We start from the raw sequence: 115343 nt of genomic DNA, 5'->3' as shown, positions 1-115343 counted from the left end.
GAAACCCTCGAGGCGCTCGCACGCAAACTCGAAGACGTCGACGGTCCAGGATTTCTCGCCGAGGTCGGAGCCTATAATTCCGCGGTGCGCACGGAGGTTCCGTTCAATCCGAACATCAAGGACGGACGCTGCACGCGCGGCCTCACGCTCGAAAAAAGCAACTGGGCGAATACGCTCGACACGCCGCCTTTCGAGGCTTACGCCGTCACCTGCGGCATCACCTTCACCTTCGGCGGCCTGCGGATTGATGAAGACGGCGCGGTGATCAATACCGACGGCGTCCCGATTCGCGGGCTGTACGCCGCGGGCGAACTCGTCGGCGGCCTCTTCTACTTTAACTATCCAGGCGGGACCGGATTGATGTCCGGCTCCGTATTCGGCCGGCTCGCCGGAACCGCGGCTGGCCGCGCCGCGCTACGCTGATCAAGAATTTTGACGCAGCTCCGGGGGGCGGCGGAGTCTGCGACGCGCGGCCAAGATAAAGACTCGCCTGATCGGACGCTATCTGAACGCACCTCGCGCACTCGTTTGCTCGTTTCGCTTCGCTTCCCTAGGGGCCGGCAACCGCGCTCCGCTGATCAAGAATTTTGACGCAGCTCGCAGACTCGCCTGCTCGCTCCGCTCGGCAACCGCGCTCCGCTAGTGTTTAGCTCATCACTTCGCGGGCGGCGAAAGCCTCCGCGATACCGCGCTCTTCGGGCGCGAAGTCGAGCTTGTCCATCCCCAGGTACTTGTTGCTCTTGTTGCGCGCGAGTTCTTCTGGCGTAGCGTCGCGATAAACTTCGAGCTGGTTGCCGTCGGGATCGCGGAAATAGATGCTTCGCGTGATCCCGTGGTCAACCGTGAAGTTGATCGTCGCGTCATTCGCCTTGAGTTCCTTGTAGGCGGCCTGCAGATGAGCTTCGTCGCGCAGCCGAAAGGCGATATGCACCAGGCCGATCTGATTGGGCTGATTGCCCATGGCGTCCGCCCCGACTTCAACGCAGGCAATCTCATGATGGTCGCGGCCGTTGCTGGCGAAAAACGCCATCTTGAGCTGCGGCAGCTCCATCATCTGCTGTAGGCCCAGGACCTCGGTGTAGAACTTCTTCGACCGCTCGATGTCGCGAACTTTGATCACGACGTGGCCGATTCGATCAGGTTTGATCATTGGATTACCTCCCGCAGAGGTGCATCACTGCGTTGTGGATTCTTACTCCCACGACGGGATTTTGTCGATACTAATCAGTACAGCCGGGGGCCGACGAAAACTCCGTCGATGGCATGCTTGGTGCGGTAGACGGCCTTCTCCGGCAGCGCCAACAGCCGCTCGGCGAGACGGCGGGTCGCGTTCATCAACTCCGCCGCCGGCGTGACTTCGTTGACCAGACCCATCGTCAACAGTTCGGACGCCGTGTAGCGGCGACAGAGAATCATCGCCTCCTTGGCGCGCCACGGTCCCAGTCGTTTCGCCAATACTTCTGCGGGGCCGCCCCTGAAGGGCACGCCAAGTTCCACTTCGGGCACCCAGAATTGCGCGCCTTCCGCCGCGATCAGGAAATCCAGCCCCGCCGCTAACGCCCATCCCCCGCCGACTGCATAGCCGTTGACCGCGCCGATCGTCATGCAGTCGAGCCGCAGGATGGTGTCGAAAATACGCCCGATCACTCGCGGCGCTTGTCCGCTGCGCGAGGCGAACTGGCGCACACGCTCGGCCGGGTCAGTAATCCCTTTGAAGCTCGACATATCGGCGCCGGCCGAAAAAGCTGCGCCCGTGCCGGTGACGATCATCACCCGAGTCTCACGATTCGCGCGCACGCGAAAAATCAAATCCTCCAACTCGCCCAGCACTTCGAGATTCAGGCAGTTGCGCCGCTCGGGACGATTGAAGGTGATGACCGTGACCGGCCCGTCCTGTTCGAAGCGAAAATTATCCGGCATCGCGATTACCTCGACCAGAGTTACTCCAGGAAGAATCCATTGATCTGCGCCTTCGCCTGCACAATCGCCGCGTGGTTTTTCGCCGCCAGACTGCGCGCCAGCTCAAGCGCGACCGGCATCAGCTCTTCGCGCTTGACCACGCGATTCAACAGTCCCCATTGATAAAGCTCGTCAGCCTTGAAGTGACGGCAGGTAAAGGTGATCTCCTTGGCGCGCGCGGCGCCGACGTGAGCCGCCATCCATTGCTCGGGTCCGCGCGGTCCGGGCGCGCCCAGATCGACCTCCGGCAGCCAGAATTCGGCACCCTCGACGGCGATCCGCAGATCGCACGCGAGCGCGAGAAACCATCCGCCGCCGACCGCGAATCCGTTGACCGCCGAGACCGTCGGCAGCTCGATATCCTTCAGCATCGCCAAGGTGCGGCGCAAAACCTGCCGCGCCCGCGGCGAGGCTGTGCTGAACAGCCGATGGCGCTCCGCCGGATCACTGACGCCCTTGAGCCGCGAGATGTCCGCGCCGGCGCAAAAGGCGCGCCCCGTGCCGGTAATCAACAGTGCGCGCACGTCGGCATCGCTGCGCACCGCGATAAGGTTAGCTTCGAGCTCTGCAATACTGTGCTCATTCAGCGGGTTGCGCTTCTCGTCGCGATCAAAAGTCAGGGTCGCGACACCGTCCTGCTTTTCCAGCTTGAAATACTCGTTCATCTTGGGCCTCCCGAATCCGCCTTGCGCCGCGCCGGCGCAGCGTTTCAAATCACGCCGTCCCGCCGCAGTTCGAGGATCTCCACCCGCGCCACTCCCAGCTCCGTCAGAATGTCGTCGGTATCTTCGCCGAGCGCCGGCACTCTCAGTTTGTCGCTTGCCCCGGCCTCACCCGACAGCTTGATCGCCGACCCGAGCACATTGACTTCGCCGTGACCGGCAAACTCGCCGATGCGCAAAAGACCGCGCAACTTGAGTTCTTCATCGGTCGCGACCTCGGTGATCGTCCGGACCGGCGCGCACGGGATACCGTGCTCGATCAGAAGATCGACCAGCTCGTCACGTTTGCGCGGCGCCACCCAGGCGCCGACGAGCTCATCGACTTCGTCGATAATCTGGTAGCGCCCCTGGTGGTCACAGTAGCGCGGTTCATCGAGCAGATCCGCGCGGTCCATCAGGCGGGCAAAGCGCCGCCAATGATCTTCGGTCAGGCAGTAGATCAGGATTTCGCCGTCCGCGGCCGCGTAGGTATTCGACGGGCACGCGCTCGGATGCCGATTCGCCAGGCGCGGCAGCGGATTCCCATCGAGCGCGCTGGCGATCATGCCGTTGACCGCCGGTACGCAGACATCGAGCATCGCGACTTCGACCTTGCGGCCGCGGCTGCTGCGTCCGCGCTCAATCAGCGCGGCCATGATGCCGGCCACCAGATGCATCCCCGCGCTGGTATCGATCAGCGCCGCCGTCGCGCGGACGCCCGGCCGATCGGCGTATCCGGTCATATCGATGATCCCCGACGCTGCCTGCACGGTGAAGTCCATCGCACCAAGGTTCGCCCAGCGGCTGTCGGCGCCGTAGCCCTTGCACGACGCATAGATCAGCCGCGGAAACCGCGCCGCCAGATCGTCGTAGCTGAAGCCCAGCCGCTCAAGGACGCCTGCCGCGTAGTTCTCGACGAGCACATCCGCGCCGGCGAGCAGACGGAGCAGCAGTTCGCGTCCGCGCGGCGCTTTGAGATTCAGCGTCACCGACTTCTTACCCGGGTTGAGCATCAGGAAACCCGCGTTGGCGCCGTGCGCATTCGGCGGACGCATCCGCAGAAATTCGCCCTCGCCCGGCGGCTCGATCTTGATCACCTCGGCGCCGAAATGCGCAAGCTGGAGGCCGCAGTAGGGCCCCGCGTAAATCTGCGCAACCTCGATAACCCGCAGTCCTTCGAGCGGCCTGCTCACGCGCGGTACTTGGCGATCACTTCGCGGCTGAAATCCTCGATCATCTCGCGTCCGAAGGGCGGCACCACCTGGATCGCGATCTGCTTGACGCCCGCCGCTTCGAGCGCCTTGACCCTCGCCCGCAGCTCCTCGCCGCGTCCCGTCAGCGTCATCGTCCCGAGCAAATCCGCATTGGCGAATTTTTCCTCGCCGGGCCGCATATAGATGAGATGGCCCTCGTGCATTTCGAGGTAGCGCTTGGACGCCGGCGTCTTCATCGTCGGAATATGCTCATCGCGATAGCGCTCCCAGAGCTTGAGCAGCGGCCCCTGCAGGCCGCTCGCGACCGCCGACGCCTCCCACAGCGCATGCAGAAAGACCATCGCGAACGGCCCCATCCGCTCCACCACGCGCGGCGAATCGGCCTTTTCCCCGTCGCGCAGCACGCAGCCCGAAGTCAAAATCGCGTTTGGCAGATGATCGAATGAACGGCCCGCGCGCTGCGCTCCGCGCTTGACTGACTCATATTTTTGTTTGAAGCGCTCCGCATCCGACAGCACGGTCAACCAGCCGTCTGCGATCTCACCGGTCAACTCGAGCGCCTTCGGCCCGTCCGCAGCGAGATGAATCGGAATCGGATCCTTCAGATTGATATAGCCGTGGTCCTGATGGAGGAACCGAATCGGCTGCTCGCGCTTGCCCTCGTGATAGATCACCTCTTCGCCGCGCAGCAGCTTGCGCACCATCGCGACGTACTCGCGAATCCGTTCGAGCCGCACCGGCGGCAACCCCATCGTATTGCGCCCGGTGAAGCCGCTGCCGATCCCGAGCACCGTGCGGCCCGGCGCCAGCAGATTGATGGTCGCGATCGAATGCGCTGTCACCGGCTCGATCCGGTTCGACGGAATCGCCACGCCGGTCGCGAGTTTGATCCGTTTCGTGCGCTCGGCCGCCAGCGCCATGCAGACGTACACGTCGCTGTAGATCATCTGCGAATCGTAGAACCAGCATTGCGTGAAGCCGTGATCCTCGGCGACTACGAGGTCCTTCCAGGCGTCCGGGCGAGCCGGATAAGAAAGCGCAAATTCCATCGGGATACTCCATGCTGCTTGCGCAGTGATGGACCTTCATTCCGCGTCGCGACGCCGATGTCAAGCGGCGCTATGTCAGGTGCACAAAAAACCGCCGGGCGAACTGCGAAGTCCGCCCCGCGTGGAGCATCTCTTATTTTAGCCGCGCCTCAGTGGGTGGCCGAATCCGCGAGGCGCGGCCAAGATAAGGACCCCGGATCCCAAGCTCTCTCGAAGCAAAAACGGGCAGCCCTCGTGAGACTGTCCGCCTGATGCGCCATTCCCTGCGGTCAGTGCAAGTTGTAGTAGCGCTTCGCGCCGCCACCCAGCACGTTCGCGAGCGTCTCGGGCTTGAGCCCCATCCGCTTGATCATGTTGGGCGCGTCGGGGAAGCCGTCGGCGTGCGGATAGTCCGTCGCCCACAAGATATTGTCCGAACCGATGTACTCGGCCAGATGCTTGAGAGAGCCTTCGACCGGCTCGAATGAGATGAAGCACTGCCGGCGGAACAGTTCGCTGGGCCGCATCGATAGTCCGGTGTCGTTCATCCCGATATCGTCGAAATGGCGGTCCATGCGATCGAGCCATCCGGCGATCCAACCGCCGCCCGATTCGAGAAACGCGATCCTCAGCCCAGGGAAACGATCGCAGACGCCGCACATGATCAGGCTCGCGGCTGCCGCCATCATCTCCATCGTATGCGCAACCAGGTGGCGCACGGCGAAGCCGCGCGTGAACCGATCGAACCCGATGGTCGGCTGGCCGCTCTCCGAGCCGCTGTGGATGCCGATCGAGAAATCGGCCTCCTGCGCCGCCTGCCACAACGGATCATAATCACGATCGTGCAGGGTGCGGCCATTGTAGGGATTCGGCCGGATAAAGCCCGCGCGAAAGTTCAGCTCTTTGACCGCGAATTGCAGCTCCTGCACCGCGTGCTCGATCGATTGCATCGGAATCATCGCCGCGCCGAACAACCGCTCCGGATAGGCCTTGCAGTAGTCCGCGAGCCAGCGGTTGTAGGCGCGGCAGACCGCCGCGGAAAACTCCGGCTCCTGGGTCGCGCCCATGAACAGCCCGAGGCTCGGGTAGAGAAACGCCGCGTCGATCCCCTCGGCGTCCATGTCCGGAATCCGCGCGTGCGGATCGAAACCGCCGCGCTTGCCCTCAAGATAAGGCATCAGCTTCGAGTTCATCGTGCCGCCGGCGCGCGCGCCGAAGTTACCCAGCGCGCCGAGCTTGACCGTGCGCTTCCCGCGCCCGAGGTCGATCGCGCGATCGCCTTCGATCCGCAGCAGCTCACCGCCGTCGTCGCTCATCAGCACTTTGGGGCAGACGTCGCGGAACTTGGGCTCGATATACTGTTCCCACAAATCCGGCGGCTCCAGGATGTGGCCGTCGGCGTCGATAACTTTGTAATCCATTCTGCTTCCTCGCCTCTGTCTACATTATGTAGGACGCCAGCTACTGCAGGTTATAGTACCGCTTGGCCCCGACCGCGAGGACGTTATGCAAGGTCGCCGGCGCCAGCCCCATCCGCTTGATCATCCCGGGCGCATCGGTGAAGCCGTCAAGATGCGGATAATCGGTCGCCCACAGGATATTCTCCGAGCCGATATACTCGGCCAGATGCTTGAGCGAGCCCTCGACTGGCTCGAACGAGATAAAGCATTGGCGGCGGAACAATTCACTCGGCCGCATCGAGAGATGCGTGTCGTTCATGCCGACGTCGTCGTAGTGCCGGTCCATCCGATCGAGCCATCCCGCCATCCAGCCGCCGCCCGATTCCAGGAAAGCGAACTTCACTTTAGGAAACCGATCGCAGACGCCGCACATGATCAGGCTGGTCGCCGCCGCAATCATCTCGAAGGTGTGCGCGACGACGTGGCGCACGGCCCCGCCGCGCGTGAAACGATCCATCGCGAGCGTCGGTTGGCCGCTCTCAGAGCCGCCGTGGATACCAATCGAGAAACCCAGCTCTTGCGCCTCGTTCCATAGCGGATCGTATTCGGGGTCGTGCAGCACACGGCCGTTGTAAGGATTCGGGCGGATGAAGCCGGCGCGGAACCCCAGTTCCTTTGCGGCGAAACGCATCTCCTGGACGGCGCCCTCGACCGATTGCATCGGCAACATCGCCGCACCGAACAGCCGCTCCGGATAGGGTTTGCAGTAGTCCGCGAGCCAGCGATTGTAGGCGCGGCAGACCGCCGCCGAGAATTCCGGATCTTTCGTCGCGCCCATGAACAGCCCGAGGCTCGGGTAGAGAAACGCCGCATCGATCCCCTCCGCGTCCATGTCGGGGATGCGCGCGTGCGGATCGAAGCCGCCCTTGCGCCCTTCGATGTACGGGATTCGCGGGTTGACCTTGCCCTCGCGCGCACCGATGGCGCCGGTCGCGCCGAAGCTTACCTTCTGCTTGCCGCGGCTCAGCGAGATCGCGTAATCGCCTTCAATCCGCAGGATCTCCTCGCCGTCCGCCAGCGTGATCAGCTTAGGGCAGCCTTCGCGATACTTGGGTTCGATATAGCGCTCCCACAAATCGGGGGGTTCGCAGATATGGCCGTCGGCGTCGATGACGTTATAGTCCAAGACGTTCACCTCGCATCCTGTGCGTTGAATTCTCGCCTGATCTAACCACAGTGGCGCTTATCCGTACAGCTTGCGCGGTCAGGGCGCTCGGCGGAAATGATCTGCGATCACTTCGGCGACGCAACAGGTCAGCTTGCGGGCATAGGGCACGTGCAGAAATTCGTTGGGACCGTGCGCGTTCGAGTGCGGCCCGAGCACGCCGCTGATCAGGAATTGCGCTTCGGGAAATTTTTCGCCCAACATGCTCATGAATGGGATCGTTCCACCGAGTCCCATGTAGGCCGCCGGCCGGCCGAACCAGCGCTGTGAACCCGCCTCGAGCGACTTCTCCAGCCACGGCGCGAGCGCCGGCGCATTCCATCCGCTGGCGCCCCAGTTACTGCTGAAACTCACCTTCGCGCCGTAAGGCGGATCCTTTTCGAGGGTCTCTTTCATACTGCGGTTCGCCTGCTTGGGGTCGCATCCGGGCGGAATCCGCAGCGATAGCTGAAGCGTCGTCGACGGCCGCAAAACATTGCCCGCGTTGCCGATCTGCGGAATCCCGTCGGCGCCGATAATCGACAGCGCCGGCCGCCAGTCGCGATTCAGGATTAACTCCGCGATGTCCTCCGACGCCGGCCGCGCCCCGTCGACGAACGGAAACTCCGCGCGGATCGAGTCCTTGAGAATCACCGCCGCCGTCTCCGCTTCCTTGATCCGCGCCGGCGGAATCGCGACGTGATATTCCTCAACCAGTATGCGGCCGGTCTTTTCATCCTCGATTCGGTTGAGCAACTGGCGCGCGATGCGGAAGCTGTCGGGCACGATCCCGCTCGCCCCTGAGTGAATCCCTTCGGTCAGCACTTCGACCTTGAGCGTCCCGCCAGCCAGCCCGCGCAGCGACGTCGTGCTCCAGAGCTGATCGTAATTCCCGCAGCCCGAATCGAGCCCGACGACCAAACTCGGCCGGCCGATCCGCTCGCCAAGCTCCCCGATATAATGCGGCAGGTCGAAGCTCCCACTCTCCTCGCAGGCTTCGATAATCACCACGCAACGCGCATGAGGCATCGCCGCGGCCTGCAGCGCGCCGATCGCGCCCAGGCAGGCGAACATCGCGTAGCCGTCATCCGCTGCGCCGCGTCCGTAGAGCCGATCGCCTTCGAGCGCCGGCTGCCACGGCCCCAGGCCGTCGCGCCACCCGGTCATCTCCGGCTGCTTGTCCAGATGGCCATACAGCAGCACGCTGTCGCCCGGGTCCGCCGCCGCGTCCCCCGCAATATCGATCAGAATCAGCGGCGTGCGCTTCTCGGTCCGCACGATCTCGAACTTCATCTGCCGGATCGGCTGCGCGCGCGCCCACGCCTCAAAGCGCGCAACCACCTGATCCATGTAGCCGTGCTCGCGCCACTCCTTGTCGAAGGCCGGCGACTTGTTCGGAATCCGGACGTACTCGATGAGTTCCGGCACGATCGATTCGCGCCACAGCCGATCAACGTAGTCGCCGATTACGCTCGCGTTCATGTCGGAAATCTACAGCGCTGGGCCCGCCGAGCAAAGCAGGTCGAGGTGCACCACAACCGACCCGACTGCGACGGCAAGATCAACCCGGCAGCGGGCAGACTCCTCCCCGTTCCAGTCCGAGCGCGCGGATCAGGCGCCCATACCCAACGAACGCGGTGATGCGAAATCCCAGGTCGATAATCTCGGTCTCCGTGAAATGTCGGCGCAATTCATCAAATAACGCTTCGGATGCCTGTGTGTGATCGCCAGCGAGCACTTCCGCGTACCAGACCGCGGCCTTCTCCGGCGCGGTCAGAATCTTGCTCTCGCGAAAATTACGCAACTCCGCGATTTGTTCTTCGGTCAGCCCTTGTCGCCTTGCCAAGGCGACACGCCCGTTCATTCAAAGCGCGCAGTCGTTCTTCTCCGCCACCTTGAGCCGCACCATCTCGGTCAACCGCATATCGAGACTACCGCGGGTCTCGAAGATGAGCGGAAAGTAGTAGCTTGCGAAGGACTTGAAGACCTCTGGGGCATGCGCGAATGCACGGACAAATTCCGAACCCGCATATTCCTTGTCGTAAGTCCTCATGATCTCCTGAAGTTCGGGAGCAACCTGCGGAAACGGGATCAGACTGACTTGGGCCATCTTCCTTTCCTCCCCTCGGATGCTGTGATTCGTGACCAACTGCTTGTCAAAGACCAACGTCCGATGACCGCCGCTCAGCGATTGCGATGATCGCGTTCCAGGTTCGGCTCTTTCGGATGGGGATACGGATGGGGCGTCGGCACAATCGTATGCGTCGCGACCGCCGCGGCTTGCCGCCCGGCTTCGCGCAGGATCGCGATGATCTTGTCTTCCGCAGCGTAATCGAATGGATCCTGCAGCCGCTGCTCGATCTCGCCGCCGCGCTCCGGCCGATTGGCGACGTACCATTGCGAGGTCTTCGCAATCGCCTGCACCGCCGGAATCAGATCGCGATAGCCGAGTTGCGTCTTGATCTTGAACAGATCCATCACCCGATGGTTCACGCTGCCCCCGATCGAAATCGAACGCGCCGACGTCCCGAACGAATCCGGAATACTGACCACCTCGAGCTCGCGCCCCAGCTCGCGTGCGATCACCTCGACCACCTGCCGCAACGAGAGCTGCTGTTCGTCGCCGCAATTATAGATCTGCCCAGCCGCCACTTTCGGCTGATCGACCGCCAGCAGCACCGCGTGCGCCAGATTTTCCGCGTAGCCGTGCGTCATCAGCGAGAGCCCGCCGTCCGGAATCAGAATCTCGCGCCGCCCGTCGAGAATCCGCCGGATGATGCACCATTCGCGCGGGATCAGTTGATACGGCCCATACACATACGGGTAGCGATAGACCACGCCGTTCGGATGAACCTTCAGCACCGCATCCTCGGTGCTTTTGATCAGCCACGAAAAACGATGCTCCTGCTCGCTCGCGACCAGCGGCGCGTCTTCCGGCATGCCGACCAGCAAGCCGGAGGGGAAATTCGCCGACGGCTCGAAATAGCCGCGATAGCTCGGCACCCCTCCGATCGCGATAAAGCAGGCGGTCTTGCCTGCCAAAGCCTCCGCCACGAAACGAATCCGCCCGTACGTCGCAATCACCACGTCGTAGGTGCGATTTCCTACCACGCTCTCAATCGTCTCGCGAAAATGCGGATCGCCGTGCAGATGATTAACCTCCGGCGGAATCTCCGGAATCTCGTGCGTGCCGCGATGGAAAATCGTGACCTTGTAGCCCCGCTGGATCAGTCCGTGCGCCAGAAATGGACCGGTCGGTCCGGTGCCGCCTACGATCAATGCTTTCATCAGTTTTCCAATGCTTTCCTGAGTATTACGCCAGATAAAAACGCGTGCCGCAGATAGTCACCTGATCGTCCGCGGTGCGATATCCGCGGCGCTCTGCCGCCGCGATCACGTGCTTGCGATCGCTTGTCACAATATCGATCCCGCTGAGCCCTTCGCCCCGGCCATCGCGCGCCTCGACAAAACGCACGCTAGCGTTATCGAATGGGAGCTCGAAGCGGCCGCGAGCGTCCTCGTGCAAAGGCGTCTCGACGATACTGCTCCAGCGCTCGGCCAGTCCGCGCGGGTCGGCCGACTGTAACTCAACCGCGGTATAGTGGCTGACCAAAGGTTTGTTTCGCGACGCGCTCCAGCCGTCGCCGCCTGCGGGCTCCCAGTGCCCCTCGGGCTGGTTGCGCTTATCCCAATCGATCTCGAAGAATGCTCCGCCGGTGTCCGCCGGATGGAGTTGCATGGCGTGGAAGCTCGACGACTCATGCTCCCAGGCGACGCGAATATTCATCGCCGCGGCGCGGGCTTTCCGCGCGGCCTGAGTTTCATGCGAGTCGCATTGGCAGATAACCATGTAGCCGCCATCGCCGTTACGCCGCTTGAGGTAGCGGCCGGCGGCGGTGTTTTCCTTGATCGGCGCCACTACTTCGATGAAGTTGCTGCCGACCGCCATCAGCGAATTCTCGAGGTCGAACGCCGCGACCGCCGGATCAACAAAACAAACCTCAAGACCGAAGATTTCCTTGAAGTCGGTGAGCGTTGGCGCAAGCTGCGCTGCAACCAAACAGATTTGCCGAAGTCGGATTGCCATAAATCCCTCCACACCGCACTCGTCCGCGCAGCCCGATACTTTTACATCAAGCGCGGAATGTGAACCCCTGGAATATTCCCGATCAGCCCGAATAATTGCAGCAGCCATATCAAGACGACCAGGAAAACCACCAGGTTGAGCAGCGTCTTGATGCCGCCCGCCATCGGCACGTACGTATTGATCAGCCAGAGCAAAACGCCAATCACAAGCAGCACGACTACGATATTAATCAGCGTCACTGTCCGATCTCCTAGACGATAGCGTGATACGCCACCAGTACGATGATCGCGCCGATCACTGAGACGAACATACTGTATAGATTTACGCCCGAGACGCCGGCTGCGCCCAAATGGGTGAACAGAAAGCCGCCCACCAGCGCGCCCACCACGCCTAACAATATATCGCGCACCAACCCTTCGCCGCTCTTGTTCACGATTTTACTCGCGATAAAGCCCGAGATGAGTCCAAGAATTATCCAACCAATGATCGACATGCACTCCTCCTCTTCGCCAGGCGTCCGGTTTTAATCCGGAAACCGCCGGCCACGTCGAGCATAAGCGCATACGCGCGCCCAACGCTAGCGGAGCGCGGCAGCAGCGCAAAGCGCGCACGGGGGGCGGAGTCTGCGACGCGCGGCCTACGTCAGGAGTCCGCGAGCTGCGTCAAGATTCTTCGTTAGCTCGCGCCGCGATCTCGCCGACGCTGAGGCCCTTGTACGTTACGCATGGGTTGCGCGATTATTCTCCTCGTTGCCGGCTGCACCCTTGCAAATCCGATCAATATATCGGTACGCGGAGAAGACGAGCGGGTTAACACTCAACATCAGGAGAGAAACCGAAAATGGAAATAGGTTTTTTGGCGGCGATGACGGCGCGGGGCGGCGATATCGCGGAGATCGCGCGCGCAACCGAGGCCGCCGGTTTTGATTCGCTCTGGATTCCCGAGCATCCGGTAATTCCCGCCGCGATGAAAACAATCTTCCCCTTCACCGACAACGGCAAGCTGCCGGAACACTATGGCCGCTGGGCCGACCCCTTTGTCGGCCTCGCTGCCGCCGCGGCAGTCACTAAAAAGATCAAGCTCGGCACAGGCATCTGCTTGATTCCCGAGCGCGAGACTCTGATCACCGCGAAAACCGTCGCCAGCCTCGACCTCCTTTCCGGCGGCCGTTTCCTCTTTGGGATCGGCGCCGGCTGGTTGCGCGAAGAAACCGAAGCGATGGGCGCGAAGTTCGGCACACGCTGGAAGCGCACGCGCGAGGGTATCGAAGCGATGCGCGCGCTCTGGAGCCAGGGCACTGCCTCTTATGCCGGAGAGTTGGTGCGCTTTGAGAACCTGCGCTGCGAGCCGCGGCCCGTGCAGCAGCCCGGCCCGCCGGTAATTCTCGGCGCGCACGGCCCCAAGGCGCTTGAACGCGTCGCCCGCAGCTACGACGGCTGGATGCCGCTCATCCAGGACCCGGCCGAGCTCAAGCGCGACGTCGCCACGCTGCGCAAGCTCCTCAGGGAGCAAGGCCGCGACGAAAACGCGGTCCACATCTCGCCGCTGGTCGATCCGCAGGAGCACGGCCCCTCCACCGAAGACCTCAAGTGGTGGCGCGACGCCGGCTGCGAACGCATCGTCCTGCTCTCGCAGCAAACCGTCGCCGCCACCGCCGACGGCCATGCGCTCGATCTGATCAAGCGCTTCACTCCGGTGGTCGAACGCAATCGTGCGCTACGCTAGCAGAGACACCAGGTTAGCGAAGCGGAACACAACCAAGAGAGAGGCTACCACTGCGTTCTGTCCAAACGACTTAGTGGCCTGTAACAGCGAATCAAAAGTAGGGATGATTCTGTGTGAGAAGTCGCGGTTGAACGAAGTGTAGCGCAGGCGAGTCCGCGAGCTGCGTCGGGGGAGACGAGTCCGCGAGCTGCATCGCGGGAAACGAGTCCGCGACGCGCGCGGCCGAGGTTAGCGGTCCGCGAGCTGCGTCAACCTTCCAGTTGAAGTTTTTTTTCAACCGCCTGCTAAGAGGCGGCTGCTGCGCCGTTGGCGTGTCTGCTGCCAATAGACGGCACTTTGCTGTTGACCGAGGCTTTGCCGCCGCGCGCCTTGCGCTCGCGAGGCGTCTGCCCATTCTCGATCAGATCGTGCACGATACGCAGCGTGTCGAGATTGTAGGGCAGGCCGCAATGGGTTGCGTTCACTTCGAAGGCCTCAACGTTCGGACCCGATTCCAGGCAACTGCTCCAGTCCACCACGCCGTCGGCTTTCGAGAAGATGATCGCTTCGGGGACGTTCGGCGGCGGCGTCGGCGAATGTACGCCGCACACATCGCGTAGATCACCCGAACATCCGCGCATAAATTCCTGCGACTTCATCGTGAAGGTCGCGAGCATGTGGACGAACGGGTTCGTCCGCTCCCCGACCTTGCCGACCGGCGACGCGAGCAGGATCGTCTGTTCGACTTGATCGGGCGCCCGCCGCGCCAATTCCCGCGCGTAGACCCCGCCGAGGCTGTGGCCAATCACCACTAATTTCTCATCGTGACGGTCATACAATCCCTGCAGAATGCGTCCGAGCCGATCCATGGCCCGACGCGGACAATCGATATTTGCCAGAATGCCCGAGAAGAAGACTCGATGGCCCTGCGAGCGCAGCCAGTTGGCGAAAGGATAGAGCGTCGCGTCACCCGCCAGGAAGCCGGGGATTAGTAGAATGACGCGGGGATGCTTGCTGCGGCGGCCAAGTGGCCAAGTCCAGGCATTGCCTGCGAATTTCGCGAATTCGCCAAAGACTTTCAGTTCCTGAATGAGGTTGAGGAAATTGAGGTTTGAAGCGCTGCTCATGCCTATTATCCCTTTCAGTCAGGCCGCCATTTCGGTGAGTTAGCCCTGTAACATCATTGTAACATTTCCGCCTACGATCGCACCAGATTTTCCGTGAATATAACCTAGCGTAGGTAAATACAAGCCAGAGCATAGGATAAGGCGGGAGGTTATCCACAACAACCGTTTTAGTCACCCGACCTCACTAATGGTCGCCGATCTGGCCTAGAAGCGTCGGTAAAACAAGGTTGGTCGTCAGCTACCATCCTATGATGCTAAAGCATAGAATGTGCCAATGCTAACCAGCCAAGCACTCCGGGGTCAAGGCTCGGGCGAGGTGAAATTAAAGGTTACCTGCGGGACTGAAGAGCGCCGAACTTCGCTTCCACTTCGTCTTCCAGCGGGAAGCGCCCAGTATCGGCCTTGGAGAAGATCTTCTTACCGTCGGTAATAACGTCAAACTGTCCGGTCTTGCCGGGCCGGATTTGAACGTCTTCGCCGAATTGCGATTTGAGCGACGCGGCCAGACTGGCCGCCCGAGCTTCGTAGCCTCACGGTACGCAGTAGAGGATTTCGGTGGCCATATTCTTAAGAGTAATACGGCCCGCATCACGACTCAAATAGCCGTCGCACCGAACTTATGTCAACGCAGTACTTCGCAGCTTTCGTTGCGCCCGTCCGGCATCCTATTTCCCGTTGGGCAGATCGACGAAAACCGCGGCGGCGACTACGGAGGTCCACAGCCCGTCGCGATCGCCAATCGCGGATTGCGTGACGTTACGGGTCTTGACGATCTTGTCGGACACCCGCCAGACATCCTTGCGCTCGTCGTAGCTTGAATTGGGATCGAAATCGACGCCGAGGATCGTTGCGAGCATCATCGCGGCCAAATCTTCCGCGTAGTCGCCTGCCTTCTGCTCGGGCTCACCGTAACTGTGATGCTCGGAGAGGTAGCCGTAATGGGCCGGATTCGCTGGGATAGCGACCCCGACCGAGGCGGCGATCAGGCGATGCGGCTCGTCGATCGCATTGTCGCTCATCACGGCGAAAACGATCTGCCCTGGGGTCAGGTAACGCCGGCCTTCTTCGGGCGCAATCAGCTTGCAGTTGGGCGGGAAGATCGATTTGACGCGGACCAGGTTGTACTCGGCGATACCCGCCGAGCGCAGCGACAGCTCGAACGCCGTGAGCTTTTCGCGATGCCGTCCGACGCCCTTGGTGAGAAAAACCCCTTTTGGTAGTGGCCCCATCGATTCGCTGTACCCCGCCCTTCACCGAATGTTGCATCAATAGTTTCAGACCAACGGCTCGGAATAAAGCGTCATCCGGAGCACCACGGCAAATTTCACCTAGACTTCACTGGACGGACGATATTCGCCGAAGACGACGCGCATCGCATCCGCGATCTCGCCGAGCGTTGCCCAACTGCGCACGGCTTCGATAATCGGCGCCATCAGATTGCCGTCACCACGCGCAGTCTCTTCGACGCGCGCCAGCGCGACGCGCACTGCAACTTGATCGCGCTCCGCGCGAATCCGCGCGAGCCGCGCGCATTGCTTCTCCTCGGTCGCCGGGTTGACCTTGAGGATATCGGCGGGCGGCTCGACGCCGGTCTTGAAATCGTTGACGCCGACGATGATCCGTTGCTTGAGTTCGATCTCGCGCTGATAGATGAAGGCGGCGTTGTGGATTTCGCGCTGCGGATAGCCGCGCTCGATCGCGGCCACGGCGCCGCCGAGATCGTCGATCTTGCCGAGGTATTCAAGGGTTTTGCGTTCCAGCTCCGACGTTAACGTCTCGACGTAGTACGACCCGCCCAGCGGATCGACGGTGTCCGCGACGTCCGACTCATGTGCGATCACCTGCTGCGTGCGCAAGGCCAGCAGCGCGGAGTTTTCACTCGGCAGCGCCAGCGCCTCGTCGCGCGAGTTCGTGTGCAGCGATTGTGCGCCGCCGAGCACCGCGGCCAGCGCCTGCAGGGTCACGCGCACGACGTTGTTATCAAGCTGCTGTGCGGTCAGCGTCGAGCCCGCGGTCTGGGCGTGAAATCGCATCATCATCGAGCGTTCGTCGCGCGCGCCGAAGCGTTCTTTCATGATTCGCGCCCACAGGCGGCGGGCGACGCGAAATTTCGCGATCTCCTCGAAAAAATTGTTGTGCACATTGAAGAAAAATGAGAGCCGGCTGGCGAAATCGTCAACCTTCAACCCGGCCTTGATCGCCGCCTCGACGTAGGCGATCCCATCGGCGATCGTGAAGGCCAGTTCCTGCGCCGCGGTCGAGCCCGCTTCGCGGATGTGATAGCCGGAGATCGAGATCGTATTCCAGTTCGAAACCTCGCGGCTGGCGAAGGCGAAGATATCCGTGATGATGCGCATCGATCCGCGCGGTGGATAAATGTAAGTGCCGCGCGCGATATATTCCTTCAGGATGTCGTTCTGGATCGTGCCGTTGAGCTTGTCCCAACCGACCCCCCGGCGCTCCGCCGCGACCAGGTACAGCGCGAGCAGTATCGATGCAGTCGCGTTGATCGTCATCGAGGTTGAGATCTTGTCGAGCGGCAATTCCGCTAGCAGCGTCTCCATATCCTCAAGCGAGCCGATCGCGACGCCGACGCGGCCAACCTCGCCGCGGGCGAGTGGATGGTCCGCATCGCGTCCCATCTGGGTCGGCAGGTCGAAGGCGACGGAAAGGCCGGTCTGCCCGTTGGCGAACAGATAGCGATAACGGCGATTCGATTCTTCCGCGTCGCCGAAACCCGCATACTGGCGCATCGTCCAGAGCCGCCCGCGATACATCGTCGGCTGCACGCCGCGCGTGAAGGGAAACTCGCCGGGAAAACCGAGCTCATTGAGGAAATCGAAGCCGTTCAGATCCTCGGGATCGTATTCGCGTTTAACCTCGATCCCGGAGCTGGTCGCGAAGCGTTCGCGCCGTTCGGCGCCGCGCTTGAGCGCCGGCGCGACGCGCTTATCCGCCCACTCTTTGCGCGCCTGCGCGATCGTTTTGTCGTTGTCGGCCATGATGATCGCCTATTCGATGATCAAAAGTAACTCGCCCTTTTCGACGGTCTGGCCGGCCGCGACTTTAATCTCCGTCACTTTGCCGGCCTTGGGCGACTTGAGTTCATTTTCCATCTTCATCGCTTCGACCACTACCACGCCCTGCTGAGCGACGACGTCGTCGCCGACCTTGACCAACAGATTGACGACTCGGCCGGGCATCATAGCCTTGAGTTCCACGCGGCCGCCGGCGTGCTCGCGCGTGGAGGCGCGCCGTGCGCGCCGCGCGGTGTCCTGCAGCGTGACTCGCGTCGCGATCCCGCGCGCACCGACCACCAGTTCGTCGGCCTGGCGCGACACCTCGAGGTCGAAGGCGCGATCGCCGACGATGATCGAAAAAGCGGAATGGCCGGCGCGGCGCACGTCGGCCTCGAACTGACTATCGCCCAAGGTGATCCTGAGCGAATGCCCGGTCACCTCTTCGATCTCGAGCTCGTGCTCAGCGCCATCGATGGTAGCAACGTACCGCATCAGGGATTCTTCACTTTTCACCGCCCGCGTGGAGTTAGCGCCCGAGATTGCGGCTACGCCGGCTGGCTCTCGACAATCGACAACGCGCCCGAGGTTGGAATCACGCGTGTAAGCGAAAAGCCCGCCTGAGCAAGGAGTCGTGCGAACTCGGCTTCCGTTCGCTCTCTGCCGCCTGGGGCCATCGCTAGCATAATCAGGTCCATTACCTTACCCGGGTCGGGTTCGTTGGAGGGTTTCAAGACCGAGTCAACTATCAGGAGCTTCCCATCAGGTCGAATCGCGCGCCGACAGTTTTTGAGGATCTTCGAAGCGTCGTCATCGTTCCAGTCGTGAAGAATCCACTTCATTATGTAGGCGTCCGCTCCCGCTGGAACTGAGGTGAAGAAATCCGTGTCTACGATCTGACATCTAGTCGCGAGCGGTCCGCTTCTTAACGCCGACGCGTCAGCGATCACCGCCGACTGGTCGGCGAGTATGCCGCTTAGGTTGGGGTTTGCGACCAGGATTGCATGGAGCAGGGCGCCACGACCGCCGCCAATGTCCACGATTTGTTCGAAGCGCGAAAAGTCATAGGCTGCAACCACCGCAGGCGCGTCAATCGCCGAGCCTGAAGTCATCCCAGCATGCGCGATGGCGGCGATCTCGGGGTGCGCGCCGAAGTACTCGAACAGAGTTGTTCCGAAGAGACGTTCGAAGCCGGAACGTCCGCTCAGGACCGCCGCTTCAAGCTCCCCGGTCGATCCCCGGAAGAATGGAGATCCTGCCAACAAGGCGAGCGCACGAATCGTGTTTGGGTGATCGCTGCGCAAGAGTTCGCTCAGTCGAGTCTGATGGAAGCGCCCACTGGCGTCTTCGGAGAAGACGCCGACGCTGGTGAGCATCCTAAGCACGCGCAGTAGCGACGGCGCGTGAGCCTTGGTCGCGCCGGCCAACTCGTCAGCCGTCTTGGGCGCACCCGCGACGAGGTCAGCGATCGCCAGTTTTGACGCGACGTAGATCGCCTGGGTAGTCACCAGGCCATAGACCAACTGAGTCATGCCGCTCAACTCGGCGGGAGCTGCCACCTCGGATGACGTCTCGCTCATCTTTTTCTCCCGCCTGTCCGGTAGGGCAACTTCCTTAACCGCCCTAGTCGACGGGCTCGCGGATCAGCACCGGTATCTGTCGGGAAGTGTGCCATCTTGCCTCCATCGGTTTTAGTTTAATCAAAGCAACGTGTTTTCTGAGTCGTTCTGTACTTCTCCACGTTTTATTTCTGCGCGCGCATCCACTGGGCGACGCGCTCGCCGATCATTATGCAAGTGAGATTAGTGTTGGCGCGGACGATGTTCGGCATCACGGAAGCATCGACCACGCGCAGACCCTCGACACCATGCACGCGGCAATACTGATCGACCACCGCCATCCGATCGCTCTCGGGTCCCATCCTCGCAGTCGCGACCGGATGAAAGTTGGTGGTGCAGTTGTCGCGGATGAAATCCGCCAGCGCGGAATCAGAATCGACGATTTCCTGCGTAAGCCCCAAGATCTCCTTGATATACGGACTCAGATGAGGCCCGTGCATCACGCGCCAAGCGATACGAACGCCCTCCAGCATCCTGCGGACGTCCTCTGAATCGTTCACAAAATTAATATGGATCTCAGGCGGTACGTCCGGGTCAGCGGTGGTCAAGCGAAGGTGGCCGCGCGAGCGCGGACGCTGCAGCCCCGGCGTGAAAAGTACAATTGGCGGCGGGGTTAGCCACGAGAATCCAGGAATTAGCGCTTCGTCGAAGAAAATGTACGCGCCTAACTGCATGTCATTGAATTCGCGAGAGGATCCGGCGGTATAGCGCACGATGACCGGTGTTGTAACGTCCACATCGTGCGCTACGCCCGGAACGGGTTTGGCGGCAATAAAAAGCATCGGATGATCGATCAGGTTTTTGCCAACACCCGCAAGGTTCAGAAGGCAGTTGATCCCTAGTTCTTCAAGCTCATTGTGAGGCCCGATACCGGACCGCATAAGCATAGCGGGCGAGTTGATCGCGCCAGCCGAAATCGTGACGCGAAGCCCATGGACACGCTGGATAACCCCACCGCATTCAAGCTCGACGCCGATGGCCCGCCCGTTTTCGACAAGAACGCGGTGGACGTTGACTGCGGAACGGATGGTTAGGTTAAGGCGATTGCGTGCGGGAGCAAGATAGCCAATCGCGGTTGAGATGCGTACTTGGTTGTGACGGTTACGCGGGGTCGGACCGACGCCGGTCGAAGCGGGATCGTTGTGGTCTGTTACCTCGGCAAAGCCGGTCGCACGGCAGGCCTCGAAAAAAGCACTGCCGATCGGCTGCCAGGTCTGTTTGGGCAAACGCTCGATCAGGATTGGACCACTGGTGCCGTGAAAGTCACCGGAGTAGTCGCGGTCGTTTTCCAGCTTCCGATAGAATGGCAGAACCTTCGCGAAACTCCACTCGTCGTTGCCCCATTCGACCCATTCGTCGAAATCCTGTGGCGTGCCGCGCAACGCCATAGTCGCGTTGACAGCCGAGGATCCACCCGTAACCATACCTCTCGGATAGGGGATTTCGCGACCGGGAGTCGCTTGCGCGGCTAATCCCCAATCATGGGCCGCCATCGAAGCAAAGGAGTGCAGGAGATCATCCGGTGTCTGACCGATTGTTGGATAATCGGGTCCGGCTTCAAGCAGCAGGACCGTACGAACCGGATCCTCACTGAGACGCGCAGCCAAGACTGCACCAGAGGAACCGGCACCAACGATTATGTCGTCATATTGCATCCGCCGCGACTCACTGAACCCTATTAACAGTCGAGCGCACTCCTGCTCGAAGTTGATTTAATTCGCTCGAGCCGTCTTGTTGGTATCAAATTATTCGTGGGGTTGCGATGTACCGCATCAGAAGTGTTTCACTGCTCGCGCCAAGGCTATCGCCCCAGGATGCGGCTGCGGCCGACCATCTTCCACGGTGAGAAGGTATCAGTCGCGGGCGCGGCCAGCGGCGCGCCCCCGGCGGTGTGATTGCCGGCGCGCTGCGCGGCAAAGGCCGCGGCGATTATCGCGCTGACGCGCACCGGATCGTCAGTCTTGGCATCCGTTTGCGGGCGGTACTCCTGCGCGATGAAGTTGGTGTCGAAATCGCCGGCGATGAAGCGCGGATGAGCGGTGATCCACTGATGGAAATCGAGGTTGGTCGAAAGCTCGCCGGCAATCCTGAATTCGCCAAGCGCCCGCCGCATCCGCGCGAGCGCCTCGGCACGGTCACGGCCCCAGGTCGCGAGCTTCGCGATCATCGGATCGTAAAAGACCGAAACCTCCGCACCCGCATAGACGCCGGCGTCAACGCGCACGCCGGGGCCGTCGGGAAAAGTCATCGAGTCGATTCGTCCGGGCGCGGGAACAAAGCCCGCGGCGGAGTCCTCGGCGTAAATCCGGCATTCGAGCGCCCAACCGTGCTGGCGCAAATCGCTTTGGCTGAAGGGTAGGGGCAAGCCTGCCGCGACTTCGATTTGCGTCTTGACGAGATCGATTCCCGTCACCATCTCGGTGACCGGATGCTCGACCTGGATGCGCGTGTTCATCTCGAGGAAGTAGAAATTGCGCTCAGCGTCGGCGAGAAACTCGATCGTGCCGGCGCCGACATAGTTCACGGCGCGCGCCGCCTTGACCGCGACTTCGCCCATCGCCGAGCGCATCGCCGGCGTGATGAACGGCGACGGCGATTCCTCGACTACCTTTTGATGCCGGCGCTGAATCGAACATTCGCGCTCGAACAGATGGACGGTGTTGCCGGCCTTATCGGCGAAGACCTGGATCTCGATATGGCGCGGGCGGTTGACGAACTTCTCGACATAGAAGCGGCCGTCGCCGAATGACGATTTAGCCTCGCTGGCGACCGTCCGCACGGCCGCTGCTAAATCCTTGTCCTGCTCCACCAGCCGCATGCCCTTGCCGCCGCCGCCGGCCGCGGCTTTGAGCATGATCGGAAGGCCGATCTTTTTCGCGACCGCGCGCACCTGCTCTTCGGTCTCGAGTGTGCCGGGCGAGCCGGGCACAACCGGCACGCCCGCCGCGGCCATCAGCTTACGCGCCTCGACCTTGTCGCCCATCTTTTCGATCGCGCTCGGCGGCGGGCCGATAAAGACGATGCCGGCGGCTTCGACGGCGCGGGCAAAGCCGGCGTTTTCCGAAAAAAAGCCATAACCCGGATGAATCGCTTCGGCGCCGGTCCGTTTGGCGGCGTCGAGGATGCGATCCGTGTTGAGGTAACTCTGCGCGGCCGGAGCGGGTCCGACTGCCACGGCGTAGTCGGCTTCGCGCACATGGAGCGCCGCGCGATCGGCTTCGGAAAAAACCGCGACCGCCTCGATCCCGAGGTCACGGCAGGCGCGAATCACGCGCACCGCGATCTCGCCGCGATTTGCTATCAGAATTCGCTTGAACATTACTTCTTGGCGGCTTTCGCTACAGAGGGATATTGCCGTGCTTGCGCGGCGGATTCGAGTCGTGCTTGTTGGCCAGCGCCTTGAGCGAGGCGATCAAACGGGGTCGCGTGTCGCGCGGCATCAAGACCTCGTCAATGTATCCCAGCTCGGCGGCTTTGAACGGATTGGCGAAGGTCTGGCGATATTCGTCCACCAGCCGGGTCTTTTCCGCCACCGCGTCTGTCGCATTCTGGATCTCGTTGCGAAAGATGATATTGACGGCGCCGTCGGGACCCATCACCGCGATCTCGGCGGTGGGCCAGGCGAAGTTGAAGTCGCCGCGGATATGCTTCGAGGACATCACGACGTAGGCGCCGCCATAGGACTTCCGCGTGATGATCGTGATTTTCGGCACGGTGGCTTCGCAAAAGGCATAGAGCAGCTTCGCGCCATGGCGGATAATCCCGCCGAACTCCTGTGTGGTGCCAGGCAGAAAACCGGGGACATCGACTAAAGTGATAATCGGAATGTTGAAGCAATCGCAGAAGCGCACGAAGCGCGCGCCCTTCACCGAGGCGTCGATATCGAGGCATCCGGCGAGATAGGCGGGCTGGTTCGCGACGATACCCACCGACGCGCCGCCCAGCCGCGCGAAGCCGATCAGCATGTTCTGCGCCCAGTCCTTCTGAATCTCGAGCCAGTGCCCGTCATCGACGATCCGGGTAATGATCTCGCGCATGTCATAGGGCTTGTTGGCGTTCTCGGGCACGAGCGTGTCCAAGGCTTCGTCGCGCCGGTTGGGGTCATCGGATGAAGCCCGGAACGGGGGATCCTCGGCATTGTTCGCGGGCATGTAGGAGAGCAGCTCGCGGATCGCGAGCAGCGCGCCGGCATCGTCGGCTTCTTCGAGATGGCAAACGCCGGACTTCGTCGAGTGGGTGTCCGCGCCGCCCAATTCCTGCATCGTGACTTCCTCGTGCGTCGTCGCCTTAATCACGTCCGGGCCGGTGATAAACATGTAGGAGGTGTCGCGCACCATCACGACGAAATCAGTCATCGAGGGCGAATAGACCGCGCCGCCGGCGCAGGGTCCCATGATCGCTGAGATTTGCGGGACAACGCCCGACGACAGCACGTTGCGCAAGAAAATGTCGGCGTAGCCAGCCAGCGACATCACCCCTTCCTGGATGCGCGCGCCGCCGGAATCGTTCAAGCCGATCACCGGACAGCCGACCTTCGCCGCCAGGTCCATCACCTTGCAGACTTTTTCCGCGAAAGCGCCCGAGAGACTCCCGCCCAGCACCGTGAAGTCCTGCGAGAAAACGCAGACCTGGCGCCTGTCGATCGTGCCGTAACCTGTGACCACACCGTCGCCCGGCACTTTACGCTCACCCATCCCGAAATCGGTCGTGCGATGAGTTTTGAATTTGTCGAGTTCGACAAAGGAATCGCGATCGAGCAAAAAGAGCACGCGCTCGCGCGCGGTCATGCGACCGCCTTCGCGCTGGCGCTTGAGGCGCTCCTCCCCGCCGCCGAGTTCGGCCTGGCGCGTCAGATGCTGGATGCGCTCGACGTTTTCCTTCAAACCCATCGCTTAAACCCGGATACCCGCAAAGTGAAATGCCGCGTCAGGATACGACGCAGGCGCGGACTATATCAATTGGCTGCCAGCGCGGGGAAGTCTCATCGTCCGTGGCGAACAAACGGGGAATTATTCGGCGGCTTTCGGCACGAAACTCATAAATTTGAGCCGGTCGCCGACGCGCAGGTGATAGCGTTTCGCGAAGCCGCCGTTAACTTCGAGCACGTAGAGCGAGTCGCCCTCGACGCTGCGCGAATTCTCAGTGTAGGGCGTTGCGTTCTCCACGACGCCGAGGATTTTGCCGTCACCGTCGGCGAAGATCATGTCGAGCGGAATTTCCGTGTTTTTCATCCAGAAAGTCAGGTGGTCGACGGCGGGAAAAACGAAGAGCAAGCCGGCATCGGCGTCGAGATGCTGGCGGTACATCAGGCCGAGCTCGCGCTCTGAAGGTGTATTCGCGATCTCGACGTTCACGACCGTGCGTATCGCGCCGTCGGAGGAGACGATCGCAACGCGCGGCGAGTCTGCGCAGGCCGCGATCGTCGCGCACACTACAACACCGAAAAAAGCTGCGCCGAGCAGCTTTAGTCGAAGCCAGTTCATCGAAACAAGCTCAACGGCTTCATGTTCGATCAGGTTACCGTTGCGTCCCCGGCCTCCGGCGCGGTCGCTTCGAGTTCGCGGCCGGCGGTCTCCGGAAAGAGGATTAGCATAAGGATGGCCGCGGCGAACCAAAAACCCAGCAACCAGCGGATCGCCCGCCAATGGCTGCCTGCCGCACTATAGAAGATCGTCTCGAGCATCAGGCCGATCGCGCCGCCGCCCGACTTCGCCACCATCAGCGCACTGCCCGCAGCGGCGCGCTGCGAGGTCGGGAAGAGCTCCGTGCCGTAGGCGTTAAGGATGGTCATCGTGGCCTGTTCGCAGAACAGCCAGGCAATCCAGTAGGCGCTCACCCAACGGCCGCCGACCGAATAGATCATCAGTTGCAGGGCAGGTCCGCCGAGCATGAAGGCCACGCCCATCGTCCGCCGCCCGAAGCGATCGCTGGCGCGGCCCGCGACGATGCTGCCGAGAATCCCGATCGCGCCGCCGAAAACATAGAGCGAAGAGACATTCGCCGGCGACCAATGCAGCACTTCCTGCAAATACTTGGGGATAAAGACGTTCGCGGGTGATGCGCCCAGCGTATAGAGAAACCAGACGCCCCCGATGGACGCCAAGCGGCCCGGGTAGGCTCTGCCGAGCGCGACAATCGGCGCGAAGACGCTGGGCGGGCGGCGGCCGGCTGCGACTTCCGCATCAAAGCGCCGGCTCTCGGGCAGCGCCCGCCGAAGCGGGATCAACAGGAAAAGTGGAATCAGCGCCAAGGTGTACAATCCACGCCAGCCGAAGGGCATAACCGTGATAAATGCGAAGACGATCGCGGCGAGGCCGTAGCCACAGATCGCGAGCGCCTCCCACAGTCCAATCGCCCAGCCGCGCACGGCGGCGTCCATCTCCTCGGCAAGAAGCACCAGCGAGATAGTCACCTCGCTGCCGGAAAAAATCCGCGCGAGCACCTGCGCGGCGATGAAGCTGCGCGCGCCGGGCGCAAAGGCGCTCAAGCCGGTAAAGATGGTGTAGCCCGCAATCGTATAGAGCAGTAGCCGGCGGCGGCCATAGACGTCGGCGAGCGGCGCGATCAGCATCGCGCCCAGATTGCCCAGGCGCACCGCAGAGAACATCGCGCCCAGGCTCGCCTCGGCGATCCCGAGGCCTTGCTGAATCTGCTTCAGCGCGAGGCTCAGCAGCGCGCTGTCGTAGTTGTCGAAATATCCGGCGGTGGTGGAAATCCAGAAAACCCGCCACTGGCGCGGCGTGAAAGGCGGGAGGCGCCGCGCGATGAAAGGGAAGCGCGTGCGAGGGGCTGCGCGGGCCGCCTCTGCGGCCGTCTCGAGGCTGGTAATCGGATCCATCCGGGGGTGGGCTTTCAGGCGATCGCGACGCGCAAGTCGGCGAGTCCGCGCAGAAAATATGAGCCCTTGTATTTCGGCTCGAGGGCGGCATCGAGCGGGCTTAAGTGCGGGAAGCGCGCGAGCATCGCGGTAAATGCGATCGTGCCCTCCAATCGCGCCAGCGCTGCGCCCAGGCAGAAATGAATGCCGTCGCCGAACGCCAGATGGTCATTCGGATGCCGCGTAATGTCGAACGTCTCTGGATTGGCGAAGTGCGCCGGATCGCGATTCGCCGCGGCCACCACGACAAAGACTGCGGAGTCCGCCTTGATCTCGACGCCGTTGATCACGACGTCCTCTTTCGTGATGCGCACTACGGACTGCGCCGGCGGATCGTAACGCAACATCTCCTCGATCGCGCGCGGCGTCAGGCTCGGATCGACGCGCAAGCGCTCAATTTGTTCGGGATGGCGCATCAGGGCGAGCATGCCGTTGCCGATCAGGTTGGTCGTGGTTTCATTGCCCGCCAGCAACAGCAGAATCACGAAGGCGATCAGTTCCTCTTCGCTCAGCGCGTCACTCTCGTCGCGCGCCGCCACCAGCGCACTGACCAGATCGGGACCCGGACGCTGGCGTCGCTTGGCGATCTCGCCGATGAAAAAATGTCGCAGTGCGGCAAACGCCTCGGCCACGACGGGCGGCAGCGGCGTCCCGGGCAGAGTATTATCAGAATCGATGATCGCGTCAGACCAGGTCTTGAACTTTTCATAGTCGGCCGGCGGTACGCCGAGCATCTCCGCGATCACCATCACGGGCAGCGGCACCGCGAGGTCCGCCATCAGTTCGAATTCACCCTTGGCCGCGGCGTGCTCGAGCAGGTGGGCGGTAAATTCGCGAATCTTGGGCTCGAGGTCGCTGATCCGCCGCGGCGTGAAGGCGCGACTGACCAGCTTGCGCAGTCGCGTATGGGTCGGCGGATCGGCGAAGAGCAGCCGCGGCGCGTCACCGAAGACCTCGACGCGATCTAGCGGACGCACGTCGCTCGAAAAGCGTGCGGGATCGTGCAGGATCGCGACGGCATCGGCATAGCTGCCGATCAGCGCGATCGGAAAGAACATGTTCAAGAGCTGCGGCGGCCGTCCGATGAAGGCCTGGTAGTGCGGATAGGGATTGGCGCGGAAGCCCTCGTCCCACGGATTGAAGTAAATCTGTTCGCTCATTTTCCTCGACCGGCGTTGCCGCAATTCACTAATTAAGAATCTTGACGCAGGTCCAGGGGGCGGGCGAGTCCGCGAGCCGCGGCCTCGATCAAAACTCGCCTGCGCGCTCCGCGCGGCAATCGACCTTTACGCGCGTCGCAGACTCCGCCGCCCCCCGGCTCCACTAGCGTCCGCAAAAGCGTGGCGGTCGCTTCTCGAGGAATGCGCGGACGCCTTCCTTATAGTCCTCGCTGTCGAAGCATCGCGCGACCATCGCGGCGATCTTCTGCTGGTCCTGATCAATGGCGTCCTTCAACCCTTCGCGAATCGTCGCCTTCGCCGCGGCCATGGTGAGCGGGGCGTTGGCGGCCATGCGCGTTGCGTAATCGCGGACGTTCGCTTCGAGCTCTTCCGGCTCGACCAGCCGATTGAGCAGCCCCATCTGGAGCGCCTCTTCGGCGCCGAAGGTCCGCGCCGACATGAGGATATCGCGGGCGTTCGCGGGACCCGCGATTTGCGACAGCGTGCGCACGCCGTCGAGCGGATAGGCGAGCCCCAGCCGCGCCGCCGGAATCCCGAAGCGCGTCCCCCGCGCCGCGATGCGAATATCGCAGGAGAGCGCGACTTGTAGTCCGCCGCCCATGCAGATGCCCGCGATCATCGCGACCACCGGCTTCGCGCTGTGGCTCAAAGCGTCGGTGGCGTTGCCCGGCGCCGAACGATAGCTGCGCGCCTGCTCGGCGTTTGCCCGATGACTCGGGAACTCGGAGATGTCCGCGCCCGAGATAAAGGCCTCGCGCGACACGCCGCGCATGATGATCACGCGCACGGCCGGATCGGCGTTGAGTTCTTCCGTCGCCGCGACGATGCCGCGCCAGGCCGCGAAGTTCAGCGCGTTGCGCTTCTCCGGACGGTTGATAACGATCCAGCCGAGGGGCGCCTCGTGCTCGACCAATACCGGGTTTTCGCTCTTCGCGTTGCTCATCGTCAAAGCCTCATAGCGCTGCGCGCGCCTCGTTGAATCGCGTTCTAATCTTTGAGCACATTTGCGAACTGCTCGAAAGCCGAGCAGCCTGCGAGCCGCAAACGAACCGCGCACTGCTTGAGCGGCTCCCAAGCTGAATATACCTTCCTTGCCCATGTCGAGATCAAAAAAGAGCCTGCGTTCGCGAATCACCCTACTCGTAACCGCCGTCGCCGCCGTGAGCGCAACCACGCTGCTTTTTGTCGTTTCGGCCGGGGCCGCCGATCAGGTCGCGTCGATCAGCGCCGGCGACACGGCCTGGGTGCTGACCTCTTCGGCCTTCGTCCTGATGATGACAGCGCCGGGACTGGCGCTGTTTTATGCCGGCATGGTGCGGCGCAAGAACGTCCTCGCCACACTCATGCAAAGCTTTTTTCTGGTCGCCTTGATCTCGGTGCAGTGGGCGCTGTTCGGCTACAGCCTGGCCTTCTCGCCCTGGCACGGGCTTATCGGCGGCCTGCAGTGGGCGAGTCTGGCGAACGTCAGCGCAACCCAAGCTTATCCTTGGTATGCGCCAACGATTCCACATCAGGCCTACATGGTGTTTCAGTGCATGTTCGCTGTAATTACGCCGGCGCTGATCACCGGGGCCTTCGCCGAGCGGATTTCTTTCAAAGGGTTTGTGGTTTTCAGCATGCTCTGGACCACTCTGATATATGACCCGCTCGCGCATTGGGTGTGGGCGGTTGACGGCTGGCTGCATCAACTCGGCGCGCTCGATTTTGCGGGTGGCACCGTCGTCCACATCTCGTCCGGCGTTTCCGCGCTCGCCGCGGTTCTGATGATCGGACGCCGCCGCGGCTATCCGCATGAGCCGGTCCACCCAAACAATTTGACGATGACCTTAACCGGGGCCGGGCTGCTTTGGGTCGGATGGTTCGGCTTCAATGCCGGCAGTGCGCTTGCCGCCAACGGTCTGGCGGTTTCCGCCTTTGTCGCAACCAACCTTGGGGCAGCGGCGGCGACGCTATCATGGATCTGCGTGGAATGGTGGCTTTCCGGCAAGCCGACTGTGTTGGGAGCCGCGAGCGGGGCCGTAGCTGGTTTGGTCGCAATTACGCCCGGCTCCGGCTTTGTTGGGCCGATGTCCGCGATCGTTATCGGCCTGATAGCCGGAGCGCTCTGCTATGGCGCTGTGAGGATAAAGTCGTGGTTTTTCTACGACGACGCGCTGGACGTTGTCGGAGTGCATGGAGTAGGCGGGATTTGGGGTGCGCTGGCAACGGGGCTCTTCGCCAACGTCGCGGTCAATTCTGCGGGCGCCAACGGGCTCTTTTATGGTAATCCGCACCAATTCCTGATTCAGGTTGTGGCGGTCGCCGCGAGCGTCTTGTTTGCCTTTGGCGGTAGCCTGATCCTGCTCAAGATCACCGACGCCTTGGTCGGTTTGCGCGTGGACGCCGAAGCCGAGCAACTTGGCCTCGACCTCAGCGAACACGAAGAGAATGCGTATGCCCTGGAAGCGTGATGATGGGCGCGGTGCCGAGACTCTCTGACCTCGCGCTGCTCAGAGCCCGATCAGGTTCGCCTTGTCGATTACGTTGCGGATGATCCGCACTGAGGCGGCGTCGATCATCACGCCGTCGAAGGTGACCGCGCCGAGGCCCTCGGCTTCGGCCTTGGCGTAAGCGGCTTCGAGCTGGCGCGCGCGATCGATCTCTTCTTGCGATGGCGAGAACATCTCGTTGGCTAATTCAATCTGGCTCGGATGGATCGCCCACTTGCCCGCAAAACCCATCGTCGCCGAGCGGATCGCCTCCTCGCGATAGCCCGCCGGGTTCTTGAAGTCCGCATAGGGGCCGTCGATCGCTTCGATGCCGGCGGCGCGCGCCGCGACGACGATCTTGCTGCGCGCGTAGTGCCAGATGTCGCCCGGGTAGGTCGTGATCGAGCCGCCGATAGTCTTTCCCATCCGCACGCCCTGCGAAGCACTGAAATCGCCCGGCCCGAAGATAATCGCCTCCAGCCGTCGCGACGATTTCGCGATCTCCTCGACGTTGATTAGCGCCTCGACCTCCTCGATCAGGCATTCGAGCGCGATCTTGTGCTTGCGCTTGAGCCGCGTCTCGATCTGCGTCAGCAGGGTATCGACCCAGAAGATGTCGCGCGCCGCCTTGACCTTCGGAATGATGATCACGTCGAGCTGCTCGCCCGCATTCTCGGCGACTTCGATCACGTCCTGGTAGGCGTACTCGGTCTCGATATTGTTCATGCGGACGGCGCGAGTTTTTCTGCCCCAGTCGAGGGTCTTGAGCGCTTTGATCACTTTGCCGCGCGCCTCAACCTTCTGGTTGGGCGCGACCGCGTCTTCGAGATCGAGAAAAACCACGTCGGCGTTCGAGCCGAGTGCCTTTTCGATCATCTTTTCATTACTGCCCGGGGTCGACAGCTCGCATCGGCGTAAGCGCATCGCAGGTTCTCCGTGGGGAAAGTCAGCGTGGAAGTTAGCGGCGTTTTTTCGGCCGGTTCTTTGGCCTGAATTTGACGCCTTTCAACGAGCGCGGCGCCTTGATCGCCGCGGGCAGCGCGCGCTTGACCGCACGCCGCTGCGCTTTCGCCGCCGGACGCCGCCGTGTGACCGGCGCTGCAATCGCCACCTCGTCGTGGAGGGCGAGTCCGTCGGTCGTGAACGAGCGTTTTTTGATCAGCGTCGTGCGTTCGCCCTCGAAGACGGTCTCATTGCGCTGATTCACTCCCCAGTGGCGGAAATGGACCAGCCCGACTTCGCGATGACCGCGCGCGTCGGCGGGCTCTGCTTCTTTCGCAACGACTTCGGTAAACGCGTAGAGCGTATCGCCGTGCAGGACCGGGACGCGGAAGCGCACCTTATCAAGCCCGACCTCCTCGACCGCGTTCTCGCCCGTATCCTGCATCGCAAGGCCAATCACGATCGACGCCGTGACGCCGCCGAAAACGATCCGATGCTTTTGCGGCAGCGACTCCGACAGATGCTCGTTGAAGTGCGCCTGGGCGGTGTTGAGCACGAGATTCGTGATGAGCACGTTCTCGAGTCCCTCGACGGTCTTGCCGCGAGCGTGTTCGAAAACGTCGCCGAGGTTGAAATCCTCGAAGTAATTATTGCGCGCCGTCAGCGCGGCCGCCTCGATACTCATTCGGGCATCCCTCCGAGCAGGCGATCCGAGATGATCCGCAGTTGAATTTGCGACGTCCCCTCAAAGATTTTCGTCAGCCGCGCGTCCCGCCAGTAGCGCTCGAGCGGGAGGTCCTTGGTGTAGCCGTAGCCGCCGTGAATCTGCAAACCGTCGCTGGTCACCCGCTCCGCCATCTCAGTAGCGAACCACTTGACCATCGAGGCTTCCTTGTCACAGCGTTTCTTGCTGTCAACGTCGCTGGCGACGGCGTACATCAATGCGCGCGCCGCCTCGATATTCGCCGCCATCTCGGCGAGTTTGAAGCGAATCGCCTGGAATTCCGCGATCGGCCGTTTGAACTGCGAGCGACGGGTCGCATAGACCAGCGAGTCCTCGAGTGAGCCGCGCGCCAGCCCGATCGCCCGCGCCGCAGTATGCACGCGGGCGACTTCGAGAAACGCCATCATCGTGTAAAAGCCGCGGCCCTCGCCGCCGAGCATCGTCGTGGCCGGGATGCGGCAGTTGTCGAAGTGCAGCTCCCAGGTCCGCCAACCGAAATAGCCGATCTTGCGGATCGGCGTCCCGCTGCATCCGGGCGGCAGCTTGCCGCGCTCCTTCTCGATCATGAATTGCGTGATGCCGACATGGCGGCGCTTGCCCTCGGGCGGCGAGGTCCGTGCAAACAGATGGATGAAGTCGGCGCCGTCGGCAAAAGTGCACCAAGTCTTGGTGCCGTTGATGACGTAGTCGTCGCCGTCGCGCGTCGCGCGGCACGAGACGTTGGCGAGGTCCGAGCCGGCGTCGGGCTCCGAGAGCGAGAAGGCGCCGAGGAACTCGCCGCGCGCCATCTTCGGAAAATACAGCTTTTTCTGTTCCTCCGTGATGTCGCCCCAGATGCCGTTGCCGCGCGCGATGATGCTCGCGACGCTCATCCAGCCGCGCGCCAGCTCCTCGGCCACCAGCGCGTACTCGAAGCAGCCGAGCCCCAGCCCGCCGTAGTCCTCGGGAATCAGGATGCCGAAGTAGCCGAGCTCGCCCATCTTGTTGCGCAGCTCCATCGGGATGTCGCCCTCGACCGGGTCGAGCTTGTTGGCGACCGGCAGAACTTCGTTCATGGCGAAGTTGCGCGCCGCATCCTGAATCATGCTGCGTTCTTCGGTCATATAACTCATGCGCCCGGACCTCGCTTCGGAATCAGGTTGGAGCGGCGGAAATCGACGACGCGAATTTCACCGTCTGACTTATTGCCAAGTTCGTCAATCAAAAAGCCCTCTGTATGCCAGCTCACGATCCCGTGTTCGGGACGGCTCGCCGATTCCCGCTTATCGACCACCGTGCTGCGCGCGATAAGCGTCGCCCCAGGATAGACCGGTCGATGGAACGTCAGGCTATCGACGCCCAGGAACAGCCCGCCCGCCTCGCTGAGATCCTCGACCGAAAGTCCGAAAACCGTTGCAAAAACCAGCATCGGATTCACCACCGGTTGGCGATGGCCATGCGCGCGCGCATACGGCGCGTTGAAATAGAGCGGGTTGTAGCTCAGCGTCAGGGTTGTGAAGAGGGCATTGTCGCTCGGATTCAAAGTGCGCCCCCAGTGATGCGCAAAGACTTGGCCGAGGGTGAAATCCTCGAACAGATTGCCCTTCGGGAGCTTCTTTGCCCGCGAGCGGAAATCGTCACTCATCGCCACGCTCCATGCGTCCTAACCTTATGGCTTGCCTGGAACTTCCGCCTTTTGTCGCGAGACGGAAAGCTGCTGCGCCCGTAACTCTGCCATGCTCGGCAGCTTTGCTCAAATCCTCACGCCCGCGCTTCTGCACCTGACTCCCGCGGCTAGAAAAGTCAGCTTGGCAGCCGGTGCGGCCCGTGATAGCTCCGATCGGGAGGTCTGCTCTTATGCGCATCATCAGACGAGGACTCGCCCGTGTACTCACGGTGGCGGCGCCCTTCGCGCTCACGATTCTGGCGGCCGGTTACTACGCGCCGGCGGCGCGCGCGTTCGATCTCTCGCAACTGCTGGGTCATGAAGACAACGATCCGACGCTCGAAACCTTCTCGATTATCCACGTCGCCGATTTGAAGGCGATGATGAACGATACCAAGTCGCCGGTGCACATCTATGACGCTAACGGCGCCTCCACGCGCGCAGAGTATGGGGTGATTCCGGCCGCAACCCTGCTGAGTTCCGACAACAAATACGACCTTGCCGTACTGCCGCAAGACAAAAAGGCGAAGCTGGTCTTCTATTGCGCGAACACTCTTTGAACGGCGTCGCATGAGGCCGCCCGGCGGGCGGTCAAAGCCGGCTACGAAAACGTCAGTGTGATGGCCGACGGTATCAAGGGGTGGAAGCAGGCGGGCCAGCCGACCACGCTCGTGAGCGGCAGCGAGGGCCACGCCTCGTAGTTTCTGCACACGATTCTGGGGCCGCAGGCGAGCGCGTCACGCTTGCGGCGATTCGGATATAGTCGCGACGTGTCCGAGCCTGCGCCTAGACCCGCTGCACGGTCTCTGCTTGCGCAGCGCGAGCTGACGGTTCGCGCCTTCATTCTCGGCGCGATCCTCGCGTTAATCCTCGGCGCGGCCAATGCCTATCTCGGGCTTTACGCCGGCATGACGGTCTCAGCGAGCATTCCGGCAGCCGTCATCTCGATGGCGCTGCTGCGCCTTCTCGGACGCGCGACTATGCTCGAGAACAACGTCGTCCAGACCGTCGCCTCCGCGGGCGAGGCAGTCGCTGCAGGCGCGATCTTCACCTTCCCCGCGCGACTCATCCCGAATTGCGCGGACTCGCGGCGGCCGCCGCCGCGCAAAAAATCTGGAACGAACAGACGCGCTATCTCGGCGTCGGCGCGATGTGGTCGGCGGGGCGGCAACCTTGTGGCGCTTGCGCCGCTCCATCACGGGCGGGATCGCGGAGAGTTCGCGCCTGATGCGCGCAGGCGACGCCGCGGCGCGCGTCCCGCGCGAGGCCCTCGACCTGCCGCCGCGGGTCATCGCGATCGCGGTCGCGCTCTGCCTGCCGGCGATCACCGTCATCATTTACCGTTTGAGCGGCAGCCTCGGGCTCAGCGTGGCGCTCGCGCTGCTGCTCGTGCTGATCGGATTTTTTGCGTCAGCCGTCGCCGGCTATCTGACCGGCGTGGTCGGAGCCTCGAACAATCCGGTCTCGGGCGTGACGATTATAGTGCTGCTGGCGATCGCCCTGATGCTCAAATTGGGCGGCGTGAGCGCCGCGCTCGGGCCGCGCCTCGCGATCCTCTCCGGCGCGGTGGTTTGTGTCGCGGCCGCGATGGCCGGCGACTCCCTGCACGATCTCGCCACCGGGTTTCATTTGCGCGCGACGCCGCGCGCGCTCGAAATCGCGGTGCTCAGCGGCGCCGCCGTCTCGGCCTTCGTGATGGCGCCGATTCTGAATCTGCTGATCCGCGCCTACGGCATCGCCGGAACGCCGGCCGCCGGCGCGCACGCACTCTCCGCACCCCAGGCTTTCCTGATGGCCAAGGTGGCTGACGGCGTCTTCTTCGGCGGTCTGCCGTGGGGCACGATCGCGGTGGGCGCGGCGCTCGCGACCATGCTCCTGATCAGCGATCGCGCCTTGGATCGAGGCGGCTATGGCTGGCGCACGCCGGTGATGCCGGTGGCGATCGGGCTGTACCTGCCCTTCGGACTCGGAGTGACAATTCTCGCCGGTGCGCTTGGGGGGCTGCTCTTCCGTCGGCAGCGCGACGCACAGGCGGGCCCGGGGCTTCTGATTGCGGCCGGCATGATCGCGGGCGAAGCGTTGACCGGGGTCGCGAGCGGCGCACTGATCACGGCCGGTATCAGGCTGCCACTGTTCTAGCGCGCCCGGACGGACACCCCAAGATTTCCTACCTCTCACGCCTGGGAACCGATACGTATGTCAGCGAGTTAGGGGATCATAGGCTAATCCGACGTTCATGCGATTGTCGGAGGGTTCGCGTGGGCATCGAAAGGAGAAAAAGTCGATATTGACAGTTGATTTTTTTTATCCGTATAAATTCCTCCGGAGCGGCCTCAAAGCCGATCTTGCTCCAAAGTGCGCTCGTGGGGACTGAAAACTGCCTTGCCGCGACCTCGCGAGAGTTCGGCAAGGGCCTCAACCGAACAGGGGAGACATATGATGAAGTGTTTAGGCCGCTTAATGGCAATCGGGCTGGTTATTGCCCTATTGCCCTCGCTGGGCTGGTCGCAATCGACCGACCGCAGTGAAATTGATGCATGGCTGAAGGGATCGGCGACTCAGGCGGACGTTCCGATCGGCACGAAGATCACCGCCGCCAACTGGCAGCAGTTCCAGTACGCGATGCCACTCGGCATGGATAAGCTGTGGGAGGGCAAGTATTTCTGGAAAATGCCTCCCGGAGCTGAGATCGATGTCGCAGCGGCGAAGTATAACGCCTTGCCGAAGAGCTGGCTGGATGCGACCGAAAAGTATGGCGCGCAGACTACGGTAGAAGTCCTACCCAATGGCCATTACGTGATGCATAACTATCACGGCGGAACGCCCTTTCCGAATCCGCAGGAGCCCAACAAGGGCTGGAAAATCCTCGCCAACACCTTCTGGGCCTACCAGCCGGCGGTTTACGTGAATGCAGTCGGGGACAATTATGGCTCGGTGTGGGCGCTGGATCGTTACGGCAACGTTAATCAGACCAAGCTTGACGTGGTCTATCGCTGGAGCGACTACATTACTGACCCGAACTTTCCGACGACTCTGAACTATGCCCCGGGCACCTGGTACACCGAGTGGCTGATGGAAGAATCACCGGAACAGGCGCGTTACACGGCGTCGCTCAACCTGTTCTACACCGATCAGGAAAAGGCTCCCTTCCCGGACACCTACGTGTTCGTGCCGGCGCTGCGCCGTTCACTGCGCTTGGCCAGCACCGCGCGCTGCTCGCCGGTGTTCGGCTTTGACTGGACTTACGATGATGCGAAGACCAATGGCTTCAACGGCAGCACCTCGATCTATACCGGTAACTTCCTCGGCGACCGCAAGCTGCTGACGCTGGCGCACTTCAATCAGGATGGCGCGATCTTCCCTGACGGCTACCTGATGCCGCTGGGCTTCCCGAAGCCGAGTTGGGGCGCGTGGGAACAGCGTCCGCATGCGATTGCTGACGTGACCCGCATACCAAGCGAAGCGGCGGGCTACTGCTATTCGAGCCGCATCCTCTACGCGGATCGCGAGCACTGGAATGGCAACTGGGTTGATCTGTTCGACTCGAACCACAAGCTGTGGAAGTCAATTGCGTATTACAACGACGCGTCGGACAACGTACCCGGGCTTGGTCATAGCTGGGACGGCGTTTCCTCGATGGCGATGGATTTCCAGAATGGCCATCAGACCATCTGGTCGGGATTTGGCAATGACAAGAAGATCAAGCCTTATCTCGGCATCAACGCGCCCAAGGAATACCTCGACGGCGTCAAGTATGGCAGTCCGTCAGGTCTTCAGATGATCATGCGTTAACTACGAACTGAACGTCGGCCCTGGCCGCGAAGCCGGGTCGATCAGGCCACTAGCAAATGGGGCGCGTCCTTTACGGACGCGCCCCATTCTTTTGTTCGCAGCGGCGCTTAACTCAGCAGCGACTTCGCCACGGTCTCGCGATGGATCGGGGCGTTGCCCAGATTAGCCTCGCCCGCCAGTGCGCGACGATGATAAAGGTGCATGTCGTGCTCCCAGGTAAAGCCGATACCGCCGTGCACCTGGATCGCCTCCGAGGTGACATTCTTCGCCATGTCGGACGCGTAAGCCTTCGCCATCGGGACCGCGGTGCCGGCCTCGGGCACGCGCTCGTCAACCGTCCAGGCGGCGTAATAGGCCAGCGATCGCGCGTTCTCGACTGCGACCATCATATCGACGCACTTGTGCTTGATCGCCTGAAACGAACCGATCGGCTTGCCGAACTGAACGCGGGTTTTCGCGTACTCGACCGCGATATCCAGCGCCTTTTGCGCTGTCCCGACCATCTCGGTGGAGAGCGCCGCCGTCGCGACGTCGAGCACCCGCGCCAGCACCGTCCAGCCCTCGTTTTCCTTGCCGATCACTGTGTCGGCCTGAACCTGATCGAATTTCACATGACATACGCGCCGCGTCATATCGACGGTCTTGAGCTGGGTGATGATGACGCCCTTCTCCGTCGTCGGAACGCATAGCAGCGTGATACCGTTCTGCCCGGTGCCGGAGCCTGTTCGCGCCGCCACCACGATCGCGTCGGCGACCTGGGCGTCGGGAACGAAGAACTTTTCGCCGCTGAGCGTATAGCCCGCGCCCTTTTTCGCTGCCTTGAGCTCGATCCCGCCGGCATCAAAACGCCCCGCCGCTTCGGCGATCGCGACGGTGGCGATAAACTTGCCCTCGGCCATCTTGGGCAAAAATTCTTTCTTCAGTGCGTCGGAAGCGCCTTCGAGAAAGACCGGAGCGCCGAGCAGCGCGGCGGCGAAGAATGGCCCAGGAATCAGCGCCTTGCCGAGCTCCTCGACGATCACCGTCATATCGAGGAACGTGCCGTCGGCGCCGCCATATTGCGCGGGAATCAGCAGGCCCGGCCAACCCTGGCCGACCAGCTTGCTCCAGAAGGCGGCGTCGTGAGCCGTCGGGTCAGCCATCATCTGCCGGACAAATTTGGTCGAACAATTGTCGGCGAGAAACCGTTTGGCCGCGTCGCGCAACATTTCCTGTTCTTCTGAAAAGCCAAAATCCAAGTCGCTCGTCCTCCGTTGATGGTTTTTCCCTGGGGCAAAAACGCCGGCGATGCCGGCGTGATGATCGAGAATTAACTAACCACTATCGCGCGCGTGACTGCAAGCGCGGACTCGCCTTCTCGCTCTTCCGCGAAACGCTGGTGTTAATGTATCGCGACCAGATAGATCGCCATCGCCACCCCGCACAGCGCCAGGCTCACAGGCACCAACGTCGCGATCAGCGACGGACGTCCGACGACCTCGCGCCCCTGATTGAGGCGAGCGAGGAGACCGCGATAATGAAGCATCGAGTAAAGATTTACGAACACTCCGATCACGATCAGTCCGGTGCCAAGACCGAGTGAGAAGCCGAATGAACTGATGCGAAACTCCGGATGGGTCTCGCCCAATTCCTTGAGAAAGAGCCCGAAGCGCGCGACCACGAAGCCGAAGCCCATTAAAGCCAATCCGGTGCGGATCCAGGCCAGGAAGGTTCGCTCCGCGGCGAAATAAACCCGCGGATCTCTTTTCGGCGGAGGCTCGGGTGGCCGCCCCGCCGCTTCGCAGAGCGCACCGGCGGCGCGACCGCTGGGCGCGAGCTGACTCATGCCGGCGGCTCCGAGATCAGCGCCAACACGCCGCTGTACTGGAGCAGTCCGGCAGCGCCGGCAAGCGGCCCAATCTCGAATCCGGTAAAGAGCCCGGCGATCGGAAGGTCGCCGAAGTGCTGCCCGATATAGGCGGAATCGTGATCCGGCAGGTTGTAGAGTCCGGAGCCCCGCGAAACGCAATTGAAGTAGAGTCCGAAAGCCGGCCTTGGCTGACCCGGCGCGCTCAGCATTTCGAGCATCGCTTTGAGTTCGTTGCGCGACCGTTCGGCATCGCGCAGAACAAAGCCCACGCGATCGCCGACCGCGGGCCGATGCGCCACGGCGAGCGCGCCATGCTCGGCGCTGACTCCGGTGATGTTGCGCACGAAAAAGGCGCCGCGCTCAAGGCGTTCGGCGGCCGGTGCGACCGGCACGCCGAGAAACATAAACGCCGAGGCTCGACGAATATCACTCATCAAGGGACCGGCGGCTTCGGCGAAAACGTCATAGGCGCGCCGCCCGTCAAGTTCGAGAATTACATTGTCGCGCGCTGCGGTTACGCGGCGGATCGGCCCAATCGGTGCGCAGGCCAGCGCCGCGCCGACGCTGACGTGAAGGTCGCCGGCAAGCAGCGTCGCGGAGACCGAATTCGAGCTGACGACGTCGCCGCAGAACTGAAAAGTCTCGCCAATTGCGCCGTCCTCGCTGGCGCCGCCGCCGACCAGAGTCACGCCCGGCAGCTCGGCTGCGAGCGTCGCGATGAACGGTTCGGGTTCGAGGTTGTAAGTGTCGGCGAAGAGGCAGAGCAGATTGTTCGGGCCGAGCCGCGGGCGCACCGCCACCGCCAGTTCGAGTGCGACTTCGCGCGAGCGCTGCCGTAATTGCGGCACGAAAAACCGCGAAACCGTAATCTCCTCGGCGCCCATCACCAAAGCCGCGACGCCGTGACCTGATTCGATCTCGCGGCCGCCGGCGATTACGCCGATACTGCCGCAGCCCGCCACCTCGGCCGTCCCGGCTACTTCCCCTACCGTGCGCACCAGCAGCGGGAAAGCGCCGCCGTGCTTGCTGCTGGCAAAACAGATGACGGCGTCGGCCGTGCGCAGCCCGGCATTTCGCAGCGCCGACTGCGTCGCTTCCACTGCCGCGGTCCGTGGATTAGCGGCGACCGAATAACCTGCGCCCGCACGTATCATGAACCCTCTCCCGGCTGCTGCGAGCCGCTCCGCCCCTGCTCCCAGAACGAGCTTTACAGAATCGCGGCGGCGCGAGAAGGGTCCCGTGCCGCGTCGTTGCCTCGATGATCCGGTTGCGCTAGCGTCCAAGGCGGTTCGTGATGATTAGAGGGTTCGGGCACGACGCCTCAAGACGCCGGCGCGTCATCGTTTTTGCCGGCGCGGCATTGCTTCTGCTCGTGCAGTCCTTTGCGGCCGCGCATTATCATCAGCACGATCCGCGCCGTGGGCTGACGCAAAACACTCGCGTCACCGAGACCGACGTCCTCTGCGCGGTCTGCGCCTTTCATCTCCACTCGCCACCAAACCCGAATGCCGCGTCGGCGCTGGCGGACGCTTCGATCTCGAAGTATCGAATCGCCGCGGAGTCTAACGGCGAGCTGGTCGCCACCTTCATCGCACGCCCCGCCTCCCGAGCTCCTCCCGTCCCCGCGTAGCTTCCCTCTTTCTGAATCATTGAAGTTTTGCCCGTGCCTGGCGCTGGGCGAGTATTGCGTCCCGCGGCGGTTGGAGAGCTTATGCGGAAACTGAAATGCGGAGTGGCGCTCGCCTTGATGGTCGCACTGAATCTTCGATGCCACCAGCCATCCGGCAGAGGCAACCGCGAGTAGTATCATCAGCGGCGCCATAAAGGACGCGCTTGGCCGGCCGCTCGCCGACGCCGAAGTGATTTTGCAGACAGGCGACGGCAAGATCGTTCAGCGCGCCAAAAGCGATCAAAGCGGACATTTCCGATTCGCCAACGTAGCGGCGGGGAGCTATGCCGTGGTCGCGAACAAGTCAGGCTTCCGCACCGGTGCGGCCAGCGTCGAGGCGCGCGCGGGGTGCGAAGCCGCTCGAGATCGCGCTCGAGGCCGAAGCGGCCTTGAGCCTGAAAGTTGCGGCGAAAGGCTCGAGGTCGCGCGTAATGGATTGAATCCTGAGACCGGCGGCAGCGTCTATCGCTTCAGCCAGCAGGCTATTCAGGCTTTGCCGCAAGGCGGCAACACCTCGACCAACAGTCTACTGTTGCAGGCGCCGGGCGTGGCGCAGGATTCCTTCGGACAGATTCACATCCGCGGTGAACACGGCGAAATTCAATATCGGATTAATGGGGTCGAATTGCCCGAAGGGGTGGTCAGCGGATTCTCCCAGACCTTCAGTCCGCGCTTCGCGCAGAGCATCTCACTGCTCGAAGGCGCGCTGCCTGCGCAGTACGGTTATCACACGGCGGGAGTTGTCCAGATTCAAACGAAAAGCGGGGACAGTCTGAACGGCGGCGATATCGAAATGTATGGCGGCCAGCGCTACACCCTCTTGCCGAGCTTCGAGGTCGGCGGGTCGCAAGGCAAGCTGAGCTACTATGCGACCGGTTTCTACAATCAGAACAGCCGCGGGCTCGAACCGCCGACGCCGGGTCCGCAGGCGATCCATGACTTCGCCACGATCGGCAATGGTTTCGGCTATCTCTCTTATATCCTGAGCCCGACGACGCGGTTGAGCTGGTTCGGCGGGTTTAACGTCTCGAACTATCAGATCCCGGCCAATTCCGATCAGCCGCAGGTGTTCACTTTGGCCGGCGTGCCGAATTTTCCCTCGGCAAATATCCGCGAGACCCAACTCGAGCAGAATTACTACAGTGTCCTGGCGCTGCAGGGCCTGCTCGGCTCAGCGATCGACTATCAGGTGGCGGCCTTCACGAGATACTCGACGTTGTCCTTTCATCCCGATCACGAAGGCGATCTGATCTACAACGGTATCGCGTCGCGCGATTTCCGCGGCGATTGGGCTAGCGGGCTGCAAGGCGACGTCACTTCTCGGGCGCCGGAGCAGCATACGATCCGCGCCGGCTACTACTTCAGCGGCGAGCGCGCCGAAATTGATAATCACGCGCTGGTCTTCCCGGGGGTATCAACCCCGTCACTGGGGTAGTGTTCCAGAGCAGCACCCATCCGACGGCGGTGGTGGATGATACCGCTCTGGTGGCTTGGAATTACGGCGTCTATTTGCAGGACGAGTGGCGCCCAATCAAGAAACTGACGCTCGATTACGGCGTCCGCTTCGATCTCTACGACGGCCTGACGCGTTCGGATCAGTTCAGCCCGCGGGTCGCCGCGATCTATCAACTGTTTGAGGGAACCGCGCTGCATGCCGGGTATGCGCGCTACTTCACGCCGGCGCCGCTGGACGCAGTGTCGGGTGAGGATCTCGTCAAATTCGCCGATACGACCAATGAGCCGATGGTCAAGACCGATACGCATATCGCACCGGAGCGGGCGCACTACTTCGACGCGGGAATCACGCAGAATCTGCCTCACAACGTCAAGGTTGATCTGGACAGCTACTACAAGAAGTCCACTGACCTGCTCGATGAAGGACAGTTTGGCCCCACGCTGGTGTTTACCCCATTTAACTATGCGAAGGGTCGGCAATACGGCGTCGAGTTTACCACCTCGATGAACCCGCTCAAGGACCTGACATTCTATAGTAACTTTGCCTACTCAGTCGCGCAGGGGATCGATATAGTATCCGATCAGTTTCTCTTTAGCGCGCCAGAGCTGGCGTTCATCAAGACCCACTATGTCTTTCTCGACCACGATCAGACCTTCAGCCAGTCGGCGGGAATCACTTATACGCTGCGCGGCTTTCTGTTCACGTTGAACGACATCTACGGCAGCGGGCTGCGCTCGGGCTTCGCCAACACCGGCAACCTGCCATTCTATGTCCAGTTCGACGCCGGCATCGTAAAACCGTTGACGCTCACCTCAGTCGGGAAAGTCGAAGCGCGAGCGGCAGTGATAAACCTGGGCGACTGGATTTATCCGATTCGGAGCGGTTCCGGGATCGGTGTGTTTGCGCCGCAGTTTGGTCCGCGCCGCAGTTTCTATGGCGGGCTCAAATGGTACATCCCGTTTTTCAACCGCCAGGGTTCGATTCAATGAAAATTCCAAAGTTTTCGACGTCAACGGGTGAAGCGCGATGAGTGAACTGGCGGGCGCCTGGGAGGCGCTGAAATTCGGCGGCGCGATGGTCTATCCGCTGCTCTTCCTGGGCGCAGTGGCGATCGCGATCATCCTCTGATCGGGCCGTGAGCTATCAGCGGATGCTGCGGCTGCCGCGCGGCCTTGCGGAACTGGTCGAGACCTACGGCTTCTCATGGTCTGAACTCGAAACGCAGCTCAATGCCATGAATGTCGGCAACGCCTATCGACGCTTCTTCGGGGTGATCGCGGCGAACCGCGAGCGCCCGGCCTGGTGGGTCGAGTCCCGCGCGAGCGACGAGGCGGGCGGCATCGAGAAGGCGCTCGGCCGCGGCCTCTGGGTGCTCGAGACCGTCGTGACGGCGGCGCCGCTGATGGGTCTGCTCGGCACGATCACCGGCATGATGCAGTCATTTCGGGTGATCGGCGCGTCGAGCCTGGTTGCGCCGACACAGGTCACTGCCGGCGTGGCGCAGGCGCTAATCGCGACCGCGCTCGGCTTGCTGATCGCGCTGTTGGCACTGTTTGCCTTCAATTTTTTCTCGCGCCTCCAGTCGCGCGCGCTCGATCAGCTCGAGCGCCTGGGCTCGCGCCTGATCGATCATATTCGGCTCGATCAGGAGACCGAGGCGCAGGAGACCGCTGCCAGCCATCGCGAGATCGCGGTGGTCGCCGGCCGCGGCGCAGTGCGATGAAGCTGGTGAGGTCGCGCGAGTCGCGTCGCGGGCGGATTGAGATCATCCCGATGATCGATGTGATGTTCTTCCTGCTGGTCACCTTCATGCTGGCGTCGCTCTCGATGCAGAGTCTCAACTCGATCACGGTCAACCTGCCACAGGGCGACGCCCCCAACCTGAGCCATCAGGAGCCGGTCACCCTCACGGTTACGAAGGACAGCCGCATCTTTCTCGACAAGACTCCGATCACGATGGCGACGCTGGCCTTCACGCTCAAGGCAATGATGATGGGTCGCGACGCTGGGGTCGTCGTTAACGCCGACGGCGCTGCGCCTGAGGGCGTCGTCGTCGAAGCGATGTTGCAGGCGCGGCGCGCCGGCGTCGAGCATTTTCTGATCGCGGTCAAACGCGATTGAGCGTGACCGTCGAAAACGCGCGCGAGCGGATGATCTCCGCCGGCGAACTCGACCAGCCCTGGCGGCGGATCGCGTGGATTATTCCGCTCGCTGTTATTTTGTGGGCGGGGTTGCTCGCGGCCTTCGGCCTGCTACTGGAAGGGACGGCGCCGCCCCCGCCCGAACTTGCGCCCGCGGAGGTGCGGATCGTTGAGTTACCACCGCCCGCCAAGCTGGCCCCGATTGCGCCGACGCAACCTCATCCGGTGCCCGCCGTGGTACACCACCCCGCAATCGTTCGGCCCCGGACAGCCCACCTGACCAGACCCAAGGTCATGCCCGAAATCGCCCCATCGGAGAATGGCACGGCGAAGAGCAAGACTGAGCCCCGGGCCCCAGCCAGCAGCACGACAGGGCCAAGTGCCGGAGCCCCGCCGAGCAACGCTGCATCGGGCGTCGGCGCTGACAACAACGGGGCGCACGCGATCTTCGAGCCGACCCCGGTTATCCCGGATGATTTACGCGACGCGGTGATAGACACCGTCGCGATCGCGCATTTCAAAGTCGCCGACGACGGCCAAGCCTCCGTCACCCTGACCAAGCCGACCGAGAATCCGCGGCTCAACCAAATCCTGCTCGAGACGCTGGACCAGTGGCGTTTCATGCCGGCGCACAAAAACGGAGTCGCGGTTGGTTCAGAATTCGACGTTCGGATCCCGGTCACCGTCGAGTAGTTCTGCACGCGCACCATTTCCCCACGCTTGCGCGGCTTTACGCAATCGCCCGACTGCACTACAAGTAAGTGTCCGCAACTGTCAAAGCTATCGATACAAAGGAGAGACGAAGCTTATGGCCAATACACTGATCTCGAAACCGATCATTTCCTCCGATTCACACATCATGGAGCCGCCCGACACCTACACCGCGCGGATCGACAAGAAGTACCTCGACACCGCGCCCAAGGTGGTCTGGATGGAGAAGGGCGGCGACACCTACGTCGTTGAGGGGATGAAACAGACCATCCCGATGGGCCTGGTGGCCGCGGCCGGAAAATCCGCCGAGGAGCTGGCGACTGCGGCCGTCTTCGCTAAGTTCGAGGATCTGCCGCGCGGCGCATGGGATCCTGAGGTGCGGATGGCCGATCAGGATCGCGACGGCGTCGCCGCCGAGGTCATCTATCCCAGCGTCGGCATGATTCTCTGCAATCATCCCGACGCCGATTACAAGAAGGCCTGCTTCGACGCCTACAACCTCTGGATCGCCGAGTATTGCGGCGCCCATCCGGATCGGCTGATCGGGCTCGGGCAGACCGCGATGCGCACGCCCGACGAAGGGATCAAAGACCTCGAGCGCGCCAAGGCGATGGGTCTGCGCGGGATGATGATGTCGGGAATTCCGATCATCGAGGACTACGACAGCAAGATTTACGATGAGTTCTGGGAAGCCTCGGTCAGCCTCAAGATGCCGCTTAGCTTCCATATTCTGACCTCGAAGGAGGGCATCGGAAATCCCAATCGCGGGCCCAAGATGAACTCCTTCATGTCGATCATCCGCGGCAACCAGGACATCATCGGGATGTTCATCCTGGGCGGCGTCTTCGAGCGCCATCCGCGATTGCGCATCTCATGCGTCGAAGCGGATGCGGGCTGGGTGCCGCATTTCATGTACCGCCTCGACCACGCTTACGATCGCCATCGCTTCTGGCTGACCGCCGACAAGCTGTCGAAGATGCCCAGCGAGTATTTCCGCGAGAATATCTACACGACCTTCCAGGACGATTGGGTCGCCTTCAAGATGAAGGACATGTGTAATCCGCAACGGCTGATGTGGGCCAATGATTTTCCGCACAGCGACTCGACCTGGCCGAATTCGCAAGAGCTGCTGAAAAAGCATTCGGCCGGGCTCAACGAGCAGGAAAAGAACTGGCTGCTGCACGACAACGTCGCGGAGCTGTACGGCATCTGAGTGCGCGATTGAATTGCGCGATTGAATTGATCGCAAAGTAACGCCCGGCGCGGCGGATTCCGCCGCGCCGGGCAGGAGAGACCGCGATGTTGCAAAAACTCTTTCACGTCAACATTTGTGTCAGCGACATGGAACGCTCGGTCCGCTTCTATCAGGAGCTAGGGTTCAACAAGGTCAACGACTTTATCCTTGAAGATCCCAGCGTGGGCGAGGCGCTGGGTCTCAAGGCGCGCAAGCTGCACGGCGTTTTCATGCGTCTGGGCAATGACGCCAACGCCCCGGTGCTCGATCTGGTGCAGTTCATCGACCCGCCGCCGCAGGGCAAACCCTACCCGACGCTGAATAACCTCGGAATCTGCCGAATCGCCTTCACCGTCGATGACATCGACAAGACCTACGAAGACCTGAAGACGAAGGAGGTTGATTTTGTCGCGCCGCTCAAGAAGATCGACGGCCCGGGTGGCGCGAAAATCGGCGTGGTCTGCTTCCGCGATCCCGACGGCACGATCCTGGAACTCATTAGCGGTATGTAAATACAAGACATTAGGGAGCCCACAATGCCGAACTTGACGATCAACGGCGAATACGATCCCCGTTTCGTGCGCGTGCGCGATGCCTTTATTGAGAACTTCGAGCAGCGCGGCGAGTTCGGCGCGGCAGCTTCGATCGTGGTCGATGGGCGCTGCGTCGTCGATCTGTGGGCCGGGCACGCCGACGCGGCGCGGACGCAGCCGTGGAATCGCGACACGCTCGTCAATGTCTGGTCCACCACCAAGGGCTTGTGCGCGATGTGCGCGCATCGGCTCGCTGACCAGGGCAAGCTCGACTTCGACGCGCCGGTCGCGAAGTACTGGCCCGAGTTCGCGCAGAGCGGCAAAGGCTCGATTCCGGTCAGCTATCTGCTGAACCATAAAGCGGGTCTGGCGGCGATCAAAGCGCCGCTCCAGAACGAGGATCTGTTCAACTGGGAGAAGGTGACGACGGAACTGGCGCGGCAGGAGCCGTGGTGGGAGCCGGGCACGCGGCACGGCTATCACGCGATTACCTTCGGCTGGCTGGTGGGCGAAGTGGTGCGGCGGATCAGCGGCAAGAGCCTCGGCGCCTATTTCCGCGAGGAGATCGCCACGCCGCTCGGCGCCGACGCGCATATCGGGATCGGTCCCGAATTCGACGCGCGCGTCACGGACATCATCTACGCGCCAGATCCCAAGCCGGGCGAAGTCAACTTGTTGGCTGACATGATGAACGATCCGGCCTCGGTGGGTGCGATGGCGCTCGCGAATCCGGCCAATATTTTCCTGCAGGAGACGACGAACTCACGCGCCTGGCGCGCCGCCGAGATTCCGGGAGCGAACGGTCACGCCAATGCGCGCGCGCTCGCCCGGATATACGGCGCGCTCGCGCGCGGCGGCGAAGTCAATGGCGTGCGCGTCTTCGGCCCCAAGGAGATCGAGCGCTGCTACACCGAGCAGTCGAACGGGCAGGACGCTGTGCTGCCGCTGACGACGCGTTTCAGCCTTGGCTTTATGCTGTCGCAGCCGCACAGCAAGATGGGTCCGAATCCGCGCGCATTCGGTCATCCGGGCGCGGGTGGCTCGCTGGGCTTTGCAGATCCCGACGCCAAGCTGGGCTTCGGCTACACGATGAATCAGATGGGGCTCGATCCGCTGCTCGACGCCCGTCCCGCCGCACTGATCGCGGCCGCCTACGCTTCGCTCTGACGACAAGAGACACATACGACTGTTTCGCTAGCCCTTATCTGTCGGATTCGCACGGGTAGCGCCATCCGCCGCGAGTGCGCTTTCATCACGAACGTAGCGATGGGTTACGAATGGAGCATCTTTGGAATCTCGCATCGGTGGTCGTAGGGGCGTTACTTGGCTATATGTTGACTGGGACTACTCGTTGGTTCGAGCGTCGCCGAAACGTGTACGACGACACGACCCGTTTCCTCGCTGACTACAGAGTTCGAGCGATGGGTTGCCAAACTCCTCAGGAGCTTTTGACGCATGCGGAATGGTTGAACAGACAGATTAGCGATGAGTTTCCGAAGCGCGTTTTCGACGAATGGAGAAAAGTACATTCGTTCCTTCAGGTGCCGGGTCTTCCTTCTCAGAGTGCGACGGCTTTCGACGATGCAAGAGATAGGGCGCTCGACGCGATGCAGATGTGTTTGAGATGGTGCAAGCACTTCTAAATGTGCGATTTCGCTGTTTCGTCGCGTTCATAGGGAATCGATGAGCGGAATATGGACCTCTCGACGGATTCTCTAGCGTTTGGCGGCTAAGCGAGCGCTTGCTAAGGAGGCGAAACGTTTAATGCTTTCGGTCCTCGTCCCCTTCTTCGTCGTCGCGATTGCGGTGGCCGGGTGGTACATAATTGACAGCCCTCAGGCGGCGACGTTCTATCTTTTTGTAATATCAATGGCGGCCTGGCTTTTGGGAGCGTACATCGGAGTCCACACCGGCTTTAGCGCCGGTTGGGTCATGGGTAGCCTCTTTGGGGCCGCGTTGTACCGCGAGAACCACGGTGGCCCAAAGTCACTCTGGTAGCCGCACTGGGGTGAGTGGCTCTTATGTCACTCGAGAATTAAGTATTAGATCGCCTCAATAAACCGCAAACCTTTCATCGAAACGCCGTCGCAGCGGGCGTCTTTGACGTCGAGGACGCCGCCGATCGTCGCGCGATCGAAACATACCGAGCTTTCGGCGCGAAAGCCGCTGCCGAGCACAACGTCACCGCCGACTGTCGCACCTTCGGCCGTCAACGCGACGCCGCCACGATTCTCGAATTGACCACCGGTACAGTTGAGCGTCCCGCCAATCGTCGCGCCGGCAAGCCGCACCGCCCCTTGTGCAAGGAACCGCGTATGCATCCGCACTGAGCCGCCGACGCGGATGCGTTCCGCGTCAAGTGCGATGCCGCCCGGATTCTGGCAGATGCCGCCGACGCAGTAGAGATCGCCCCCGATAGACGCATCGCGGAGGAGTACCGCGCCTTTCGCGTTAAACCATTCACCGAGAAAAGCGCGGCCCCCAATCACAACGTTATCGGCGGCGAGTGCGGTCGCGCCGGGATTCTCGAAGGCGCCGTGCGCGCAGTACAGAAAACCGCCCATCCGCGCGCGCAGGAGACTCACCTCGCCGCGGGCTTTGAATCCCTGACTCAATAATACGTTGCCCTCGATCTGCGCGTCGTCGAGGACGAGCGCCGTACCGCGGGGATTCATGAACTTCCCTCGCGCACAATAGAGCGCCCCGCCAATATGCATCCGGCGCATACTCACTGCGCCGGCGGCGAGGAAATCATTGCTCAGCAGCAGATGGCCACCGATTGTCATATCGTTGGCTATTAGCGCCGCGCCATCCACTGGACCTAGACTCGCGCCTGAGAACGACAGACTTTCGCTGATCGTCGCGCGCTCCAGGTTGATCGGCTGAGCAACGCGCGAGCCCTCGCAGAGTTGAAGATCTTGCTCGACGCGCAGCTCTTCGCCCTCCAGTCCCGAAAGCTCGCAACCGCCCAAGAAAATGGCTTGAAGCGATGTGCTGCGCATCCTGAGCTGTTCCTCGAAGACGCAATCGACGAACATCAGCGTTCCGGCAATCGTCAGACCTGAGAGGTCGAGTAAACCGCTGATCGTTGCGCCCTCGACGCGAATCGAGGCTGAGGCGGCGCCGGGGTTTGAACCGATTGCTAGTACCCGTGCGAGGATTTTTTCCGCGGAAATTGTCGTCCTGCGCATTGCTGTCATATACCCGATAGCGCGCCCGGGCTTGAGCGCGACGAGGACAGGGAGGTGGGGTCTTGCGCTCGCCGCAGCGATCGAGCTCGTGTTTGTCCTAGGCCTTGTCCACGTCGTCAGGGAGCATCGCGGCCGCCGCGCGGACGCCGATCAACGCCACACGTCCGTGCGGCCATTGCTTTTCCAGCCGACTCAAACGAATGATTATCCGAGCGTCCAGGGAGGTCGAATCGTGAGCCAGCCGAGCCCGAATCTGGAGAGGACTTCCGTCCAAGCGAGATTATTTTGCGTTCGGATCGATAAATGATCTAGAAAAACCAAGCTGCGTCTGCGCGGTCATACTCGAATGCACTCGTAGACGATTGATTCGCACGCCGCCTCATTATTCGTCGTAGCCTGCACCATCCATTTCACCGGCAGAAATAGCTTTCTTTTCTTAGTTACGGGCTCCGGGTAGATTCCGCGATAGCTCTTCAGTTCAAGGCCCGCGCGATCCGCGAGCTCGGCAACGCCTGAGGCAAACAGCATCGTCACATGGTCTACATTTTCGCACGACGCGTTGAACAAGTGCCGGAATATGCGCCCCAAATAAAATGGATTAGGCGTCGTCAGGACCAAACTGCCCCCAGGTACCAGCAGCCGACGCGCCGCGTCAAAAAGCCGGCTGGGATTCCCGAGGTGCTCGATCAACTCGCCGCAGATTATTAAGTCGAATCTATCCGTGATGTTCTCGCCCTGCTCCGACGTGATGTCGCAAAGCGCGACGTTGTATCCCTTCTCGAGCAGCTTGCGAATGCCTTCCGCGGCGATATCAACGCCGAAGCAACGACTTGCCACCGCCAAAAGCCGCCCATGCAACCAATCGGGATCTTCGGCGCTCTCAGCAATGTGATTGACCACTCCGACGTCCAGAACATTCTTGTTCTTTGCCATTTCACAGAGGTAGGCAATTCGGTTCTCAACGGGTTGTCGCCGCGCTTTCCTCAAGAGAGAGGCCCGAAGCCTCAAGACCTCAGGTAGATTTGGATTAGCGGAGATCTCACTCCAATGCACAGATAGGCTCCTTGACGAACGTCACTGCGATAATTGTGACAGCTCCAGACTCATTTTGCACGCCAGCTTGAGAGCAGGCATTTCCGAAAACTACATCGAAGGCTCGGCAGCGCCTGGGCGCATAAAATATAGCATTATAAGTAGTCGCAATCTCAGGTAAGTGATCTGAGTTCGCGCAAAATCGATGGTCGTATAGTCATTCCGGTCGGCCTGGATCGAGCGATGGAGCTATTACAATCGGTTTGGTCCTGTAGTATTGTTTATCCTTCAATTAATCGATGGATTACAACCCGGCCCACGGCGCCCGTGAGATGACGCCGGATCAGCTCCCGGCGGTCCGCTACGCGCTCGACCGCGCACTCCAGCCGATTGGCAATACCAGGGCTTCGACGTCATCGACCAGTTCCAGCCAGCGCGATTCGCTATCAGGTTAATCATCTCGGCTTCACCCCCGGCCTCGTTCGCACCCACTACACGCCGAGCTTCGACAGTTATCTCGGCCAGGCGCAGCGAAATCTCGTCGAGACGTATCTACAACGGCGGGTCTGGTGGCACTGGATTTACGAATCGATGTGGGGTAACTTCAACTTGACGAACGTCGACCCCACCAGCAAAGATAACACCATGCTGACCGGTTGGTACGGGATGTACGTGGGCCAAAAGATGCTCTCCTCCGGAGACCGCCGCTATGCTGAGCCGGACGCGCTGACCTTCCGGTTGAACGAGCGGAATGCATACCCGCACGACTACCATTCGGTGGTCCGTTCGGTCGTGGAGAACCATCGGCAGTCCGACTTCTGCCTGTCCCTTGTGAGCCGAACTGGATTTATCCGGTCTACCCTGCGAAGTTGAGGAACACTCGGAGAACGAGCGCGCCGCCAGGTTCAATTTCAAGGAGGGTCATACAATGACAACCTTTCCAGTCAGTGCGATTGAAGTTTTCGGCCGCGGCGTTTCGAAAGCCGAAGGCGTCGTCATCGACAAGGATAATTGTGTATACGGAGGCGGCCGCAATGGCGTGATGTACAAGGTCACGCCCGACGGCAAAGTCGCTGAGCTGGCGACGCTGCCCAGCGGTTCGATTCCCAACGGCGTCACGATGGATCGTAATGGCGATCTAATCTATTGCGACCTCGGCAAGGAGGCCGTGGTGCGGGTGACGCAGAGCGGAGAGGTTACGATGGTCGCTGATCGCGTTGCCGATCTCCATCTCTCCCTGCCCAACTTTGCAACCTATGACGCCGAAGGCAATCTCTTTGTCTCCAACTCCAGCACGAACAACATCAACAATATCCTGCCGGAGCTAATGACGCCGTCGCCCAAGGGCGCGCTCGTCGTGATTCGCAAAAACGGCAAAAGCGAGATAGTCGCGACGGGCTTTTACGTCGCCAACGGCACCGCGATCGATCCGAAGGAAGAGGCCGTTTATGTGCTCGAATCGACGCGCTACGACTGTATGCGGATCGCGCTCAAAAAAGACGGCACCTTCGGCAAGCCGGAAATCTACTCAAAGGACTTTCCCGCGATTCCTGACGGCATGGCGTTCGACAGCGCGGGCGATCTCTACATCACGCTGCCCGGCAAAGCGAAAAAACCCGAAGACCCGCCCAAGGACAAGATTCTGCTGCCGGCCAACCAAATCCTCAAGGTGGATCAGAGCGGCAAATGGACGATGCTCATCGATGATCCGAAAAGCGAGCGCCTCGACCATCCGACCAACTGCGCCTTCGGTGGTCCGGGCTTGCAGGATTTATACTTCGCGAATCTCGAGGGCGAGCATTTCAGCCGCGTCCATACGAATTTCCGCGGGCATCCGCTCTACCATCAGCGCTAATTTAATTTGATCGCAAATTTGTGGTTAACGAAACAGGCTCCGACGCGCGCGTGAGCGCCGGAGCCTGTTTCAAATCCGAGGCGGGTTAGTTAACGCAGACCGAGTTCCGCCAAAGGGCCGCGATCGGCCACCGGCGCGCGCTTGACGCCAGTGCCGAGCGCGACTGAGCCCGGCGTGCGCTGAAACGGATCCGGCAGATCGATCTCCTTGGCGTAGGCGTGCAGCGCCGGCATCACCTCTTGCGCGAACAGACGCATACTCGTGCGCCGATCCTCGTTGCTCACCGGACCCTGCACGCTGAACATGATGAAGACGCCGGGGCGCAGGATGCGCAAGATCGCCTTGACCTTCTGCGTGACGCTGGCCGGCGTCCCCGCGATCACTTGGTAATTGCGCATCACCTTGTCGAGGCCGCCGCGCAACTTGCGCCGCACCTCGTCGTAGTCGACCGCGCCCTCGTCGCCGCCGTGCTGAGCCTGCGCCAGCTTGTCGCCGCTGAGGCCGAGCCAACTGCCGGTCGGCTGCTTCGCGAGCATCCGAATGGCGCTCTTCGAGTTGTACCCGGGCGGCATCGTGAACTCCGGCGCCGAAAAGGCATTCTGCCCGCCGCCGTACACGAAGTTCTCCGCGATCGCGTGGGCCTTCTCTTCGGTCTCCGCCACGACCGTAGGAATCAGGTAGCCGAAATTCTCCGGTCCCGCCTGATAGCCCTGCTTGGCCGCTTCGTCAGCATAGTAATCCCAGAGATCGCAGGTCGGCCCGAGCATCGTCCCCAGCCCGATATAAGGGTAACGATGTTCCGCGCACCACTTCACGGTCTCGGGGCTGATCACGCCCGGAATCCACATCGGCGGATGCGGTTTTTGATACGGCAGCGCCCATGGATTGACGTGGCGATAATGGAAATGCTTGCCCTCGTAGCGCCACGGTCCGGGCCTCGTCCAGGCCTGCACGATAAAGTCGTGGGCCTCGTTGAACAGCTCGCGATTGTAGGCGGGATTGGCGTTGTTGAAAAACTGCTCGCTGCCCGCGCCGCGCACCCATCCAGTGATCAGGCGGCCCCGTGAGATCAAATCGATCTCGGCCAGCTCCTCGGCCATCCGCAGCGGATGCTTGAGCACCGGTAGCGGATTGCCGATCAGCACGATGCGCACGCGCTTGGTGCGATAGGCGAGCACCGACGCCTCGACGTTCATCACGCTGCCCATGCAGAAGGGGTTGCCGTGATGCTCATTCAGGGCGACGACGTCGAAGCCCAGATCTTCGGCGTAACAGTACTCGTCGAGATAATAGTGATAGTCGTCGGAGGCCTTCTCGCGATCGAAGTGCGAGTTCGACACCGCAAAAAAGGCCCGATTCTTGAGAATCACCTCCTCGGGCAACCAGCGATACGGCCGTTCGGTGAAATATCCTATCTGCATGACTCTTACTCTCTTAATAAAGATTCTTGACGCAGCTCGCAGACTCGCCTGCTCGCTACGCGCGGCAGCCGCGCTACGCTAGTGTTGGGCAGCCACCGATACGGCCGTTCAGTAAAGTATCCTATCTGCATGTTCCTACTCTCTTAGATAGTGTTAGGTGGCGAGAAACTTTCCGACGACGCGGGAAAACTCCTGCTCATTCTCGATCTCCGGGCGATGGCCCGCACCCGCGATCTCGGCGATCTGCGCCCCCACAATCGCCTGCCGATAGGCGTCGATACAACCGCGCGGCACGACCTGGTCGCGCGTACCCCACACGAGTAGAGTCGGCGGCTTGGGTCCGTAAAGCAGATGCGGCAGGCTGGGATTGTGCATGTACGGCTCCCAGCCGATCCGCGCCGTTTCCGTGCGCGCGTCCTCGAAGGCCTCAAACAGTTCGGGCGTCATCTCACCGCCATAGATCCGTCCGAACTCAGGCGTGTTGTCAGGCTCCGCAACCGTCGCGCGCAGATGACGCCGGATGGTCAGTGCGAAGAAATCGAGGATTTGGCCGTTCGCAGGCTTGATCCCCATCGGCGCGACCAGCACCATTTTCGAGAAAATTTTTGGGTCCGCCGCCACCATCTCCGCCGCCAGATAGCCGCCCGCGGAGAAGCCGATCACGTCAATCGGGTCGGCCTTCAACTCGCGCATCACCTGTGAGTAAAAGGCGGCGAGATCGCGATAGCTCATCACCCAGTCCAGCTTCGGCGTTTTGCCGAAGCCCGGCTGCAAGGGGATGATCAGCTCATGTTTGTCCGCGAGCCATTCGTTCCAGGCCATCCAGCCCGGGTATCCGAGCTCGTCATGCAGGATCAAAAGCGGCTTGCCGCTCCCACCGCGAATTACTGCGAGTTCGGCGTCAGCTGCCTTGACCGTTGTTTGCGTCCACGGCGTCACAATTTTATCTCCAACTGTTCTTCATGCAGTTCGCAAAGTCGCTGCTCGGCTCGACCGCGCGCTGGCTGGTCAATGATACGCGCGAATCTAGCCGACCCATTGCCACCCGTCCAGCCGGACGCTTGCTCCCTCTCGCGGGAGAACCCTCGCGCTTGACTCTCCCGCGGGAGTGAACCACAAACAATCTCATGAAGATTCTGATCATGGGTGCGGGTGGAGTCGGCGCTTATTATGGGGCGAAGCTGCAGCAGGCCGGCGAGGAGGTGACGCTCTGTGCGCGCGGTGACAACCTGCGCGCGCTCAAGGAGCAGGGCCTCGCGGTCAAGAGCTACCTCGGCGATTTCCACGTGAGAGTGAACGCGACCCTCGAGCCGCTTGAGTTCGCCCCCTACGATCTCATCCTGTTTGCCGTCAAATCCTACGATACTGAGCCGGCTGCACAGCAGCTCAAAGGATGCCTCGCGCCTAATGGAATCCTGATGACGATCCAGAACGGCGTCGAGAACGAGGAGGTCCTCTGCCGCTTCTTTCCGCGCGAGTGCGTGATGGGGGGGAATTCGCGGATCGGCGCCGATATGGCCGCACCGGGCAAACTCAACCATACCGCCCTCGGTGTCATCGAGTTTGGCGAGCTGGATGGCACCGAGACGCCGCGCGCGCGGCGGCTTAAAGAGGTCTTCGAACGCGCGGGCATCTACGGCGTCCTGACCAGCGATCTGAAGACGCTCCGCTGGTACAAGCTGATGGGCAATAACAGCACCAACAGCGTGAGCGCGCTGACGCATACGACCCTCGGCCAGATGCTCGACGATCCGGCGGGTTACGAGCTCGTCCGCACGCTGATGCTCGAGACGCTCGCCGTGGGCCGCGCTGAAGGCGCAAAGGTGGTTGATGAGCGGGCGGACTGGCAGCTCGGTCAAATCCGCAAGATGGACGCGTATGCGATCAAGACTTCGACCCTGCAGGATCTGGAAAAAGGCAAACCCCTCGAGTACGAAGCGATCTCCGGTGCGGTGCTGCGCGCAGCGCGCCGTCACGGGATCAGCGCGCCGGCGACCGCGGCGGTTTACACGCTCTTGAAACTGCTCGAAAGCACCCGCCGCAAACCCGCGTAACCCCGACGCGGCTTACACGCCCAGCTCTTTGAACGCTTTCTGCTCGCGCCGAAGATCCGGCGCTGTGCACGTCCACTGTTCTTTCGTCGAACGTAGGAAGTTCTTAACCTCGGCAGAGCCGGTCAGTTCCAGCCAGATCGGGCCGCCGCCCGCCGGCACCCGCAGCGAGAAATTCAGAAAGCGGCAGCACACGCGCTCGAAGTCGATGAAGTGTGCAAGCTCCTCGACGATGCCGGCCTCGGCCGGGAAGCGCAACGCGTAGCCATCATCGAGCTCGCGGACCTCGACGATTTTTTTTGCGATAGTGCGCTCAACCTCGGCGACTCGCTCGCGTAGATCAGCTGGGGGCAAGGTGCAGTAGACGGGCGTGCTATTCTGTTCAGCCACGTGATCCCCCTACTAGGCGGTCAGCGCGACGACTTTCTGCGTATCGACGTATTCGCGGACGCGGCGAATCTTGCCGTCCTCGATCTCAAAAACAAAGCAGTACTCGTTCGTGTAGTCGCGGCCGTTGGAAAATTTGGCGCTGTTGGTCATCTCGATCAGCACGGTATCGCCGTCAGCATAGACTCGGCGAATCTCGCTGGTGACGCCGTTCGGAAACATTTTTGCCGCGACGCGGGCAAACTTAACAATCTCCGCCTTGCCCTTGCGCAAGCCCGAAAGCTCCGGCAGGTTGCCGGGAATCAGCCAACTGATCTCGTCGGAGGCCATCGCGAAGGCCTTCTTGAGCTCGCCTTGCGCAAAGGCGCGCCAGAACTTTGTCGCCAGTTCTTTGTTGGTTTCATTGCTCATGCCGATTCCTCCGGACTTTCGCGCAGCGCTTGCATCAGGCGTATGCAGCTTCGAGCAGTGACACGATCTCCTCGCGCGTCACCGGACGATCCACCACCTTCGCGGACTCGACTTCGTGCAGCACGGTGGCGGCGATCTGCGTCATCTCGCCGCGCGGCACGCCGGCCGCCTTGAGTGAATGCGGGACATCGAACTGCGCGATGAACTGGGCAACGCGATCGGCGCATTCGAGCGCCACCGACCGGGCGTTCGGCCCGTCGTAACGCACGCCGAGCCCCTCCGCGATCGGACCGAAACGCTCGGGGGCGATGTCGGCCATGAAACGCATCACGTGCGGCAGCATGATGCACGAGGTCACGCCGTGCGGGACGTTCCATTTGGGGCCGATCTGATGACCCAGCGCGTGGGAGACGCCGAAGCGCGTATTCATCCCGCCGAAGATCGAGAACCAGGCCGCCATCTGGCAGTAACCGCGATGCGCCAGGCTATCCGCGCCGCTGGTGTTGATTGAGGCGGGGAGATGCTCGAACAGCAGTTTAATTGCCTTCGACGCCAAGGTGTCCGGCAGCAACTGATGGCGGATCGAATAGATTGCTTCGACCGCGTGATCGAGCGCGCGCATCCCGGTCGCGATCCAAAGCCACGCCGGCGTCTCGACCGTCAGGGCCGGGTCGTTGATCACGACGCGCGGCTGCAGGCGGGGATCGACCACCGCCCCCTTGATGAGCGTGGCCTCGTCGGTGACCCCGCCCACCGGGGTATATTCGCCGGCCGAGAGCGTGGTCGGCAGGGCGATTTGGATAAAGTCGCGGCTCGTATCGACTCGCGCGTTGGCGCCGCCAAATTCGATTCCTCCCGCGGCTGCGCCCGGATCGCGGCCGGTCAGGATCGCCGAAGCCGCGACCTTCGCAGTATCGATCGGGCTGCCGCCGCCAAAGCTGATCACGCAGTCGGCGCCGACGCGCTTGATCTCTCCGATTAGCTCGCGGGTCGTGCCGAGCGGCACATGCTGCTGCGCGTTCTTGAAGACCGCGGCGCAGCGGACCCCGAGCGCTCCGGTAACCTGATCGAGCAATTTCGAGCCGCCGAGCGTCTTGCCGGTGACGACGACGGCGCGCGAGAGGCTCCGCCGTTCGAGCTCACGGCCCAGCCCGGCGACTTTGCCCGCCCCGAAGATGACCCGCTCGAGGCGGGTGAAATTGAATTCGCCTGCTGGTGCTTCCACTGACCTAACCCTCCGTCGAAACTTTCGCGCGGCCGTCGCTTCAGGACTTGCGCCCCACGAAGTGTGATCGGTCTCGTCACGTTACATGAGAATTGCGCGATTAGAGTATCGATCGCAAATGAAATGAACCTGAATGAACGCTGCTCGTGTTGCGCCGGAAACACCGTGGACCAAAACTGGGCTAAACCTTGCGCGGGAGATTGTTTCGATCTATACCCACAGGTTAAAATTGAAGAGTCAACACGGAAATTCCAGTTTGTAATGATAACGACTCGGTCGCGGCGATTTCGTCGACAAACCAGCGCCTACTTTCTGATGCTGACGAGCCTGTCGCTGCTGGGGTTCATGGGTAGCGCCTTGGCGGCCGACCTTAGCGTGGGCAGCGACCTCGCGCCGATCCAGCGGCAACTGCAAAAGCTGAAGCTCGATGAAGCTGCTGAACGCGACCGGCTCGAAAGCGACGAAAAGCTCATTCGTGCGCTTGAGCAACGGCTCGATCAGCTCGACGCGCAAAATCGGACGTTGCAGCAGAACTCGGCGCAACTCTCGGCGACCAATCATCAATTGCAAACGGCCACGACCCAGCAACTGCAGACGATCCAGCAGCAAATTTCCAGCGGCGCCTCGCCCGACCAGTTCGCCAGCGCTTTCGAGCGCTACCTCGGGCTCCATCAGTTCACCATCGGTGGCGATGCGGCGGGCGGCTTCATCTATGATCGCCAAACCGCGCAGAACACTTTTTCTTTGGCTTTCCAGCCGATCCTGCTTTACCGCTTGAATGACTGGATGTTGTTCGAAGGCTCGATCGCGGCCTCGCTGCCGCTGGGCTCGGGTGCGAGTTTTGCCCTACCGGTGGCGACCGCGCAGATCTTTCTAAATGATTATCTGGAAATTAACGCGGGCATATTCGATCAGCCTTTCGGTGACTGGTACGAGGATCAGAGTGCGCTGTGGGTCAATCGATTCATCACGGCGCCGTTGCTGTATGGGGCGGAGGCGATTGTCCCGCCAACCGACATTGGTCTCCAGCTTCGCGGATCGGTACAGTGGGGCAAGCTCGGGCAGGACGTTGATTATACGGCGTGGATAGCCAACGGCCCGAGTTTCGATTCTGCGCTGTCGCAACCGGTGGTCGGCCAAACGCTAAACCCGCAGAACAACATCGCGCTCAATACCAATGGCCGCGCTTACGGCACGCGCCTGCGCGTTTACCCGCTGCCGCTCGACGACAATCTCGGCCGCCTCGAACTGGGCGCTTCGACTTACGACGGCAAGTGGCAGAATGCGCTCTGGTTTAATGCCTGGGGATTGGACTTTGCGTATTTGCGCGACAACCTTCAGGCGCGCGGCGAGTTTGCTGAGACCTACCGGCAGATGCCCAATGGCGCAGCCCCGGACAATCGCCAGGGATGGTACCTGCAAGTCGGCTACTTTCTCCAAGGCTTGCCCTCTCTCCATATGGGCGATCAGCTCGACCAATACATTCGCCGGCTTGAGCTGCTGACTCGCTATTCGGGCGTGAACCAGCGCGCCATTGTTACCAACGAGATCACTACTGACCCGGGTATCGGGCTCAGCGGCTCGCCGTCGATCTTCTCACCGCACGCGCGCGAAGTCGCGTTGGGTCTCGACTACTGGATTGAACCGACCATCGTTTGGCAGACCGAATTTGATCTCGAACTACCGGGTGCGGGCGGCTCCCTCCTGACTTTGAACGGCTCGCCGCCCGCACTGAGCAGCCGGCCCGCCAACACGACGCCCAACGATCAGGCGATTCTGACTCAACTGGCAATTGGCTTTTAGATCCCGATTGTACCAATCATTATGAAAACCCATGCAGCTCGCTTCACTGGGTTAGCCGGTATCACGACCCTCCTGCTCCTTTGGGCCGTGACGTCGCGCGCGGCGACCACCCAATCAGCGGCGACTACCCAATCAGTTGAGCAGCGCAAGCTGTTGGTTCGGGGCGCGAGGCTGTGGCCGGTGTATTGCGCGCAATGCCACAATGCTCCGTCCGGCGCACAATATTCACCGGCGCAATGGGACGCGATCACGATGCATATGCGCACACAGTCGATTATGCCCGCCAATGACATGCGCGCGATAAAAGAGTTTCTTAAGGAGGCCCGCTGAGCGATCTATCGCCCGTCGTCCGGTTCTCCAATTCGGCGCAAAACAGTTCACGTGCTTTCACGCATTGCCGTGGCAGCCTGCGGGCGATTCTTGGCCTTGCCGGCTGCCCGAACGGAATTTGCCCTGGGATCTCGTTATTCGCGTCTGGAGGTTTGAAATGGCCGTGCTCATGAAGTTGTTTTCGCGTCGCTCTCGTATGCTCCCGCCGCTCGCCGTGGCGGTTATGCTGTGGCTTGGCTTGCTGTCCCGAGCCGATCAGGCCATGGGCCAACCCGCGACGACGATCAAGATGAACGATACGCCGCCGGCATTCGAGCCGAGCCGGGCGACAATCAAGGTGGGCCAGACCGTCACGTGGGTCAACGCCGGCGCCACGGTACATGATGCGTCCGACAGCCCTGCGATCGCGATCAAGGCGAGCGATGTAGCCAGTCCAGCTAAGGCAGTGGTGTTCGATTCGGGGTTCCTGCAGCCCGGCGCAAGTTTCAGCTACACCTTCACCGTCCCCGGTGTTTACAAATACGTCTGTCTCCCGCACGAAGCGGCCGGAATGGTCGGCGAAATCACCGTCGAGCCGGGCAAGAGCTAGGCGATTAACGGGAGGCGCTCATCGTAACGCCGCCCCAAAAAAGTGCTTTTCGGACCAGGACCCTTGAGTGCTTAGAATTTCTGCGGGTGTAACGAAATTCCGCGGCCAGAGAAAAAGCGGCTTAATTGAAGTCCGTGAATTCCTTAGAGTGCCCGTAACAGCTTCAGGGTTTGATTATCACCACCGTGCCGATCGGGAGAAGCCGCGCCATCTCTTCGATATCGGGATTGTTGACTGAGATACAGCCGAGCGTCCAGTTGACCTCGCGATTATTGAGGACCGGACTGTCCGTGCCGTGGATCCCGACCAGACCACCCTCGCGGCGCCACGTCGGCATCTGATGATTCGCCCGCAGGTCAGCAAATCGCGCCTGGTCGGCGCCGTTGGGATAGTTGAGTTTGAGGAACCAGTCGAAGCGGCTGCGGCGCTTGGCGACAATTGCGTAAGCGCCTTCGGGCGTACGCGAATCACCCTCCCACTGCTTGCCGCCGGCTAATTGGCCGCGGCCGAAGACCGCGTGATAGGTGCGAAACAACTGGTTTTTATAGTAAACCTCGAGACGATGGCGCCCCTTGTAGATATGGATTGCCCAGTTGAAGGGGTCGGCTCTCAAGTCTGCCGGAGTCTGGTCGAAAAGGCGCTGCGCCAACTTGGTATCGCTGTGAGCATCCGCGGCGGACGAACTCGTCGGCGCGAGCCCGCCCTGGGCGCCGGACGGCGGCACGATCGCGGCCATGGTCAGGTTTGGGGTGGCGACGGCAGTCGGGCTTTCAGCCCCGACGATCGTCGCCGCCAACGCCCACGCACAAGTGATCATCACCGCCAGCCCACACCCGCGCACTACTCTCATCATGTGTGCAATCTCCGCCTGCACTATTTTGAAAGGCCGATGGGATTGCGTCAATTGCTAGCGTCACAAAGCGCGCCGCGGCTAGGTTCGGCGATTGGGATTGGCCCAAAAAATGAGATTTTGAACGGAGTCTGACGATGGAGGATTCGCTCGCCAAGGCATTTGGCGCACTGACCACTGGAATCTATGTGCTCACCGTTGCCGACGGCGTGGAACATCACGGCATGTCTTCGTCGTGGGTGACGCAGGTTTCGGGCGAGCCGCCGCTTTTCAGCGCGGCCGTGGACAATCAGCATTTCTCCCACCGGATAATCGCGCGCACCGGCCGCTTCGCCCTTAACGTCGTTGGCGCGCGCGGCAAGGCGCTCGAGGATTACTTCTATTCGCCCCGCGCCCGCCGTCCCAACAACCTGAGTGATCTCGAATACGACCTGTCGCCCGCCTTGGGACTGCCGTGGCTCAGGCTCGCGATGATCACGCTCGAGGCGCAGGTGGCAGCGGCGTTCGTCGCCGGCGATCACACGATTTTCGTCGGCGCGCCGGTAGGCGTCCGCGTGCGGGAAAACGATCGTCCGCTGACCTCGCTCGAACTGGATTATGTCTATCTCGGCGGCCGGGCGGTCATGTCGCGCGACCGCTCGGGCTGGTAGTCAGCGGTGACACGCGACGTTATCTGGGGCGAAGGTTAATTTGACGCGCGGCAAAATCGTCTGCTACGATGCGCCGGGTTTGGGAGCTGCGACGATGCCGATTGAGCGTAATGAGTTGCGCCGCGTGATGGGTCACTTTCCCACCGGGGTCACCGTCATCACCACGACTTCGAAGGATGGGCAGCCGTTCGGCTTGACCGCGAATGCGTTCACCTCGGTTTCGCTCGACCCGCCGCTGCTGCTGATCTCGGTTGATAAAAAGGCCGAGAGCTATCAGCATTTCGAAGATAGCAAGGTTTTCAACGTCAACTTCCTGAGCGAGGATCAGGAAGCGCTTTCGCGAAAGTTCGCAGTCAGCGGCGGTGACAAATTCAAGGGGGTTGCCTATCGGTCAGGCACCAATGGCGTTCCTATCCTGGAGGGGGCGCTTGCTTGCATGGAATGCCGCCTGTACGCGGTTTATGACGGCGGCGATCACACGCTCTTTCTCGGCGAAATCATGCAGGCTGAAACCCGCGAGGCGAAGCCCCTGGTTTTCCATCGGGGCGGCTACAAGACCATCGGCGACTGAGTTGGGCCTTTCAACTCAGCCTGTTTCAGCACGCGGACCTTAGGGGGGCAAGTGGCACGGCTGCCGGGCTTAAGCATCTTTCTGCCCTCGCATAACGAAGCAGGTAACGTCGAACGCGTGGTGCGCAACTTTTGCGCCACGCTGCCGGAAGTCGCAGACGACTACGAAGTAATCGTGGTGAACGACGGCAGCCGCGATCAGACGGGCGCGATCGCCGACCGGTTGGCCGCGGCAGATTCGCACGTTAAGGTGGTCCATCATCAAGTGAACCGGGGTTATGGAGGCGCTGTAATTTCCGGGATTCGCGCGGCCTCGATGCCGTGGGTATTGCTCTGTGACGGCGACGGTCAGTTTGATCCGAATGACGTAAAATTACTTGCGGCACGGACACCGGAATATGACGTTGTGATCGGCCGCCGCGCTCATCGCGCCGATCCCTTTGTGCGGCGGATGAACGGGAAAGCCTGGACTATTCTGGTCCGGATGATGTTCGGCTTGCACGTCTCCGACATGGATTGCGGCTTCAAGCTTTTCCGCCGCGCGTTGTTGCAAGACATGGAGCTCCACGCCAGCGGGGCCATGATTACCACTGAGCTGATGGCGCGGCTCGCCGGGCGCAAGGCAAAGATCTGCGAGGTCGACGTGCAGCATCTGCCGCGGGTGGCGGGTGAACAGAGTGGCGCAAATTTCAAAGTGATCGCCCGGGCGTTCAAAGAACTTTTTGCGCTCTATCGAGAGCTTCGTTCGGCAAGACAGACCGTTCAGTAATTTAGTCTCGCTGATATACGGTTCAGGTGTTGGCCGCTAGGGCGGGACAGACCAAAGCGTTGAAGCCTCTGCACGGATTGCGCTAGCGACGTCCACCAGACAGTTGAAAGAAGGCCGAATTCTCTAAGAATTTGCCTGCCTGCTCGGCTTCCTGGAGATGGCACGGCAATCGCTTACAGGGATTAAGAGGTTCATACGGAACCTCCAAAAAAAGGAGAAGGATATGAAGCGTACCGTTTCGATGTTGACTGCCGCGCTGTTTGCTGGGGCGATTGCAATGCCAGCTTTCGCGCAGGCTCCGGCTGACACCTCCTCGCCTGCGGCGGCAGCGTCGGAGGCGGCCCCTGCGGCGGAGAGCTCGCCGACGACGATGAGCCACCACCATCCTCATCATCACCGCATGATGCGTCATCATCATCACGCGAAGAAGGGCGCGATGGAAGCGAGTCCGGCGGCGGAGTCATCAATGGCAGCGCCAGCTCCGGAATCCTCCATGGCGGCACCGGCCCCGGCAACCTCGCCCGCTCCGTAAAGCCAACCGCACAACCTCAGTATCAGTACCTGTCGGACTGCATAGAATCGGATATTCCTCCGAAACTACGCGGTCCGACGGGGCTACCCAGTCGCCCGCGTTATTCGTGTAACGATGAGCGGGGGTGTATACGCTCGCCTGCTTTTCTTGCTAACATCGAAATGAATCGACATTAAACCGTCGGTAAATCCAAGCTGTACGATAAAAGCTGATGGTAAGTGGATTGGCGTCCCGTGGGCCGTCGTAGCCATAAAATTCCAGCTATGGCCGTAGCGCTGGTAATCATGCTGGGGCTAGCGCCCTTGAGCGCCCATTCTGCCGCGGGTGCCGATAACAATATCTGCGACCCGCTTGCCGATTATTATCTCGGGCTGGAAGACTATCCGAAAACGCTCGAGCTTCATCAGGCGATAATTCGCAAGCATCCGGATTTCGCCTTGGCCTATTATCATCTGGGCTTTGTATACGGCGCTCTTGGTGACCGTCGGCGTGAGCTGGCGGACTATCAGAAGGCGGTCGATCTCGGGTTGAATGACTGGGATTTGTTTCTCAATCTTGGCCGCTTATATTTCGAGACCGGGCATTTTGCAGAAGCGCGCGGCGCGTTTCGGATCGCAACGCTGCTCGGGCCCTACAGGCCGGAGACTCACTATAATCTTGGGCTGGCTTACGAGCAGACCGGAGAGTTGCAGAAGGCCGAGCAGGAAATACTGCAGTCGCTGAGAATCAAGCCGCATCACGCCGATGCGCGCAATACGCTCGCAACTATCTACGCCGAAGAGGGCAACTATGCGCGCGCTCATGAGGAGTGGGAAGAACTGAGCCGCGCGGATCCAGCATACCAGCCGGCGGAGAAGAACCTCGCGATTTTGCGGCAGGTCGAAGGCGAGAAAGCCGTTAGCGCGGCGCGAGCGGGCAATTTTGCCAAAGCGCCTTGATCCGCCGTCGCGCAGTTTTCTGTATGTCGCGCAGTTTTCTGTATGTCGCGCAGTTCTCTGTATAGTGTGGGGAGATGGGGAAAACGATGGAAGATCGGTGGGGCGGGTGGTGTAAGGGTATCAGCTTTCTGATCGCGCTAGCGGCGCTGGGCAACGTTCAGCCGGCAGCAGCCCGGACGCAACTGCATCGGCGCCACCATATTGCTCATCACCGTCGGCATTACCCCAGCGTGCCTCTGTATCACGCCGAGTTGCTAATAGATGCCGACGGTGGGAACGTTCTGTACGCGCAGAATGCATCAATCGAGTGGCCGCCCGCCTCGATGGCCAAGCTGATGCTGATGGCGGTGGCGGAGGACGAGATTCAGGCCGGACATTTCAGCTACGAGGATCCGGTGCGGATTTCGGCGCGTGCCGCCGCCACCGGCGGTTCACGCCTGGGGCTGCGCGAAGGCCAGGTCTATCCGCTCGGCGAGCTGATGAAGGCGGCGCTGATCCGTTCGGCGAATGACGCGGCGGTCGCCGTCGCCGAGAAGATCGCGGGCTCGGTCGAAGCCTGCGTTCAGAAGATGAACCAAAAGGCGCGGGCCTTGCGGATGGACAATACCTACTACGGGACCGTCGAAGGACTGCCGCCGGTGCCGGGCCATGATGTCGATCATACCACTGCGATCGATCTCTCGATTCTGGCGCGCGACCTCGTTAACAATACGCATCTGCTGCGTTGGACTTCGATGGAGACTGCGCCATTCGATGACGGCCGCGTGATTCTACGTAATACCAACCATCTGGTCGGACATCTGGACGGCTGTGACGGACTCAAAACCGGTTTCACGATGCGGGCTGGGTTCAATTTGACGGCGACGGCCAAACGCGGCGATATGCGTCTAATCTCGGTCGTGCTGGGCGCGCCGTCTAATCCGGAACGTTTTATCCAAAGTGCACGGCTGCTCAATTGGGGCTTCGACAATTTCGCCAAAGTTCATCTGCTCAATCGCGGACAGCCGCTGCCGGTGCATGTGCAGGTGGAAGCGGGCCCCTCGATTCAGCCGGTAGCGGAAGAAGATCTTGCGTTGGTGCTGCCTAAAGCCCAGTTATCGAGCGTCAAACTCGAGTACAGCGTGCCGGCGACCGTGCCGGGTCCGCTTGCCAATGGCGCAGCGCTCGGTCAGGTTATAGTGCTCGATGGCGGCGGCGTAGTCTCGCGGGTCGAAGCAGTTTCGCCGCCGTCTGCAAATCCGACCATGCTGGTTTCGGATGCGGCCGCGGCAGCCAAAGCGCGGTCCGAGAATGGCGGCGGCGGCAGCTCAGAATCGTCACCCGCGCTGACTACACAAGTGGTCCCGGGCGTTGCGCAGGAGAACAGATGACACAGGCTTCGCGACAAAGAAATCGGCGTAACAGCAAGCTCGCGCGCAAGCGCCGGACGGAGCCGACTCAGGTGCGCGCGCGCAAAAAGCGCATGCGTCGTACACGGCTGCGCGGGGTCCGTTAGGCCGCCACCGCAGGCGGCAGTCGCCGCCGTCTTCTTGGCTTTATGGGCTCGGTCTCGACGCCTCGCATTGTAATCGCGGCGACGGGCAGCGGCGTCGGCAAGACCACCGTCACGATCGCGCTGATGGCGGCGCTGCGCGCGCGCGGACTCATGATCGCGCCGTTCAAGTGCGGTCCGGATTATCTCGATCCCGGTTATCACGCCCGCGCGGCGAGAACCGCCTCGCACAATTTGGACGGTTGGATGATGGGCCGTGAGGGCGTCGTCGAGACCTTTGCGCGCGCGGCGTGTGGCGCGGATATCGCGATTATTGAAGGGATGATGGGTCTGTTCGACGCGGCCGCGCCGAACGCTGACGAGGGTTCCAGCGCCGAGATCGCCAAGTGGCTGGGTGCGCCGGTGATTCTGGTGGTCGATGCGTCCGGGATCGCCCGCACGATCGCCGCGATTGCGCTCGGCTTCGCGCGCTTCGATCCTGCGCTGCGCGTTGCCGCGATCATCTGCAATAACGTTGGCGGCCGCGGCCATCTGGAGCTGCTGCGCGAGGCCGCGCCGGAAATTCCGATCGTTGGTGGTTTGCCGCGGCGCGCGGATGCCGGATTTCCGGAACGTCACTTGGGCCTCGTCGCCGCAAATCACGCCGGCCTGCCCGACGCATCCTTCGAAGCCTGGGGCGCGCTGGCCGCCGAGTGGTTCGATCTCAAGACGATTCTAGAGCTCGCGCGATCGGCGCCGGCAGTCGCGTGCGAATCCGCGAGCGCGCCGGCCGCCGGTTTGCGGCGATGCCGAATCGGCCTGGCCAGCGACGAGGCCTTCCATTTCTATTACGTCTATAACCTCGCCCTACTCGAGAAGCTCGGCGCGGAGATCGTCCGCTTCAGCCCGATCCATGATCGTGAGCTGCCCGCGATTGATGGGCTTTATTTCGGCGGTGGCTACCCTGAAGCCGGAGCCCGTGAGCTGTCCGGCAACCAATCGATGCTGGAGGCGATTCGCCGCTTCGCCGCGGCTGGCGGTCCGATCTACGCCGAGTGCGGCGGCTTGATGTACCTCACGGACGGCATCCGGCTGCTCGATGGGGCGACCTTCCCAATGGCCGGATTGATTCCGTCGGTCGCCGTGATGAGTGAGAAGTTGCAAGCGATCGGGTATGCCGAGATTGAGACCGTAGCGCCTTCATTTCTTGGTCCGCGCGGAATCCGCTGGCGCGGCCATCAGTTCCGCTACTCGACACTCGAGCCGGCGCCGCCGTCGACGATCGAGCGCGTCTACCGGGTGGCGCCGCGATGGGGCGGCGCGCCGTTCGCCGAGGGTTTCCAGCGCGGCAGCGTGATCGCGTCGTATGTGCACGCACATTGGGCGTCGAATCCGGTGGTGGCGGAAAATTTCATCGCAGCCTGCGCGGCCTGGAGCGAGAGCCGCCAAGCCTGACCTATGAGACTGGGGCTTCTTCGTCCATTCACTTCAAACTAGAATATGACGCCGTGACCACGATGAAGGACTCGTCCGGCGGAAACGCCGCGCCATATACGCTTGAGGGCTGGTTCGTGCTCCATCAGTTTTTCCGCATCGAGCTGAAGCAGTTCGCACAGGTGCCGGCAAGGGAACGCGCGGTGATGGTCGAGGAGGCGGAGAAGGCCTTCGACGCGATGAGCCGGCGCGAAGCGGGCCAGACGGCGCTATTCGGTCAGCTCGGCCACAAAGGCGATCTAATCGTGATTCACTTTCGCCGCACGCTCGACGAACTCCGCGAGGCCGAACACGCGGTTGCGCGTTTCGCGCTGAGCCGCTTCCTCGAGCAAACTACTTCGTACCTATCCGTAATCGAGATTGGACTCTACGAAATGACGGTGAAGCTCCACGCCGAATTGGCCGCGCGCGGGGTCGCGCCCCATTCGCCAGAGTGGGATACTGCGGTCGCAGCGGCGCTCGCGGTGCAACGCGAAAAACTCGCCGAGCGCCTGTCACCGCGCATCCCCGATCGCGCCTATGTCTGTTTCTATCCGATGAACAAACGCCGCGCGGGGGCAGACAACTGGTACATGCTGCCGCTCGCCGAACGCCAGCGTCTGATGCATGAACACGGGATGATCGGACGGCGCTACGCCGGCCGCGTCAATCAGATTATCTCGGGCTCGATCGGCTTCGACGACTGGGAATGGGGTGTCGATCTTTTTGCCGATGATCCGCTGGTCTTCAAGCAGTTGGTCTATGAGATGCGCTTCGATGAATCGAGCGCGCGTTACGCCGAATTCGGTCCATTCCATGTCGGTAGGCGGATCACTCTGAGCGACTCGGCAGGACTCGGCGGCGGCGCGGGCAAACCCTGAAAGCTCGCGGCGACGAATCCTTTCCGAATTCTGCGGCTTTCAGGCGAACGCGCGCAGGCTCAGGCCGCGCGCCTGCGCGCGAAACGGCTCCGGCAGCGGGACTTCCTGGGCGTCGCTCCAATTGGTTTCGAGCCGATAGAAGTCGCGCGTCGGTTCAAAGAAGAGGTGGATTACCAGATCGTTGTAATCGAGCGCGATCCAATGGCCGTGGTTGACCCCTTCGATCGCGAGCGCATGAAAGCCCTCGCGATCCATCCGCTCCTCGATGCCGCGCGCAATCGCCTGCACCTGCACGTCCGAGCGGCCGGTGGCGATCAAAAAATAGTCGGCGATGGAACTCAGATGCGCCACCTGCACGACGCGGAGGTCGTAGGCCTTTTTTTCGAGCGCGGCTTCAACCGCAGCGAGCGCCTTCGCCAGGGAATCCACTACGCGTCAGTAGAGTCCGTGCCGCTCGATATACTCGGCGACGTCGCCGGGCACGAGATAGCGAATCGATTCGTGCGCGCGGATTTTGGCCCGGATGAGCGTGGCGGAGATGGGGAGAAAGGTTGTCGCGACAAAGGCCAGCGTATGATTGCTCGGATGCACGTAATGATCGTCTGATTTACGGTAACCGAAGCGGGCGAGCGCGGCAAGAGAGATCTTACCGGCCGTCGCCGCGCTGGGACGGCTGTGAACGACGAGATTACACGAGCGCGCCAATTCGTCGCAGTCCTTCCAGGTTTCGAGTTCATTGAACTGATCGCCGCCGACGAGCAGGTAAAGCTCATTACGTCCCCGCGTGGTCTCGGCGAAATGGCGCACGGTGTCGATCGTGTAAGACGGTCCGCTGCGCCGCAACTCGGCGTCAGAAACCATGAAATGACGGTTGCCCTTGGTCCCGAGTTGAGCCATGCGCAGGCGATGATCAGGCCGCGCCAAATCGTCGTGCGGCTTGTGCGGCGGCGCCGCGGCCGGAATGAAGTAGACGATTTCGAGCGTGAGCGCCTCGCGCACTTCCTCGGCGGCACGTAGGTGGCCGAAGTGGATCGGATTGAAACTGCCGCCGAACAGACCTATCCGCATGGCCTTATCCGCATGATGCCGGGCCTGCGCCCTTGATGGCGCAGCGTCTCACCGACGCACCTGACCGTCACCGCGAATGACGTACTTGTAGGTCGTCAGCTCGCGCAGGCCCATCGGGCCGCGCGCGTGGAGCCGGTTGGTCGAGATGCCGGTCTCGGCGCCGAAGCCGAACTCGAAGCCGTCGGTGAAGCGCGTCGAGGCGTTGACGTAAACCGTGGCGGAATCGACCTCGCGTTGAAAGCGTTCGGCGGCCGCGGGATCGTCAGTGACGATCGCGTCGGCGAGTCCGGAGCCGTGGCGCGCGATAAAGGCGATCGCCTCGTCGAGCGAATCGACCACTTTAATCGCCAGGATCAGCTCGAGATACTCGGCGTCCCAATCCGCGTCAGTCGCCGGCCGGGCGTCGGGAATGAACGCGCGCGCGGGCGCATCACCGCGCAGCTCGACGCCCGCCGCGGCGAAGCGCAGCGCGATCGCGGGCAGAAAGGCCGGCGCGATCGCGCGATGCACCAGCATCGTCTCCATCGCGTTGCAGACCGACGGCCGGCTGCACTTGGCATTGAAGCAGATCTCCTCGGCCATCGGCAGGTTCGCTGCACGATCGACATAGGTATGGCAGATGCCGTCGAAGTGCGGGAGGAGCGGCACCGCGGAACCGTGCAGCGCAGCTTTCAGCGCGTTGCCGCCGCGCGGGATAATCAGATCGATCAGATCCGGATGGCGTTTGATGATCTGGATCGCTTCGCGATCCGGACTACCGATGAACATCACGGCGGCCGGGTCGAGTCCGGCGCGCGCGAGCGCGTCGGCAAGCAGCCGGGCCAACGCCGCATTGGTCGCCAGCGCCTCACGCCCGCCGCGCAGCACCACCGCGTCGCCGGCCTTGAGGCAGAGGACGCCCGCGTCGATCGTGACGTTGGGACGCGACTCGTAGACGATCGCGATAACGCCGAGCGGCACGCGGACCTGCGCGATCGCAAGGCCATTCGGCCGCGTCCAGTTCGCGATCGTCTCGCCGACCGGGTCGGGCAGCGCCGCGACTTCCTCGACCCCGCGCGCCATCGCCGCGATGCGATCGGGATTCAGCGTCAGACGTTCGACGAACGCGCCACCCTCGCCGGCCGCGCGCGCCGCAGCGACGTCGGTGGCGTTGGCGGCAAGCAGCACCGCGGTCGAATCGCGCAAGGCGCGTGCGAGATGCGCGAGCGCATCGTTCTTCTGCGCCGTGCCGGCGAGCGCGAGGCGGCACGCGGCGTCCCGCGCGGCCGTCAATCCACCGACGATCTCAGTTTCGAGATTCATGCTCAGTCTCGAGACTCATGCGAGTTCTTCGAGCAGGACGAAATTGTTGCGATGAATGATCTCGTCGGCGACCTTGTAGCCCAACAGCCGCGCGATATCGGCTGAACGTTGGCCCTTGAGCCGGGCGACATCGATTGAGGGATAGTTGACGAGGCCGCGGCCGAATTCTACGCCGGCGTGGTCGAGCAGGCTGACGCAATCGCCGCTGGCGAAGTCGCCGCGAACCTCGCGAATGCCGGTGGCGAGCAGGCTGCGCCCCTTGCGCCGCAGCGCTTCCGCCGCGCCGTCGTCCACCGCGAGCGCGCCGGCCGGGCGCAGGGCAAAGGCGATCCATTGTTTGTGGCCCTTGAGCCGCGTGCGCGACGGCAGTATCAGCGTGCCGATCTCGCGGGCCGGATCCATCGCGGCGCTGAGCGTGCCGGCCTCGCGGCCGGGTGCGATGATCACGCTGATCCCGGCCTGCGCCGCCTGGCGCGCCGCTTTGAGCTTGGTCGCCATCCCGCCGCTGCCGAGCGGTCCGGCGCTCTCGGCGACCAGCCCGCGCATCCCGGCTTCGGCGTCGGTGATCAGGGGAATCAGGCGGGCATCGGCGCGTTTGCGCGGGTCTCCGGTGAGCACCCCGGCGACGTCACTCAGAATGATCAGCAGGCCCGCCTGCACCATGCCGGCGACGAGCGAGGAGAGTACATCATTATCGCCCATGCGGATCTCTTCGACGGCGACCGTGTCGTTCTCGTTGACAATCGGCAGCACGCCGGCGGCGAGCAGCGCCTGAATGGTGTGGATCGCGTTGTCGCGGCGCTTGCGCTCCGCGAGGTCCTCATGCGTCACGAGGATCTGCGCCACGGTGCGGCCGCGTGCGTCGAAGGCCTTGGCCCACTGTCGCATCAATTCGATCTGGCCGGTGGCGGCGGCGGCCTGCCGCTCGGCCATCGAAGCGCCACGGCGGCCGAGACGCACGCGCCCGGCGGCGATCGCACCCGAGGTCACGAGCACGACTTCGCGGCCCGCGCGGATGATCGCATCGATCTGCGCGGCCAGATGATCAATCGTTGCAATCTGCAGGCCGTCGAGGTCCGACAGCACTGCGCTACCGACTTTGATCACTATGCGCCGCGTGGGCTCGATCAACGCGGGTTTGTAATCTACCTGGGACATTCGAGCGCTACCGCCTCCGCCGCTTTCAATCTGCAAGCGATCCCGGCGACCAGCGGCTCCAGTCCCATTTCTTCGGCGGCGGAGATTACGAAGACTTCGACTCCGGTGCGGGCGCGCAACTTGAGAGCGTGATCGGCGGCGACCGCTGCCGAAACCAGGTCGAGCTTGTTCAGGGCGATCAGCGCGGGCCGCGTCAGCATCTCGGGATCGAAAGCTTCGATTTCGGCGCGCACGGTCGCGAAATCGGCGAGCGGCTCGGCCGCCGCGTCGAGCACATAGACGATTACGCGGGTACGCTTCAGATGCTTCAAAAAGCGGATGCCAAGGCCGCTTCCCAGATGCGCCCCCTCGATCAGTCCCGGGATGTCGGCGACGCTGAAGGCCTCCTCGGCGCTGAGCTGCACGCGGCCGAGGTTGGGTGTCAGCGTGGTGAAAGGGTAAGCGGCTATCTTCGGACGCGCCGCGCTCAGCGCGGCGAGCAGCGTTGATTTCCCGGCGTTCGGCAGCCCGACCAGTCCCGCTTCCGCCACCAGCCGCAACTCCATCCGCGCCCAGAGCTGCACACCGGCGGTGCCGGGTGTCGAAATCTGCGGGGTGCGATGGGTTGACGAGACAAAGTGCATATTGCCCTTGCCGCCGATACCGCCCTGCGCGACTATCGCACGCTCACCCGGGATCGTGAGGTCCGCGATTATCCGCTCGGTCGCTTCGTCGGAAACGACCGTACCGGGCGGCACGCGTACGACGAGGTCGTCGCCCTGACGGCCATACTGCTGCTTGCCGCGGCCGGATTCGCCGTCGCGCGCGATCAGCCGCGGCTTGTACTTGAAATCGAGCAGGGTCGAGAGGCCCTCGTCGACCTCGAAGATAACGCTGCCGCCGCGGCCGCCGTCGCCGCCCGCCGGTCCGCCGAACGGCCGGAATTTTTCGCGCAGGAAAGCAATCGCGCCGTCACCACCTTTGCCCGCCTGCACATAAACCCGCGCTTCATCGATAAACCGCATCTGCGCGCAATTATATCAGCCGGACGAGCCTGAGGGACGCCCCCTTGTGGGCGCGATCATGCGCGGCGCAGTCGTCTGCCGCACGGATGGGATCAGCTCAAGGCCGACAGCTCAGCGGACTTCGCCTCAGCGATCGCTGGTCCATGAGGGATCATAATTCCAGGAAGCTTCGGAGTAAGCCGCGAATGTGCGGAGCGGAGCCGTATTCGGCATAAGGTAGTCGCTGACTTGCTCCGGCGCTGCTGTGCGCGACAGATCTTCGCTGAATTGTTCGGTGCTCGCTTCATCCCCGGTTTGGGCGAGCGCGCCTGCGCCGGGGCGGTAAGCGAGGTTTTGGGCCGGCTCCCACGAGCGCGCCAAGGGCAGGACAGCGAACACCGCGACGGCCGCGGCGATCATGCGGCGGCGGACCAGTTGGCGCCGCTGTTCGAGGCGCGCCCGTGCAATTACGCGGCGCGCGAAATCAACGGGCAGGACCACTTCTGGCATCGGGATGCTGCGGACGGTTTCATCCTTCATCAGATTCACCCTCGAGCATAATTTGCTGCACGCGACGGCGGGCGCGGAAGAGCCGCGACTTGATCGCGGCAAGGCTATCGCCGGTGATGCGCGCGAGGGCCTGATAGCTCCACGAACCGTCACGCACCAGGGTCAAAAGCTCGCGTTGATCATCGGGCAGGCGTTCCATCGCGCGCGCGAGCGCCACGCTGCGGGTCTCGGGATCCGCGTCGGATGGTGCGCTGGCAAGTTCGTCGTGCCAGCGCTCCCACGGGACCAGGAAACGGCGTGCGCGGCGCCGGCGTAAATGGTCGAAGCAGGCGTTGCGTGCGATGCGCATCAGCCACGGCTCGAAGAGTTCGGGCTGCTTGAGGCGCGGCAAACCGCGCACCATCTTGACGAAAATCTGCTGACAGAGATCCTGCCAGTCGGCGTCGCCCCCAACGAGCGCGATTACGGCGGCCGCGACGCGGCGTTGGTAGTCGCGGATTAGTTGCTCGAGCGCGGCGTCGTCGCCGCGCTGCGCATCCTGCACCGAATCGAGCGGCTCATACTCTGTGGTCACGCCAATGCTCTTCGCCGGTTTCAATTGGCTGGTCTCAATGCGCCGGTCTCAATCAATTGCTGCTTGGCTCTCAGCCGTCAAAGATTTGCGATCGGCGCCCGCAGGAGGGACGCCGATCATGCCGATTAGCCCGTAACAAGCCAACCGGGAGTCTATACGATTTGTTACTGGGGAGCGCCCTCCGGCGGAGGCGGCGGCTCGTCGCCCATCAGGGTCTGGAATTGGGCGCGCAACGATTTGAACTTGCCGTGCAGCTCTGATGCCTGCGCCAACTGCGCGGGCGTCAGGACGGCGCGAATCTTCAGCGCCGTCGCGAGCATATCCTGGTCGAGTTGCTGATGAACCTGGCTTGCCTGCTGCTGCAACGGCGCGATGTCGGTTGCGGTGACGCTTCCAGAACTCAGCAACTTGTCGGCAATCTGATCATGAATTGAGTGAAGCTGCGTCATCAGGGGCTGGGCCTGGGTGGAATTCGCCTCCATCAGCTGCTGGACCTGGGTCTGCTGAGCGGCGCTGAGGTTGACGTGACGGAGCAGCATCATCATGGGCATGGGCATCGTGCGGCCGAAGCCCGCAGGTCCGTGACAGTGGGGCTGGGCGAACGCCGCGGCGGGGATCGCGGCGGCAAGGCAGAGTGAAAGCAAGAGTGTCTTGAATCGCATCGTGACTGAGGCCTCCTTGGGCGGCGGTTCTAATGATTAAGACGGGTCATCAGCCTAAAGGTTTCGAGCGATAATTTGCCGATGTAAAACTCGCGTACCAGTGAAGCGCGGTTGCCGCGCGGAACGAGCAGGCGAGTCTTAACCTTGGCCGCGTGTCCAGTGGGTGGCCGAATCTGCGAGGCTCAGCCAGAGGTGAATCCTCCGCGCCTAAAGCTGCGTCAAAAATCCTAATCACGGCGCTATTAGTGCGCTTGGCGACGCACTCGCTACTTGCCGATGCAAAATTCGCGGAAGATGGCGTCAAGCAGGTCTTCGTTCGAGATGACGCCGGTCAGGCTCACCAGCGCGTCGGCGGCAGCCGCAAGATCGACCGCGACGATTTCGGGCGGCATCGCCGCGAGTGCAGAGTCGCGCGCAGCCGCAAGTGCCTCGACGGTTTGCGTGAGGGCTGCGCGATGGCGTTCGCGGGAAATCGCGATGCCGTCGCCGGGCCCCGCGCCTGCGGCCAGACGCTCGAGCGCGGAGGTCAGTGCCCCGCGCAACTGCCCGAGGCCGAAGGGCGTCGTCGCTGAAAAATCGACCAGCGGCAAAGTCAGGCCGCGCCTGCGCAATTCGTCAGCGTCGAGCGCTTGCATAAGGTCGCGCTTGTTGAGAATGGCGACGCCCGCGCGACCGGCGGTGGCCCCGACAACGTCGGCGTCGTCGGAGTCAAAGGGGCGGGCGGAATCGAAGACCGGAAGCAGGAGGTCGGCGCGGACGGCCTCGTCACGCGTGCGCTCGATGCCGATGCGTTCGACGTCGTCGCGGCCTTCGCGAATTCCTGCGGTATCGGCAAGGACGAGCGGCCACGGACCGAGATTGACCGCATCCTCGATAACGTCGCGGGTGGTGCCGGGAATCGGGGTCACGATCGCACGATTGGCGCCCAGCAGCAGGTTCAGGATGCTCGATTTGCCCGCGTTGGGCTTGCCAATTAGCGCGGCGCGCGCGCCCTCGCGCGCCAGCCTGCCGCGGGCGAAGCTGTCGCGCAGCATCCGGATGTCGGCGGCAAGGCCTTCGATGTCATCGGCGATGGCGCGACGCGACGGCAGCGTCAGGTCTTCGTCGGCGAAATCGATCTCGGCCTCGAGATGCGCGCGGATGGCGAGCAGACGGTCGCGCAAGCCGCTGACGCGTTCGGCGAGGGCGCCACCGAGCTGCGCGATAGCCTGCGCCAGTGCGGTCTCGCCGCGCGCGTCGACAAGGTCGGCTATCGCTTCGGCGGCGGTCAAGTCGATACGGCCGTTGAGCCAAGCGCGGCGGGTGAATTCACCCGGTTCGGCCAAGCGCGCGCCGAGGTCGGCGGCGAGGCCGAGGATGCGCCCCACCAGATAGACGCCGCCGTGGCAATGGAGTTCGGCGACGTCCTCGCCGGTAAGGCTGCGGGGCGCAGGAAAGAAGGCGCACATCGCGCGATCGAGTCGCGCGCCGCTATGCGGGTTGCGGATTTCGCCGAGGCGCAGCGCACGCGGGGCGGGCTCGGAAGAGTTCAGCGGATGCCAGAGGGCGCGGGCGATCGCGAGCGCGCGGGGGCCGGAAAGGCGCAGGATCGCGACGGCGGCGCGGCCGGGCGCGGTCGCGCTCGCCACGATGGTGTCGGCGACGTACATCGCTCAATCTTGTCACCGCCGAGCGCGACGAAGAATCCCGGTTTACCTGATGCTTGGGATATTTATGACGGTCGAACGGGTGGTGGAGATCTTCGCTGAAAAGGGGCGGGCGATGCGCTAGAATAAGCGGCGGAAGCGTCGCGTCTAACACAATCAAACTGCTTGGTTTCGGGTGAATTTCCGGGATGGCTACAGCGTTTAACCAGATCTCGCGCAAACTTTTCGGCTCCAGAAACGATCGCGAATTGAAACGGATGCGGCCGTCGGTTGATCGTATCAATCAACTCGAGCCGGAATTCGCCAAGAAAAGCGCCGACGAGTTGTGCGCACTTATCCAGGATTGGCGGACGCGGCTGAGCGGGATTGAAGACCGGGAAGAGCGTGAAGGCGCCATGTGGGACCTGCTCCCCGAAGTCTTCGCCGCCGTGCGCGAAGCCGCCAAACGCACGCTCGGGCAACGCCACTTCGATGTCCAGCTCATCGGCGGCATGGTGCTCCATCAGGGCAAAATCGCTGAGATGAAGACCGGCGAGGGCAAGACCCTCGTCGCCACGCTGCCCGCGGTGCTTAACGCGCTCGCGGGCCGCGGCGTCCACGTCGTCACGGTCAACGACTACCTCGCGCGGCGCGACTCGGAGTGGATGGGGCGTATCTACAATTTCCTCGGCCTGAGCGTCGGCGTGATCGTTCACGGCCTGACCGACCCGCAGCGCAAGGCCGCCTATGGCTGCGACATCACTTACGGCCAGAACAACGAATTCGGCTTCGACTACCTGCGCGACAACATGAAGTTCAACCTGGAGGAGTACGTTCAGCGCGAGCATTACTTCGCGGTCGTCGATGAAGTCGATTCGATCCTGATCGACGAGGCCCGCACTCCGCTGATCATCTCCGGCGCCTCAGAGGAATCGACCGATACTTATTACGTGGTCGATCGCGTCATCCCGCGGCTCAAGCTCGAAGAGCATTACACGGTGGATGAGAAGCTCCGCACCGTGGCCCTGACCGAAGCGGGCGTCACGCGCGTCGAGGAGCTGCTCGGCGTGGACAATCTCTACGACCCGCGCAACATCCTGATGCTGCATCATGCCAACCAGGGGCTGAAGGCGCACGCGCTGTTCAAGCGCGACGTCGATTACGTCGTCAAAGACGGCCAGGTCGTGATCGTTGACGAATTCACCGGCCGCCTGATGCCCGGGCGGCGATGGAGCGACGGACTCCATCAGGCGGTCGAGGCCAAGGAGAACGTCAAGATCGAGTCAGAGAATCAGACCCTCGCGACCATCACCTTTCAGAACTATTTCCGCATGTACAAGAAGCTTTCGGGCATGACCGGCACGGCAGACACCGAGGCGGTCGAGTTCCGCGAAATCTACAACCTCGAAGTCATGGTGATGCCGACCAATCAGCCGATGGTCCGGGTGGACAATCATGACGTGGTGTTCAAGACCGAGGCTGAGAAGTTCGACGCGGTGGTCGAAGAGATCAAGGACTGCTATGAGCGCGGGCAGCCGGTTCTGGTCGGCACGGTCTCAATCGAGAAGTCGGAGCGCGTCGCGCACCTGCTCAAAAAAACCGGCGTCAAGCATCACGTGCTGAACGCCAAGAATCACGAGCGCGAGGCCGAGATTGTGGCGCAGGCCGGACGGCACAAGGCGGTCACCATCTCGACGAATATGGCGGGCCGCGGCACCGATATCGTTTTGGGCGGCAATCCCGCGGGTCTGGCCGCGGCTGAGGCCGGCACGCGCGATCCGGATGATCCGAATTTCCAGGCGGCGCTCGAACGCCATCGGCTCCAATGCGCCGCCGAGCGTGAACAGGTATTGGCGGCGGGCGGCCTGCACATCCTCGGCACCGAACGCCACGAGTCGCGCCGCATCGACAATCAGTTGCGCGGACGCTCGGGACGGCAGGGCGATCCGGGTTCCTCGCGATTCTATCTGTCGCTCGAAGATGACCTGCTGCGCATCTTCGGCGCCGATCGCCTCAAAGGGCTGATGGGCGCCATCGGGATGGAGGATAACGAGCCGATCGAGCATCGTTGGATCTCCCGTGCGATCGAGAACGCGCAAAAGAAGGTCGAGGCCCATAATTTCGACATGCGCAAGCATCTGCTGGAATACGACGACGTGATGAACCGGCAGCGCGAGGTGATTTATCATCGCCGCCGCGAGCTGCTCTCCGGCGCGCCGCTCAAAGAGGACATCCTCGAGATGTGCGACGATCAGCTCGAAGAGATCGTCAACGCGCACGTCGACAACGATAAGGATTTTGACGACTGGGATTGGAAGGAACTCGAAGAGGCGACCTTCAAGCAGTTCCGCTTCCATCCCAACTTCCGCGAGAGCCTGAACGGCGCCAAGCTCGACGGCCCTGACGATCTGATCGAGATTGCCAGGGAGCGCGTGCATCAGCTTTACGATCAGCGCGAGGCCGAGTTCACTGAGCCGATAATGCGGCAGATCGAAAAGTTCGTGATGCTGCAAACCCTCGATGGGCTCTGGAAGGACCATCTGCTCGCAATGGATCACCTCAAGGAGGGCATCGGCCTGCGCGGCTACGGGCAGCGCAATCCGCTGGTCGAATATCAGAAAGAAGGCTTCGACATGTTCGAGGCGATGATGCGGATTACGCGCCAGGACGTCGTCGAGAAGGTGTTCTCGGTGCAGGTGCGCCACGAAGCGGAGGCGGCGCCGGTCGAGCAGGTTGCGCCGCCGCGCCCGCAGCGGGTGGTGATGAGCCACGGCTCGGAGACGGTGAACGCGGAGTCGGTCGCCGTCAAGCGCGACGGTGACAAGCTCGGCCGCAACGATCTCTGCCACTGCGGCTCGGGCAAGAAATACAAACGCTGCCACGGCAAGTAGCGCTGGGCACGCCGCCCGCCGCGCGCCGCTTGCAGGCGACCATCGCTAACAGATTAGATTGCGCGCTGGAGGAATGCCGATGGAGGTACGACTCGAGCCCGCGATCGTGCAGGGCTTTCGCTTTGCCGGCGTCGCGGCCGGGCTGCGCAAGGAGCCGGGGCGCAAAGACCTCGGGATTATCGTCGCCGACGTGCTGGCGGCGGCCGCGGGCGTCTTCACGACAAATCGCGTCAAAGCCGCGCCCGTAGTTGTCGCGCAGGAGCATCTGCGCGGCGGGCGGCTACGCGGTGTCGCGGTCAATTCCGGCTCGGCGAACTGCTTCACCGGCAAGCGCGGCCTCAAGCTTGCGGAGGATTCGGCGGCGAGCCTCGCGCGCGCATTGAGCTGCGACGCCAAGCTGATCGCGCCCTGCTCGACCGGCGTGATCGGCCATCCGTACGATCTAGCGAAATACCGCGAGGGCATCACGCAAGCGGTCGCGCAACTCGACGCCGGCGCGCTCGCTGACTTCGCCGCCGCAATCATCACGACGGATACGCGGCCGAAGATGGCGTCGGTGCGGCTCAAGCTCGGCGGCGCACAGGTAACAATCGCGGGCTGCGCCAAGGGCGCCGGCATGGTTCAGCCGATGATGGCGACGATGCTGGCGTTTATCGTGACCGACGCCGCGGCCAGCGCCGCGCAACTGCGCACGATTCTCAAAGCCCTGCTGCCGCATAGCTTCAACGCGATCACGGTCGATGGTGACATGTCGACCAACGACACGCTGCTGCTCATTGCGAGCGGCGCGGCGCATAATCGCGCGCTGGCCGGCCGCGAGCTCACAGCCTTCGCGAACGGCGTCGAGGGCGTCGCCGCCGCGCTCGCACGGGAGTTAGTACGCGACGGCGAAGGCGCCACCAAGCTCGTGACGATCGAGGTGCGCGGCGCGCGCAATCCGCGCGAGGCCGAGCGCGTCGCCCGCGAAATCGCGAACTCGCCGCTGGTCAAGACGGCGTTCTTCGGCTGCGACCCGAATTTCGGCCGCATCGCGATGGCGGCCGGCAAGGCCGGCGTCGCGCTCGATCTCGATCGGCTCGAGGTCAGTCTCGGCGGGATCAAGATCGCGAGCCGCGGCGCGCTCAACGTTGAGGCGCTCGCCGCCGCGAGCGAACGGATGAAGGCACCCGAATTCGGTTTGGTGATCGATCTGAAGCAGGGCAAGGCCGTGGCCCGCGTCACGACCTGCGACCTGAGCTACGACTACGTCAAGATCAACGCCGAATATACAACCTGATGAGTTGCTAGCGGAACGGGCCGGGTTCGAGGGCGAGCCAGGTCGTCAACGCGGCGGTCGTAGTGTGGAAGGCGAGCTCGGGCCAGGGGATTTCATCCGGCGCGAAGTAGCGGACTTCGGTCGCTTCCGCCGAGAGGCCCGGCGGCTCGAGGCCGGGTCGCGCGAGGTAGACGGCGACCGCGACAGCTGGGTTCGCCGGATCGCTGAACAGGCCGGCCAGTTCGCCAAGCGCCACGCGCATCCCGACTTCCTCGACGGTCTCGCGCAGCGCCGCCTGTGCGGGAGTTTCACCGAGGTCGACGTAGCCGCCGGGAAAGGTCCATTTACCGACCTGCGGCATGATCCCGCGGCGGAGCAGCAGCACGCGGCCGCGCTCGATGACGAGGCATCCTGCGACCAGTTTGGGTCCCGGAAAATCGACGTAGCCGCAATTGACGCAAACCTTGAAGCGTTTGCGATCGGGTAAGACTTCGCGCACGCGCATCGCGCCGCCGCAGAGTCCGCAGAAGCGGATATTTTGCGGATGCTGATGCTGGATGTGATGGTTGGCCATAACTGGCCGCTCGTCGTCGATTTGGTTAGGCATAATTTTAGAAGGTGAGGCGGCGAACCAGCGCCTCGGCGATCAAAAGTATCATAGCAGTTACGATCAGCCACGGACTGAGCGAGGCCGTCTGCTCGAACAGCGGGCGCGAAATCGCCAGTTCACTCGGCGACGGATTGAGCCGGCCATCGGTGGCGGAGGCCAGATGCTCGAGCAAGCCGTAGTTCGGTGCGGGGCGCGGCAGTTCCGCGTTGACGGCGGGGCTGACCGAATAGGCGAGCGGCGGGAAGGTAAGCTCGCCGCTGCCACGCGGCGCCCTGAGCTCGATATTGTAGGTCCCGGGCGCGGCCGCCTCGAAGCTTGCGCCGAGTTCACCCGGCGCCCGCGGTGAAAGCGTGACATCGAACCGGGTGCGATCCGGCGCCGTAATCGTAGCGTCGAGCGGACGGCTCGCCACGCCCGACTTGTCGCTGTAATCAGTCAGATTGACGGTGATGCGTCCGGCCATGTAGCCGAGCGCGACGGCAAACTTCTGCGCCTGCGGAGTTTGCGGCGTCATCCACGCAATCATCTTGTCCCACAACGGCGCGTAGATGTCGTCGCGAATCCAGTCGCCGGACCAGCGGCCGCTGGCGTCGGTGGTCATCGCGAGAGTCTTGCCGGCGCCATGCTTCCAGCTCGCCAGGATCGGATCGCGGCGGCCGTCGCTGTTGACGTAGAGGCTCAGCGTCGCGCCGGGCTTCAAGTCGGTCGCGACGAAGCCTTTGAGCGGCGGCCACTGCCGCCCGCCGAGTTCCTTGAGCACCGGGTCGGGGGTAACCCCGTATGGCGTGAAGCTTTTTTCGACCATTGTGGTGTCGCCGCCGCCGCGCTGATGGACATCCTCGACGAAGAGCTCCGGCAGGTCGCTTGCGCTGTCGGTCTGATAAAAGCCGCCGCCGCCGTATTTGGCGATCGCTTCGAGCAGCGCCAAATTTGCTTCCCGCCCGACCGCGATCGTCGAAACTGTCGCAGCGTTGTCGTGATGCATCGAGGAGACGAGGTCGTAGTACATCGCGGCGGTGCCGCCGGTCTCGCCGTCCGTCAGGATGACGACATGCTTGATCGCGGCCTTGCTCTGCGCGAGCGTGCGGTCGGCTTCTTCGAGCGCGGGCAGCAGATAGGTCGTGCCGTGCGCGGCGAGGCGGCCGATCAGACTCGCGAAATAGGGCCGGATTTGGCTCATCGGTTCGAGCGGGATGATCACGAACGGCTGCGAGTCGAAGCCGATCACGCTCAGCAGGTCGGAGTCGCCCAAGGTCTTGCCGACCGTCAGAGCGGCGGCCTTCGCGTAGGTGAGCTTGTCGTTGCGCCCCATCGAGCCCGACTTGTCGATGATCAGCACCAGCGCGCGCGTGCGCTCGTGCCGCTCGGGCGGCTTCATCACCACCGGCATGGTCTCGGCGATCGCGCTGCCCGCATAGCCGCCCAGGCCGAAGCTCTGATCGCCGCCGACCATCGCGAGCGAGCCGCCGCCGTTGACGTATTCGACGAGTGCGTTTTGCGCCGCCGCCGAAAGCCGCGCGCGCGGCACATTATTCAGGATGACCGCGTCGTAGCCCTTGGGGCTGCCGCTGTAGTCGCCGCCCGCGAGCGCCACCACGGTCGGCGCCAGTCCCATCCGCCGCAGCGCCAGTTCAAGATAACTCGCGTCGCGGGAATTGTCAGATAAAATCAGCACCTTGCGTTGCGCGCCGATACCGGTCCAACCTTCGAGCGAATTATCCTCGGGGTAGGTATCGAGCGCGGGGTTGGCGGGCTTGAAGACTGCGCGATACGACGCCAGCCCGGATTCCTCGGCCCGCACCGCGAAATCGAAGCGGGTCTGTCCCGGCGCGAGCGTGACCGTCCGCTGATCGATCAGGCGGGCGTTTTGATAGAGCTCGATCGTGCCGCCGGCTGCAACCGCGTTGAGGTTGCTGAGCGTAACCCCGATCGTGAAGGGCTCAGCCTTTTCCAGCGCGGGCGGGAGCGCGAGCTGCGTCATCGCGATATTCGGGATCGCTTCGGCGCCGGGCGGAGTGAAGATAAAGAGCCGGATACCCGCGGCGCGAACGGCATCGAGGGCAGCATCGACATTGCCGCGATTCTCCCAGCCGTCGGTGACCAGCGCGATCGTGCCATCGTGCGCGGCCGGGTCGGCGGCCAGCGCGGTCAGGGCCGCTTCGAGATCAGTCGCGTCGGCGCCGCACTCGACGCAACCGGCGGGCGAAGTCAAAGCCGCCGTGGCGCTCCCGAACGTCCCCGCCGCGGTAGTGCGGGCGAACATCGTGACCGGATCGAGATCGTGGAGCTTAAGCTGATCGCGCAGCAATGCGATGGTGTAGGCGCGCATCGCAGGGGTGATACTCGCTGACGCGTCAACCATGACCGGACGGGTCACGCCCTCGGAATGCGTGACGGCCTGCGGATCGGCTAACGCCGTCACCATCAGGGCCAGCGCGAGCGCGCGGATCAGCGGCGCAAGCGCGCGACTGAGGCTGCGCGCCTGCCACAGCGACCAGGCCAGCACCGCGCCGACTGCGCCTAGCAGGTAGAACGCATGTGGACGCGCGAAGTGCAGTCCGTGCAAGGACGGGATCGCGAAGCTACCGAAGGGCAAGTTCATGCTGCGACCAGTCGCCGCCGATCGCGATAGACGAACAGCGCTTCGAGCGCGACCAGCGCGATTATTGCCGCGAGCACATAAGGCGCCAGCGGGGTCCTGACCGGCGGGGCCTCGCCCGGCGCCGCGCCCACCGCACGCTCGAGCTTGATCGGCGCCACGCGGCTTAGATCCGACGCGGTGAGATCGCCCAGATTCACCGCCCGCAGCGTGCTCCCGCCAGGCCCCGCAAGACTGTAGATCCCCTGCGCGTCGGTGTTGCTGAACTGCTCGCCGCCGGCGACCGCGACGTGAGCGCCTGACGGGGTCGTGATCGCAGTAACGCCCGACGGCACAATCCAGGGTTCGCCGGTACGAAAGCCGGAACCTTGCGCGCCAAGTCCGGCGAGATGACCCAGCAGGTTGAGCGTCAGGATCGACATCGGCAGGTTTTGCAAGCCGAGGTAGGGCAACGGGTTGAAGCCGGTTGCGAGATAGCGATGGCCCTGACGATCGCCGGCGAGCAGCAGCCCGCCGCCGGCGCCACTGACCAGCGCATCGAGCCACGGATGCTCGCCCAGGTATTCGCCCGAGCGCAGATTCAGCAGCCGAAAATTGACGCCGTTGGTAATCGGATCGGTCGTGGGCCATCCGGTCAGTCGAATTTGAGACGTCGGCGCGACGGCGAAATCGAAGATCGGGTCATTCGGCGGCGGCATCACTAACAGGGTGTTGATCGCCGGAAGCTCCTTCGGTACGGCGTACTCGAAAATCGCGACGTCCGCCGCCGCCAGGTCGCGCGGAGAATAGGCGTCGGGCGTGCGGGTGGTTACTGCCACTCCCGGGATGGCTTTCAGACTCTCGCCGTCGGCGGGCGCCGGACTGACGAAGAGGATCGCAATCGTTTTCACGACTGACGCGGTTGCAAAAGCGACGTTGTCGAGCGGAAAGGCGTCGTCCGGAGTGAGTTGCGCGCGATAGACCTGGGCCGGCGGCAGATTGGGGAATTCAAGAGTGACGACATCGCCGGGCGCAACCAGGGACTGGCTGTTGGTCAGCGGCTTGCCGTCGCCGCTGATCGCGACCTTGAGCGTTTGCGCAGCCGGACTGAAATTCGCAACCGTCAGATGGGCGCGCAGCGTCGGGGCCCCGAGCGTATCGCGGCTGAGCGCGAAAGCGCCGATCGCATAATTGGCAATTGGCCCGCCGACGACGAGCGGCGTGAGCCGCGCCGGAACCGGCGTTGCGATGGGCCGATAGCTCGCGACGATGATCCGCGCCAGATGACGGTCCGCCGCCAATTGTGTCAGGAGGCTGGCGAGGGCCGCGGGATTGCCGGGGGCGTCGAGCGGGTGGAGGCCATCAAGCGCCGTCTCTGCCGCCGCCGGACCGCTGAAAGCCGGCCCCATCTGATGCGGCTGCGGGGCGCTCAGATAGAGCGTCACCGCGGCGCCGGCATTCTCCGCCTCCAGCGCCTCTCGCGTCTCGGCGATCGCGGCGGCAAAGCGGCTGCGGCCATCCGCCATCCGCACTTGCATCCCCGCCGAATCATCGATCACAACTGCGATCGGATTATCCGGGCGCGCCAGATAGGGTCGCGCCATCGCCAGCACCGCGAGCGCGAGAATCAGGAGTTCGAGAAAAAACGGCCAACTCAGGCGCGGGCGGCCGCCAAAGCGCTCCCCGCGCATCAGGTGCAACGCGCGAAACGCGAGCACGCTCGACACCGTGGCCTGACGCGGACGCTCGCGCGCGAGATAGGCGAGAATCAGCGCGGGCAAGATCGCGAAAAAATAGAGCGCCGAAGGATTGAGCAGGCCCATTACCCGCTTAGTGCATCAGACCGAGTTCGGTCGCCGCGTGGAGAAAAAAATCGTGGAAGCCGCGATCAGTGGTGTAGAGGGCGTAGCGCAGGCCGCGGCGAAAACAGAAACTCTTGATCTCCTGCGCGAGCCGCGTCAGGGTCTCGCGATATTTCGCCCGTTCGCGCGGCCCCATCGCGACGCGCACCCGCTCGCCGGTCTCGGCGTCCACCACTTCGACATCGCCGCTCAACCCCTGCCCCTCGAGCTCCGATCCGCCCAGCACCTGCACCGCGCTGACATCCATATTGGCTGCGGTGAAGAGCCCGAGCCCGCGCTCGACCGAATTAAGCATCGCGAGAAAATCGGAAATGACGAAGACCTTGCCCGCGCGCCGAATCGAGACCATCTCACGCGCCAACGCCGGCGCCAGATCAACTTCACCGCCAGGCTTGATCGAGCCGAGGACGCGGCCCAGCTCGACAATCCGATGGCGCCCATAAACGAATGCGGGCGCGGGCGGGCTGCCGGCGCCGCCGAGCACCCGCATCATCACGCGATCGCCCGCGGCCAGCGCCACGTAAGCGACGGCGAGCGCGGTCGCCATCGCCTTCTCGAATTTATGGTCGGCGGGCGGAAAGCCCATCGAGGCGCTGGCGTCGAGGAAGACGTAGGTCAGCAGATCCTCCTCTTCCTTGAACAATTTGATGTAGGCCTTGTCGGTGCGGGCGAGCAACCCCCAGTCGATATAGCGAAAATCGTCACCGGGCGCGTAATGCCGATAGTCGCTGAATTCGAGCGACGAGCCGCGCCGCGGCGACAGATGCGAACCCTTGCCGAGCCCGGCGTATTCGCGCCGCGTCTTGACCCGCAACTGTTCCAGCCGCGCGATAAATTCCGGCGTAAATTCTTCGGGCAGACCGAGCATCAGCGCGAGCGCTTCAGACGCTTGAGCGCCTGGTCGAGGATCGCCTCGGGCGTGATGTTCTCGGCCTCGGCCTGGAAGTTCCGCAGCAACCGATGGCGCAGCGCCGGCACGATCGCGTCATTGACGTCGTCGTAACTCACCGACACGCGCCCCTCTAGCAAGGCGTTGACCTTGGCGCACAGGATGAGCGCCTGCGCGCCGCGCGGACTCGGCCCGAAGCGCAGATATTGCGAGACCTCGGGAATCGCGCCCGGCCCGCCGGGCGTCGTCGCGCCGATCAGCGAAATGATGTAGCGCTCGAGCGGTTCGGCCACCATCACCTCGCGCACCAACGTCTTGAGCTCCTCGATTTTTCGCGGCGCCGCGCCCGCGTCGAAGATCGATTGCGGCTGATAGTTCACCGCGCCGGTCGTCCGATTGAGGATCTCGCGCAGTTCGTCGGGCTTGGGCGCGCCGATTATGACCTTGAAGAGGAAACGGTCCATCTGCGCTTCGGGCAGTGGGTAGGTGCCTTCGAGCTCGATCGGATTTTGCGTCGCCAGAACAAAAAACGGCGGGTCTAAACGGTAGGTCATCCCGAAGACCGTGACCTGGCGTTCTTCCATCGCTTCGAGCACCGCCGACTGGGTCTTCGGCGTGGCGCGATTGATTTCGTCGCCCAGCACGACATGCGCGAAGATCGGACCGGGCTTAAAGGTGAAGTCGCGGCGGCCGTCCGACTCGGTCAGCACCTGCGTGCCGACGATATCGGAGGGCATCAGATCGGGCGTGAACTGGACGCGCTTGAAGCTGAGCCCGAGGGCATCCGCCGAAGCCTTGACCATCAAGGTCTTGCCCAGCCCCGGCACGCCTTCGATCAGGACGTGACCGCCGGCAAAGAGCGCGGTCAGGACTTTGCGGATAACGTCGCGATGGCCGACGATTACGCGCCCGACCTCAGCCTCGGCCCGCGCGAAAATTTTCCTGAAATCGGCAACCCGTTCATTGGCTGGAATCTGTTGTTGCTGCGCTGCCGCTCCCATTTATTCTCCTTGGACTCGATAAACCTACTCTTTAACGCAGCTCGCGCCTGCCTGTCTCGTCGTCGATTCTGGGTGCCTCAGTTCAGTGATTGAGCAGCTCCCGGTAGCGCGGCGGGATCAGTTGCTCCTCGTCCGGCGAGGCGCTCAGCCGCTGCTCCTTGAGCGGCGCGTTGGTGTACGGGGTTGCAGCGCTGGGCGCGCCGGTGTCGCGCACCGTCTTGCCCTCGGCGCCGGTGGTGATGACGTCGGTCGGCAGCCTGAAGGTCACGTATCGCGCGTTCCTGAGATCTATCGCCGCGCCTTTGTCACCGATTTTGTAGTAACGCTCGTACGCAACCGCCTTGGGAAAATCTCCCAGATGAGTGTCACCCTGCGTGCCGTTGTCGTTCTTGTGCGCTGACGGATTGCCCGACGCGGGCGCGGCCTCGCTCTGCGCGAGCCGGCCCCCACCGGGCAGTTGCACGTTGCCATTCCCCTCCGCTCGATTATCCGGCCCGGGCTGACGCGGATTGCCGCCCGCCTGCGGCACCAGTCCCGCGCCGCCTTGATCCTGCTTGTCGGCCGTCAGCGTACTGTCGGTGGACTTGGATTCCTTCTCGAGTTTGGCCTCAGCCTTCGCCAGGTCTTTCTGCAAATCCGCGGACGGCGCGTTGCTCTTGTCACCCTTGCCGCCGGCGCCTGCGCCGCCTGGAGTCTTCGCCCCGGGTGAGCTGCCGGCGCCTTCGCTGCCACCGTTACCGTTGCCGCCGCCGGAGCCGCCGCCCTCGCCTTTCCCGGCAGCGTTCCCATCGCCCTTGCCGCTGCCGGAGCCCGACTGCTGGTCCGATTTGACCTGTTCCAATTTCGTGAGCTGCTGCTTAATCGCCTCCAGCTCGGCGAGTTTTTGCGCGGGCGGTATGCGCGGATTTTCGAGATCGGCAGCAACGTCGCGCGAGGCTTCGGCGATCTGCCGATCGTCGGGAGTGGCGCCCGGGCTATCCCCGCCCACCGCCAACTGCCGCAGTCGATAGGCCACGGCCTCGGTCGCGGACGGCATCCGTATCAACGCAACCGTCGCCAGCCCAATTACGATCGCGGTGGCGACGGCTAGAATCGATGAGCGGCCAATCGGCACCGCCGGCTCGAAGCGAAATGTACGGACCGGATCAAACTTCTCGAGATAGGTTATCGCCCGCCGCCACAGGATCGCGAAGAGCGGCGAGCGGTGTTCCGCGGGACGAGCCGGATCGGCGAAGGTCGCCAGCGTCAGGATCTCCTGATGGCCGCCCACCAGCTCGTCGATACGCTCGGCGGCTTGCGCAAAATCGCGATTTTTCCTCCACGCGGACCATGCCCACCAGGCCGCCGCGACCATCTGGCTAACCGCGGTCAGAAAAATCGCGGCGCGCAGCAGGCTCAGCCGATGCGGATCGATCAGACATCCCCAGCGGTTCCAAATCAGCGCTGCGATGGAATTGAGATACCAACCGGCCGCGAGCGTGACGAGGATAGGCGCCGCGGCGGCGACGATCACTCGCCACGCGGCTAACTTCGCGAGCCGGTTGCGGCTACGGGCGATAAGTTCGATCGGATTAATCACGTTAATCGCTAATGACCGGCGTGCCGCGGACTCCTCCAGGCGGCCGACCTCAACTCTTCAACGGCGCGCTGATGTTCCCGGAACGAACGCGAGAAGATATGGGTGCCGTCATCGCGTGCCACAAAATACAGGTAATCGGTATGGGCGGGATAGAGCGCCGCCGCGATCGCCGGCCATCCCGGATTGGCGATCGGACCCGGTGGCAGTCCAACAATAGCGTAAGTGTTGTAGGCCGACGCCGTGTGCACTGCCGCCCGCGCGGCCGGCCGCTCGCCGGTAAAATTGTACTGCGCCGTGGGGTCGGATTGCAGCGGCATCCCGGCCGCCAGACGATTGTAGAAGACGCTCGCGATCACCGGCCGCTCGCCCGCCACCTTGGCCTCCCGCTCGATGATTGACGCGAGTGTGACTACCTCGCGCGCGTCGAGGCCCAGGTCAAACATCCGCTGCTCGATCGGCGGCGTCAGCCGGGCGAAGAATTCCGCGAGCATCGCCGCCAGCAGATCGTCGGTACGCGCGCGCGGCGAAAATCGATAGGTCGCCGGAAACAGAAACCCCTCCGCGCCGAACGTCCCCAAACCCAGCGCGCGCAACAGCGGTCCATCGGTGGCCTCAGCGTCGAACTCACCGTCGCAGACCAGCCCGGCGGCCTGCAACCGCTGGCCAATCTGATGAACCGTCAAGCCCTCGGGAATCGCCACCGTAATCGTCAGGAAATCACCCTCGACCAGCCGCTCCAGCAGTTCGTTTAATGACTCTCCGCCCGGGAACGCATAATCCCCCGGCTTGACCCGTCCGGCTCGCCCGCTCCACTCGCCATACACAACGAACAATGCCGCGCTGCGTACGACTCCGGCTGCGGCCAACTGCTGCGCCACGGACCTGAACGATTCCCCCGGTTGTATCGCAATCACGCGCGGCTCGCGCAGTCGCGTCGGCTGGATAGCCGCGAGGAAGCCCCACGTCGCGCCTGTAGCCGTCAGCGTCAGCAGGATAATTGCAATCAACGCCTTTCTCATCGACCCTGATTATTTTGCGCGCGGCCGTTCAGCCAGCTCTCGAGGATCACACAGGCGGCAACGGCGTCGATTCGCGGGTCGCCCTTGCGTCGGGCCGCGCCGCCGCGAAGACGTTCGCGCGCCTCGAAACTGCTCAACCGCTCGTCGTGAAGCTCCACTGGCACGTCGATGATTAGACGCAATTCGGCGGCGAATTTTTCAGCGGCGTGCGCCGCCGGCCCGGCGGTTCCGTCCGCGTTGAGGGGCTGCCCGACGACAATATGACGCACTTCGAGCTCCGCCAGGCGAGCCTTGATCGCAGCGAGGCTCGACGCCCGTGAGCGGCTTTGTATCGTCGTGACGGGCAACACCACACCATGGTCGCCGGTGATCGCGATACCAATCCGATACCGTCCAAAATCGATCCCCGCGACAATCACGAACTCTTATATGCCGGAGTAGGTAGCATTAGAACGTTAATTGTTGATACATTAGAAAACCTGTTGACAGAGCGCTTGCTTGCCGCCCGATCGTAACATAGGCTTGGCCGGAATGCTTCGGGGGAAGCACAACATTCAGTGGCGGAGGACTACCGTTGCACTGGTCGCGGCCGGGTTCGTGACCGTCGCCGCGGTGCGTCTTTTATTGCTGCCCGAATCAACCACTCCGGACCAGTCCGCAGGCGCGGACGCGGCCACCGAAGTCGCCGGACGGCTCGATAGCGGCTTTGTCGGCGCGGCCGATTCAATACGTCCCGCCCCCGAAGCCGTCGCCATTTCCCTCACTCTGGATCGCACGCAGTCCGCCGACGCCTATTTTCAAGCGGCCGGGCTCGAAAGCGACGCCGCCCGCCGCTGGGAAGAACTGTATCGTCAGGTCGCCGGAAGCCCGCGATTTGAAAAAGGGCACGCGCTGACCATCTTCAGGGACCCTGAGACCGGCGACCTACGCGGCTTCAGATATAATCTGGATGATCGGATCGCGATTACCGGCAAAACCTACGGCGAGGGAGTTTTGCGTTCCTCCCAAGAATTGATCCGTTACACCTTTCGGCCGGTGGTAGTCGCTTTCCGCCTGCACAACGACTTCTGGAACGAAGCCGGCAGGCATAATCTGCCGCGTCCTATCGTTGATACGCTGGCGAACGCCTTTCGCGACGATCATCCGTTGAGCTCGTTGCCGCGCGGCGCCGACGTCAGGTTGATCTACCAGGAGAAAGTCAGTCGCGACGGCTCGACCCGTTTCGCCACCGGTATCCAGGCCGCCACCATCAGCTTCGGCGGCCGCACGCTCACGGCCTTCGCCTTCCGCGACGAGCGCGGTGAGCCGCGGCTGTACGACGCCAACGGCGTCGCGCTGGGACCGGAGGCGCTGCGCTTTCCGTTGAATTTCAAATTTATCTCTTCGGGCTTCAGCTTGAGCCGCTATCATCCAATTCTGCATCGCTACCGCGCCCATGAGGGCGTCGATCTGGTGGCGCGCTACGGCACGCCGGTCAAAGCCGTTGCGGACGGAGAGATCGAGCAGGCCGGGTGGTGCGGCGAGTTGGGACGCTGCGTCCGAATCCGCCACGAGGGCGGCATCGTCAGCGTGTACGGCCATCTGTCGCGGATTACCAGCGGGATCGACGCCGGCCGGAGGGTGCGTACCGGTGAGCAGATCGGCGAGGTCGGCTCGACCGGCTTATCGACCGGACCCCATCTGCACTACGGCATCGAGAAGGACGGCCATTACGTCAATCCGCTGAATCAGGATTTGGGAGTACGTCACCAGGTCTCGCCGCGGCTGCGGGCGGTCTTCGACAGCTTTAAGCACGAATATCTTGCGATGCTTAACCATCTGCCGCTGAGCGGGCGCTCGAACGTCGCCTTTGCTGCCGAAGCAGCTCCCATCGGAGTCATCGATCAGGTAAAACCCGCCGCCCTCAAGCCGAAGGTCGTCCGCGGCCGCCTGACGCGCCACGCCGCACGCGTTGAACCGATAGTCGCCACCTCGACGACTGTCATCGATGGCCGCGCCTCCGTGATGCGCTGAATCCCGCGCCTCTTGCCGATTGTCGCTGATCGCGAATTGATCGTAGAAATGACTCAATTATGCGCGCGAAGCTCGACACCGAGTTCTTCGAGCCGGGGCGGCCGCGCGTCTTTGCTCATCGCGGGGCCAGCGGCGATTATCCCGAAAACACCATAGAGGCGTTTCGCGCCGCAACCGAACGTGGTGCGCCTTACATCGAGCTTGACGTCCACATGACGCGAGACGGCGCGATTGTCGTGATCCACGACGACGATCTCCGTCGCGTCAGTGATCGCGACAGCGTTGTCGCCGAAACCAGACTGGTGAAGGTTCAGGCCGCCGACGCGGGCTACAATTTCTCGCCGGACGCGCGGAGCTTTCCGTTTCGCGGCAGGGGGCTGCGCGTACCGACCCTCGAAGAGGTGCTGAGCGCCTTTCCGCAGCAACGCTTTATTATCGAAGTCAAACAGATCACGCCGAGCCCGATCGTACCGGCGCTCGAAATTATCGCGCAGACCCGGATGAGCCGGCGGGTCCTGATCGCCAGCGAGCATCAGGCGCCGCTCGATGATGCACGCCAACTCGCGCCACAGATTCCGACCAATTTCTCAACCGCCGAAGTCGGCGACTTCTTTCGATCGATGGCGCCGGACGCCGCGCCTTACGCACCGCTTGGAGCCGCCCTGCAAATCCCGCCTGAGCATCTGTCGTGGAAGCTGGTGACGCCGGAAAGTGTCGCCGCGGCCCATCGGCTGGGCGTCGAAGTCCATGTCTGGACGGTCAACGACGCCGCCGAGATGCGGGATATGCTCGCGCTCGGCGTTGACGGCATCATCACCGACTATCCGGGCAGACTTCTCGAGCTGCTTCGCACCTAGGCTGCGGTTTTCGGGGCGCCGCACGATCTGTTACGATTCGCCAGGTTTGGCGAACGGCGCGCGGCGCGTATGTGCCTCGGTTGAACCGCGAAGACTCGGACACCCATCGAAGCCGCGGCCAAGAAGAAATCGGCAACCTGGAGCGATCACCGATGAAGCTGGATACCGGAATCACCACGCGCGACCTGAGCGAGGTCGCGGCCGAAGCCAAGAAAGCCGAGGAGCTCGGCTTCGACGCGATCTGGTCGATGGAAGCGGGCAACGACGGCTTTCTGCCGCTCGCGCTCGCGGCCGAGCATACGCAGCGGATCAAGATGGGTCCGGCCGTCGCGATTGCGTTTCCGCGCAGCCCAATGGCGACCGCCTATACATCGTGGGACCTGGCCGCGCTCGCGAAAGGCCGCTTCGTGCTGGGGCTGGGGACGCAGGTGAAGGGCCATATCGAGCGCCGCTACGGCGTCAAATGGGAGGCTCCCGTACCGAAGCTGCGCGAGTACGTTCTCGCGCTCAAGACGATTTTCAAGTGCTGGGCGGAGGGCGGCAAGAAGCTGAGTTTTCAGGGCAAGTATTTCAACTTCTCGCTGATGACGCCGTTCTTTGCGCCGAAACCGCATAATTATTCGATTCCGATCTATATCGCCGGGGTCAATGAGCATATTCTGCGGCTGGCCGGCGAGCACTGCGAGGGCCTCCACGCCCATCCATTTACCTCGCCCAAGTATCTGCGTGAGTATCTGCTGCCTCACGTCGAAGAGGGGCTGAAAAAATCCGGGCGCGCACGCAAAGACTTCACGATCTTCACCAGCGCCTTTGTGATCGTCGGGCGCAACCAGGAGGAGATCGAGCGGGCGCGCGCCGGCGTGCGGCAGCAGATTTCCTTCTACGCTTCGACGCGCACCTACAAGGTCGTCCTCGACATGCACGGATGGGGCGATGTCGCCACGCAGCTCAACGAATTGACCGCGAAGGGCGACTGGGCCTCGATGCCGAAGTTGATCACGGACGAGATGCTCGACACCTACGCGATCAGCGGGACATACGACAATATCGGCGAAAAGGTGCGGGAGCGCTTCGACGGCCTGCTCGATCGCGTGTCGTTTTACGTGCCGTACAAGGGGGCCTTTGACGACTCCGCGTGGAGCCGTCTGTGCAAGCAGTTCAACGGCTAAGCCCGCTTCGGGCCCAGACCGTCGAGCGCCAGGGCTCAGGAGCTTTCTCGCGAATGAGCCTTGACTCACAAGTCGAGGTCGAGCCCGAAATCGCGTTTGACGACAGCCGCAAATTCCTCGTCGCTCTGAATTGACCGCAAATCGATCCATTGCTCATCCGAAAGCGCGGCGCGGTACTGTAGAAACGGTTCCGCGAATGGCCCATCCGGGTGGCGGAGTTTCCACGTGCCGGTTTGTACGATGTCGACGATCCTTTCGCCCACCGCAGACGCTGAGGGCGCCTGCTTCACCATTGCGTCGTAGATCGCGTTCATGCGCCGTTCCAGACGGTAAAGTCCGTTCGACGGAATCTGCCGACGCTTATCGAAGATTGGGGTAATCGTAGCTCCGGGCTCGACCAGCGCAACGCGGATTCCGAAGGGCTTGACCTCGGGGGCGAGCTCTTCGCTCAGCGCCTCCAACGCCCATTTGGAAGCTGTATAAGGCGCTTGCGATAAGCCGGCTATGCGCCCGCCGACCGACGATATATTGACAATATGGCCGCTGCGCCGCTGGCGCATGCTGGGCAGGACCGCCTGGATACAGCGCAGGGCGCCAAAATAGTTGGTTTCCATGACACGGCGGAAATCGGACAATGGAATCTCCTCGATCGCCCCGCTCGCGTGGATTCCTGCATTGTTGACGAGCGCGTCGACCTGGCCGGCCTCGGCCAGGACGTTCGCGATCGTGTCGTTGACTGACTGATCATCATCGACATCCATCGGGAGAATCTTGATGGGCAATTTTTCCGATCGTGCAATCGCGGCCAGTTCTGGCGTGGCCTGCGGACGTCGCATGGTCGCGTAGACTTCGTGTTTGGCGCGGCCGAACGCGACGGCCGTGGCCAATCCGATACCAGTGCTGCTGCCTGTTATGAGAACTACGGGCATGACAACTCCTCCGTCGATCACGGGGTTCGACTTACCTCGGTTAAACCCAAATTTCCGTTTTGCCTCTCCTAGTTCGATTCATCGTATAGACTAAAATAGTCTCTCTGGGCAAGATTCAGCCCAGTTTCGGTCCACGATACTTTCAGCAGCGTGGGGTGGGCCGGTTGCTTTTATCAAGTCTCTGCCGGGTGATGACGGCGCGTGATGCGCGATTGAAAACGATGCGCTAGCCTTGAGCTCATGCGCATTCTCTATGCGGCTGCGCCGGAATGGGAGCGACTGAGCGAGCGGATCGCGTCGCTCATCGAAGATGCCGGATTCGAGAGCCGCAAAATGACGACGCGCGTGCGCGCAGGCTTTCTGTCTCACGAGGGTCGCGAGGTTTTCGTCAAGCGAGTCGCCGCGGGCGGCAGTTTCAAGGGCATCTTGGCGCGGGTTTTTGGCTCGCGTGGGTGGCGGGCCTGGCGCGGCGCGGAGTTCCTCGCGGCCGCCCGAATTGCTCATCCGCGACCGTTACTGATTGCCGAGGAGCGCCGGGCGGGCGCGATCCGGGCGAGTTACATCGCGACCGAACCGTTGCGCGCGGCGCGCGTTTTCAGCCAATTTGCCTTGGGACGGTCGCGCAGCGCGGCGTTTCGGCGGACCCTTTCAAAACAGGTCGCCGGCGAAGTCCGGCGGCTGCACGATGCGGGTATCTACACGCGGGATTTGCAGGAGACCAACCTGATGCTCGAGGAGCGTGACGGCGAGCTGATAGTTTGGTTCGTCGATTTCGAGGATTTTCGCCGCGCTCGGCAGGTCTCGCCGGAGCGCCGGATGTTAAACCTGGTGCATCTCGATCGCAGCATCGGCAGGTTTGCGTCGCGCGCCAAGCGCTTGCGTTTTTTCTACGATTATTTTGGCGGCAGACCGGCGCGGGCTGAAGCGCGCCGCCTGTTGCGCGAGTATTTCGTTCTGCGCGCGCGGGTCGGCGGCCGCGCGCGGCGGAAGCTTCCGACGCAGGCGAGCCCGGCGGTTCAAAGATCCGCGGCGGCTAGAGGAAACTGAATTTTGACGCTTTCAGTCTCACAGCACGAGTTCGATCATCACACCGAAAAGGTTCACGCCGCCGGCGGCCGCCGCTTGCGCGACCTGATGCTCGGACTGAATGACGGCCTGGTCGCCGCTTTCGCCGTGACCTCGGGAGTCGCTGCGGCCTTCAGCAGCCCGAAGATTGTGATTATGGCGGGCCTGGCGGAGATGCTCGGTGGCGCGGTCTCGATGGGTCTCGCGGCCTATGCCTCGGCGCGCGCACACTACGAGTTCTACCAGAGCGAGACGCAGCGCGAGCGCGAAGAGATCAAGCGCTGGCCGGAACGCGAGCGCGAGGAAGTCCGCGCAATTTATCGCAGCAAGGGCTTTAGCGGGGCGCTGCTCGATCAGATCGTCGGACATATCACAGCCGACCCGACGCGCTGGCGCAACGTGATGATGCGCGAGGAGCTGGGCTTTGGCGCAGACGTGGGCGAGGCGCCGATGCACTCGGCGGTCACGGTCGGCGGCGCTTACCTTCTGGGCGCAGCAGTACCGTTACTGCCTTATCTGTTCGTCGGTCCGCCGACGGGCATTCTGGCGTCGGCGGTCTTCACCGTCTGCATCCTCTTCGTGGTCGGCGCCGCCAAGACCAGGATCACCTCGCGACGATGGTGGCGCAGCGGGCTCGAGAGCATGGGTATCGGGATTGCCGCGGCGTTGGTCACCTATGGCGCGGGCCGCATATTCGCTGGACGCTAGGTTTTTTCACCGTTTTTTTCAGCGTCCGGACAGTCCGCGCTCCATTGTGGCGCTCTTGCAGGATCGCACGCCAAAAATGTTTCGCGTGAAACATTTTTTCGCCATCCGAATACTCCGCGCTGCGCTGTCGCGCACTTGTAAGATCGGTTAGCAGAATGTTTCACGTGAAACAGTTCCACAAGTTTTTTATGCGCGAACGGCACGAAGTGAAATTTTATCGTCGCTCCGACGCACTTCGTGGTCTGAATCATGCAGGCAGCGTGTTAACAAAATGTTTCGCGTGAAACATTTTGTTAACAAGTTTCTGCGGCGGGCGGCTCAACGTGAAGGATTTCATCCTTGATCAAAACCCGCGACTACCGGCGGCAGGCAGGGGCTTGACCAGTTGGCGATCGAGCGCGGCGGCCACGCTCGCGATCGTATCGGCCTCGTCCGGGCTTTTGTCGGAGCGGACGCCAACGATTCGGGCGAAGCGCAGCGCCATCCCGCCGCTATAGCGCGGACTGCGCTGCACGTCGCTGTAGGCGACCTCGACGACGACCTCCGGACGCACCGAGACGACGCCGCCTGCTTCGCCGGTCTTGAGCGCCAGCAGCCGCGCCGTCATCTCCTCGAAGTCGGTGTCGGTTAGCCCTTTGAAGGTCTTGCCGACTTCGACGAAGCCGTCCGCCGCTTCGTCGCGGGCGGCCAGATGGTAGTTCGAGAGCCAGCCATGACGACGCCCGTAGCCCCATTCGGCGGCGACGATGACCAGATCGAGCGTGCGCGCCGGCTTGATCTTGAGCCATCCGCGGCCGCGCGCGCCTGGCGTATAGAGGCTGGTCAACTCCTTCGCCATCACGCCCTCGCAACCGTCGGCGATCGCACGCACATAGAACTGCTCGCCGTCAGCCAGCGCGGAGGGCAGAATTCGCGGCGCCACTTCCAGGCCGGCCGCGGCGGCAATTTCCGTCAACGCGCCATAACGCTCGGCGTAGGGGAGATCGATCAGAAGAACTCCGTCGAGGCTCATCAGATCAAATAGAAAGAGACGAATCGGCTGCTCGAGGCGCAAGCGCTCGATATCGCGCACCCGCCCGAAGCGGCGCATCAGCTCCTGGAAAGCGATCGCGCGCCCGGCGCGATCGGTCGCGATGACTTCGCCGTCGAAGATCGCGCGGCGCGCGGCGAGAGGCGCCATCAACTCGCTCACCTCCGGCAGGCTCGGCGTGATCTCGTTCAGGCGGCGCGAGTAGATCCGCACGTCCGCTCCGGCGCAGTGAATTTGCACGCGCGCGCCGTCGAGTTTGTGCTCGAGCGCAAGCTTACCGCCGAGGATGCGGAAGGCCTCGGCAATGTTGGGCGCGGGCGCCGCGAGCATCGGACGGAGTGGCTTGCCGCGTGACGGAGATGGCAGAGTCTTCGCCATATGCTGCATCACAATGCCGGGATCATGCGAATCCGCGGCCGGCGGCGCGGCAGAATGATCCGGCCCGGCTTCGGCGGCGGGAGGCACTGCGGTTGTTGCGGACATGGCTTGCGGTGCGCGCCAGCTCCGCACCAGCCGGCCGAGGTCGGGCTCGAGCATGTGCGCACGGCGAATCTCGGTGATGGGGCGGCTGGCCATCCGTGCGATCGCTTCGAGCATCAGCCCGTCGCTCATCCCATGGCGCATCTCACCGATAAGAATCTTGGTCAGATATTTGCCTTCGCGCGAGCTGGCCTGCGTGAAGAGCTCGCGCAGCGCGGCGAGTTTGCGTCCGCGCGAGCTGCGTCCTTCGATTTCAGCGATCGTTTTCGCGCGCTCGGCGACCTCGGTCAGCGTCAGCGTCGGCTCAGGTGCTGACCCACGCAAGCGCAGGAGAGCCTCAATCGCTTCGCCGAAATCAACCGCCGAAGCGAAAATATCCTCGCTCTGATCTTCGCCGCTGGTGAGCTCGGCGACGACGCGCCAGATGGTGCGGCCGCTGATCTGCAAGCGCTTCTCAGCGCCTTGCTCGAGCACCTGCCCGACCATAAAGCGCGCGGCGATTTCAGCTTCGTCGATCGGGAGAGCGGCGATAAATTCGGCGACGAGCTCGGTTATCTGGAGCCGGCTGCTGGTCTGGCCGAGGGCCTCGCAGACTGCGGCAAAGTCGTCGAATGATGCCACGCTCTCAAGCTTAAGCTCGCGGCGGGGCTCCACCAACCGTGATCATGCGGGCGGCAGCGAGAATTGCGGCCGGGAAGTTCCGCACAGTAAATTCCATAGGATCGCTTCGCGTTGGTCCTTCGACACGGCTCGCGGTGCTCGCCGGCTCAGGATGACACAGCGGGCGGGCGGCTGTGCAAGATAGGTAGGACACTCGCTAGGGATGAAGCGGGTGGGCCTGCAGGAACGGGACGAGGACCTGCAGGAACTCATCCGGCGCTTCGTTGAAAAATGCGTGCCCGACGTGCGGGATGATGTGCAACCGCGCGCCGGGGATGCGTTCCGCCAGAATCTCGGAATTATGCGCCGGGATGAGCACGTCGTCGCCGCCGGTAATCACGAGGGTCGGCGTGCGGATTGCGGGTAATCGATCATAAGTCTTGAGTCCGTAACTGGCGTCGAGATGACGCTTGTAGGCGAAGACCGGCGTTGGATTCGCCAGCAGCCGCGGGATCGAGGCATCGAGATAGTCGCGCCGATCGCGGATAAAGTCCGCGCTGTAGGCCAAGGGCCATCCACGCCGGATGATCTCCTCTTCCGTGGCGCCATTACGTGGCGCGGTCAGCAGTTTGATCGATTCAGCGGGCGGCGGCGTCGCGTGCTTGCCGCCAAAGGTGGTGCAACCGAGCGTGAGGGTTTGCAGCCGGGGGCTATGCCGCAGCGCGAATTCCTGCGCGATCATACCGCCCATCGAGGGGCCGAAAAGATGCACGCGAGCGCAGCCGAGGGCATCGAGCAAGCCAGCCGCGTCGGCGGCGAACAGCTCGAGCGAATATGGGATGTCGGGTTTGTCGCTCAGGCCGGTGCCGCGATTGTCGTAGGTAATGACGCGAAACGAGCGCGCCAGGTGAGCGATCAGCGCCGGGTCCCAGCTCGCCGAACTCGCGCCGAGTCCCATCACCATCAGGAGAGGATCGCCCGCGCCTGCGATCGCATAGTGCAGATTAAGGCCGTTGACTGTCGCGTGTGGCATGTAAATCTCCTTCGCGCTCAGTTGATCGAGCAAGTCGCGGTAACCGTACGCGCGACCGAATTGGGATCGTTAACATCGACGCGTAACTGGTCGTACTTGGCGGCCGGGAGGAAGGCGTAACCCTTGATGGTTTCGTCGCTCTCAGCCTGCAGGGGGCATCCGAGCTTGCCGCCGTCGCGTGCATAGGCGTGGCAGAAAGTTCCCAATTCTATGCGCAGATCGGTGAAGTCGTCCCGCGCTCCGCGGTAAACCACAAAGGGCACCGCGGGCAAGAGCGCGCCGAGACTGCCGCCCGCGACTGCCGTTACGTTGGCCGTCACTGCGGCGGAAGCGTCGGCTTGCGACGGCATCTCGCTCAGGCCATCGAGAAGCTTCTCTCGGCCGCCGGCGCGGCGGACTGCGGTATCGACATCCCAGCCTTCGATTCGCGCGCCCGAAGCGTCAATCGCGTAGGGGGAATTCACGATATAGGGGCCGCCTTTGAGATTGCTCATCGATGCATATACGGCGGCGGTCTCGCCGATTATCTCCGGATGTTCGCAAGTCAGTTCGAGGCGCGGCGGCCAGGTCTGTTCAGGATGATTGGCGGCGCAGCCGAGCGTCAACAGGCAGATTGCGGCCATGGCGCGTCGGCAAAACTGCGCAAGCTTCCGCCCATTTCGCCAGGCAGGCTTGCTCATTGCTTCGATTCCTCGGCGGCCGGCTTGCGGAAGCGCATGATCAACTCGCTGCGCGCGATATATGCGGTGTCTTCATGAATGAAGCCGTGACGCACCAGAACGCTGGTCAGGCTCTCACGGGTGTAATGGGTCACGTGCTCATCGCGATAGCCGCCCGGCATCAAGCGGCCATAGATGGGCTCGATGATCCGCCAGCCGCGCGTGGCGTAGTCCGGCGTGCCGATTACCAGCTTGCCGCCGGGTTCGAGCACACGCCACATCTCCCTGAACAGCACGTCGTCGAACGGGATATGCTCGATTACCTGTGAACTGATCAGGCAATCGAAGCTCGCGTCCTTGAACGGCAGCGCAAAGGCCGAGGCGCGCAGCAGCGGGATGCCGAGCCGGCGCAGGAAACGCAGCTTGGCAGGATTCGGGTCCATCCCGATGGCGTTATTCAGACTTTGGATGATCATGCTCGAACCGCATCCGGCGTCGAGAACGCGGCGCGCGCCGCGCACCCAGAAGGTGGTGATGCGATGGCGCCGGCGCTGCCAATAGCGCTGGATCGGGATGATGCTGTAGAAGGCGCGATCGTCGTAATCGGCCGAAGCGATCGAGTTGCGCAAGCGCCAGAGCCTGAAAGCGGCGCGCGTCAGATCCCAGCCGAAGCTGAGCAGGCGGGCGTGGGAACGGCCGGCCTCGCGCGGGAAATAGGTGAAGGGGACCTCGAAGACGCTGTAGCCGCGCGCGTAGGCCTTGACCAGGATTTCCTCGAGCACCTCGAAGTTGCGCCCTTGGAGTTCGAGCCCGGTGATCGCCTCGCGCCGGTAGAGCCGAAAGCCGCTCGACATATCCCGCACCGGCATCGAGAGCAGCCGGCGCATAAAGAGGTTCAGGGCGCCGCTGAGAAAGCGGCGGAGGAAATCCGCATAGGCGATGCCGCCGCGGGTGTAGCGCGAAGCGATCACGATGTCGGCCTGGTTGCGCGCGCGCCAGAGCTTGGCGACGAAGTCGGGCTCATGGGAGAGGTCCGCGTCGAGGGTAAGAATGCGCGCGCCGCGAGCTTCGGCGAAGCCGGTCTCGAGCGCGCCGGCATAGCCGCGCCGCCGCTCCGCGATGACGCGGGCGCCCAACTCCGCCGCCGTCGCCTGCGTGCCGTCCGTCGAACCGCCATCGATGACGAGAATCTCGAAATCGAGACCCTCGCGGCGCATCACGGCACTGATGCGCGGGATTAGCTCGCGCAGATTGTCGCGCTCGTTGAGGACGGGCAGGATGATCGAGAGATCCATAAGATGGCGCAGAGCTTTTTTATTCGTAAAGCCCGGCCAATGGAATCGGCCTGCGCGCGCTTGCTCGCACCGGGTCAGCGCCGTAGTCTTTTCGTCGAACTGCGGAAGGGGGAGTGGCTGCGGATGCGACGTTGCAGAAATCTGCCAAAAATTGCCGGTGGCTTGATTGCGCTCGTGATCGGCTGCATCGCCCTGACGACGCTGGCGGGCGCCGCGCGCCGTGCTGCGCCGCGACTGCGCAGCCGGGCCGCGGCGGCGCCGGTGGCCGTGCCCCTCAACCGGATTCATGTATTCGGCAACCTGCCGGCGCCCTTTGCCGTGGCCGGCAGCGCCGCGGAACTCGTCGCCCTGCATAGCGGCGTCGTGCTCTATGCCTTCAACGAGCATGCGCGGACCCAGCCCGCCAGCCTCGCCAAGATGATGACGTTTTATCTGACGCTCGCGGCGCTGCGCGAAGGGCGCATCACGCTCGACACGCGGATGCCGGTCAGTCAGGCGGCGTGGAGGCTCTCGCTCAACGACTCGGTCTCGCGGATGTTTCTGCAGGTCGGGCAGCAGGTCGCGGTGCGTGATCTGCTATATGGCCTGATGGTCTCGTCGGGCAACGACGCCGCCGTGGTGTTGTCGGAGTATCTGGGCGGGAGCGGCGAAGCCTTCGCCGAGCAGATGAATCAGCAGGCGGCGAAGCTCGGCATGAACGACACGCATTTCACCAATCCTGACGGCCTGCCCACGCCCGACGAGTACACCACCGCAGCCGACATGGTAAAACTTGGGCGCGCCCTCCTCGAAACTTTTCCCGAGGCGCTCAACTATACCTCGGCGAAGGATTTCACCTTCAATACGATCGGCCCGCAAAACCGCCCGGTTACGATTCGGCAGCGCAATTTCAATACGCTGCTGTTCTACGATTCGCGCGTCAACGGGATAAAGACCGGCCACGTTGAAGCGGCGGGTTACCACCTGGTCGCGTCCGCGCATACCGACAGTCTGGATCTGATCTCGGCCGTTTTCGGAACTTCGAGCATGGAGAGCCGGCGGGTCGAGACCGACAAACTTCTCGAATGGGCGTTTCAGACCTTCGTGACGGTCAAGCCGAACTGGCGCAAATCGATCCCGGCGAAGGTGCGGGTCTACAAGGGCGCCGTCGATGAGATTGCGATCGCGCCCGCCGGCGGGGACGCTTATTTCACCGTCGTGCGCGGCAGCGAGGGGCGCATCAAACTCGCAACGACGCTGTCCCAACAACTGCTGGTCGCGCCGCTGCCCAAGGGCGCCGAGGTCGGCCGACTCACCATCCTGATACGCGACAAGCCGGTATCGTCGGTGCCGATCGTGACGCAGGCCGCGGTCGCTGCCGGCGGCGTCCTCCACCGCCTCGCCGACTCGATCCGGATGCGGTTGTAGCCTTGGATCGGGGCTGACGCCGTCGACGCACGCGCGAGGGCGCACGCCGACGGCTGTCGCGCTGTGCGAGCTAATTCGTCTGCGCGATGATGAACTTGCCGATGCCGTCGATCGCCTGCTGACCCTCCGGCAGGAAGCTCGCAAAGAGTTGCCAGACATGGATCATCTCGGGCCAGACCTCGAGTGTGGTGCGGACTCCGGCGGCGCGCGCCCGCGCATCGAGGCGCGTCGAGTCGTCGAGCAGCGTTTCGGCGTCGCCGACCTGAATCAGTATCGGCGGTAGCCCATGCAAATCCGCGTAGAGCGGCGCGGCGAGCGGGGTCTTCGGGTCTTGCCCGCCCAGATAGGCCTGCGCCATTCCAACCAGACCCTCTTTACGCACCACCGGATCGGCTTCGAGACGCGTGACCATCGACTCGCCCAACCCTTCGAGATCGACCCACGGCGAGAGCAGCACACCGGCGGCCGGGGCCGGCAGTTTCGCGTCACGAATCGCTACCAGGGTCGCGACGGTCAGGCCGCCGCCAGCCGAGTCGCCCGCGATCGCGATCCGCGCCGGCTTCGCGCCCTGCGCTAGCAGCCACCGGTAGCCCGCAACGGCGTCATCGACCGCGGCGGGGAACGGCGCTTCGGGAGCAAGTCGATAGTTGAGCGCCAGCACGCGGGCCTGCGCCGCTCGCGAGATCCGCGCGATCATATCGCGATGGGTATTCACCGAGCCGATGACATAGCCGCCGCCGTGCAGGTAGAGCACGAAGCGATCGCCGGCTGCGTTGGGCGCACAAACCCACTCGGCGTCCACGCCGCCCGCGTTGACCGGCTCACACTTGACATCGGCTTCGGGCGCGATCGCCAACTCTTCGAAGACCACGCGCATCTCTTGCGGAGTTTCGCCCGGCCGCGCTACCAGCGCCTTCATCGCTTCAATTGCCGTCTGCAGTTCCGGACTCACCATCACTCGAACTCCTTGAATTATTAGTCGCCGCGCTTTGCGCGGGGTCGCGAGAGAGCCTAACCCAGCGCTCGGCATCATCGCAAACCTTAACGGCGCCAAAGAAATAAGGAATTCACGCCAAAGAACTAGCGCACATTCTCCGAATAATTGTTCGTTTTGATCGAACAAATTGTTCGATCATTTGTTACGCAATCTTTATGAGAGCTGTGGAAAATCACGCCGCGCTGCGCGTCATAAGGAGGACGACCGGAATCCACAGACACCATAACTCGGCAACCGAACGGAGGATTCGCGATGGCAACGAATTTCGGAAAGTGGCTAAGAGTTCTGACTATTGGGTCTAAGCCCGCGGAGTCGGCAAAAAACAAAGGAGGACAGGCTATGCGACGCGTAAACGTATTGGTTAGAGTCGGCATTCTGGCAATGGGGTCGGCGTTCGCGATAGTGCCAGCCGCCCATGCGGATAAGTCTTGCTCCAATGCGACTTTGAATGGGACATACGGCGCGCTGATTAAGGGAACCGCCGGTGGTTTGCCTTTTGCTCAGTTAGACATAGTTACGGCCGACGGTAATGGCAACTTATCGGGAACGGGCACGAGTGCATACAACGGAGCGATCACGCAGGGTATTCCGTTGTCGGCAACTTATTCGATCGACTCAAGCTGCTCCGCCACCGTCAGTTTCAGCAATGGAGCAACTCAGAATGCGGTCATAACCCGGGATGGCGAAGAGGTCCAGTTTATCCGTACTGACGATCCCAGCGCCCAGGTAACGGGAGACGCCAAGCGCGTTGATAAGGAGAAATGTACCGATACGGCACTGAATGGGAACTTTGGCGCAACACTGGGGGGTGAAGTCGGTGGCCTACCATATGTCGCGCTGGATTCGGTGACGGCCGGAGGAGATGGCGCCTTCTCGGGGACGGGAACCGTCAGCTTCAACGGCGCGATTACGGACGTGAGCTTCACTGCCACTTACTTAGTAAATCCTGATTGTTCCGGCTCAGTTTCGTTCAACACCGGGGCGACCCAAAATATAGTGATAGTCGGCAGAGGGTCACAAGTGCTCATACTTAAAACCGACAATCCTAATGCTGTGGTGACCGGCGTCGCGACAAACCTGTCCAACCATCAGAATGAGTCGGAATAGCCAGAATCTCGACTCTCTCTCTTCACTTTTCGCATCGCGGCGCCGGTCACGACTGGCGCCGCGATGCCGGTTGGCATTTCTCATTAGCTGGATGCTCTGGTGTTTCGCCGGTGCGCTAGTCACCACCGACGTCCACATCTTGGTTTCCTCGGCGAAAACTAAGTTAACGAGGTCTCTGTTCAGCAGCCAAATTTACCAGTTACCTCAAGCAATCGACTATAAATTCTCCGGCAACGCATCTTTCCGCCGGAGATGGTCGGTTTTGACGTAGGCTTCGGCGTAGATGGTAATTACGACTTTGATAATACGGGCGTGGCGGCCCGCATTGAATCTAGATAGAAGGCGACCGCACTTTTTTAACTCTCTCCGCGTCGAGGCGTGCGATGCAGTGAAGACTCGGCGCGGCGGCGTTTCACGCTCCGCCTGCGCTAATCGTTGCGCAGGAGGCCGGCGAGGCCGGCGAAGAGCAGCGGCGTGATCGTCCAGCCGGCGAGGATATGGACCCAGAGGTACCAGCGCAGAATCCGCGCCCCGAAGGTGGCCGAGACCCAGCGCGGCGCGCTGCTCGCTGTCGGCATATGCAGCGGGTTGGGCCGCCAGTACTGGCCCTGATGCAATTCGACGACGGGCAGAAAATTCTCGAGCGAATAGACGAAGCTGCTGAACGGCGGATAATAGGGCGGCGGCGCGCCGGTTTGCACGAAAACCTCGTATGCCCGCTCGTTGGTCGGCGTGATAATCCGCGCGTGATAACCCCATCCGAACAAAACAGTACCAAACACTACAAAAAGTAAAATCCACCACAGCGCGCGCAGCGGGCGATAGCCGTAACCCAGGACCCATTTCAGGGCGAGGCGCCAGACGCGGGGACCGAAATGCGTCTCCTTCGCCGTGAGCGCGTCCTGCCGCGCCATCTCGACGTTGATGGCGCCCTCCGGACGGCCCTCCGCGCGCATGACCTCCGCCAGTTGCCGATAGGGCTGCGGGTTGCTCTGCAATGCGCGCGATTGCCGCCGCAGCCAGACGAGACGGCTCGCGCTGTCGGCCGGACCCCCGCTGAATTCGCCGTAGACGAACCCGTCGAGCGCGAGCTTGCCCGGCGCCGGCCAGCTTTGCTCGTCATCCCATAGCGCACCAACGTGCGCGTCGCTCAGATCGAGCTGGGTGCGCGGCGTTTGCGTGATCGCCACCCAGTAGAGCGTGCCGCCGACCGTGGCGCGCTCGGCCTCCAGGCCATTGTCGCTCGCACCGGTGAAGCGCGCGTGATTGAAACTGAGCCCGCGGCCGATTCGTGCGAGGCGGAAATCGACGACCCCGTTCGCGGTGAAATCCTCGTGAAATAGCGCGTCGCCCTTGATCGTCGCGTCGACCACCGAGAGCGGCTCGTCGCCGGCGAACTGGCCGCCGTTGGCCTCGAGGTTACCGCCGATCTCCGCGCGGTAAAAACTCACTCCGTCATAGTGCCCGTAGCGCAGGAGCACATCGCCCTGACTGACAGATAGGTCGCCGACGATGGGACCGGTGAAGCTCGAACGCAGATCGAGGCTTTGGTAATGCGCGTATTGCAGATCGATGCCGTCGCCGATCGCGCACAGCACGAGCATGATCGGCGAGGTGATCGTGAGATAGGAAAAATCGAGTTTGCCGGTGATGCGCGCGCCCTTGACGCCGAGCCCGCTCGGATGCACGACTCGTGACGCCTGCGCATCGGAGAGCAGCCATTCGATTATCTCCGCGCGGATCGTCCGTTCGGGACCCCATGAGGCGGCTTTGGACGGGTCGTTGATCGGCGCGTTGGGATCCTGGCTGGGCGAGGCCCAGGCGACTGCGCGGGTCGGCGCCGTATGCAGCATCACAACTTCGGCGGCGCTCAGCGTCCCAAACTGTGCGCGCGCCATCCGCTCGAGCGTGATTCCGGCGGCCGCCTGCTGATTCTCAAGACTATACGCCGTGACGGTAAAGACTACAAGCAGTAGCAGTACGGCGGCGGCTCGGCCCGGCGCGCCGGTAATCTTCCATTCGACCCCGGTTTCCATCGCGGGAAAGTGTGCGCCGCGTCCGGCGCGACGCTATCTGAAGGCCGGCGTAATCTCCTCGGCGACCAGCTTCATGTTCTGCGCGATATCCTCGTGGCGGCAGGCCCAGCTAATCAGCACGGTGCGCGCGCCCGCGTCGACATATTCCTGCAGCCGCTTGCGGCAGTCGTCGGGATTGCCGTACAGCGTGTAGCGGCCGGCGATCTTCGAGAAGTCCTGCGCATAGGTGCCGCCGAGCGCCTTGGCGGCCTGCTCCTTGGCCTTTTCGCGATCCGGATAGACCGACGCGAAGATGAACAGGCCCGGCCGAAAGTTGCTCATGTCGCGGCCCGCCTCCATCCCGAACTGCCGGATTTTATCGAGGCTCTCGTGCAGCATCTCGGGCGTGTACATGTAGGGAATCCAGCCCTGCGCGTAGCGCGCCGCGCGGCGCATCGCGGGCTCCTTGCGCCCCGCGACCCAGATGGGAGGATGAGGCTTCTGGACCGGCGCCGGCTGGATTGTGACGCCCGAAAACTTCGAGTAGCGTCCCTCGAACGTCACGTTCTTTTCGGTCCACAGCTTGGTGATCACTTCGAGCGCTTCGTTCGAGCGCGAGCCGCGCTGGTTCACCGGCACGCCGCAGGCCTCGAACTCCTTGGGAAATTCGCCGCCGATGCCGATCCCCATGTGATAGCGGCCGTCCGACGCGACGTCGAGCACCGAGGTCAGCTTGGCGATCACCATCGGCCGATAGAGCGGCAGCAGCACCACCGTGCTCATCAGTTTGATCTTCTTGGTGGCGCCCGCGGCGATCGAAAGCGCGATGAGCGAATTACCCACCGGCCCGTGGAACATCATATGTTCCCCAGAGCACAGATAGTCGAAGCCCATGCTCTCGGCCTGCTGGGCGTATTCGGAGATTCCCTTGGAGCCCGGAATGGTTGCGCCAAATTCTACTGACGGCACGTGAGTTCCTCCTCAAAGCGTCGCGCTCGTGGATGCGCGCGGCTCCCACGCGGTCTAGCATAATTGGCGCTGCCTTAAAAACTTCGATTGCTGGTGGGCCAGGTGCGCGCGCGAGTATACATTGGCGAAGTTCACCCTGCCGGCAGCGTGAACAGCGACCGCTTAAATCAGATGACGCCGCTGAGCTGGAATGCTCCGATATCACACTCGCCCTTTGGACGGACAAGTCCGTTTTGACCGGTAGCGAAACAGCGGATGCCCTTGCCGTTGGGCGTCGCCGGATTACCCTTGGTCAGCGCCGGAGATCCGGCTGTCAGGGCCTGCGTTTCGGTTGTGCCGGGTAGATTCAACGCCAGCGCCTGAAGCAGCGGATCCATGCCGGTAATGTCGGTCGAGGTCTTGCCGATAAAGGTGCAACCGGTTGTGTCGAGAATGAGATTAAACCCTCTGGAATCAATCTTACCTGCACAATCGTTATCGAGCTCGGTGCCGGTATCGTTGGAAATAATCGAGTTGCTGATCTTGAAGTTCCTGCCGGCGCTGGTATCGACGCCGCCGCCGGTCCCGGCCGTATTGTCGGCAATCGTCACATTGTTGAGCGTTACTTTGCCCCCGTTGTTCTCGATTCCGCCGCCCGCGGAACCTGAAGCGCTGCCCGCCTCGGCGACGTTGCCGCTGATCGTGCTGTTAAGAATCGCGACTTCGCCGCCACCAATCGTCACGTTTTCGAAATAGGTCCCGGGCGAGACGTTGATGGTCGTCTCTGTCGGTGCGGCGTTCACCGCCGCCTGAATGCTCGAAAAGCAACCGCTGGTACCGCCCACGTTGACGCAGATTGGCGGCGGTGGCGTCTTGGCCGCGCCTGGCTTGATCCCGGCGATTGCGAAGGCCGCCACCAGCGCGGACATCGCCAGAATTCGAGAGCAGGTCATGCGACGGTCCTCCGAAGGCGTTGAAATTCATTAGCAGATTATCGAAGCCGTAAAAACTTCGGCCTGCTGGCGCTGAAGCGGGGCGCGAGCAAATATGGAGCGTGCGATTGAGGAGACCACGATCGATGCGAATCCGACTCATGCCGTCATCAGCGCTCTGGGCGCTCATCGTCTTGACGCTAATCAGCCTCCCCGGATGCGGCGTCAACCGCCTGCCGACCCTCGACGAGCAGGTCAAGGCCGCCTGGAGCGAGGTGCTGAATCAATATCAGCGGCGCAGCGATCTCATTCCGAACCTGGTGCAGACCGTGAAGGGCTACGCGCATCAGGAGCAGCAGGTGCTGACCCAGGTGGTCGAAGCCCGCGCCAAGGCGACGCAGATGCAACTGCCGGCCGACATCCTCTCAAACCCGCAGGCCTTTCATCAGTTCGAGCAGAACCAATCAGCGTTGAGCGGCGCGCTCGGGCGGCTGCTGGTGGTCACCGAAAATTATCCGAATCTGAAATCGAATCAGAATTTCCTCGCGCTGCAATCGCAGCTCGAAGGCACCGAGAACCGCATCGCCGTCGCGCGCCGCGATTACATCAGCGCGGTGCAGATGTACAACACCGAGTTGCGGACGATCCCCGGCCGCTGGATCGCTGCGATGCTCTACCCGGACCTCAAGCTGCGGCAAACCTTCGCGATTTCGGAGCAGGCGCAGCAGGCGCCACAGGTCAACTTCTGATGCGGCCGACTATGCTTCGCGGCTGGTGGACGTTCGCGCTCCTGCTGATGCTCGGCGCGCCGCTTTACGCCGCAACCCCAACGTTTCCACAACTCAGCGGCCGCGTCGTCGATGACGCCGGAATCCTCACTCCCGCCACTCGTAACGGGCTCGTCGAGATGCTGGCCGCACATGAGCGCGCCACCGGCCAGCAGGTCGTAGTCGTCACGCTCAAGTCGCTCGAGGGCTATTCGATTGAAGATTACGGCTACCAGCTCGGGCGCGCCTGGGGCATCGGTCAGAAAGACAAGAATACCGGCGCAGTGCTGATCGTCGCGCCGAACGAGCGCAAGGTCCGCATCGAGGTCGGCTACGGCCTCGAGGGTACACTCACCGACGCCGCCAGCCGCGTGATAATCGAGGATCAGATTTTGCCGAGCTTCCGCACGGGAGATTTCAACGCCGGCGTGGTCGCCGGAACCGCGGCAATCCTGACGGTGCTTGGGGGCGACACCACAGCCGCGCAGCCGCGCGCGCCGCGGCCCACGACGGTCGAGAATTCGCCTGTCGGGATGCTGCTTCTCATGGTCATCTTTTTCGCCTTTATGTTTTGGCGCAGCCGCCTCAGCCGCGGCTCGATGGCGCGCGGTTACCTCGGCGGGGCCGGGCCGATGATCTATCGCGGCGGAGGCTTCGGCGGCGGAAGCGGTGGAGGATTCTCGGGTGGCGGCGGTTCGTTCGGCGGCGGCGGCGCGTCGGGCGGCTGGTGATGGCGCGCTTCGACGCCGCTGCACGCCAGCGTATCGATGATGCGATCGCCGCGATCGCTGAACGCACTGGCGCTCATCTGAGCCTGGTCATAACTCGTGTCAGCGATCGCTACTCGCTCTATCCGATCGTCTGGGCAGGCGGCGGCGCGATTTTGCTCGCCGTGATCGTCGCCCTCGGATTTCCCGATCTCGACGATCGCACGACCGTCTTTATCGAGGTAGCGCTTCTACTGGTCCTCGTCCTGATTTTTGACTGGATGCCCATTCGGCTGGCGCTGGTCCCGTCACGCGTCAAACAGGCGCACGCGCGAGAGCTGGCCCATCGCGAATTCGCCATCCATAGCGCGGCCGGCGATTCCACGCGACCCCACGTCCTGATCTTCGTTTCCCTGGCCGAGCACTACGCCGAAATCATTGCCGATCATGCGACTCACGCGCGCGCGCCCGGAGCCGTCTGGCACAGGATCGTTGATGAGTTGCTGGCAGCATTGAAAGCTGATCAGCTCACCAACGGCGCGCTCGCGGCAATTGAATCTTGCGGCACACTAGCGGAGCCGCAGGCGGAGCGAGCAGGCGAGTCTGCGAGCTGCGTCAGGAAAGATTTGCCTGGCTGAGTGTGCGTTGGCGATCCGATCCAGCATCGAAGTATAAGTCACAATGCATTGAACCAAGCGTGGCGATGAATCCGTAATCGACGGAAAAAACAGGAGCAGTATTCAGTATGAAGATCTATAATTCCCCTGTGGCGCCAAACCCGCGCCGCGTTCGCGTCTTTCTCGCCGAGAAAAATCTCCAGGTTCCGCTCGAGGACGTCGATATCGGCAAGGGCGTCAATCGCCAGCCCGAGTTCCTCAAGAAGAATCCGCTCGCCGGCGTGCCGGTGCTCGAACTCGACGACGGCACGTGCATTGCCGAGAGCGTCGCGATCTGCCGCTACTTCGAGGGCCTGCACCCAGAACCGCCGCTGATGGGCGTGGACGCCAAAGATCGCGCGGTCGTCGAGATGTGGAACCGCCGGATGGAACTGGCGATCCTGATGCCGATCGCCGACGCCTTCCGCCAGCGCCACGAATTCTTCAAGGGGCGGATTCGCCAGTTGCCGGAATACGCCGAGCTGCAGAAGCAGAACGCCGAGGACAACCTCAAGTGGCTGGATAGCGAGCTTGCCAACCGCCGCTATATCGCCGGCGACCGCTTCTCGATCGCTGACATCACCGCGATGATCGCGATCGACTTCGGCCGCGTCTCGAAAATCGCGATTCAACCCGAGCAGAAAAATCTCGCGCGCTGGCATGCCGAAGTTTCGGCTCGCCCCAGCGCGAAAGCCTAACCACAGCTAACCGGGAGTTAAAACAATGAGCACCTTCGGCGCGATGATGTTTCCGACGGACTACGCAATTCAGCCGGTCGAGCTGGCCAAAGCGGTTGAGGAGCGCGGCCTTGATTCGCTCTTTTTCCCCGAGCATACGCACATCCCCACCAGCCGGCGCTCGCCCTGGCCGGGCGGCGCGGAGCTGCCGATGGAGTATTCGCATACTCACGATCTCTTCGTCGCATTGACCGCGGCGGCCGTCGCGACCAAGCGGATCAAGCTTGGCACCGGCATCTGCCTGGTAGTCGAGCGCGATCCGATCGTCCTCGCCAAAGAGGTCGCCTCCCTCGACGTGATCTCCGGCGGCCGCGTGATCCTCGGGATCGGCGGCGGCTGGAACGCCGAGGAGATGGAAGACCACGGCACCGATTTCAAACGACGCTGGCGGCTGCTGCGCGAGCGCGTGCTGGCCATGAAAGAGATCTGGCGCAACGAAAAAGCTGAATTCCATGGGGAATTCGTCAACTTCGAGCCGATGTGGTCGTGGCCCAAACCGCTCCAGCCCGGCGGCCCGCCGATACTGATGGGCTCGGAGGCCAGCAAGGCTTTCGATCGCACGGTTGAATACTGCGACGGCTGGATGCCGATAAATCGCGGCGGCGACAAGCTCAAGGAAGGCCTGCAGAAATTGCGCGAGGCCGCTGATCGGGCCGGCCGCCGCTTTGAAGATTTGCAGCTTGGAATTTTCGGCGTGACGGCGAAAGAAGATCAGGCTCGCCGCTTCCAGGACATGGGCTTTTCGCATCTGATCTTCGGATTGCCGCCGGCCAAGGCCGACAAGGTGTTGCCGATGCTAGATACCTACGCCACGCTTGCCGCCAAACTGCGCTAAGCCGCGGACTTACTGCTGGAGCGGCGGCGCCGGCAAGCTATCGTCGGCGTCGTCGCTGAGCGCGTTCGCAGGGTCGAAGCTGCCCGACTCGACCCGCGACCCAAGCTGTCGCGCGATTCGCCGATAGTTCCTTAGCGACGCATTGGTTATCCCGAAGCGCGCCATCTTGCGGTAGATCGCCGGACGAGAGATCCCGAGCAGCCGAGCCGCCTCAGCGCAGTCGCCTCCCGACTCGAGCAGGGAGCGTTCGACCGTGTCCTTGAGTACGTCGTCCAGCGGTTTGATCCGCGGAGACCGGCTTCTCGAATCAGGAGCCGCCGCAGGACCGTCGAGCGGACTTAGCGGATCGTCCTCGATACGCTCGAGCAAATCCTCCGGCAGATCGCGGCGATCGATACTCTCGTCGTCGCCGAGCAGCGCCGCATGCTCGATCACGTGCGCCAGCTCACGGATATTGCCGGGCCATCGATGTGCGCGCAGCAGAGCGAACGCGCTCCGCGAAATGAACCGGACATTGCGGCCGAACTCGCGATTATATTTGTCGACGAAATGCGCGGTCAGCGGACCGACGTCATCGATCCGTTCGCGCAACGGCGGCACGTAGATTGATGCAACGTTCAGCCGATAATAAAGATCGGAGCGGAAGGTTCCGGCCTTGACCATCGTCGGCAAGTCTCGATTGGTCGCCGCCAGGATCCGCACTTCGACTCGAATCGTCTCCGGCGATCCCACCGGTTGCACTTCAAACGAATCCGCCACGCGCAGCAGCTTCGCCTGCATCGCCAGCGGCAGCTCGCCGACTTCATCGAGCATCAGCGTGCCCCCGTGCGCCTGGCGGAAACAGCCCATCTGCGCCTCGCGCGCATGCGTGAAGGCGCCCTTGACGTGGCCAAAAAGCTGCGACTCTGCGAGGCCTTCGACCAGATTCGCGCAATTGAACGAGACCAGCGGCCCATTCGGAGACGGCCCGAGCTGATGCAGCGCACGGGTAACCAGCTCCTTGCCGGAACCCGATTCGCCGGTTATCAGTACGGTCCCGTTAAAGGGTGCGAAGCGTTCGATCGCGGCGAACATCGCACGAATTGCCGACGACTCCCCGATGATTCCTGCACACAGCGAAGGACGCGCGAACGCCGCGATCTCGATCCAATCTGCGACTCCACGCAGATCGTTATTTGCAGAATCGTCGCGCATCCAATCAGGCCCTTACCGGCACACCTTGTCCCACGGAGGGTCAGCGCGCGATACGCTGCCGGACGCTTCAATTGTGTCCGCTGTCGCTGATCCGTTTCGTGCGCTCATGCCATCGGTAACGGAGCAAGTGTCAGACCATCAACTGATACCGTGGCGCTGTACGACTACGAGACGCTGCGAGCTGAAACCAGCCCGGGTCCTTGCCGGAACGACGTCGAACGAGCGGGCGCACTATGATCCCTCCGAGCAGCAGACAATCGGCTAAACGTGAAACGCGTCGAGGCTCGGCGAACATCGCGGCCCAGTAAAGACCCGCCTCGCTCTTGGAACCAGCCGCGCCGGAGTCTATAAATGAAGGGCGCTGAGGAGTGGGCAAATTGGCAAGCCACCTGACTCTGGATCAGGTTATTGGAGGTTCGAATCCTCCCTCCTCAGCCAGCGCTCTCGACGGTCCCATCGTCTAGTGGTTAGGACACCGGCCTCTCACGTCGGTAACGCGGGTTCGACTCCCGCTGGGATCACCAAGCAAAATCAGATGTTTCTGCGTTTCTCGGAATGACGGCGAATCGCTCGGTGCCAAATAGGTGCCAGATTCATTGCCTGGCTGATGCGACCGAAGTTGCAAACCGAGTTGGACTTCGTTCACTGCCCTTCTCAAATACGCTTCAGGCAAGTGGCTGTATCGCATTGTCATGCGCGGGTCTTTGTGCCCAAGCAGGATTTGCAATCCACGAGAAGCGACCCCGGACATGGCCTGATAGCTCGCGAAGGTATGGCGGAGGTCGTGGGTAGTGTCGGTCAAGTGGTGGAAAAGCAGTAAGCATCGGCCAGGCGACGAGTTGAGCGGTTGAAGTATCAACTTGCTATTACGCTGCCTCCGGTTGTTCGCTGATTGTGGTCAGGTCGTGCCAGCCGACGAGGCGGCG

111 protein-coding genes, 2 tRNA genes and 2 pseudogenes (1 of these 115 running past the window's edge) are annotated in these 115343 nt (G+C 62.4%); 44 read left to right on the top strand and 71 right to left on the bottom strand.

The annotated features are described in order from the left end of the window. A protein-coding gene (tcuA, locus tag VKS22_13875) for an FAD-dependent tricarballylate dehydrogenase TcuA (protein ID HLW71697.1) crosses the window boundary here: on the top strand, positions 1-423 show its 3' portion. 1062 nt of this gene lie to the left of the window's left edge; the window shows 423 of its 1485 coding nt (coding positions 1063-1485); its start codon lies off the left edge, out of view; it ends in the stop codon at positions 421-423. 223 nt (positions 424-646) lie between these two features. Here the strand turns inward: tcuA and VKS22_13870 are convergent, their stop codons facing one another. The 14 genes from VKS22_13870 to VKS22_13805 form a co-directional block, all read right to left on the bottom strand. Continuing rightward, positions 647-1150: a VOC family protein gene (locus VKS22_13870; GenBank protein HLW71696.1), complete on the bottom strand. Its 504-nt coding sequence runs from the start codon at positions 1148-1150 to the stop codon at positions 647-649. 74 nt (positions 1151-1224) lie between these two features. Next, positions 1225-1920: an enoyl-CoA hydratase/isomerase family protein gene (locus tag VKS22_13865; protein HLW71695.1), complete on the bottom strand. Its 696-nt coding sequence runs from the start codon at positions 1918-1920 to the stop codon at positions 1225-1227. 20 nt (positions 1921-1940) lie between these two features. Continuing rightward, on the bottom strand, positions 1941-2624 hold the full coding sequence (locus VKS22_13860; protein ID HLW71694.1) for an enoyl-CoA hydratase/isomerase family protein: 684 nt from the start codon (positions 2622-2624) through the stop codon (positions 1941-1943). 44 nt (positions 2625-2668) lie between these two features. Beyond that, complete coding sequence (locus VKS22_13855; protein ID HLW71693.1) at positions 2669-3853, bottom strand: CoA transferase; 1185 nt, start codon at positions 3851-3853, stop codon at positions 2669-2671. After that, entirely contained in the window at positions 3850-4923 is a 1074-nt protein-coding gene (locus VKS22_13850) for an LLM class flavin-dependent oxidoreductase (GenBank protein ID HLW71692.1), read from the bottom strand. The genes VKS22_13855 and VKS22_13850 overlap by 4 nt, the downstream gene beginning before the upstream one ends. Positions 4924-5192: 269 nt before the next feature. Continuing rightward, on the bottom strand, positions 5193-6323 hold the full coding sequence (locus tag VKS22_13845; GenBank protein ID HLW71691.1) for an amidohydrolase family protein: 1131 nt from the start codon (positions 6321-6323) through the stop codon (positions 5193-5195). A gap of 40 nt (positions 6324-6363) precedes the next feature. Continuing rightward, a complete protein-coding gene (locus VKS22_13840; protein ID HLW71690.1) occupies positions 6364-7497 on the bottom strand; it encodes an amidohydrolase family protein in 1134 nt (377 codons plus the stop codon). Between the two features lie 69 nt (positions 7498-7566). Then, positions 7567-8988, bottom strand: coding sequence for a M20 family metallopeptidase (locus VKS22_13835; GenBank protein ID HLW71689.1), 1422 nt, complete (start codon positions 8986-8988; stop codon positions 7567-7569). 79 nt (positions 8989-9067) lie between these two features. Further along, positions 9068-9352: a hypothetical protein gene (locus VKS22_13830; GenBank protein HLW71688.1), complete on the bottom strand. Its 285-nt coding sequence runs from the start codon at positions 9350-9352 to the stop codon at positions 9068-9070. A gap of 18 nt (positions 9353-9370) precedes the next feature. Further along, entirely contained in the window at positions 9371-9616 is a 246-nt protein-coding gene (locus VKS22_13825) for a hypothetical protein (protein HLW71687.1), read from the bottom strand. 74 nt (positions 9617-9690) lie between these two features. Then, positions 9691-10794 carry an NAD-dependent epimerase/dehydratase family protein gene (locus VKS22_13820; protein HLW71686.1) on the bottom strand — a complete coding sequence of 368 codons (1104 nt, stop codon included), beginning with the start codon at positions 10792-10794 and terminating at the stop codon, positions 9691-9693. A 25-nt stretch (positions 10795-10819) separates the two neighbouring features. Next, positions 10820-11593, bottom strand: a complete 774-nt coding sequence (locus tag VKS22_13815; protein ID HLW71685.1) for a hypothetical protein — start codon at positions 11591-11593, stop codon at positions 10820-10822. 41 nt (positions 11594-11634) lie between these two features. Beyond that, positions 11635-11832 (bottom strand): Thivi_2564 family membrane protein, encoded by a 198-nt coding sequence (locus VKS22_13810; GenBank protein ID HLW71684.1) that lies wholly within the window; start codon positions 11830-11832, stop codon positions 11635-11637. An 11-nt stretch (positions 11833-11843) separates the two neighbouring features. Beyond that, positions 11844-12086 (bottom strand): GlsB/YeaQ/YmgE family stress response membrane protein, encoded by a 243-nt coding sequence (locus VKS22_13805; protein ID HLW71683.1) that lies wholly within the window; start codon positions 12084-12086, stop codon positions 11844-11846. Between the two features lie 347 nt (positions 12087-12433). On the opposite strand from VKS22_13805, the gene VKS22_13800 reads away from it, so the two are divergent. Then, the gene (locus VKS22_13800) at positions 12434-13318 is read left to right on the top strand and encodes an LLM class F420-dependent oxidoreductase (GenBank protein ID HLW71682.1); all 885 of its coding nucleotides are present in this window, start codon (positions 12434-12436) and stop codon (positions 13316-13318) included. 284 nt (positions 13319-13602) lie between these two features. On the opposite strand, the gene VKS22_13795 is transcribed toward VKS22_13800, so the two are convergent. The 13 genes and pseudogenes from VKS22_13795 to VKS22_13735 form a co-directional block, all read right to left on the bottom strand. Further along, the gene (locus tag VKS22_13795) at positions 13603-14424 is read right to left on the bottom strand and encodes an alpha/beta hydrolase (GenBank protein ID HLW71681.1); all 822 of its coding nucleotides are present in this window, start codon (positions 14422-14424) and stop codon (positions 13603-13605) included. A gap of 329 nt (positions 14425-14753) precedes the next feature. Continuing rightward, positions 14754-14942, bottom strand: a pseudogene (locus tag VKS22_13790) (Rdx family protein). 147 nt (positions 14943-15089) lie between these two features. Continuing rightward, a complete protein-coding gene (locus VKS22_13785) occupies positions 15090-15653 on the bottom strand; it encodes an arginine decarboxylase, pyruvoyl-dependent (protein HLW71680.1) in 564 nt (187 codons plus the stop codon). 99 nt (positions 15654-15752) lie between these two features. Beyond that, complete coding sequence (locus VKS22_13780) at positions 15753-17426, bottom strand: methylmalonyl-CoA mutase family protein (protein ID HLW71679.1); 1674 nt, start codon at positions 17424-17426, stop codon at positions 15753-15755. 9 nt (positions 17427-17435) lie between these two features. Then, complete coding sequence (locus VKS22_13775; GenBank protein HLW71678.1) at positions 17436-17936, bottom strand: biotin/lipoyl-containing protein; 501 nt, start codon at positions 17934-17936, stop codon at positions 17436-17438. A gap of 53 nt (positions 17937-17989) precedes the next feature. Beyond that, positions 17990-19021, bottom strand: a complete 1032-nt coding sequence (locus VKS22_13770) for a methyltransferase (protein ID HLW71677.1) — start codon at positions 19019-19021, stop codon at positions 17990-17992. A 164-nt stretch (positions 19022-19185) separates the two neighbouring features. Then, positions 19186-20715 carry a GMC family oxidoreductase N-terminal domain-containing protein gene (locus VKS22_13765; GenBank protein ID HLW71676.1) on the bottom strand — a complete coding sequence of 510 codons (1530 nt, stop codon included), beginning with the start codon at positions 20713-20715 and terminating at the stop codon, positions 19186-19188. Positions 20716-20861: 146 nt separating this feature from the next. Continuing rightward, positions 20862-22379, bottom strand: coding sequence for an acetyl-CoA carboxylase biotin carboxylase subunit (gene accC, locus VKS22_13760; protein ID HLW71675.1), 1518 nt, complete (start codon positions 22377-22379; stop codon positions 20862-20864). Between the two features lie 19 nt (positions 22380-22398). Then, a complete protein-coding gene (locus VKS22_13755; protein HLW71674.1) occupies positions 22399-23949 on the bottom strand; it encodes an acyl-CoA carboxylase subunit beta in 1551 nt (516 codons plus the stop codon). A 120-nt stretch (positions 23950-24069) separates the two neighbouring features. Continuing rightward, positions 24070-24543, bottom strand: a complete 474-nt coding sequence (locus VKS22_13750) for a DUF192 domain-containing protein (GenBank protein ID HLW71673.1) — start codon at positions 24541-24543, stop codon at positions 24070-24072. Between the two features lie 29 nt (positions 24544-24572). Beyond that, complete coding sequence (locus VKS22_13745) at positions 24573-25898, bottom strand: MFS transporter (protein ID HLW71672.1); 1326 nt, start codon at positions 25896-25898, stop codon at positions 24573-24575. Positions 25899-25912: 14 nt separating this feature from the next. Next, positions 25913-27097: a cytochrome P450 gene (locus VKS22_13740; protein ID HLW71671.1), complete on the bottom strand. Its 1185-nt coding sequence runs from the start codon at positions 27095-27097 to the stop codon at positions 25913-25915. A gap of 163 nt (positions 27098-27260) precedes the next feature. Beyond that, positions 27261-28061 carry an enoyl-CoA hydratase gene (locus VKS22_13735; GenBank protein HLW71670.1) on the bottom strand — a complete coding sequence of 267 codons (801 nt, stop codon included), beginning with the start codon at positions 28059-28061 and terminating at the stop codon, positions 27261-27263. Positions 28062-28215: 154 nt separating this feature from the next. On the opposite strand from VKS22_13735, the gene VKS22_13730 reads away from it, so the two are divergent. Further along, positions 28216-29568 (top strand): ammonium transporter, encoded by a 1353-nt coding sequence (locus tag VKS22_13730; GenBank protein HLW71669.1) that lies wholly within the window; start codon positions 28216-28218, stop codon positions 29566-29568. A 39-nt stretch (positions 29569-29607) separates the two neighbouring features. On the opposite strand, the gene VKS22_13725 is transcribed toward VKS22_13730, so the two are convergent. From VKS22_13725 to VKS22_13710, 4 genes are read right to left on the bottom strand one after another with little or no spacing between them, the layout of a single operon-like run. Beyond that, positions 29608-30510 carry a CoA ester lyase gene (locus tag VKS22_13725; protein HLW71668.1) on the bottom strand — a complete coding sequence of 301 codons (903 nt, stop codon included), beginning with the start codon at positions 30508-30510 and terminating at the stop codon, positions 29608-29610. A gap of 34 nt (positions 30511-30544) precedes the next feature. Then, positions 30545-31213 (bottom strand): MaoC family dehydratase, encoded by a 669-nt coding sequence (locus tag VKS22_13720; protein HLW71667.1) that lies wholly within the window; start codon positions 31211-31213, stop codon positions 30545-30547. Continuing rightward, on the bottom strand, positions 31210-32364 hold the full coding sequence (locus VKS22_13715; protein HLW71666.1) for an acyl-CoA dehydrogenase family protein: 1155 nt from the start codon (positions 32362-32364) through the stop codon (positions 31210-31212). The genes VKS22_13720 and VKS22_13715 overlap by 4 nt, the downstream gene beginning before the upstream one ends. Further along, positions 32361-32876: a MaoC family dehydratase gene (locus VKS22_13710; protein HLW71665.1), complete on the bottom strand. Its 516-nt coding sequence runs from the start codon at positions 32874-32876 to the stop codon at positions 32361-32363. Before VKS22_13710 ends, VKS22_13715 begins: the two co-directional genes overlap by 4 nt. 212 nt (positions 32877-33088) lie before the next feature. Here VKS22_13710 and VKS22_13705 point away from each other — a divergent pair, with 212 nt between their 5' ends. Continuing rightward, positions 33089-33457 carry a hypothetical protein gene (locus VKS22_13705; GenBank protein HLW71664.1) on the top strand — a complete coding sequence of 123 codons (369 nt, stop codon included), beginning with the start codon at positions 33089-33091 and terminating at the stop codon, positions 33455-33457. Positions 33458-33795: 338 nt separating this feature from the next. Here VKS22_13705 and VKS22_13700 read toward each other — a convergent pair whose 3' ends face one another. Next, complete coding sequence (locus VKS22_13700) at positions 33796-33966, bottom strand: hypothetical protein (GenBank protein ID HLW71663.1); 171 nt, start codon at positions 33964-33966, stop codon at positions 33796-33798. 83 nt (positions 33967-34049) lie between these two features. Between VKS22_13700 and VKS22_13695 the strand changes: the two genes are divergently transcribed. Beyond that, positions 34050-35036: an oligopeptide transporter, OPT family gene (locus VKS22_13695; protein ID HLW71662.1), complete on the top strand. Its 987-nt coding sequence runs from the start codon at positions 34050-34052 to the stop codon at positions 35034-35036. 321 nt (positions 35037-35357) lie between these two features. Next, positions 35358-36689, top strand: coding sequence for a DUF1329 domain-containing protein (locus VKS22_13690; protein HLW71661.1), 1332 nt, complete (start codon positions 35358-35360; stop codon positions 36687-36689). A gap of 107 nt (positions 36690-36796) precedes the next feature. Here VKS22_13690 and VKS22_13685 read toward each other — a convergent pair whose 3' ends face one another. The 3 genes from VKS22_13685 to VKS22_13675 all read right to left on the bottom strand — a co-directional run bounded on the left by VKS22_13685 (position 36797) and on the right by VKS22_13675 (position 39692). Next, positions 36797-37927, bottom strand: coding sequence for an acyl-CoA dehydrogenase family protein (locus tag VKS22_13685; GenBank protein ID HLW71660.1), 1131 nt, complete (start codon positions 37925-37927; stop codon positions 36797-36799). A gap of 143 nt (positions 37928-38070) precedes the next feature. Then, positions 38071-38514: a DUF202 domain-containing protein gene (locus tag VKS22_13680; GenBank protein HLW71659.1), complete on the bottom strand. Its 444-nt coding sequence runs from the start codon at positions 38512-38514 to the stop codon at positions 38071-38073. Further along, positions 38511-39692 (bottom strand): FIST N-terminal domain-containing protein, encoded by a 1182-nt coding sequence (locus VKS22_13675; protein HLW71658.1) that lies wholly within the window; start codon positions 39690-39692, stop codon positions 38511-38513. Before VKS22_13675 ends, VKS22_13680 begins: the two co-directional genes overlap by 4 nt. 140 nt (positions 39693-39832) lie before the next feature. Between VKS22_13675 and VKS22_13670 the strand changes: the two genes are divergently transcribed. The 9 genes from VKS22_13670 (at position 39833) to VKS22_13630 (ending at position 47449) form a co-directional block, all read left to right on the top strand. Beyond that, positions 39833-40168, top strand: a complete 336-nt coding sequence (locus VKS22_13670; protein ID HLW71657.1) for a hypothetical protein — start codon at positions 39833-39835, stop codon at positions 40166-40168. A 130-nt stretch (positions 40169-40298) separates the two neighbouring features. Further along, complete coding sequence (locus VKS22_13665) at positions 40299-41642, top strand: TonB-dependent receptor (GenBank protein HLW71656.1); 1344 nt, start codon at positions 40299-40301, stop codon at positions 41640-41642. After that, complete coding sequence (locus VKS22_13660; protein HLW71655.1) at positions 41642-42652, top strand: TonB-dependent receptor; 1011 nt, start codon at positions 41642-41644, stop codon at positions 42650-42652. Before VKS22_13665 ends, VKS22_13660 begins: the two co-directional genes overlap by 1 nt. A 146-nt stretch (positions 42653-42798) precedes the next feature. After that, positions 42799-43386: a MotA/TolQ/ExbB proton channel family protein gene (locus tag VKS22_13655; GenBank protein ID HLW71654.1), complete on the top strand. Its 588-nt coding sequence runs from the start codon at positions 42799-42801 to the stop codon at positions 43384-43386. Next, positions 43383-43784, top strand: a complete 402-nt coding sequence (locus VKS22_13650; protein HLW71653.1) for a biopolymer transporter ExbD — start codon at positions 43383-43385, stop codon at positions 43782-43784. The genes VKS22_13655 and VKS22_13650 overlap by 4 nt, the downstream gene beginning before the upstream one ends. Before the next feature lie 2 nt (positions 43785-43786). After that, a complete protein-coding gene (locus VKS22_13645) occupies positions 43787-44497 on the top strand; it encodes a hypothetical protein (GenBank protein HLW71652.1) in 711 nt (236 codons plus the stop codon). 115 nt (positions 44498-44612) lie between these two features. After that, the gene (locus tag VKS22_13640) at positions 44613-45728 is read left to right on the top strand and encodes an amidohydrolase family protein (GenBank protein HLW71651.1); all 1116 of its coding nucleotides are present in this window, start codon (positions 44613-44615) and stop codon (positions 45726-45728) included. An 86-nt stretch (positions 45729-45814) separates the two neighbouring features. After that, the gene (locus tag VKS22_13635; protein ID HLW71650.1) at positions 45815-46261 is read left to right on the top strand and encodes a VOC family protein; all 447 of its coding nucleotides are present in this window, start codon (positions 45815-45817) and stop codon (positions 46259-46261) included. A 24-nt stretch (positions 46262-46285) separates the two neighbouring features. Further along, entirely contained in the window at positions 46286-47449 is a 1164-nt protein-coding gene (locus tag VKS22_13630) for a serine hydrolase domain-containing protein (GenBank protein HLW71649.1), read from the top strand. Between the two features lie 875 nt (positions 47450-48324). On the opposite strand, the gene VKS22_13625 is transcribed toward VKS22_13630, so the two are convergent. After that, positions 48325-49473, bottom strand: coding sequence for a hypothetical protein (locus tag VKS22_13625; GenBank protein HLW71648.1), 1149 nt, complete (start codon positions 49471-49473; stop codon positions 48325-48327). Positions 49474-49809: 336 nt separating this feature from the next. After that, on the bottom strand, positions 49810-50526 hold the full coding sequence (locus VKS22_13620) for a class I SAM-dependent methyltransferase (protein ID HLW71647.1): 717 nt from the start codon (positions 50524-50526) through the stop codon (positions 49810-49812). A gap of 369 nt (positions 50527-50895) precedes the next feature. Between VKS22_13620 and VKS22_13615 the strand changes: the two genes are divergently transcribed. Further along, positions 50896-51378 carry a hypothetical protein gene (locus VKS22_13615; GenBank protein HLW71646.1) on the top strand — a complete coding sequence of 161 codons (483 nt, stop codon included), beginning with the start codon at positions 50896-50898 and terminating at the stop codon, positions 51376-51378. Between the two features lie 55 nt (positions 51379-51433). Continuing rightward, a complete protein-coding gene (locus VKS22_13610; protein HLW71645.1) occupies positions 51434-52360 on the top strand; it encodes an SMP-30/gluconolactonase/LRE family protein in 927 nt (308 codons plus the stop codon). Positions 52361-52449: 89 nt separating this feature from the next. Here the strand turns inward: VKS22_13610 and VKS22_13605 are convergent, their stop codons facing one another. Together VKS22_13605 and VKS22_13600 are read right to left on the bottom strand one after the other, a co-directional pair. Continuing rightward, positions 52450-53781, bottom strand: coding sequence for an LLM class flavin-dependent oxidoreductase (locus VKS22_13605; protein ID HLW71644.1), 1332 nt, complete (start codon positions 53779-53781; stop codon positions 52450-52452). Positions 53782-53934: 153 nt separating this feature from the next. Next, positions 53935-54720 (bottom strand): alpha/beta hydrolase, encoded by a 786-nt coding sequence (locus VKS22_13600; GenBank protein HLW71643.1) that lies wholly within the window; start codon positions 54718-54720, stop codon positions 53935-53937. Between the two features lie 188 nt (positions 54721-54908). On the opposite strand from VKS22_13600, the gene VKS22_13595 reads away from it, so the two are divergent. Beyond that, on the top strand, positions 54909-55835 hold the full coding sequence (locus VKS22_13595; GenBank protein HLW71642.1) for a 2-dehydropantoate 2-reductase: 927 nt from the start codon (positions 54909-54911) through the stop codon (positions 55833-55835). 12 nt (positions 55836-55847) lie between these two features. Here the strand turns inward: VKS22_13595 and VKS22_13590 are convergent, their stop codons facing one another. From VKS22_13590 to VKS22_13580, 3 genes are read right to left on the bottom strand one after another with little or no spacing between them, the layout of a single operon-like run. Then, the gene (locus VKS22_13590) at positions 55848-56222 is read right to left on the bottom strand and encodes a hypothetical protein (GenBank protein HLW71641.1); all 375 of its coding nucleotides are present in this window, start codon (positions 56220-56222) and stop codon (positions 55848-55850) included. A 12-nt stretch (positions 56223-56234) separates the two neighbouring features. Beyond that, positions 56235-56630: a nuclear transport factor 2 family protein gene (locus VKS22_13585; GenBank protein ID HLW71640.1), complete on the bottom strand. Its 396-nt coding sequence runs from the start codon at positions 56628-56630 to the stop codon at positions 56235-56237. A gap of 34 nt (positions 56631-56664) precedes the next feature. After that, entirely contained in the window at positions 56665-57855 is a 1191-nt protein-coding gene (locus tag VKS22_13580; protein ID HLW71639.1) for an iron-containing alcohol dehydrogenase, read from the bottom strand. A gap of 315 nt (positions 57856-58170) precedes the next feature. On the opposite strand from VKS22_13580, the gene VKS22_13575 reads away from it, so the two are divergent. Both VKS22_13575 and VKS22_13570 read left to right on the top strand, forming a co-directional pair. Next, the gene (locus tag VKS22_13575) at positions 58171-59658 is read left to right on the top strand and encodes a hypothetical protein (GenBank protein ID HLW71638.1); all 1488 of its coding nucleotides are present in this window, start codon (positions 58171-58173) and stop codon (positions 59656-59658) included. Between the two features lie 487 nt (positions 59659-60145). Then, positions 60146-60577, top strand: a complete 432-nt coding sequence (locus VKS22_13570) for a plastocyanin/azurin family copper-binding protein (protein ID HLW71637.1) — start codon at positions 60146-60148, stop codon at positions 60575-60577. Positions 60578-60740: 163 nt separating this feature from the next. Here VKS22_13570 and VKS22_13565 read toward each other — a convergent pair whose 3' ends face one another. Next, positions 60741-61430 (bottom strand): L,D-transpeptidase, encoded by a 690-nt coding sequence (locus VKS22_13565; GenBank protein HLW71636.1) that lies wholly within the window; start codon positions 61428-61430, stop codon positions 60741-60743. 134 nt (positions 61431-61564) lie between these two features. On the opposite strand from VKS22_13565, the gene VKS22_13560 reads away from it, so the two are divergent. From VKS22_13560 to hemQ, 8 genes are all read left to right on the top strand, one after another. Then, positions 61565-62077: a flavin reductase family protein gene (locus VKS22_13560; GenBank protein ID HLW71635.1), complete on the top strand. Its 513-nt coding sequence runs from the start codon at positions 61565-61567 to the stop codon at positions 62075-62077. 94 nt (positions 62078-62171) lie between these two features. Beyond that, positions 62172-62648 (top strand): flavin reductase family protein, encoded by a 477-nt coding sequence (locus VKS22_13555; protein HLW71634.1) that lies wholly within the window; start codon positions 62172-62174, stop codon positions 62646-62648. A gap of 51 nt (positions 62649-62699) precedes the next feature. Next, a complete protein-coding gene (locus VKS22_13550; GenBank protein HLW71633.1) occupies positions 62700-63416 on the top strand; it encodes a glycosyltransferase family 2 protein in 717 nt (238 codons plus the stop codon). A gap of 223 nt (positions 63417-63639) precedes the next feature. Continuing rightward, positions 63640-63948 carry a hypothetical protein gene (locus VKS22_13545; protein ID HLW71632.1) on the top strand — a complete coding sequence of 103 codons (309 nt, stop codon included), beginning with the start codon at positions 63640-63642 and terminating at the stop codon, positions 63946-63948. Positions 63949-64181: 233 nt separating this feature from the next. Beyond that, positions 64182-64886 (top strand): tetratricopeptide repeat protein, encoded by a 705-nt coding sequence (locus VKS22_13540; protein HLW71631.1) that lies wholly within the window; start codon positions 64182-64184, stop codon positions 64884-64886. Between the two features lie 86 nt (positions 64887-64972). Further along, a complete protein-coding gene (locus VKS22_13535; protein ID HLW71630.1) occupies positions 64973-66256 on the top strand; it encodes a D-alanyl-D-alanine carboxypeptidase family protein in 1284 nt (427 codons plus the stop codon). A gap of 167 nt (positions 66257-66423) precedes the next feature. Continuing rightward, positions 66424-67812 (top strand): cobyrinate a,c-diamide synthase, encoded by a 1389-nt coding sequence (locus VKS22_13530; GenBank protein HLW71629.1) that lies wholly within the window; start codon positions 66424-66426, stop codon positions 67810-67812. 62 nt (positions 67813-67874) lie between these two features. Continuing rightward, positions 67875-68711, top strand: coding sequence for a hydrogen peroxide-dependent heme synthase (gene hemQ, locus VKS22_13525; protein ID HLW71628.1), 837 nt, complete (start codon positions 67875-67877; stop codon positions 68709-68711). A gap of 39 nt (positions 68712-68750) precedes the next feature. Here the strand turns inward: hemQ and rsfS are convergent, their stop codons facing one another. The 9 genes from rsfS to mnmE all read right to left on the bottom strand — a co-directional run bounded on the left by rsfS (position 68751) and on the right by mnmE (position 76617). Continuing rightward, on the bottom strand, positions 68751-69140 hold the full coding sequence (gene rsfS, locus VKS22_13520; GenBank protein HLW71627.1) for a ribosome silencing factor: 390 nt from the start codon (positions 69138-69140) through the stop codon (positions 68751-68753). Positions 69141-69146: 6 nt separating this feature from the next. Next, the gene (gene nadD / locus VKS22_13515; GenBank protein ID HLW71626.1) at positions 69147-69779 is read right to left on the bottom strand and encodes a nicotinate-nucleotide adenylyltransferase; all 633 of its coding nucleotides are present in this window, start codon (positions 69777-69779) and stop codon (positions 69147-69149) included. Positions 69780-69827: 48 nt separating this feature from the next. Next, positions 69828-71081 (bottom strand): glutamate-5-semialdehyde dehydrogenase, encoded by a 1254-nt coding sequence (locus VKS22_13510; GenBank protein HLW71625.1) that lies wholly within the window; start codon positions 71079-71081, stop codon positions 69828-69830. Positions 71082-71096: 15 nt separating this feature from the next. Next, positions 71097-72239 (bottom strand): glutamate 5-kinase, encoded by a 1143-nt coding sequence (gene proB / locus VKS22_13505; GenBank protein HLW71624.1) that lies wholly within the window; start codon positions 72237-72239, stop codon positions 71097-71099. Beyond that, positions 72227-73243: a GTPase ObgE gene (gene obgE / locus VKS22_13500; protein ID HLW71623.1), complete on the bottom strand. Its 1017-nt coding sequence runs from the start codon at positions 73241-73243 to the stop codon at positions 72227-72229. Before obgE ends, proB begins: the two co-directional genes overlap by 13 nt. 126 nt (positions 73244-73369) lie before the next feature. After that, positions 73370-73762, bottom strand: coding sequence for a hypothetical protein (locus VKS22_13495; protein ID HLW71622.1), 393 nt, complete (start codon positions 73760-73762; stop codon positions 73370-73372). Beyond that, the gene (locus VKS22_13490) at positions 73752-74330 is read right to left on the bottom strand and encodes an RNA polymerase sigma factor (GenBank protein HLW71621.1); all 579 of its coding nucleotides are present in this window, start codon (positions 74328-74330) and stop codon (positions 73752-73754) included. Before VKS22_13490 ends, VKS22_13495 begins: the two co-directional genes overlap by 11 nt. A 140-nt stretch (positions 74331-74470) precedes the next feature. After that, positions 74471-74968, bottom strand: a complete 498-nt coding sequence (locus VKS22_13485) for a periplasmic heavy metal sensor (protein HLW71620.1) — start codon at positions 74966-74968, stop codon at positions 74471-74473. A gap of 266 nt (positions 74969-75234) precedes the next feature. Further along, on the bottom strand, positions 75235-76617 hold the full coding sequence (mnmE, locus tag VKS22_13480) for a tRNA uridine-5-carboxymethylaminomethyl(34) synthesis GTPase MnmE (protein ID HLW71619.1): 1383 nt from the start codon (positions 76615-76617) through the stop codon (positions 75235-75237). Between the two features lie 185 nt (positions 76618-76802). On the opposite strand from mnmE, the gene secA reads away from it, so the two are divergent. Both secA and argJ read left to right on the top strand, forming a co-directional pair. Next, on the top strand, positions 76803-79484 hold the full coding sequence (gene secA / locus VKS22_13475) for a preprotein translocase subunit SecA (protein HLW71618.1): 2682 nt from the start codon (positions 76803-76805) through the stop codon (positions 79482-79484). A 79-nt stretch (positions 79485-79563) separates the two neighbouring features. Next, complete coding sequence (gene argJ / locus VKS22_13470; GenBank protein HLW71617.1) at positions 79564-80760, top strand: bifunctional glutamate N-acetyltransferase/amino-acid acetyltransferase ArgJ; 1197 nt, start codon at positions 79564-79566, stop codon at positions 80758-80760. 7 nt (positions 80761-80767) lie between these two features. On the opposite strand, the gene VKS22_13465 is transcribed toward argJ, so the two are convergent. The 8 genes from VKS22_13465 to ruvX all read right to left on the bottom strand — a co-directional run bounded on the left by VKS22_13465 (position 80768) and on the right by ruvX (position 90696). Further along, positions 80768-81346: an NUDIX domain-containing protein gene (locus VKS22_13465; GenBank protein HLW71616.1), complete on the bottom strand. Its 579-nt coding sequence runs from the start codon at positions 81344-81346 to the stop codon at positions 80768-80770. 4 nt (positions 81347-81350) lie between these two features. Then, positions 81351-83951 (bottom strand): VWA domain-containing protein, encoded by a 2601-nt coding sequence (locus tag VKS22_13460; GenBank protein ID HLW71615.1) that lies wholly within the window; start codon positions 83949-83951, stop codon positions 81351-81353. Then, a complete protein-coding gene (locus VKS22_13455; protein ID HLW71614.1) occupies positions 83948-85750 on the bottom strand; it encodes a BatA domain-containing protein in 1803 nt (600 codons plus the stop codon). Before VKS22_13455 ends, VKS22_13460 begins: the two co-directional genes overlap by 4 nt. Positions 85751-85757: 7 nt before the next feature. Then, entirely contained in the window at positions 85758-86657 is a 900-nt protein-coding gene (locus tag VKS22_13450; GenBank protein HLW71613.1) for a DUF58 domain-containing protein, read from the bottom strand. Further along, positions 86657-87679 carry an AAA family ATPase gene (locus tag VKS22_13445; GenBank protein ID HLW71612.1) on the bottom strand — a complete coding sequence of 341 codons (1023 nt, stop codon included), beginning with the start codon at positions 87677-87679 and terminating at the stop codon, positions 86657-86659. The genes VKS22_13450 and VKS22_13445 overlap by 1 nt, the downstream gene beginning before the upstream one ends. A gap of 82 nt (positions 87680-87761) precedes the next feature. Further along, positions 87762-89258: a hypothetical protein gene (locus tag VKS22_13440; GenBank protein HLW71611.1), complete on the bottom strand. Its 1497-nt coding sequence runs from the start codon at positions 89256-89258 to the stop codon at positions 87762-87764. Between the two features lie 8 nt (positions 89259-89266). Continuing rightward, entirely contained in the window at positions 89267-90277 is a 1011-nt protein-coding gene (gene mltG / locus VKS22_13435; GenBank protein ID HLW71610.1) for an endolytic transglycosylase MltG, read from the bottom strand. Next, the gene (gene ruvX / locus VKS22_13430; GenBank protein HLW71609.1) at positions 90274-90696 is read right to left on the bottom strand and encodes a Holliday junction resolvase RuvX; all 423 of its coding nucleotides are present in this window, start codon (positions 90694-90696) and stop codon (positions 90274-90276) included. Before ruvX ends, mltG begins: the two co-directional genes overlap by 4 nt. Before the next feature lie 112 nt (positions 90697-90808). Here ruvX and VKS22_13425 point away from each other — a divergent pair, with 112 nt between their 5' ends. The 3 genes from VKS22_13425 to VKS22_13415 all read left to right on the top strand — a co-directional run bounded on the left by VKS22_13425 (position 90809) and on the right by VKS22_13415 (position 94316). Continuing rightward, complete coding sequence (locus VKS22_13425; GenBank protein ID HLW71608.1) at positions 90809-92290, top strand: peptidoglycan DD-metalloendopeptidase family protein; 1482 nt, start codon at positions 90809-90811, stop codon at positions 92288-92290. Positions 92291-92349: 59 nt separating this feature from the next. Further along, positions 92350-93147 carry a glycerophosphodiester phosphodiesterase gene (locus VKS22_13420; protein HLW71607.1) on the top strand — a complete coding sequence of 266 codons (798 nt, stop codon included), beginning with the start codon at positions 92350-92352 and terminating at the stop codon, positions 93145-93147. 152 nt (positions 93148-93299) lie between these two features. Continuing rightward, the gene (locus tag VKS22_13415) at positions 93300-94316 is read left to right on the top strand and encodes a TIGR03617 family F420-dependent LLM class oxidoreductase (GenBank protein ID HLW71606.1); all 1017 of its coding nucleotides are present in this window, start codon (positions 93300-93302) and stop codon (positions 94314-94316) included. A 65-nt stretch (positions 94317-94381) separates the two neighbouring features. On the opposite strand, the gene VKS22_13410 is transcribed toward VKS22_13415, so the two are convergent. Continuing rightward, a complete protein-coding gene (locus VKS22_13410; protein ID HLW71605.1) occupies positions 94382-95245 on the bottom strand; it encodes an SDR family oxidoreductase in 864 nt (287 codons plus the stop codon). A 240-nt stretch (positions 95246-95485) separates the two neighbouring features. Between VKS22_13410 and VKS22_13405 the strand changes: the two genes are divergently transcribed. Both VKS22_13405 and VKS22_13400 read left to right on the top strand, forming a co-directional pair. Continuing rightward, positions 95486-96292, top strand: coding sequence for a lipopolysaccharide kinase InaA family protein (locus tag VKS22_13405; GenBank protein HLW71604.1), 807 nt, complete (start codon positions 95486-95488; stop codon positions 96290-96292). A gap of 3 nt (positions 96293-96295) precedes the next feature. Further along, positions 96296-97018, top strand: a complete 723-nt coding sequence (locus VKS22_13400; protein ID HLW71603.1) for a VIT1/CCC1 transporter family protein — start codon at positions 96296-96298, stop codon at positions 97016-97018. A gap of 343 nt (positions 97019-97361) precedes the next feature. On the opposite strand, the gene VKS22_13395 is transcribed toward VKS22_13400, so the two are convergent. The 4 genes from VKS22_13395 to VKS22_13380 all read right to left on the bottom strand — a co-directional run bounded on the left by VKS22_13395 (position 97362) and on the right by VKS22_13380 (position 102115). Continuing rightward, on the bottom strand, positions 97362-99149 hold the full coding sequence (locus tag VKS22_13395; GenBank protein ID HLW71602.1) for an ATP-dependent DNA ligase: 1788 nt from the start codon (positions 99147-99149) through the stop codon (positions 97362-97364). 196 nt (positions 99150-99345) lie between these two features. After that, positions 99346-100161 (bottom strand): alpha/beta hydrolase, encoded by an 816-nt coding sequence (locus VKS22_13390; protein ID HLW71601.1) that lies wholly within the window; start codon positions 100159-100161, stop codon positions 99346-99348. A 17-nt stretch (positions 100162-100178) separates the two neighbouring features. After that, complete coding sequence (locus VKS22_13385) at positions 100179-100841, bottom strand: hypothetical protein (protein ID HLW71600.1); 663 nt, start codon at positions 100839-100841, stop codon at positions 100179-100181. After that, positions 100838-102115, bottom strand: a complete 1278-nt coding sequence (locus tag VKS22_13380) for a glycosyltransferase (GenBank protein HLW71599.1) — start codon at positions 102113-102115, stop codon at positions 100838-100840. The genes VKS22_13385 and VKS22_13380 overlap by 4 nt, the downstream gene beginning before the upstream one ends. A 123-nt stretch (positions 102116-102238) precedes the next feature. On the opposite strand from VKS22_13380, the gene VKS22_13375 reads away from it, so the two are divergent. Next, complete coding sequence (locus VKS22_13375; GenBank protein HLW71598.1) at positions 102239-103522, top strand: D-alanyl-D-alanine carboxypeptidase family protein; 1284 nt, start codon at positions 102239-102241, stop codon at positions 103520-103522. Between the two features lie 70 nt (positions 103523-103592). Here VKS22_13375 and VKS22_13370 read toward each other — a convergent pair whose 3' ends face one another. After that, on the bottom strand, positions 103593-104477 hold the full coding sequence (locus VKS22_13370; protein ID HLW71597.1) for an alpha/beta hydrolase: 885 nt from the start codon (positions 104475-104477) through the stop codon (positions 103593-103595). Between the two features lie 294 nt (positions 104478-104771). Between VKS22_13370 and VKS22_13365 the strand changes: the two genes are divergently transcribed. After that, entirely contained in the window at positions 104772-105626 is an 855-nt protein-coding gene (locus tag VKS22_13365; GenBank protein HLW71596.1) for a hypothetical protein, read from the top strand. A 428-nt stretch (positions 105627-106054) separates the two neighbouring features. Here VKS22_13365 and VKS22_13360 read toward each other — a convergent pair whose 3' ends face one another. The 3 genes from VKS22_13360 to VKS22_13350 all read right to left on the bottom strand — a co-directional run bounded on the left by VKS22_13360 (position 106055) and on the right by VKS22_13350 (position 109542). After that, on the bottom strand, positions 106055-107662 hold the full coding sequence (locus tag VKS22_13360) for a hypothetical protein (GenBank protein HLW71595.1): 1608 nt from the start codon (positions 107660-107662) through the stop codon (positions 106055-106057). 33 nt (positions 107663-107695) lie between these two features. Beyond that, the gene (locus VKS22_13355; protein HLW71594.1) at positions 107696-108610 is read right to left on the bottom strand and encodes an LLM class flavin-dependent oxidoreductase; all 915 of its coding nucleotides are present in this window, start codon (positions 108608-108610) and stop codon (positions 107696-107698) included. A gap of 167 nt (positions 108611-108777) precedes the next feature. After that, complete coding sequence (locus VKS22_13350) at positions 108778-109542, bottom strand: choice-of-anchor Q domain-containing protein (protein HLW71593.1); 765 nt, start codon at positions 109540-109542, stop codon at positions 108778-108780. Positions 109543-109667: 125 nt separating this feature from the next. Here VKS22_13350 and VKS22_13345 point away from each other — a divergent pair, with 125 nt between their 5' ends. From VKS22_13345 to VKS22_13325, 5 genes are all read left to right on the top strand, one after another. Continuing rightward, on the top strand, positions 109668-110270 hold the full coding sequence (locus VKS22_13345) for a LemA family protein (protein ID HLW71592.1): 603 nt from the start codon (positions 109668-109670) through the stop codon (positions 110268-110270). Beyond that, positions 110270-111019, top strand: a complete 750-nt coding sequence (locus VKS22_13340; GenBank protein ID HLW71591.1) for a TPM domain-containing protein — start codon at positions 110270-110272, stop codon at positions 111017-111019. The genes VKS22_13345 and VKS22_13340 overlap by 1 nt, the downstream gene beginning before the upstream one ends. After that, positions 111019-111633, top strand: a complete 615-nt coding sequence (locus VKS22_13335; protein ID HLW71590.1) for a hypothetical protein — start codon at positions 111019-111021, stop codon at positions 111631-111633. Before VKS22_13340 ends, VKS22_13335 begins: the two co-directional genes overlap by 1 nt. Positions 111634-111740: 107 nt before the next feature. Then, positions 111741-112349, top strand: a complete 609-nt coding sequence (locus tag VKS22_13330) for a glutathione S-transferase (GenBank protein ID HLW71589.1) — start codon at positions 111741-111743, stop codon at positions 112347-112349. A 25-nt stretch (positions 112350-112374) separates the two neighbouring features. Further along, the gene (locus VKS22_13325) at positions 112375-113223 is read left to right on the top strand and encodes an LLM class F420-dependent oxidoreductase (GenBank protein ID HLW71588.1); all 849 of its coding nucleotides are present in this window, start codon (positions 112375-112377) and stop codon (positions 113221-113223) included. Positions 113224-113232: 9 nt separating this feature from the next. On the opposite strand, the gene VKS22_13320 is transcribed toward VKS22_13325, so the two are convergent. Then, on the bottom strand, positions 113233-114417 hold the full coding sequence (locus VKS22_13320) for a sigma-54 dependent transcriptional regulator (GenBank protein HLW71587.1): 1185 nt from the start codon (positions 114415-114417) through the stop codon (positions 113233-113235). Between the two features lie 362 nt (positions 114418-114779). Between VKS22_13320 and VKS22_13315 the strand changes: the two genes are divergently transcribed. After that, positions 114780-114855 (top strand) — tRNA-Gln (locus VKS22_13315). An 11-nt stretch (positions 114856-114866) separates the two neighbouring features. Next, positions 114867-114941, top strand: a tRNA-Glu gene (locus VKS22_13310). 158 nt (positions 114942-115099) lie between these two features. Here VKS22_13310 and VKS22_13305 read toward each other — a convergent pair. Beyond that, positions 115100-115219 (bottom strand): annotated as a pseudogene (locus VKS22_13305) (tyrosine-type recombinase/integrase). Between the last annotated feature and the right edge of the window lie 124 nt (positions 115220-115343).

The organism is Candidatus Binataceae bacterium (assembly GCA_035308025.1).
Lineage (GTDB): Bacteria > Desulfobacterota > Binatia > Binatales > Binataceae > JAJPHI01.
This window is presented reverse-complemented; position numbering and strand designations above follow the sequence as displayed.

Bases quoted from the DNA above. Each gene is read 5' to 3' on its own strand.
- VKS22_13610 (HLW71645.1), top strand. From the start codon at position 51,434: ATGACAACCTTTCCAGTCAGTGCGATTGAAGTTTTCGGCCGCGGCGTT.
- VKS22_13675 (HLW71658.1), bottom strand. From the start codon at position 39,692: ATGATACGTGCGGGCGCAGGTTATTCGGTCGCCGCTAATCCACGGACC.
- VKS22_13320 (HLW71587.1), bottom strand. From the start codon at position 114,417: ATGCGCGACGATTCTGCAAATAACGATCTGCGTGGAGTCGCAGATTGG.
- VKS22_13445 (HLW71612.1), bottom strand. From the start codon at position 87,679: ATGGGAGCGGCAGCGCAGCAACAACAGATTCCAGCCAATGAACGGGTT.
- VKS22_13650 (HLW71653.1), top strand. From the start codon at position 43,383: ATGAAGCTGGTGAGGTCGCGCGAGTCGCGTCGCGGGCGGATTGAGATC.
- VKS22_13820 (HLW71686.1), bottom strand. From the start codon at position 10,794: ATGAAAGCATTGATCGTAGGCGGCACCGGACCGACCGGTCCATTTCTG.
- VKS22_13460 (HLW71615.1), bottom strand. From the start codon at position 83,951: ATGAACTTGCCCTTCGGTAGCTTCGCGATCCCGTCCTTGCACGGACTG.
- VKS22_13745 (HLW71672.1), bottom strand. From the start codon at position 25,898: ATGGATCCGATTACCAGCCTCGAGACGGCCGCAGAGGCGGCCCGCGCA.
- VKS22_13330 (HLW71589.1), top strand. From the start codon at position 111,741: ATGAAGATCTATAATTCCCCTGTGGCGCCAAACCCGCGCCGCGTTCGC.
- VKS22_13340 (HLW71591.1), top strand. From the start codon at position 110,270: ATGCGGCCGACTATGCTTCGCGGCTGGTGGACGTTCGCGCTCCTGCTG.
- VKS22_13545 (HLW71632.1), top strand. From the start codon at position 63,640: ATGAAGCGTACCGTTTCGATGTTGACTGCCGCGCTGTTTGCTGGGGCG.
- VKS22_13850 (HLW71692.1), bottom strand. From the start codon at position 4,923: ATGGAATTTGCGCTTTCTTATCCGGCTCGCCCGGACGCCTGGAAGGAC.
- VKS22_13405 (HLW71604.1), top strand. From the start codon at position 95,486: ATGCGCATTCTCTATGCGGCTGCGCCGGAATGGGAGCGACTGAGCGAG.
- VKS22_13365 (HLW71596.1), top strand. From the start codon at position 104,772: ATGGCAACGAATTTCGGAAAGTGGCTAAGAGTTCTGACTATTGGGTCT.
- VKS22_13370 (HLW71597.1), bottom strand. From the start codon at position 104,477: ATGGTGAGTCCGGAACTGCAGACGGCAATTGAAGCGATGAAGGCGCTG.
- VKS22_13325 (HLW71588.1), top strand. From the start codon at position 112,375: ATGAGCACCTTCGGCGCGATGATGTTTCCGACGGACTACGCAATTCAG.
- VKS22_13635 (HLW71650.1), top strand. From the start codon at position 45,815: ATGTTGCAAAAACTCTTTCACGTCAACATTTGTGTCAGCGACATGGAA.
- VKS22_13345 (HLW71592.1), top strand. From the start codon at position 109,668: ATGCGAATCCGACTCATGCCGTCATCAGCGCTCTGGGCGCTCATCGTC.
- VKS22_13455 (HLW71614.1), bottom strand. From the start codon at position 85,750: ATGGGCCTGCTCAATCCTTCGGCGCTCTATTTTTTCGCGATCTTGCCC.
- proB (HLW71624.1), bottom strand. From the start codon at position 72,239: ATGTCCCAGGTAGATTACAAACCCGCGTTGATCGAGCCCACGCGGCGC.
- VKS22_13735 (HLW71670.1), bottom strand. From the start codon at position 28,061: ATGAGCAACGCGAAGAGCGAAAACCCGGTATTGGTCGAGCACGAGGCG.
- VKS22_13380 (HLW71599.1), bottom strand. From the start codon at position 102,115: ATGGATCTCTCGATCATCCTGCCCGTCCTCAACGAGCGCGACAATCTG.
- VKS22_13605 (HLW71644.1), bottom strand. From the start codon at position 53,781: ATGCAGATAGGATATTTCACCGAACGGCCGTATCGCTGGTTGCCCGAG.
- VKS22_13415 (HLW71606.1), top strand. From the start codon at position 93,300: ATGAAGCTGGATACCGGAATCACCACGCGCGACCTGAGCGAGGTCGCG.
- VKS22_13780 (HLW71679.1), bottom strand. From the start codon at position 17,426: ATGGCCGACAACGACAAAACGATCGCGCAGGCGCGCAAAGAGTGGGCG.
- VKS22_13410 (HLW71605.1), bottom strand. From the start codon at position 95,245: ATGCCCGTAGTTCTCATAACAGGCAGCAGCACTGGTATCGGATTGGCC.
- VKS22_13725 (HLW71668.1), bottom strand. From the start codon at position 30,510: ATGCGCTTACGCCGATGCGAGCTGTCGACCCCGGGCAGTAATGAAAAG.
- VKS22_13740 (HLW71671.1), bottom strand. From the start codon at position 27,097: ATGAGCGAACAGATTTACTTCAATCCGTGGGACGAGGGCTTCCGCGCC.
- VKS22_13375 (HLW71598.1), top strand. From the start codon at position 102,239: ATGCGACGTTGCAGAAATCTGCCAAAAATTGCCGGTGGCTTGATTGCG.
- VKS22_13680 (HLW71659.1), bottom strand. From the start codon at position 38,514: ATGAGTCAGCTCGCGCCCAGCGGTCGCGCCGCCGGTGCGCTCTGCGAA.
- VKS22_13865 (HLW71695.1), bottom strand. From the start codon at position 1,920: ATGCCGGATAATTTTCGCTTCGAACAGGACGGGCCGGTCACGGTCATC.
- VKS22_13845 (HLW71691.1), bottom strand. From the start codon at position 6,323: ATGGATTACAAAGTTATCGACGCCGACGGCCACATCCTGGAGCCGCCG.
- VKS22_13750 (HLW71673.1), bottom strand. From the start codon at position 24,543: ATGAACTGGCTTCGACTAAAGCTGCTCGGCGCAGCTTTTTTCGGTGTT.
- VKS22_13360 (HLW71595.1), bottom strand. From the start codon at position 107,662: ATGGAAACCGGGGTCGAATGGAAGATTACCGGCGCGCCGGGCCGAGCC.
- VKS22_13805 (HLW71683.1), bottom strand. From the start codon at position 12,086: ATGTCGATCATTGGTTGGATAATTCTTGGACTCATCTCGGGCTTTATC.
- argJ (HLW71617.1), top strand. From the start codon at position 79,564: ATGGAGGTACGACTCGAGCCCGCGATCGTGCAGGGCTTTCGCTTTGCC.
- VKS22_13510 (HLW71625.1), bottom strand. From the start codon at position 71,081: ATGAATCTCGAAACTGAGATCGTCGGTGGATTGACGGCCGCGCGGGAC.
- VKS22_13825 (HLW71687.1), bottom strand. From the start codon at position 9,616: ATGGCCCAAGTCAGTCTGATCCCGTTTCCGCAGGTTGCTCCCGAACTT.
- VKS22_13420 (HLW71607.1), top strand. From the start codon at position 92,350: ATGCGCGCGAAGCTCGACACCGAGTTCTTCGAGCCGGGGCGGCCGCGC.
- VKS22_13530 (HLW71629.1), top strand. From the start codon at position 66,424: ATGGGCTCGGTCTCGACGCCTCGCATTGTAATCGCGGCGACGGGCAGC.
- mnmE (HLW71619.1), bottom strand. From the start codon at position 76,617: ATGTACGTCGCCGACACCATCGTGGCGAGCGCGACCGCGCCCGGCCGC.
- accC (HLW71675.1), bottom strand. From the start codon at position 22,379: ATGTTCAAGCGAATTCTGATAGCAAATCGCGGCGAGATCGCGGTGCGC.
- VKS22_13595 (HLW71642.1), top strand. From the start codon at position 54,909: ATGAAGATTCTGATCATGGGTGCGGGTGGAGTCGGCGCTTATTATGGG.
- VKS22_13870 (HLW71696.1), bottom strand. From the start codon at position 1,150: ATGATCAAACCTGATCGAATCGGCCACGTCGTGATCAAAGTTCGCGAC.
- VKS22_13570 (HLW71637.1), top strand. From the start codon at position 60,146: ATGGCCGTGCTCATGAAGTTGTTTTCGCGTCGCTCTCGTATGCTCCCG.
- VKS22_13425 (HLW71608.1), top strand. From the start codon at position 90,809: ATGCTTCGGGGGAAGCACAACATTCAGTGGCGGAGGACTACCGTTGCA.
- VKS22_13765 (HLW71676.1), bottom strand. From the start codon at position 20,715: ATGCAATATGACGACATAATCGTTGGTGCCGGTTCCTCTGGTGCAGTC.
- VKS22_13555 (HLW71634.1), top strand. From the start codon at position 62,172: ATGCCGATTGAGCGTAATGAGTTGCGCCGCGTGATGGGTCACTTTCCC.
- VKS22_13710 (HLW71665.1), bottom strand. From the start codon at position 32,876: ATGAGTGACGATTTCCGCTCGCGGGCAAAGAAGCTCCCGAAGGGCAAT.
- mltG (HLW71610.1), bottom strand. From the start codon at position 90,277: ATGAGAAAGGCGTTGATTGCAATTATCCTGCTGACGCTGACGGCTACA.
- VKS22_13815 (HLW71685.1), bottom strand. From the start codon at position 11,593: ATGGCAATCCGACTTCGGCAAATCTGTTTGGTTGCAGCGCAGCTTGCG.
- nadD (HLW71626.1), bottom strand. From the start codon at position 69,779: ATGCGGATAGGTCTGTTCGGCGGCAGTTTCAATCCGATCCACTTCGGC.
- VKS22_13720 (HLW71667.1), bottom strand. From the start codon at position 31,213: ATGAGTATCGAGGCGGCCGCGCTGACGGCGCGCAATAATTACTTCGAG.
- VKS22_13390 (HLW71601.1), bottom strand. From the start codon at position 100,161: ATGCCACACGCGACAGTCAACGGCCTTAATCTGCACTATGCGATCGCA.
- VKS22_13350 (HLW71593.1), bottom strand. From the start codon at position 109,542: ATGACCTGCTCTCGAATTCTGGCGATGTCCGCGCTGGTGGCGGCCTTC.
- VKS22_13565 (HLW71636.1), bottom strand. From the start codon at position 61,430: ATGATGAGAGTAGTGCGCGGGTGTGGGCTGGCGGTGATGATCACTTGT.
- VKS22_13775 (HLW71678.1), bottom strand. From the start codon at position 17,936: ATGCGGTACGTTGCTACCATCGATGGCGCTGAGCACGAGCTCGAGATC.
- VKS22_13715 (HLW71666.1), bottom strand. From the start codon at position 32,364: ATGAGTTATATGACCGAAGAACGCAGCATGATTCAGGATGCGGCGCGC.
- VKS22_13630 (HLW71649.1), top strand. From the start codon at position 46,286: ATGCCGAACTTGACGATCAACGGCGAATACGATCCCCGTTTCGTGCGC.
- VKS22_13705 (HLW71664.1), top strand. From the start codon at position 33,089: ATGCGCATCATCAGACGAGGACTCGCCCGTGTACTCACGGTGGCGGCG.
- VKS22_13835 (HLW71689.1), bottom strand. From the start codon at position 8,988: ATGAACGCGAGCGTAATCGGCGACTACGTTGATCGGCTGTGGCGCGAA.
- VKS22_13625 (HLW71648.1), bottom strand. From the start codon at position 49,473: ATGCGCAGGACGACAATTTCCGCGGAAAAAATCCTCGCACGGGTACTA.
- VKS22_13795 (HLW71681.1), bottom strand. From the start codon at position 14,424: ATGAGCAGCGCTTCAAACCTCAATTTCCTCAACCTCATTCAGGAACTG.
- VKS22_13495 (HLW71622.1), bottom strand. From the start codon at position 73,762: ATGAAGGATGAAACCGTCCGCAGCATCCCGATGCCAGAAGTGGTCCTG.
- hemQ (HLW71628.1), top strand. From the start codon at position 67,875: ATGAAGGACTCGTCCGGCGGAAACGCCGCGCCATATACGCTTGAGGGC.
- VKS22_13800 (HLW71682.1), top strand. From the start codon at position 12,434: ATGGAAATAGGTTTTTTGGCGGCGATGACGGCGCGGGGCGGCGATATC.
- VKS22_13465 (HLW71616.1), bottom strand. From the start codon at position 81,346: ATGCCTAACCAAATCGACGACGAGCGGCCAGTTATGGCCAACCATCAC.
- VKS22_13690 (HLW71661.1), top strand. From the start codon at position 35,358: ATGGCAATCGGGCTGGTTATTGCCCTATTGCCCTCGCTGGGCTGGTCG.
- VKS22_13730 (HLW71669.1), top strand. From the start codon at position 28,216: ATGTCGAGATCAAAAAAGAGCCTGCGTTCGCGAATCACCCTACTCGTA.
- VKS22_13770 (HLW71677.1), bottom strand. From the start codon at position 19,021: ATGAGCGAGACGTCATCCGAGGTGGCAGCTCCCGCCGAGTTGAGCGGC.
- VKS22_13485 (HLW71620.1), bottom strand. From the start codon at position 74,968: ATGCGATTCAAGACACTCTTGCTTTCACTCTGCCTTGCCGCCGCGATC.
- VKS22_13755 (HLW71674.1), bottom strand. From the start codon at position 23,949: ATGGGTTTGAAGGAAAACGTCGAGCGCATCCAGCATCTGACGCGCCAG.
- VKS22_13585 (HLW71640.1), bottom strand. From the start codon at position 56,630: ATGAGCAATGAAACCAACAAAGAACTGGCGACAAAGTTCTGGCGCGCC.
- VKS22_13575 (HLW71638.1), top strand. From the start codon at position 58,171: ATGCTGACGAGCCTGTCGCTGCTGGGGTTCATGGGTAGCGCCTTGGCG.
- VKS22_13450 (HLW71613.1), bottom strand. From the start codon at position 86,657: ATGCTCGGTCTGCCCGAAGAATTTACGCCGGAATTTATCGCGCGGCTG.
- secA (HLW71618.1), top strand. From the start codon at position 76,803: ATGGCTACAGCGTTTAACCAGATCTCGCGCAAACTTTTCGGCTCCAGA.
- obgE (HLW71623.1), bottom strand. From the start codon at position 73,243: ATGCGGTTTATCGATGAAGCGCGGGTTTATGTGCAGGCGGGCAAAGGT.
- VKS22_13700 (HLW71663.1), bottom strand. From the start codon at position 33,966: ATGAGTCGCGCGGGGAAGGTGAAGATCGCGCCTGCAGCGACTGCCTCG.
- VKS22_13535 (HLW71630.1), top strand. From the start codon at position 64,973: ATGGAAGATCGGTGGGGCGGGTGGTGTAAGGGTATCAGCTTTCTGATC.
- VKS22_13785 (HLW71680.1), bottom strand. From the start codon at position 15,653: ATGGGGCCACTACCAAAAGGGGTTTTTCTCACCAAGGGCGTCGGACGG.
- VKS22_13670 (HLW71657.1), top strand. From the start codon at position 39,833: ATGATTAGAGGGTTCGGGCACGACGCCTCAAGACGCCGGCGCGTCATC.
- VKS22_13860 (HLW71694.1), bottom strand. From the start codon at position 2,624: ATGAACGAGTATTTCAAGCTGGAAAAGCAGGACGGTGTCGCGACCCTG.
- VKS22_13560 (HLW71635.1), top strand. From the start codon at position 61,565: ATGGAGGATTCGCTCGCCAAGGCATTTGGCGCACTGACCACTGGAATC.
- VKS22_13385 (HLW71600.1), bottom strand. From the start codon at position 100,841: ATGAGCAAGCCTGCCTGGCGAAATGGGCGGAAGCTTGCGCAGTTTTGC.
- VKS22_13335 (HLW71590.1), top strand. From the start codon at position 111,019: ATGGCGCGCTTCGACGCCGCTGCACGCCAGCGTATCGATGATGCGATC.
- VKS22_13640 (HLW71651.1), top strand. From the start codon at position 44,613: ATGGCCAATACACTGATCTCGAAACCGATCATTTCCTCCGATTCACAC.